The sequence below is a fragment of the Sphingomonas sp. S2M10 genome, assembly GCF_012650175.1.
In the GTDB taxonomy this organism is placed as follows: domain Bacteria; phylum Pseudomonadota; class Alphaproteobacteria; order Sphingomonadales; family Sphingomonadaceae; genus Sphingomonas.
Map to the genome: position 1 here is coordinate 1 of NZ_JAAILI010000006.1, position 104,036 is coordinate 104,036.

95 protein-coding genes are annotated in these 104,036 nt (G+C 68.1%); 49 read left to right on the forward strand and 46 right to left on the reverse strand.

The window, feature by feature from the left end; all coding sequences use genetic code 11:
* Nucleotides 1–974, reverse strand: a 974-nt coding sequence (locus S2M10_RS00970) for a glycoside hydrolase family 43 protein (RefSeq protein ID WP_168844431.1), incomplete at its 3' end; no start/stop codon positions are given.
* Nucleotides 971–2,221, reverse strand: a complete 1,251-nt coding sequence (locus S2M10_RS00975; RefSeq protein ID WP_168844432.1) for an MFS transporter — start codon at nt 2,219–2,221, stop codon at nt 971–973. The genes S2M10_RS00975 and S2M10_RS00970, both read right to left, overlap by 4 nt.
* Nucleotides 2,222–2,356: 135 nt before the next feature.
* Here S2M10_RS00975 and ada point away from each other — a divergent pair, with 135 nt between their 5' ends.
* The gene (gene ada / locus S2M10_RS00980) at nt 2,357–3,400 is read left to right on the forward strand and encodes a bifunctional DNA-binding transcriptional regulator/O6-methylguanine-DNA methyltransferase Ada (RefSeq protein WP_168844433.1); all 1,044 of its coding nucleotides are present in this window, start codon (nt 2,357–2,359) and stop codon (nt 3,398–3,400) included.
* Nucleotides 3,401–3,585: 185 nt separating this feature from the next.
* Here ada and S2M10_RS00985 read toward each other — a convergent pair whose 3' ends face one another.
* The 3 genes from S2M10_RS00985 to S2M10_RS00995 form a co-directional block, all read right to left on the reverse strand.
* Nucleotides 3,586–5,136, reverse strand: coding sequence for a serine protease (locus tag S2M10_RS00985; protein WP_247650542.1), 1,551 nt, complete (start codon nt 5,134–5,136; stop codon nt 3,586–3,588).
* Nucleotides 5,137–5,191: 55 nt separating this feature from the next.
* A complete protein-coding gene (locus tag S2M10_RS00990) occupies nt 5,192–6,703 on the reverse strand; it encodes a hypothetical protein (RefSeq protein WP_168844434.1) in 1,512 nt (503 codons plus the stop codon).
* A gap of 72 nt (nt 6,704–6,775) precedes the next feature.
* Nucleotides 6,776–8,941: a primosomal protein N' gene (locus tag S2M10_RS00995; protein WP_168844435.1), complete on the reverse strand. Its 2,166-nt coding sequence runs from the start codon at nt 8,939–8,941 to the stop codon at nt 6,776–6,778.
* A gap of 77 nt (nt 8,942–9,018) precedes the next feature.
* On the opposite strand from S2M10_RS00995, the gene S2M10_RS01000 reads away from it, so the two are divergent.
* The 4 genes from S2M10_RS01000 to S2M10_RS01015 all read left to right on the forward strand — a co-directional run bounded on the left by S2M10_RS01000 (nt 9,019) and on the right by S2M10_RS01015 (nt 11,674).
* Nucleotides 9,019–9,471 carry a hypothetical protein gene (locus tag S2M10_RS01000; RefSeq protein ID WP_168844436.1) on the forward strand — a complete coding sequence of 151 codons (453 nt, stop codon included), beginning with the start codon at nt 9,019–9,021 and terminating at the stop codon, nt 9,469–9,471.
* A 63-nt stretch (nt 9,472–9,534) separates the two neighbouring features.
* On the forward strand, nt 9,535–9,951 hold the full coding sequence (locus tag S2M10_RS01005; RefSeq protein ID WP_168844437.1) for a hypothetical protein: 417 nt from the start codon (nt 9,535–9,537) through the stop codon (nt 9,949–9,951).
* A gap of 35 nt (nt 9,952–9,986) precedes the next feature.
* Nucleotides 9,987–10,640 carry a fructose-6-phosphate aldolase gene (fsa, locus tag S2M10_RS01010; RefSeq protein WP_168844438.1) on the forward strand — a complete coding sequence of 218 codons (654 nt, stop codon included), beginning with the start codon at nt 9,987–9,989 and terminating at the stop codon, nt 10,638–10,640.
* 140 nt (nt 10,641–10,780) lie between these two features.
* Entirely contained in the window at nt 10,781–11,674 is an 894-nt protein-coding gene (locus S2M10_RS01015) for a tyrosine recombinase XerC (RefSeq protein ID WP_168844439.1), read from the forward strand.
* A 56-nt stretch (nt 11,675–11,730) separates the two neighbouring features.
* On the opposite strand, the gene S2M10_RS01020 is transcribed toward S2M10_RS01015, so the two are convergent.
* The 5 genes from S2M10_RS01020 to S2M10_RS01040 form a co-directional block, all read right to left on the reverse strand.
* Nucleotides 11,731–13,518, reverse strand: coding sequence for a glycoside hydrolase family 2 TIM barrel-domain containing protein (locus S2M10_RS01020; RefSeq protein ID WP_348770503.1), 1,788 nt, complete (start codon nt 13,516–13,518; stop codon nt 11,731–11,733).
* A gap of 153 nt (nt 13,519–13,671) precedes the next feature.
* Nucleotides 13,672–14,784, reverse strand: a complete 1,113-nt coding sequence (gene zapE / locus S2M10_RS01025) for a cell division protein ZapE (RefSeq protein WP_168844441.1) — start codon at nt 14,782–14,784, stop codon at nt 13,672–13,674.
* Nucleotides 14,785–14,876: 92 nt separating this feature from the next.
* Complete coding sequence (locus S2M10_RS01030) at nt 14,877–15,659, reverse strand: succinate dehydrogenase iron-sulfur subunit (RefSeq protein WP_168844442.1); 783 nt, start codon at nt 15,657–15,659, stop codon at nt 14,877–14,879.
* Nucleotides 15,660–15,759: 100 nt separating this feature from the next.
* Nucleotides 15,760–16,335: an ATP-dependent Clp protease proteolytic subunit gene (locus tag S2M10_RS01035; RefSeq protein ID WP_168844443.1), complete on the reverse strand. Its 576-nt coding sequence runs from the start codon at nt 16,333–16,335 to the stop codon at nt 15,760–15,762.
* Nucleotides 16,336–16,519: 184 nt separating this feature from the next.
* Nucleotides 16,520–17,494 (reverse strand): C13 family peptidase, encoded by a 975-nt coding sequence (locus S2M10_RS01040; RefSeq protein WP_168844444.1) that lies wholly within the window; start codon nt 17,492–17,494, stop codon nt 16,520–16,522.
* A gap of 114 nt (nt 17,495–17,608) precedes the next feature.
* On the opposite strand from S2M10_RS01040, the gene S2M10_RS01045 reads away from it, so the two are divergent.
* Nucleotides 17,609–18,994, forward strand: a complete 1,386-nt coding sequence (locus S2M10_RS01045; RefSeq protein WP_168844445.1) for a sorbosone dehydrogenase family protein — start codon at nt 17,609–17,611, stop codon at nt 18,992–18,994.
* 15 nt (nt 18,995–19,009) lie between these two features.
* On the opposite strand, the gene S2M10_RS01050 is transcribed toward S2M10_RS01045, so the two are convergent.
* Genes S2M10_RS01050 through S2M10_RS01060 form a run of 3 tightly spaced genes read right to left on the reverse strand, consistent with a single transcriptional unit; the run spans nt 19,010 to nt 20,573 of the window.
* On the reverse strand, nt 19,010–19,315 hold the full coding sequence (locus S2M10_RS01050) for a polyhydroxyalkanoic acid system family protein (RefSeq protein ID WP_211090799.1): 306 nt from the start codon (nt 19,313–19,315) through the stop codon (nt 19,010–19,012).
* Nucleotides 19,312–19,728, reverse strand: coding sequence for a VOC family protein (locus S2M10_RS01055; protein ID WP_168844446.1), 417 nt, complete (start codon nt 19,726–19,728; stop codon nt 19,312–19,314). Before S2M10_RS01055 ends, S2M10_RS01050 begins: the two co-directional genes overlap by 4 nt.
* A 47-nt stretch (nt 19,729–19,775) precedes the next feature.
* The gene (locus S2M10_RS01060) at nt 19,776–20,573 is read right to left on the reverse strand and encodes an aspartyl/asparaginyl beta-hydroxylase domain-containing protein (protein ID WP_348770504.1); all 798 of its coding nucleotides are present in this window, start codon (nt 20,571–20,573) and stop codon (nt 19,776–19,778) included.
* A gap of 202 nt (nt 20,574–20,775) precedes the next feature.
* Here S2M10_RS01060 and S2M10_RS01065 point away from each other — a divergent pair, with 202 nt between their 5' ends.
* Nucleotides 20,776–23,625, forward strand: coding sequence for a M16 family metallopeptidase (locus tag S2M10_RS01065; protein WP_247650543.1), 2,850 nt, complete (start codon nt 20,776–20,778; stop codon nt 23,623–23,625).
* A 57-nt stretch (nt 23,626–23,682) separates the two neighbouring features.
* Here S2M10_RS01065 and S2M10_RS01070 read toward each other — a convergent pair whose 3' ends face one another.
* From S2M10_RS01070 to S2M10_RS01090, 5 genes are all read right to left on the reverse strand, one after another.
* The gene (locus S2M10_RS01070) at nt 23,683–24,861 is read right to left on the reverse strand and encodes an aminotransferase class V-fold PLP-dependent enzyme (RefSeq protein WP_348770505.1); all 1,179 of its coding nucleotides are present in this window, start codon (nt 24,859–24,861) and stop codon (nt 23,683–23,685) included.
* An 80-nt stretch (nt 24,862–24,941) separates the two neighbouring features.
* Entirely contained in the window at nt 24,942–27,317 is a 2,376-nt protein-coding gene (locus S2M10_RS01075; protein ID WP_168844449.1) for a TonB-dependent receptor, read from the reverse strand.
* A 131-nt stretch (nt 27,318–27,448) separates the two neighbouring features.
* Nucleotides 27,449–29,233, reverse strand: a complete 1,785-nt coding sequence (locus S2M10_RS01080; protein WP_168844450.1) for an AMP-dependent synthetase/ligase — start codon at nt 29,231–29,233, stop codon at nt 27,449–27,451.
* A 47-nt stretch (nt 29,234–29,280) separates the two neighbouring features.
* Entirely contained in the window at nt 29,281–30,999 is a 1,719-nt protein-coding gene (ggt, locus tag S2M10_RS01085) for a gamma-glutamyltransferase (RefSeq protein ID WP_211090801.1), read from the reverse strand.
* Nucleotides 31,000–31,038: 39 nt separating this feature from the next.
* On the reverse strand, nt 31,039–32,016 hold the full coding sequence (locus S2M10_RS01090) for a quinone-dependent dihydroorotate dehydrogenase (protein WP_247650544.1): 978 nt from the start codon (nt 32,014–32,016) through the stop codon (nt 31,039–31,041).
* Between the two features lie 238 nt (nt 32,017–32,254).
* Here S2M10_RS01090 and S2M10_RS01095 point away from each other — a divergent pair, with 238 nt between their 5' ends.
* The 10 genes from S2M10_RS01095 to S2M10_RS01140 all read left to right on the forward strand — a co-directional run bounded on the left by S2M10_RS01095 (nt 32,255) and on the right by S2M10_RS01140 (nt 40,773).
* Entirely contained in the window at nt 32,255–33,187 is a 933-nt protein-coding gene (locus tag S2M10_RS01095) for a helix-turn-helix domain-containing protein (protein ID WP_168844452.1), read from the forward strand.
* A gap of 43 nt (nt 33,188–33,230) precedes the next feature.
* Entirely contained in the window at nt 33,231–33,743 is a 513-nt protein-coding gene (locus S2M10_RS01100; protein WP_168844453.1) for an SUF system Fe-S cluster assembly regulator, read from the forward strand.
* Nucleotides 33,743–35,206, forward strand: coding sequence for a Fe-S cluster assembly protein SufB (gene sufB / locus S2M10_RS01105; RefSeq protein ID WP_168844454.1), 1,464 nt, complete (start codon nt 33,743–33,745; stop codon nt 35,204–35,206). The genes S2M10_RS01100 and sufB overlap by 1 nt, the downstream gene beginning before the upstream one ends.
* Before the next feature lie 91 nt (nt 35,207–35,297).
* Nucleotides 35,298–35,717 (forward strand): hypothetical protein, encoded by a 420-nt coding sequence (locus S2M10_RS01110; protein WP_168844455.1) that lies wholly within the window; start codon nt 35,298–35,300, stop codon nt 35,715–35,717.
* A 5-nt stretch (nt 35,718–35,722) separates the two neighbouring features.
* Nucleotides 35,723–36,466 (forward strand): Fe-S cluster assembly ATPase SufC, encoded by a 744-nt coding sequence (sufC, locus tag S2M10_RS01115; RefSeq protein ID WP_168844456.1) that lies wholly within the window; start codon nt 35,723–35,725, stop codon nt 36,464–36,466.
* Nucleotides 36,463–37,545 (forward strand): SufD family Fe-S cluster assembly protein, encoded by a 1,083-nt coding sequence (locus tag S2M10_RS01120; protein WP_348770506.1) that lies wholly within the window; start codon nt 36,463–36,465, stop codon nt 37,543–37,545. Before sufC ends, S2M10_RS01120 begins: the two co-directional genes overlap by 4 nt.
* Before the next feature lie 133 nt (nt 37,546–37,678).
* Nucleotides 37,679–38,893, forward strand: coding sequence for a cysteine desulfurase (locus tag S2M10_RS01125; RefSeq protein WP_168844457.1), 1,215 nt, complete (start codon nt 37,679–37,681; stop codon nt 38,891–38,893).
* A complete protein-coding gene (locus tag S2M10_RS01130; RefSeq protein WP_168844458.1) occupies nt 38,890–39,357 on the forward strand; it encodes an SUF system Fe-S cluster assembly protein in 468 nt (155 codons plus the stop codon). The genes S2M10_RS01125 and S2M10_RS01130 overlap by 4 nt, the downstream gene beginning before the upstream one ends.
* A 53-nt stretch (nt 39,358–39,410) precedes the next feature.
* Entirely contained in the window at nt 39,411–39,770 is a 360-nt protein-coding gene (locus tag S2M10_RS01135; protein WP_168844459.1) for an iron-sulfur cluster assembly accessory protein, read from the forward strand.
* 28 nt (nt 39,771–39,798) lie between these two features.
* Nucleotides 39,799–40,773: a rhodanese-related sulfurtransferase gene (locus S2M10_RS01140; protein WP_168844460.1), complete on the forward strand. Its 975-nt coding sequence runs from the start codon at nt 39,799–39,801 to the stop codon at nt 40,771–40,773.
* An 820-nt stretch (nt 40,774–41,593) separates the two neighbouring features.
* Here S2M10_RS01140 and S2M10_RS22515 read toward each other — a convergent pair.
* The 10 genes from S2M10_RS22515 to coxB form a co-directional block, all read right to left on the reverse strand.
* Nucleotides 41,594–42,163, reverse strand: a complete 570-nt coding sequence (locus tag S2M10_RS22515) for a PEPxxWA-CTERM sorting domain-containing protein (RefSeq protein ID WP_247650545.1) — start codon at nt 42,161–42,163, stop codon at nt 41,594–41,596.
* Between the two features lie 493 nt (nt 42,164–42,656).
* Nucleotides 42,657–43,289 carry an SURF1 family protein gene (locus tag S2M10_RS01150; RefSeq protein ID WP_168844461.1) on the reverse strand — a complete coding sequence of 211 codons (633 nt, stop codon included), beginning with the start codon at nt 43,287–43,289 and terminating at the stop codon, nt 42,657–42,659.
* 1 nt (nt 43,290) lies between these two features.
* On the reverse strand, nt 43,291–43,692 hold the full coding sequence (locus S2M10_RS01155) for a DUF983 domain-containing protein (protein ID WP_348770507.1): 402 nt from the start codon (nt 43,690–43,692) through the stop codon (nt 43,291–43,293).
* 1 nt (nt 43,693) lies between these two features.
* Complete coding sequence (locus tag S2M10_RS01160; RefSeq protein ID WP_168844462.1) at nt 43,694–44,578, reverse strand: cytochrome c oxidase subunit 3; 885 nt, start codon at nt 44,576–44,578, stop codon at nt 43,694–43,696.
* A 36-nt stretch (nt 44,579–44,614) separates the two neighbouring features.
* Nucleotides 44,615–45,154 (reverse strand): cytochrome c oxidase assembly protein, encoded by a 540-nt coding sequence (locus S2M10_RS01165; RefSeq protein ID WP_168844463.1) that lies wholly within the window; start codon nt 45,152–45,154, stop codon nt 44,615–44,617.
* Nucleotides 45,151–45,321, reverse strand: a complete 171-nt coding sequence (locus tag S2M10_RS01170; RefSeq protein WP_168844464.1) for a hypothetical protein — start codon at nt 45,319–45,321, stop codon at nt 45,151–45,153. Before S2M10_RS01170 ends, S2M10_RS01165 begins: the two co-directional genes overlap by 4 nt.
* Nucleotides 45,318–46,235, reverse strand: coding sequence for a heme o synthase (locus tag S2M10_RS01175; protein ID WP_168844465.1), 918 nt, complete (start codon nt 46,233–46,235; stop codon nt 45,318–45,320). Before S2M10_RS01175 ends, S2M10_RS01170 begins: the two co-directional genes overlap by 4 nt.
* A 44-nt stretch (nt 46,236–46,279) precedes the next feature.
* On the reverse strand, nt 46,280–46,564 hold the full coding sequence (locus S2M10_RS01180) for a hypothetical protein (protein WP_168844466.1): 285 nt from the start codon (nt 46,562–46,564) through the stop codon (nt 46,280–46,282).
* Between the two features lie 174 nt (nt 46,565–46,738).
* Nucleotides 46,739–48,391: a cytochrome c oxidase subunit I gene (gene ctaD, locus S2M10_RS01185; protein WP_168844467.1), complete on the reverse strand. Its 1,653-nt coding sequence runs from the start codon at nt 48,389–48,391 to the stop codon at nt 46,739–46,741.
* Between the two features lie 3 nt (nt 48,392–48,394).
* Complete coding sequence (coxB, locus tag S2M10_RS01190; RefSeq protein ID WP_168844468.1) at nt 48,395–49,501, reverse strand: cytochrome c oxidase subunit II; 1,107 nt, start codon at nt 49,499–49,501, stop codon at nt 48,395–48,397.
* 170 nt (nt 49,502–49,671) lie between these two features.
* Here coxB and pyrE point away from each other — a divergent pair, with 170 nt between their 5' ends.
* The 10 genes from pyrE to S2M10_RS01240 all read left to right on the forward strand — a co-directional run bounded on the left by pyrE (nt 49,672) and on the right by S2M10_RS01240 (nt 58,947).
* Nucleotides 49,672–50,256 (forward strand): orotate phosphoribosyltransferase, encoded by a 585-nt coding sequence (gene pyrE / locus S2M10_RS01195; RefSeq protein ID WP_168844469.1) that lies wholly within the window; start codon nt 49,672–49,674, stop codon nt 50,254–50,256.
* Nucleotides 50,253–50,981: a pyridoxine 5'-phosphate synthase gene (locus tag S2M10_RS01200; protein WP_168844470.1), complete on the forward strand. Its 729-nt coding sequence runs from the start codon at nt 50,253–50,255 to the stop codon at nt 50,979–50,981. The genes pyrE and S2M10_RS01200 overlap by 4 nt, the downstream gene beginning before the upstream one ends.
* A 4-nt stretch (nt 50,982–50,985) precedes the next feature.
* Entirely contained in the window at nt 50,986–51,396 is a 411-nt protein-coding gene (gene acpS / locus S2M10_RS01205; protein WP_168844471.1) for a holo-ACP synthase, read from the forward strand.
* A 2-nt stretch (nt 51,397–51,398) separates the two neighbouring features.
* A complete protein-coding gene (gene lepB, locus S2M10_RS01210; protein WP_168844518.1) occupies nt 51,399–52,289 on the forward strand; it encodes a signal peptidase I in 891 nt (296 codons plus the stop codon).
* Nucleotides 52,286–53,383 (forward strand): AI-2E family transporter, encoded by a 1,098-nt coding sequence (locus S2M10_RS01215; RefSeq protein WP_168844472.1) that lies wholly within the window; start codon nt 52,286–52,288, stop codon nt 53,381–53,383. The genes lepB and S2M10_RS01215 overlap by 4 nt, the downstream gene beginning before the upstream one ends.
* A 4-nt stretch (nt 53,384–53,387) precedes the next feature.
* Entirely contained in the window at nt 53,388–54,029 is a 642-nt protein-coding gene (maiA, locus tag S2M10_RS01220; RefSeq protein ID WP_168844473.1) for a maleylacetoacetate isomerase, read from the forward strand.
* A 37-nt stretch (nt 54,030–54,066) separates the two neighbouring features.
* Complete coding sequence (locus S2M10_RS01225; RefSeq protein ID WP_247650548.1) at nt 54,067–56,088, forward strand: TonB-dependent receptor; 2,022 nt, start codon at nt 54,067–54,069, stop codon at nt 56,086–56,088.
* Between the two features lie 226 nt (nt 56,089–56,314).
* Nucleotides 56,315–57,223: a hypothetical protein gene (locus tag S2M10_RS01230; protein WP_211090802.1), complete on the forward strand. Its 909-nt coding sequence runs from the start codon at nt 56,315–56,317 to the stop codon at nt 57,221–57,223.
* On the forward strand, nt 57,220–57,738 hold the full coding sequence (locus tag S2M10_RS01235) for a DUF2141 domain-containing protein (protein ID WP_168844475.1): 519 nt from the start codon (nt 57,220–57,222) through the stop codon (nt 57,736–57,738). The genes S2M10_RS01230 and S2M10_RS01235 overlap by 4 nt, the downstream gene beginning before the upstream one ends.
* A gap of 9 nt (nt 57,739–57,747) precedes the next feature.
* On the forward strand, nt 57,748–58,947 hold the full coding sequence (locus tag S2M10_RS01240; RefSeq protein ID WP_168844476.1) for a glycosyltransferase: 1,200 nt from the start codon (nt 57,748–57,750) through the stop codon (nt 58,945–58,947).
* Here S2M10_RS01240 and S2M10_RS01245 read toward each other — a convergent pair.
* Nucleotides 58,884–60,431, reverse strand: coding sequence for a hypothetical protein (locus S2M10_RS01245; RefSeq protein ID WP_168844477.1), 1,548 nt, complete (start codon nt 60,429–60,431; stop codon nt 58,884–58,886). The genes S2M10_RS01240 and S2M10_RS01245 overlap by 64 nt on opposite strands.
* Nucleotides 60,432–60,699: 268 nt before the next feature.
* Here S2M10_RS01245 and S2M10_RS01250 point away from each other — a divergent pair, with 268 nt between their 5' ends.
* Nucleotides 60,700–62,319, forward strand: a complete 1,620-nt coding sequence (locus S2M10_RS01250; protein WP_168844478.1) for an alkaline phosphatase D family protein — start codon at nt 60,700–60,702, stop codon at nt 62,317–62,319.
* A gap of 132 nt (nt 62,320–62,451) precedes the next feature.
* Here the strand turns inward: S2M10_RS01250 and S2M10_RS01255 are convergent, their stop codons facing one another.
* Nucleotides 62,452–63,960, reverse strand: a complete 1,509-nt coding sequence (locus tag S2M10_RS01255; protein WP_168844479.1) for an AarF/UbiB family protein — start codon at nt 63,958–63,960, stop codon at nt 62,452–62,454.
* Nucleotides 63,960–66,548, reverse strand: coding sequence for an aminopeptidase N (gene pepN, locus S2M10_RS01260; protein WP_168844480.1), 2,589 nt, complete (start codon nt 66,546–66,548; stop codon nt 63,960–63,962). The genes S2M10_RS01255 and pepN overlap by 1 nt, the downstream gene beginning before the upstream one ends.
* Nucleotides 66,549–66,740: 192 nt before the next feature.
* Between pepN and S2M10_RS01265 the strand changes: the two genes are divergently transcribed.
* From S2M10_RS01265 to S2M10_RS01275, 3 genes are all read left to right on the forward strand, one after another.
* Nucleotides 66,741–68,393 (forward strand): M28 family metallopeptidase, encoded by a 1,653-nt coding sequence (locus S2M10_RS01265; RefSeq protein ID WP_168844481.1) that lies wholly within the window; start codon nt 66,741–66,743, stop codon nt 68,391–68,393.
* A gap of 6 nt (nt 68,394–68,399) precedes the next feature.
* Nucleotides 68,400–70,007, forward strand: a complete 1,608-nt coding sequence (locus tag S2M10_RS01270) for a M28 family peptidase (RefSeq protein WP_168844482.1) — start codon at nt 68,400–68,402, stop codon at nt 70,005–70,007.
* A 111-nt stretch (nt 70,008–70,118) separates the two neighbouring features.
* The gene (locus tag S2M10_RS01275) at nt 70,119–70,937 is read left to right on the forward strand and encodes an NAD(P)-dependent oxidoreductase (RefSeq protein WP_168844520.1); all 819 of its coding nucleotides are present in this window, start codon (nt 70,119–70,121) and stop codon (nt 70,935–70,937) included.
* Here the strand turns inward: S2M10_RS01275 and S2M10_RS01280 are convergent.
* The 5 genes from S2M10_RS01280 to S2M10_RS01300 all read right to left on the reverse strand — a co-directional run bounded on the left by S2M10_RS01280 (nt 70,847) and on the right by S2M10_RS01300 (nt 75,852).
* A complete protein-coding gene (locus S2M10_RS01280; protein WP_168844483.1) occupies nt 70,847–71,764 on the reverse strand; it encodes an EamA family transporter in 918 nt (305 codons plus the stop codon). The genes S2M10_RS01275 and S2M10_RS01280 overlap by 91 nt on opposite strands.
* A 163-nt stretch (nt 71,765–71,927) precedes the next feature.
* On the reverse strand, nt 71,928–72,929 hold the full coding sequence (locus S2M10_RS01285) for a beta-eliminating lyase-related protein (RefSeq protein ID WP_168844484.1): 1,002 nt from the start codon (nt 72,927–72,929) through the stop codon (nt 71,928–71,930).
* Between the two features lie 43 nt (nt 72,930–72,972).
* Nucleotides 72,973–73,950 (reverse strand): L-histidine N(alpha)-methyltransferase, encoded by a 978-nt coding sequence (gene egtD / locus S2M10_RS01290; RefSeq protein ID WP_168844485.1) that lies wholly within the window; start codon nt 73,948–73,950, stop codon nt 72,973–72,975.
* Nucleotides 73,950–75,212 (reverse strand): ergothioneine biosynthesis protein EgtB, encoded by a 1,263-nt coding sequence (gene egtB, locus S2M10_RS01295; protein ID WP_168844521.1) that lies wholly within the window; start codon nt 75,210–75,212, stop codon nt 73,950–73,952. Before egtB ends, egtD begins: the two co-directional genes overlap by 1 nt.
* Before the next feature lie 73 nt (nt 75,213–75,285).
* Nucleotides 75,286–75,852, reverse strand: coding sequence for a cob(I)yrinic acid a,c-diamide adenosyltransferase (locus S2M10_RS01300; protein WP_168844486.1), 567 nt, complete (start codon nt 75,850–75,852; stop codon nt 75,286–75,288).
* 114 nt (nt 75,853–75,966) lie between these two features.
* Between S2M10_RS01300 and S2M10_RS22520 the strand changes: the two genes are divergently transcribed.
* A complete protein-coding gene (locus S2M10_RS22520) occupies nt 75,967–76,407 on the forward strand; it encodes a DUF2231 domain-containing protein (protein WP_168844487.1) in 441 nt (146 codons plus the stop codon).
* Nucleotides 76,407–77,699, forward strand: a complete 1,293-nt coding sequence (locus S2M10_RS01310) for a sorbosone dehydrogenase family protein (protein WP_168844488.1) — start codon at nt 76,407–76,409, stop codon at nt 77,697–77,699. Before S2M10_RS22520 ends, S2M10_RS01310 begins: the two co-directional genes overlap by 1 nt.
* A 6-nt stretch (nt 77,700–77,705) precedes the next feature.
* On the opposite strand, the gene S2M10_RS01315 is transcribed toward S2M10_RS01310, so the two are convergent.
* Nucleotides 77,706–77,933, reverse strand: coding sequence for an HIG1 domain-containing protein (locus S2M10_RS01315; protein ID WP_168844489.1), 228 nt, complete (start codon nt 77,931–77,933; stop codon nt 77,706–77,708).
* Nucleotides 77,934–77,942: 9 nt separating this feature from the next.
* Nucleotides 77,943–78,785: a tRNA glutamyl-Q(34) synthetase GluQRS gene (gene gluQRS / locus S2M10_RS01320; protein ID WP_168844490.1), complete on the reverse strand. Its 843-nt coding sequence runs from the start codon at nt 78,783–78,785 to the stop codon at nt 77,943–77,945.
* 99 nt (nt 78,786–78,884) lie between these two features.
* On the opposite strand from gluQRS, the gene S2M10_RS01325 reads away from it, so the two are divergent.
* From S2M10_RS01325 to S2M10_RS01335, 3 genes are all read left to right on the forward strand, one after another.
* The gene (locus tag S2M10_RS01325) at nt 78,885–79,451 is read left to right on the forward strand and encodes an HNH endonuclease (protein ID WP_168844491.1); all 567 of its coding nucleotides are present in this window, start codon (nt 78,885–78,887) and stop codon (nt 79,449–79,451) included.
* Between the two features lie 280 nt (nt 79,452–79,731).
* Nucleotides 79,732–81,948 (forward strand): transglycosylase domain-containing protein, encoded by a 2,217-nt coding sequence (locus tag S2M10_RS01330; protein ID WP_247650546.1) that lies wholly within the window; start codon nt 79,732–79,734, stop codon nt 81,946–81,948.
* Between the two features lie 65 nt (nt 81,949–82,013).
* Nucleotides 82,014–82,883, forward strand: coding sequence for a 3-hydroxyacyl-CoA dehydrogenase NAD-binding domain-containing protein (locus tag S2M10_RS01335; RefSeq protein ID WP_168844492.1), 870 nt, complete (start codon nt 82,014–82,016; stop codon nt 82,881–82,883).
* A 51-nt stretch (nt 82,884–82,934) separates the two neighbouring features.
* On the opposite strand, the gene S2M10_RS01340 is transcribed toward S2M10_RS01335, so the two are convergent.
* Complete coding sequence (locus S2M10_RS01340; protein WP_168844493.1) at nt 82,935–83,267, reverse strand: hypothetical protein; 333 nt, start codon at nt 83,265–83,267, stop codon at nt 82,935–82,937.
* 186 nt (nt 83,268–83,453) lie between these two features.
* Between S2M10_RS01340 and S2M10_RS01345 the strand changes: the two genes are divergently transcribed.
* Entirely contained in the window at nt 83,454–84,545 is a 1,092-nt protein-coding gene (locus S2M10_RS01345) for a hypothetical protein (protein ID WP_168844494.1), read from the forward strand.
* A gap of 22 nt (nt 84,546–84,567) precedes the next feature.
* Here S2M10_RS01345 and ispG read toward each other — a convergent pair whose 3' ends face one another.
* Nucleotides 84,568–85,692 carry a flavodoxin-dependent (E)-4-hydroxy-3-methylbut-2-enyl-diphosphate synthase gene (ispG, locus tag S2M10_RS01350; protein ID WP_168844495.1) on the reverse strand — a complete coding sequence of 375 codons (1,125 nt, stop codon included), beginning with the start codon at nt 85,690–85,692 and terminating at the stop codon, nt 84,568–84,570.
* 370 nt (nt 85,693–86,062) lie between these two features.
* On the opposite strand from ispG, the gene S2M10_RS01355 reads away from it, so the two are divergent.
* From S2M10_RS01355 to S2M10_RS01370, 4 genes are all read left to right on the forward strand, one after another.
* Complete coding sequence (locus S2M10_RS01355; RefSeq protein ID WP_168844496.1) at nt 86,063–87,010, forward strand: isoaspartyl peptidase/L-asparaginase; 948 nt, start codon at nt 86,063–86,065, stop codon at nt 87,008–87,010.
* A 93-nt stretch (nt 87,011–87,103) separates the two neighbouring features.
* Entirely contained in the window at nt 87,104–88,993 is a 1,890-nt protein-coding gene (locus S2M10_RS01360; RefSeq protein ID WP_168844497.1) for a PDZ domain-containing protein, read from the forward strand.
* A 37-nt stretch (nt 88,994–89,030) separates the two neighbouring features.
* A complete protein-coding gene (gene ppa / locus S2M10_RS01365; RefSeq protein ID WP_116469321.1) occupies nt 89,031–89,570 on the forward strand; it encodes an inorganic diphosphatase in 540 nt (179 codons plus the stop codon).
* 140 nt (nt 89,571–89,710) lie between these two features.
* The gene (locus S2M10_RS01370; RefSeq protein WP_168844523.1) at nt 89,711–90,235 is read left to right on the forward strand and encodes a DUF1345 domain-containing protein; all 525 of its coding nucleotides are present in this window, start codon (nt 89,711–89,713) and stop codon (nt 90,233–90,235) included.
* A gap of 171 nt (nt 90,236–90,406) precedes the next feature.
* On the opposite strand, the gene S2M10_RS01375 is transcribed toward S2M10_RS01370, so the two are convergent.
* The 4 genes from S2M10_RS01375 to hisS all read right to left on the reverse strand — a co-directional run bounded on the left by S2M10_RS01375 (nt 90,407) and on the right by hisS (nt 94,745).
* Complete coding sequence (locus S2M10_RS01375; protein WP_211090804.1) at nt 90,407–91,180, reverse strand: DUF4167 domain-containing protein; 774 nt, start codon at nt 91,178–91,180, stop codon at nt 90,407–90,409.
* A gap of 263 nt (nt 91,181–91,443) precedes the next feature.
* Nucleotides 91,444–92,268 carry a peptide chain release factor N(5)-glutamine methyltransferase gene (gene prmC, locus S2M10_RS01380; RefSeq protein ID WP_168844499.1) on the reverse strand — a complete coding sequence of 275 codons (825 nt, stop codon included), beginning with the start codon at nt 92,266–92,268 and terminating at the stop codon, nt 91,444–91,446.
* A gap of 156 nt (nt 92,269–92,424) precedes the next feature.
* Nucleotides 92,425–93,498 carry a peptide chain release factor 1 gene (gene prfA / locus S2M10_RS01385; protein WP_168844500.1) on the reverse strand — a complete coding sequence of 358 codons (1,074 nt, stop codon included), beginning with the start codon at nt 93,496–93,498 and terminating at the stop codon, nt 92,425–92,427.
* Nucleotides 93,495–94,745, reverse strand: a complete 1,251-nt coding sequence (hisS, locus tag S2M10_RS01390; protein WP_168844501.1) for a histidine--tRNA ligase — start codon at nt 94,743–94,745, stop codon at nt 93,495–93,497. The genes prfA and hisS overlap by 4 nt, the downstream gene beginning before the upstream one ends.
* A gap of 101 nt (nt 94,746–94,846) precedes the next feature.
* Between hisS and S2M10_RS01395 the strand changes: the two genes are divergently transcribed.
* From S2M10_RS01395 to S2M10_RS01425, 7 genes are all read left to right on the forward strand, one after another.
* The gene (locus S2M10_RS01395) at nt 94,847–95,692 is read left to right on the forward strand and encodes a S1/P1 nuclease (protein ID WP_168844502.1); all 846 of its coding nucleotides are present in this window, start codon (nt 94,847–94,849) and stop codon (nt 95,690–95,692) included.
* Nucleotides 95,693–95,740: 48 nt separating this feature from the next.
* A complete protein-coding gene (gene phhA, locus S2M10_RS01400) occupies nt 95,741–96,607 on the forward strand; it encodes a phenylalanine 4-monooxygenase (protein ID WP_168844503.1) in 867 nt (288 codons plus the stop codon).
* 216 nt (nt 96,608–96,823) lie between these two features.
* A complete protein-coding gene (locus S2M10_RS01405; RefSeq protein WP_168844504.1) occupies nt 96,824–97,714 on the forward strand; it encodes a DMT family transporter in 891 nt (296 codons plus the stop codon).
* The gene (locus S2M10_RS01410; RefSeq protein ID WP_168844505.1) at nt 97,711–98,190 is read left to right on the forward strand and encodes a GNAT family N-acetyltransferase; all 480 of its coding nucleotides are present in this window, start codon (nt 97,711–97,713) and stop codon (nt 98,188–98,190) included. Before S2M10_RS01405 ends, S2M10_RS01410 begins: the two co-directional genes overlap by 4 nt.
* On the forward strand, nt 98,190–98,552 hold the full coding sequence (locus S2M10_RS01415; RefSeq protein ID WP_168844506.1) for a TfoX/Sxy family protein: 363 nt from the start codon (nt 98,190–98,192) through the stop codon (nt 98,550–98,552). Before S2M10_RS01410 ends, S2M10_RS01415 begins: the two co-directional genes overlap by 1 nt.
* Nucleotides 98,553–98,604: 52 nt before the next feature.
* Complete coding sequence (locus S2M10_RS01420) at nt 98,605–99,987, forward strand: DUF4139 domain-containing protein (RefSeq protein ID WP_168844507.1); 1,383 nt, start codon at nt 98,605–98,607, stop codon at nt 99,985–99,987.
* 4 nt (nt 99,988–99,991) lie between these two features.
* On the forward strand, nt 99,992–101,560 hold the full coding sequence (locus tag S2M10_RS01425) for a hypothetical protein (RefSeq protein WP_168844508.1): 1,569 nt from the start codon (nt 99,992–99,994) through the stop codon (nt 101,558–101,560).
* A gap of 4 nt (nt 101,561–101,564) precedes the next feature.
* Here the strand turns inward: S2M10_RS01425 and S2M10_RS01430 are convergent, their stop codons facing one another.
* Nucleotides 101,565–101,861: a hypothetical protein gene (locus tag S2M10_RS01430; protein WP_168844509.1), complete on the reverse strand. Its 297-nt coding sequence runs from the start codon at nt 101,859–101,861 to the stop codon at nt 101,565–101,567.
* A gap of 69 nt (nt 101,862–101,930) precedes the next feature.
* On the opposite strand from S2M10_RS01430, the gene S2M10_RS01435 reads away from it, so the two are divergent.
* Nucleotides 101,931–102,359, forward strand: coding sequence for a CBS domain-containing protein (locus S2M10_RS01435; RefSeq protein ID WP_168844510.1), 429 nt, complete (start codon nt 101,931–101,933; stop codon nt 102,357–102,359).
* Between the two features lie 25 nt (nt 102,360–102,384).
* Here the strand turns inward: S2M10_RS01435 and S2M10_RS01440 are convergent, their stop codons facing one another.
* Nucleotides 102,385–103,785 (reverse strand): lipopolysaccharide biosynthesis protein, encoded by a 1,401-nt coding sequence (locus S2M10_RS01440; protein ID WP_348770508.1) that lies wholly within the window; start codon nt 103,783–103,785, stop codon nt 102,385–102,387.
* Between the last annotated feature and the right edge of the window lie 251 nt (nt 103,786–104,036).

Here is a 104,036-nt window from a genome sequence, read left to right on the forward strand (position 1 = left end):
GGCGAGGGCGTGTTGCTGAGCGCCGGCACTTCCAGCTCGGGCAGCCCGCGGCCGTCGCGGGTGTAGAGCCAGCCGTCCTCGGCCCAGCGCATCGGCTGGATCGCGGTCTCGCGGCCGAGCACGCAGCGGCCGCGATTCGGCAGCGGTCGGCCGCACAGATAGGCGAGCCAGGGTTCGCCCTCCGCGGTGTGGACCAGATCGGCATGGCCGGCGCGCGCCAGCACCGCATCGGGGCGGGTGCGGCTGGAGAGGATATAGGTATCCGGGTGCAACTCGTACGGCCCGGTGATCGCCCGCGACCGCGCCATGGTGACCGCATGGTTCCAGCCGGTGCCGCCCTCGGCGGTTAGGAGGTAATAGAAGTCGCCGCGGCGATAGAGATGCGGCGCCTCGGTCAGCCCCAGCGCGGTGCCGGGGAAGATGTTGGTGCGTGTCCCCACCAGCTTCTCCGCCGCGGCATCATATTCCTGCAGCACGATTCCGGCGAAGCGATTGCGGCCAGGGCGATGGTCCCAAAGCTGGTTCACCACCCATTTGCGGCCGTCGTCGTCGTCGTGGAACAGCGAGGGATCGAACCCGCTCGAATTGAGGTGGATCGGATCGGACCACTCCCCGTCGATCGTCTCGCAGGTGACGAGATAGTTGTGGAAGTCGCGCAGCGACGCGCCCGAGGCGCCGCCCATCGTCGTGCGGCCATAGCGCTTCACATCGGTGTAGAGCAGGTGGAAGCGGGTGCCGTCATGCGTCAGGCACGGCGCCCATACGCCGCAGCTGTCCGGATCGCCGCGCATGTCGAGCTGCGAGGCGCGGACCAGCGGCCGGACGACCAGCGTCCAGTTGGCGAGGTCGCGGCTGTGGTGGATCTGCACGCCGGGGAACCATTCGAAGGTCGAGGTCGCGATATAATAGTCGTCGCCGACGCGGCAGATCGACGGATCGGGGTTGAAGCCGGGAAGGATCGGATTGCGGATCATCGGGGCGCCTTGACGAGGGTCCAGAGAAGAAGGGCGGCGACGAGGTCGAGCAGCCCGAGGGCGATGAAGAAGGGGCCATAGCCGAGCGAGGCGACCAGCCCGCCGATCAGCAGCGAGAAAATGAGGATGCTGCTGTTGGCGAAGGTGCCGGCAAGCCCCGCGACGGTCCCGAGCTCGTTGCGCGGGAACAGGTCGCTGGCCATGGTGATGACGGTGACCGAAAGCGTCTGGTGCGCGAACCCGCCGAGGCAGAGCAAAGCCACCGCCGCCCAGGCATTCTCGACGCTGGCGACGAACACCATGCCGGTCATCAGCAGCGCGCCGAAGGTGAAGGTCCAGCGCCGCGCGTTGATCAGGCTGATCCCGCGCCGCTGGAGGAACAGCGCCAGGGCGGGTCCGAACATGCAGCCCAGGTCCGCGGCGATGAAGGGCAGGAAGGCGGAGACGGCGATCTCGCCCAGATTGAAGCCGCGCACCTTCACCAGATAGAGCGGCATCCAGAAGGTGAGCGTCCCCCAGGTCGGGTCGGCGAGGAAGCGCGGCAGCGCGATTCCCCAGAAATTGCGCTGGGTGAGCAGGCGGAGCAGCGAGGGCCGCTCGGCGCGTTCCTGGATATGCGCTTCCTGGCCGCTGAGGATGAGATCGCGCTCGTGCTCGGAGATGCTCGGATGGGTCTGGGGCGTGCGATAATTGGCCAGCCACAGCAGCGCCCAGAGCAGCGCCAGCACGCCGGTGACGACGAAGGCTGCGCGCCAGTTCCACAAGGCGATCGATCCCGCCACCAGCGGCGCCGCCAGCGCCGCGCCGGCCGAGGCGCCGAGATTGTAGATCCCGCCGGCAAAGCCCCGCTCGCGCGCCGGGAACCACTCGGAAACGACCTTGAGCCCGCCGGTATGCGAGGTCCCCTCGGCAAAGCCCAGCAGCCCGCGCAGTGCGAACAGCCATTGCCAGCTGAAGGCAAGGCCATGCGCCATGCTCAGCAGCCCCCAGCCCGCCGCGAACAGCGCCAGGCCCGATCGCAGGCCGATCACGTCGAGGATATAGCCGACCACCGGCTGCAGCATGATGCCGCCCTGGAAGGCTGCGGTGATGTAGGAATATTGCTGCTCGTCGATGTGGAGATCGACCATGAAGCTCGGCGCCGCCACCGCCAGCGTGCTCCGCGTCAGATAGTTGAGCATCGTGCCCAGCATGACGATGCCGATGATCCACCAGCGCAGCGCGCTCGTGCGGTGCCAGAAGGACATGCACTCTCCAAACTTCCGCGCCAGCACGCGTGTTAACGTTAACGTTGCCAGCAAAGCGCGCCGACTGCAAGCATCGCATCTTTGAGCGCATGGCGCGGGATGCTTCAACTAGGCCAATGGGCGTATAGCAACCGCATGACCGATGCCGCCGCCCTGCACGACGCCCGCTGGACCGCTTTCGCCGCGCGCGACCGGGCGCAGGACGGGCGCTTCGTCGTCGCGGTGACCACCACCGGCATCTATTGCAAGCCGAGCTGCCCCGCGCGGCGACCCCGGCCCGAGAATGTCCGCTTCTTCGATGCGGGGCGGGAGGCGGCCGCAGCGGGCTTCCGCGCCTGCTTGCGCTGCAAGCCGGATGAAGCCGCGCGGGATGCGACTGCCATTGCCCGCGCTACGGCGCTGCTTGATGCGGCGGAGGAGACGATCGGGCTCGAGGCGCTGGCCAAGGCGGTCGGCTATGCGCCGCATCACTTCAACCGGCTGTTCAAGCGCGCGACCGGCGTGACCCCCGCCGCCTATGCGCGGGGCCTGCGGGCGCGGCGGGCAGCCGCGGCACTCGACGCGGAGGACAGCGTGACCCAGGCGATCTATGCCGCCGGCTATTCGGCCCCCAGCCGTTTCTATGCCGAGGCCGGCGCCCGGCTGGGGATGGCGCCCAGCGCATGGCGGGCCGGCGGGGCGGGGGTGACGATTCGCTGGACGCTTGCCGAGACCAGCCTGGGCCCGCTGCTCGTCGCCGCGACGGACAAGGGCCTGTGCCGCATCGCCTTCGACGAGGATGCGGCGATGCTCGCCCGCCGCTTCCCCGCCGCCACGGTGGAGCCCGGCGACGCGGAGTTCGCCGCACTCGCGACGCAAGTGGTGGCGCTGGTCGAGGATCCCAACCGCCAGCGTGACCTGCCGCTCGACGTGCAGGGCACGGCCTTCCAGGAGGCGGTGTGGCAGGCGCTGCGGACGATCCCGCCCGGCGAGACGCGCAGCTATGCCGAGCTGGCAGCGATGGCGGGCAAGCCTGCCGCGGTGCGCGCCGCTGGCACGGCGTGCGGTGCCAACCCGGTCGCGCTCGCCATCCCCTGCCACCGCGCCCAGCGCGGCGACGGCAGCATGGGCGGCTATGCTTATGGGTTGGAGCGCAAGCGCGCGCTGCGCGCGCGGGAAGGCGTACGGGAGCGGAAATAAGGGGACCGCGCAGTCGCTTCGGTAGACCCATCGGCCGCACCATATCCTTCGTCATCCCCGCGAAGGCGGGGATCCATTGGCGCTGGTGTCGCGGTTCTTTCCTCAGCGTCCTGGCAGATGGATTCCCGCCTTCGCGGGAATGACGATCGTTTGTGAAGGCCCGCGTTCCCCCGGTGCAGGCGCGCCTACTGTGCCCCGCCCGGCGCGCAGTGATAGACCAGCTTTTCGTTATAGGCCGGCGGAAGCGCGGCGCGCATCAGCTGCTGCAGGCTGGCAAGGGCGGCGCGCTTCGCCTGATCGGCGGTGCACTGGTTGACCGGCATCGTCGGCTTGACGTCGCGCACCTTCTGCATGTCGGCGGCGGAGAGGAAGTAGCGGGTGTCGATCAGCGTCTCGCTGTCGGCATCGAATTCGCGCACCGTCACCGTCTGCTCGTCGGCGGGGACGAGCACGCGCTGCCAGCGGCGGCCCGATTCAGCATATTGGGTGCCGCCGTCGAAACAGCCGTCCGGCCCGACATTCACCTTCACTGCCTCGCCCGGCGACACGGTGATGCGGCTGCGATCTGGCTGAAGCGTGCAGACCAGCGGGCCTTGCGCGGCGTCCGCGGGCAGCCTGGCTTCGGCGGTCTGATTGCCTTCGCCCGGTGCGGCGATGCTCGCCTCGTCAAAGCTCGGCCGCAGCACGAACAGCGTGACGGCGCCCAGCAGCAATACGCCGCCGCCGATCGCCGACCAGATGCCAGGTCGCTGCTGGTCGCGCGACAGCAGCAGCCCGGCCGCGCCCAGCGCCAGCGCGCCGAACACGAGCAGCACGGCGGCTCCGGCCATATAGGTCTCGCGCGTGGATTCATTCGCGGCGCGTGCCTTGTCGATCGCGGCTTCGCGCGCGCGGGCGGCGGCGGATTCGGCCTGTGCGGTGCGGTTCGCCGCGTCGGCGCGGTCCTTCTCCTCTGCGGCCTTGTCGAGCGCATTGCGCTGCTCGACGCTGATGCACGGCGCCGCCACCGCGACGAAGGGCTGCTTGGCCTGGGTGAGGAAGCCGGTCAGCTCGGTATCGGATATGGCGAAGGCGAAGGTCGAATCGCCCTCCTCGCTGTTGGTGATCGCCGAGTTGACGCCCAGCACCCGCCCGCATGCATCGAGCAGCGGGCCGCCCGAATTGCCGCGCGCGATGCTGGCGGTGTGCAGCAGCACGGATATCCCCTCCAGCGTGCGCGTGCCGGCAAAGCCGCCCTGCGAGCGCACCGGGGATTGCGGGGTGATGAAGTCCGCCGCCGAGCGCGCCGTGGCGATGTCGACATTGCCGGGATAGCCCAGCGCGATCAGCGTCTCGCCATCGGTCACCGCGGCGCCGGACAGGGCGAGCGGCGGCAGCTTCGCGCCGCTGAACTCGATCAGCGCCAGGTCGCGCTTGGTGTCGATCGCGATCAGCCTGCCTTGGAAGGACTTGCTGCCCTCGGAGGGCACCACGCCGATCACCACGTTGCCGGGATAGCGCGAGGCGAGTTCGACGACATGCGCGTTCGTGACGATCCGGTTCGGTGCCACGGCAAAGCCGCTGCCATGGCCGAAGCCCACCACTTCGTCATCGGCCACCGCGATGGTGACGATCCGCACCACGCCCCGCCCCGCCGCCGAGATGTCGTCGGCGCGCGCGGGCGCGGCGAAGGCGACCAGCATCGCCACCAGCATGAACATCTGCCGCATGCGCGGAACCACCCCGGTTATTGCCATGCGTGCGCTTTCGGCGAAAAGCGCCGGGGGTTCAAGCGCGCGCGGGGCGCGTCCCTCATTTCGCCGCCGGCGTTGCCTGCGCCGACGCCTTCAGGCGCGTTTCGATGGTGTCGATCATCTTGGAGGCAGCCGCTCCCATTCCCGAGGCGTGGGGATCGTAGATGAGCACCAGCAGCATCGATCGCGCATCGGCCAGCTTGCCCTCTTCAATCAGCATCGCGGCGGTCTGCATCCGCAAGCCGCGATCCTGCGGGGCCAGCTGGAATGCATGGACCAGGCCGTCGCGCGCGAGCTTGGGCGGCCACAGGCCCTGATCGGCATAGCTGCGGAAGAACAAGACCAGCGGTCGCGGATCCTCGGTGTCCAGGTGGTTGGCGCGGCCGATCGTGCGGCGGATTTCCGTCCAGGTTTCGATCGTCCCGTCCTTGGCGGCAAGGGCGATCGCCATCTGTGCCATCGCGCGATAGCAATGTGCCTCGAGCAACTGGGGATCGGCAGCGATCGCCCGATCGGCGGCGACGAGCGCGGCTACGGGATCGCCGGCATCATAGGCGGCTTCGGCGAGCGCGCGCTGCACGGCCGCATCGTTGGGGAAGCGCGCGGCGACCTTCCTGGCATCGGCGTAGACCCCGGGTGCGGTTTTCGCGTCCACGCCGGCTGCGGAGCGGATCCGCACGGGCATGATCGCCGCCTCGCCGGGTGTCAGCAGTCTCGTCTGCACAGCAGGGATCGTCAGATTTTCCGCGCGCACGCGGAATCCGCTGATTGTGGGCTTGGCGAGGAAGCGCTCCAATTCCCTGTGCAGGGCGGCCGGATCGCCGAATACAGCCGCCGCCGCTTCCGGCGATTTCCGATCATTGGTGATGGTGTCGAGATAGGCGCCGAGCTGGCCTTTGCGGCTGGGTTCAAAGGTTAGGTAATGGACCAGCGCCCAGCCGCGGCCATACAGCGCGTCGCGCTGGTCGGCGCGCAACTTGCCCGCGGCGCCGGCAAGGATCTGCTGGATCGGCAGCGGGTTGCCGGTCAGTAGTCCATAGGCGCGATATTGCGGCGCGGCGCCGAACTGGAGGTTGCCGGCGCGATCGAAGCTGGCGGTCGCGTGAAACTCCGCCCAGCCTTCCGTCACCCAGGAGGGAAAGGCGGCATCGGGCCAGGTGGTGAACATGAAGTGATGGGCATATTCGTGCTGCAGGACCTGCTGCGAGCCGAGCGCCGCCGCGCCGTCACCGATCATGTCATCCCGCACGAACGCCACCGACGCGCCGGCGCGCGGGATGTAGAAGCCGGCCACATTGGTCCGTCCGGCAAGGCTCGCCACCCGGTCCTCGTCTTTGACGAAAAAGACCGTGACTCGCCCCGCCTTGCCCAGCCGCGTTTCGCTGACGCCGCGCGCGAGGCGCAGCGCCTTGTCGAACTTTTCCAGCCGCTCGGCATCGCGGCGCAGGCTTGCATCGGACGTATCGGCATAAACGGTGAAGTGCGCCGTCTCGGCAACTCGCCAATCCGCCGACGCCGGCGTCGCGGCGACGGACGCCACGAGCACGAGCAGCAACGCCAACCACGTCATCGCAAATCCCCCGCTTCCCCTGCCGGAAGATACCCCCGCGGGACGCCATGGCAATCGGCGAATCGGCGGTGATCAGACGAAGCTATAGGGGTCCACGTCCACCGCCACCCGCACCCGGGGGCTCCAGCCGAGCCCGCCCAGCCAGTCACGGATCACGTCCTGCACGTCGAAGCTGCGCTTGGCATGGACGAGCAGGCGGAAGCGGTGGCGCCCGCGCAGCATGGCCAGCGGCGCGGGGGCGGGGCCGTAGACGTGCATCTCGGCAAGCTCCGGCGCCGAGCGGCCGATCATCCGCGCGGTTTCCTCCGCCGCCGCCTTGTCCTCGGACGAGACGATGATCGCGGCATAGCGGCCGAAGGGCGGCGCATCGGCATGGCGGCGCGCCTCGGTCTCGGCGGCGTAGAAGGCCTCGGCATCGCCCGAGACCAGCGCCTGCATCACCTGCGCCTCGGGGGCGTGGGTCTGGATGAACACGGTGCCCGGCTTCTCGCCGCGACCGGCGCGGCCCGAGACCTGCATGATCTGCTGGAAAGTCCGTTCCGAGGCGCGCAGATCGCCGCCGTCGAGCCCGAGATCGGCATCGACTACCCCGACCAAGGTCAGGTTGGGGAAGTGATAGCCCTTGGTGACGAGCTGGGTGCCGACGACGATGTCGATCGCGCCATGCTCCATCCGGGACACGAACTCGGCCGCCTTGGCGGGCGACCAGAGCGTGTCCGAGGTGACGATGGCGGTGCGCGCCTCGGGCCACAGCGCCGCCACCTCGTCTGCGATGCGCTCAACGCCGGGGCCGCAGGCGACCAGCGTGTCCTCCGACTTGCACTCGGGGCACATGCTCGGCGTGGGCATGGTGTGGCCGCAATGGTGGCAGGAAAGCCGGTGGAGCAGGCGGTGCTCGACCATCCAGGCCGTGCAGTTCGGGCACTGGAAACGGTGGCCGCAGTGGCGGCACAGCGTCAGCGGCGCATAGCCGCGCCGGTTCAGGAACAGCAGCGACTGTTCGCCGCGCTTCAGCGTCTCCTCGATCGCCGCGACCAGCCGGGGCGCCAGCCAGCGGCCGCGCTCGGGCGGCTCGCGGATCAGGTCGATCGCCTCGATCTTCGGCAGTTCGGCGGCGCCGTAGCGGCCGGGCAGCTTGAGTTCGGCATAGCGGCCGACCTCGACCTGGTGCCGCGTCTCGATCGCCGGGGTGGCGGAGGCGAGGACGACCGGGCAGCGCTCGAACATGCCGCGCATCACCGCCACGTCGCGGGCGTGGTAATGCACGCCCTCCTCCTGCTTGAAGCTGGTCTCGTGCGCCTCGTCGACGACGATCAGGCCCAGGTTCGGATAGGGCAGGAACAAGGCCGAGCGCGCGCCCACCGTCACCATCGCCTCGCCACCGGCAATCGCGCGCCAGGCGCGGCGGCGCTCGGAGCTGCGCAGGCCCGAATGCCACGCGACCGGCTCGCAGCCGAAGCGGCGGGCGAAGCGGGTGAGGAAGGGTTCGGTCAGCGCGATCTCGGGGAGCAGCACCAGCGTCTGCTTGCCCGCGTCGATCGCGGCGGCGACGGCTTCGAAATAGACTTCGGTCTTGCCCGATCCGGTGACGCCGTCGAGCAGGAAGGGCTGGAAGGCGGCGGTCTCCACCGCGGTACGCAGGCCGCCCGCCACCGCCGCCTGGGCGGGGTTGAGTTCGGGGGGCGCGAAGGCCGGGTCGGGGAGTGGGTAGGGCGCCTGGGTGTCGACCGTCACCGCCTCGATCGCGCCGGTCTTCACCAGCCCGCGGATGACGGCGTCGGAGACCCCGGCGATCGCGGCGAGCTCGCGGACCAGCCCCTGGCGCGCGCCGATCCGCTCCAGCGCCTGGGCGCGCTGCGGGGTAAGGCGATCGGGGACCTGGCCGGTGGCGCGATATTCGGTGATCGTCGGGGCTGCCTCGAACGCCGCCGAGGTGCGCAGGGTCATCGCCAGCACCGAGGAAGGCGGCGCGAGATAATAGTCCGCGGTCCATTCGATCAGCCGGCGAACGGGGGCGGGGATGGGGGGCGCGTCGGCGACGGCGAGGATGGCGCGCAGCCGGTTGTCGCCGATCTCCTCGGTGGGCAGCCGTTCGGGCTCCCATACCACCCCGGCGAACTGGCGCGGGCCGATCGGCACGATGACGATGCTGCCGGGCGCGACCGTCATGCCGGGGGGCACGCGATAGTCGAGCGGCCCCAGAGCCGGATGGAGGACGAGAATGCGCGCGCGGGACATGATCGGCCCCTCATATGGGCATTTTCGGCGGAACGGGAATCCCGTATCGCCGGTTCGTCGTCCGAGGAGACCCGCCGATGCTGTTGCTCGCCCTGCTGCTCGCCCAGACCGCGCCCGCCCAGGCGACCACTGCGTGCAAGGCGCCCGATGCCAGCCTGCCCGCCGCGCTCGCCGGCTGGAGCACGCCCGGCGACGAACTGGTGGCGGACAAGGCGGTGTCGCTGGCGACGGTCGACGGCACGACGCTGAAGGGCCTGCCCAAGGGCGCCAAGCCGGGGCGTGCGGCGACGATCGAGTTCCGCATCGCCAAAGGCGGCACCTACGGCGTCGCGCTCGACCAGCCGGGCTGGATCGACGTGCTCCCGGGCGCGGAGGGCGGCGAACCGCTGAAGTCGGTGGCGCATGGGCACGGGCCCGACTGCTCGACGATCCGCAAGATCGTCCGCTTCCAGCTGGCGCCCGGCACCTATCGGGTATTCGCGAGCGGCCTGGCGCGAACCCAGGCCAAGTTGATGCTGGTGCCGAACTGAAGCGGCTTGTTCCGATCACGGAACGAATGTAGAACGCCGAGTCGCTGAACAGGGGAGTCGGCGATGCTGATATTCGTAGCTGGACTGGCCATGACGGTGCCGCAATGCACCGAGCTTCCGCGATCCTTGTCGGGCTGGGAGGTGAGCGGCGCCGGGCTCGACACCCGCCACGCGACGACGATTCCCGCAAAGAACGGCACGGCGGAGATCCGGGTGACGATCCGCAAGGCGGGCCTCTTCGGGATTGCCGCCGACCAGCCGGGCTGGATCGATGTGGCGCGCGGCAATGGACGCCCGTTGCGCATGTTATCCCGCGCGGAGAACATCGCCTGCGCGAACATCCGGAAAATCGTCTATTATCGCCTCGACCCGGGCATCTACCGGGTCATCGTGGGCAAGCTGCAGACCCCCCGGGTAAAGCTGATGCTGGTCCATGGCGATCGCACGCAAGGGTTTGCCCGCAGGGGCCGCCTGGGCTAGGCGGGCTGCAAAGCTCCACTGGAAGGTTTGCTGCCATGAAGTTCTTTGCCGACACCGCCAATATCGACGACATCCGCGAACTGGCCGATGCGGGTCTGCTCGACGGCGTCACCACCAATCCGTCGCTGATCGCAAAGTCCGGCCGCAACTTCCTCGAAGTGGTGGCGGAAATCTGCGGCATCGTCGAAGGCCCGGTTTCGGCCGAGGTCGTCGCGCTCGATTTCGAGGGGATGATGCGCGAGGCGGAAATCGTCCGCAAGATCGCGGACAATGTCGCGGTCAAGCTGCCGCTGACGATCGACGGGCTCAAGGCGTGCAAGGCGCTGACCGACGACGGCACGATGGTCAACGTGACGCTCTGCTTCTCGGCCAATCAGGCGCTGCTCGCCGCCAAGGCGGGGGCGACCTTCATCTCGCCCTTCGTCGGCCGGCACGACGATATCGGCTTCGACGGCATGGACCTGATCGAAGACATCCGCCTGATCTACGACAACTACGATTTCGCCACCGAGATCCTGGTCGCCAGCGTCCGGCACCCGATCCATGTGCTGCAGGCCGCCAAGATCGGCGCCGATGTGATGACCGCGCCGCCGGCGGTGATCAAGCAGCTGGTCAAGCACCCGCTGACCGACAAGGGCATCGAATCGTTCATGGCCGACTGGGCCAAGACCGGCCAGACGATCGCTTGAACCGAATTTCCCCTCCCGCTTGCGGGAGGGGCTAGGGGAGGGACTGACGTGGAAGTTTCGGACTCCGCTGCGGCCGTCCCCTCCCCCGACCCCTCCCGCAAGCGGAAGGGGAGCGCAGGGGGCGAGCGCCGGGCACCATCATGACCGACCTGCCCCTCCCGCGCCGCTTCGCCGAGCATCTTGGCCGCGACCGGCGGCGCTCGGTGCACACGATCCGCGCGTATGAGGCGACCGCGATCCGGCTGCTCGGCTTCCTCCAGCTGCATTGGGGCGGTCCGGTCGCGCAGGATGCGCTTGCCACGCTCGGCGCCGCCGATCTCCGCGCGTATCTTGCCCATCGCCGTAGCGAAGGTCTGTCCAACGCCTCCGCCGCGCGCGAGCTTTCCGCCGTCCGCGCTTTCCTGAAGTTCGCTGGCGGCGACGCGGCGCAACTGCCCCGCCTGCGCGGCCCCAAGGTGAAGAGGGGCCTGCCGCGCCCCATCGCGCCGCACGAGGCGGTGGCACTGGCCGAATGGGCATCGGACGAAGCCAGCGAGCCCTGGATCGCAGCGCGCGACTGGGCGGTGCTGTTGCTGCTCTACGGCGCGGGCTTGCGCATCGGCGAGGCAGTGGCGCTGACCGGCGCGGCCTTGCCGCTCGGCGCCACGCTCCGCGTCACCGGCAAGCGCGCCAAGACGCGCGACGTGCCGCTGCTCCCCGACGTCCGTGCCGCGATCGAGGCCTATGTCGAGGCCTGCCCCTGGGGCATCGCGCGTGACCTGCCGCTGTTCCGCGGCGCCAAGGGCGGGCCGTTGCCGCCGGGAGCGATCCGCAAGGCGGTGCGCTCGGCGCGGACCAGCCTGGGGCTCTCCGATCGCACCACGCCGCACGCGCTGCGCCACAGTTTCGCGACGCATCTACTGGGTCGAGGCGCGGACCTCCGCGCGCTGCAGGAACTGCTCGGCCATGCGAGCCTCAGCTCGACCCAGGTCTACACCGCGGTCGACGCGGCGCATCTGCTCGACGTCTACCGCGCCGCGCACCCGCGCGCCTGATCGCGGGGCGGGGGCAGGCCGGAGCGAGCGCAGCCGCCCGCCCCAGCCCGGGCACCTCAGCGCTTGGCCGAGTCTGCCGCCTCGCGCTTGGCATAGTCACCGGCGAGCACGTCGAAGGCGAGCTTGTGCTGGCCGGTCTCCGAGATGAGCCCCTTGCGGTTCCATCCCTGCTGATAGACCGGGTGCTGGCGCCGCGGCGAGCGGAAGTCCTTGAGGATCCAGGGGCTCATGCCCCTCAGGAACGGCACCTTGGCGGCCATCGCCAGCGTCGCGCGATAATAGTCCGCCTGATATTCCTCGCTGAACTTGTGCGGGCTGGCCGCCGGATCGTGATAGCCGGCCCGCGCGCCCGCGCCGAATTCCGAGAAGATCAGCGGCTTGTTCGCCGGCCCGCGCCATTCCTGGCTGGCGAGATCCTCCAGCGCGTCCTCGGTGTACCAGCCGTTATAGGTGTTGATCGCCATGACATCGAGATCCGCGGCGAGCGGATCGTCGATCTTCATGATGTTCTTGCCCTCGCGCCCGCTCAGCAGCGCGGCGGTGACGAGGCGGCTGGAATCGAGCCTGCGCACATCGCCGATCATCGTGCGGAGGAAGGCGTTGCGCGCGTCGTTGGTCGGCGTCTCGTTGGCGACGCTCCACAGCACGATCGACGCGCGATTGCGGTCGCGGTGGATTTCCTCGGACAGGATGCGGCGGGCATCGGCCAGTGTGTCCGGGTTGGACCAGTTGACCAGCCAGTAGAGCGGGATCTCGCTCCACACGAGCAGGCCCATCTCGTCGGCGAGGCGGGTGGTCAGCTCGCTGTGCGGGTAATGCGCCAGCCGCACGAAATTGCCGTGCAGGCCGTATTTGATCTCGCCCAGCAGCGCGCGAGCGGCGGCGGGCGTCATCGCGCGCACCGGATTCGCGCCCAGCTTTTCCTCGTGCATCGAGATGCCGCGCAGGAAGATCGGCTTGCCGTTGAGCAGAATGTCGGCGCCGCGCACGGCGATGGTGCGGAAGCCCAGGCGATCGGCGAAGTGATCGGCGCCGGCATCGATGCTGATGTCGTAGAGCTTGGGGTTCTCGGGCGACCAGCGGACCAGCGTGCGCGGCACCGGCAGCGTCGCTTCCCATTTGCCGTCGCCGTCGGTCTTGCCGTCGAGCGTCGCGCCCAGCGTGGGGATGCGGAACTTGACCGCGGTGTTCGCCGCCTTCGGCCCCTCAAGCTTCACCGAGACTGCGATGTGGCTGCCGTCCGGCGTCAGGCGCACAAAGGCGTCGTCGACATAGGTGTCGGGCACGGTGACGAGGGTGACGCTGCGGGTGAGGCCGCCATAGGTTTCCCAGTCGGTCACCGGCGGCGGCACGTCGTTGGCGGTGCGCACCGAATCGACGCCGATCGTCACCTGGTTGCGACCCGGCCGCAGCAGCTTGGTCACCTCGAAGGCGAAGGGCGTGTAGCCGCCGCGATGCTCGCCCAGCGGCTTGCCGTTGAGATAGACATAGGAACGATATTCCGCGGCGCCGACGCGCAGGAACACGCGATTGCCGGCCGATGGGGTCTTGGCAGTGAACTCGCGCTGGTACCAGACAAGGCCCTGATACAGCCGCATCTCCGGCGAATGGCCGATCCACGATCCCGGCAGGCTCACCACGGGCGACTGCTGCATGTCGAATTCGAAGAAGGTGCGCGGCTTGGCCTGCATCACCTCGGCCTGAACGATGTCCGCGGCGCGCTGCGTACGCTGATTCGGTGCTTCGCCGTGGAACCCGGCCAGCCCATCCCGATAGGGGTCGATCGACCAGTGCCAGGGCCCGTCGAGGCTCTGCTGCTGGCGAAGGTCTGCCGATACGAGCACGGGCTGGGCCGAAGCCGAGGATATTCCGAGGCATGCAAGCCCGAAGGCCGCGAGAACGCGCAATCGCCGCATCATCTTCTCCCTGTTCCTCCGGGAAAACCCGGAGCCTGTGTGCATTGTAGAACGGGAGAATGGACTTACAACGTGGCCTGATCAATCCGCGCCATGGCCCTTGGCGAGATAGGCATCGGACTGCATTTCCAGCAGGCGCGATACGGTGCGTTCGAACTCGAAGCGACCGTCGCCGGCCTCGTAGAGCTGCTCGGGCTCGGCGTCCGCCGCGGCGAGCAGCTTGACCTTGTGCTCGTACAGCGCATCGACGAGCGTGACGAAGCGCGCGGCTTCGTTGCGATTTTCCGGCCCCAGTTTTGGGATGCCGACGAGGATCACCGTGTGGAAGCGCCGTGCGACGGCGAGATAGTCGGGCGCTCCCCGCGCCTCCCCGCACAATCGCTTGAACGAGAAGACCGCGACGCCCTTCACGCATTTCGGCACCAGGATCTCGCGACCGCCGGGGATGGGCACCGCGCAGGTGGGCACGCGGGCGCGATCCTCCACCGGATAGTCGGTCAGCCGGAAGAAGGCGGCGGAAAGGGTGGCGGTCGCCTCCGGCCCGTTCGGTACCAGCCAGGTATCGACGCTGCCGAGTCGGTCGCGGCGGTAATCGACGGGGCCGTTGAGGGCTAGCACGTCCATGCGCTCGCCGATCAGATCGATGAAGGGCAGGAACAGCTGGCGGTTGAGCCCGTCCTTGTAGAGATCCTGGGGGGGGCGGTTCGAGGTGGCGACGACGGTGAGCCCATGCGCCATCATCGCGGTGAACAGGCGCGACAGGATCATCGCGTCGGGCGGGTTGTTGACTACCAACTCGTCGAAGGCGAGCAGGCGGGTGTCGCTGGCCAGCGCATCGGCTACCGCGACGACCGGGTCGGCGGTATCCTTCTGCCGTTCGGCGTTCAGCCGCTCATGCACCTCGAGCATGAATTCGTGGAAATGAACGCGACGTTTCCGGCGAATGTCGAGGCTGTCGAAGAAAAGGTCCATCAGCATCGACTTGCCGCGGCCGACTCCGCCCCAGACATACAGCCCGCGCGGTACCGCCGGCTTGCGGCCGGTGAGCTTCCACAGCACGCTGCCTTTGCGCGGGGCGGCCTGCAACTCCGCGGCCAGCGCGTCCAGGCGGGCGGCGGCGGCTTCCTGCTCGCGATCGGGGCGAAGCTCGCCGGCAGCGACGAGGGCGCGATAACGATCGAGAACGCGGGTCATGAAGGGCAGGTCACCAAAAGCAGCGAGCCGCCGGGCCGGTGGGCCAGGCGGCTCGTGATCATCGTATCAGAGCGAAGCGTGTCGCGCGGCGATCAAAGCACGCGCTCGGCGGCCAGCTTCTTCACTTCGGCGATCGCCTTGGCGGGGTTCAGACCCTTGGGGCAGGCGTTCGCGCAGTTCATGATCGTGTGGCAGCGATACAGGCGGAACGGATCCTCGAGCTGGTCGAGCCGCTCGCCGGTCATCTCGTCGCGCGAGTCGGCGAGCCAGCGATAGGCCTGGAGCAGGATCGCCGGGCCGAGGAACTTGTCGCTGTTCCACCAGTAGCTCGGGCACGAGGTCGAGCAGCAGGCGCACAGAATGCACTCGTACAGGCCGTCGAGCTTCTCGCGGTCCTGCGGGCTCTGCAGCCGCTCCTTGCCCGAAGGCGTGGTGGTGACGGTCTGCAGCCAGGGCTTGATCGAGGCATATTGCGCATAGAAGTGCGTGAAATCGGGGACCAGGTCCTTGATCACGTCCATGTGCGGCAGCGGGGTGATCTGCACCTCGCCCTTCACGTCCTCGATCGCGGTGGTGCAGGCCAGGCCGTTCTTGCCGCCGATGTTCATCGAGCAGGACCCGCAAATGCCCTCGCGGCACGAGCGGCGGAAGGTCAGCGACGAATCCTGTTCGCCCTTGATCTTGATCAGCGCGTCGAGAACCATCGGGCCGCAATCGTCGAGGTCCACCTCGAACGTGTCGTAGCGGGGATTCTCGCCCGAATCCGGATCGTAGCGGTAGATCTTGAACTTCTTCACCCGGGTGGCTTCGGGGCTCGCCTTGTGCTCCTGGCCCTTGGTGATGCGGCTGTTCTTGGGCAGGCGGAATTCGGCCATTCCTGAAACTTCCTCTTTCGCTTCGGCGCGACGCGTCGGTTTTGCGGCGCGGGCTATGCCTTTCGCGGGCGCAGCGCAAGTGCCCTTTGGGCCAAGCCCCTCAGATGACGTCCAGCACCAGCCCCATATCGCGGGCCTCTTCGGCTTCGATATACCAGTTATCGGGCGCGCGACGGCGAAGTTCCTCAAAATCGACGCGCGAACCGGCGACGAGGGCGCGGAAGCCCTCTTCCTCGATCGCGATCGAATGTTCGATCTCATGGAGCTTGGCCTTGAGGATCGCGGGCAGCATCCGCAGCGGGCCGGATAGCTCGACGGTGGATTGCATCTGCCGCTCGTGCAGCATCAGCCGGGTGCCGCGGGTGAGGAAGCGCTTGTCGACCGGGAAGCCGGACATGAACGTCGCCCCCGCCGAATAGACCGCGACCTTGCCGAGGAACAGCAATTCGCGTCCCGTCGCCTCGCGCAGCAACCGGAGTTCGTCCGCCATCAGCCGGGCGACCTCGGGGTCGCCGCCGAGCGTGGAGAGCGCGACGACAAGCGGCCCGTCGGCGGGCGCGGCGAGCAGTTGCTCGCGGAAGCGGTCGTACATCGCGTGGTCCACCGTGCCGTGGAGCCGCACATGCGGGGTGGCGAGCAGCGGATAGCGCTGGAGCGGGCTTTCGGATTCGGACATGCGCGGCCAACCGGTGAGGCGGAAGGGAGTTCCCGGCCCGCGATCCTCCCCGGCAAGGGGAGGTGGCGCGTGGAGCGCGACTCCGGGGTGTCCCCGTTGATGGTAGAGCCCCATGTGCGAGCGCTGACACCCCTCCGTCAGGCCTTCGGCCTGCCACCTCCCCTTCCAGGGGAGGATCAAGGCCTCAGGGCTTCAGCGCGTCGGTAGCGGGCGCGCCGACCGGGGCGGTGGCCACCTGCGGCATCCGCGCTTCCAGCGGCGCCAGCCACGTCGCCACGCCGTCACCGATCGTCACCTGCGGCATGGACGGATCGAGCCGGCCGGCGCGTTCCCAGCCGATGATCGTCTTGCGCGCTTCGGCGGCGGCCTCCGCCAGCGGCTGGGGCTTGCGCAGCGCATGATTGACCAGCGCGTCGCCGAAAAAGGTCCAGTCATTCTCCGCCCGGCAGCCGAAGGACGAGCGCGTTGCCGATGCGGCGGTGAGGATCGCGGTCGTGTCGCTCATCAGCCGCTTGACGAAGGCGCCCGAATAGCAGGCGGAGAGCAGCAGCAGCCGGTTGCGGATGCCGAGCCCGTCGAGCAGTGCGGCGAGCCGCGCCGGCGGCAGCACGCCGAAGCCCTGGTCGCCGTCATGATAGGCAAGGCCCGCGTCGGGCGCGCCGTGGCTGGTGACGTACAGCACCAGCACGTCGTGTTCGCGGTCCATCAGTTCGGCGACACGGGCGAGAGCCAGGGTGAGCGCGGTGATACTGCCGGCCGGGACGACCGCGGCACCGCGGCCGTCCGGTCCGGCGAGCACCAGCGCGCGCCCTTCGGCATCATAGCGCCGGGTGAGCACGCGGCCGCTTTCGCGCGCCTCGCGGGCGAACACCGGATCGCTGTCCAGCGCGACGCTCAGCACATAGGCGTCGACCACGCCCTTGCGCTCCGGCTGGAGGGCCGCAAGCGCGGTGCTCAGCCGGCGCTGATCCGCCAGCATCGCCAGCGGTTCGCGACCGCGCTGCAGCTCGGGGCCGCTTTCCAGGCCGTCGATGCCGCTGCCGCCGGAAACCAGCCCGGGCCATTCGGTGGTGTGTTCCTGGGGCTGACGCTGCGCGACGGCGGGTATGGCGCTTCCCAAGGCCAGCAGCATCACGGACGCACGCAACCAGAACCGCATTCGGGCCGATCCCCCGGACAGGTGAACCCCTACTCTTGCCCCGGCGTGCGCGAAGTCAAGGCGGCACCGCAGAATCGCATTGGCTTCGGCGGTGCGGCCCCTTATCGCTGGCGCATGCTCAAGCGCCTTCTGATCGCCCTCGCCCTTCTCCTCGTCGCCGGCGGAGCCGCCTGGTACTGGCTCAGCCGTCCGGACATCGCCACGTTGCCCGAGATCGCCGTCACCGGCCGGGCGCCGGAGATCAGCGCGCCGCGCTACCAGAATATCCCGACCACGGGGGTCGCCAAGGCGGTCGGCTGGCCCGCTGGGGCCACCCCCAAGGCGGCGGCGGGCCTGAAGGTGCAGGCCTTCGCGGACAAGCTCGAACACCCGCGCTGGCTGTACCAGCTGCCCAATGGCGACATTCTGGTCGCCGAGAGCAATTCGCCGCCGCGGGCCAAGGGCGGCATCACCGGCTGGGTGATGGGCATCCTCATGAACAAGGCCGGCGCGGGCGTCGCCTCGGCCAATCGCATCACGCTGCTGCGCGACAGCAATGGCGACGGTGTGGCCGACATGCGGACCGTGTTCCTCACCGGGCTCAATTCGCCCAGCGGCATGGTGCTGGTGAACGGGTCGCTCTACGTCGCCAACACCGATTCGCTGGTCCGCTACCCCTATCTCGACGGCCAGACCAAGATCACCGCCGCGCCGCAGAAGATCCTGTCGCTGCCCGGCGGCGGCAATCACTGGGCGCGCAACGTGGTGGCGTCGCTCGACGGCAAGAGCCTGTTCGTCAGTGTCGGTTCGGCATCGAACATCGCCGAGGACGGGCTGGAGGCGGAAGGGCCGATCTACAGCGCCGACAGTCCGGCGCAGATGGCCGCCGCCGCTGCGCAGCCGACCAACCGCGCGGTGATCCTCGAGGTCGATCCCGAGCGCAAGACCAGCCGCATCTTCGCCTGGGGTATCCGCAATGCCAATGGCATGGCGTTCGAGCCCAAGACCCAGGCGCTGTGGGCCGTGGTCAACGAGCGCGACATGCTCGGCTCGGACATGCCGCCGGATTATCTGAGCCGGGTTGATCTCGGCGCCTTCTTCGGCTGGCCCTGGCAATATTGGGGCGGCTATGAGGACAAGCGCGTCGAGCCGGGCCGCCCGGACCTGCGCGAATATGTCCGCCGGCCCGATTTCGCGCTGGGCGCGCACACCGCGCCGCTCGGGCTGACCTTCGCGGACGGTGCGCGGCTGGGTGGTTCCTATGCGAACGGCGCGTTTGTCGGCCTGCACGGCTCGTGGAACCGCCAGCCCCCCTCGGGCTACAAGGTCGTGTTCGTGCCGTTCGGCGACAACGGCTTTCCCGCCAAGGGCGCCAAGCCGAGCGACGTGCTGACCGGCTTCCTCAACGCCAAGGGCGAGGCGCAGGGTCGCCCGGTCGCGGTGATCACCGGCGCGGGCGGCGCGCTGCTGGTGGCGGACGATGTCGGCAACACGATCTGGCGGGTGAGCGCAGGCCGCTGACCCGTCGCTGGCCCCTCAGGCGAGCAGCCGGGGGCCTTCCTTCGCCAGCATCTCGCGGACCTTACCGGCGAACAGCGCGAGCATGCCGGGCAGCGCGATCTCGGCATGGACCTGCGCGTCCTGCACGTCGAGCCGGCTGATCACCTGCTGGCCCATCGCCGCCACGGTGAAGTGGAGGCTGTCGCCTTCCCAGCGATGCTCGACGGTGGCGCCGCCCGGGATCTTGTCGGCCAGCCGGCCGATCTTCGAATCGATCCGCGCCCGCGCGCCCTCGCGGCCGAGCTGGTGCGGAATGTCGACGCTGATCGTCTGCGGGATCATTTCGCAAATACCATGGTGTCATCGGCGAACGCCTTGAATTCCAGCGCGTTCCCGCTCGGGTCGCGGAAGAACATCGTCGCCTGCTCGCCCACCTGGCCCTGGAAGCGGATGTGGGGGGCGATGCCGAAGGCAATGCCGGCCGCCTCCAGCTTGGCGGCGAGCGCGTGCCAGTCGTCCATCGTCAGCACGACGCCGAAATGCGGCACGGGGACGTCATGGCCGTCGACCGGGTTGGTGGTCGCGACCGGCTTCGCGGCAGGGTCCAGGTGCGCCACGATCTGGTGGCCGAACAGGTCGAAGTCGATCCACTGCGCGGAGGAGCGGCCCTCGGGGCAGCCGAGCAGATCGCCGTAGAAGGCACGCGCGGCGGCGAGATCATGGACCGGAAAGGCGAGATGGAAGGGGCGCGGCATGGCCCCAGGTCTAGCTTCGCGGCGGCCGCGCGACAATGTCGCAATCGTCAGGCGTCTGCCGGCATTTCGCCGCGATGCCAGCGGCAGAGATTGGCCCGCGCCTCCTGCACGAAGGCCGAGCGGCGCAGCACGCCGAGCAGCGCGTCGGCGATCCAGCGGCCGGGATTGCGCAAGGGGCGGCGGAACTGGATCAGCAGCACGATGCGGGTATGGGCGCTGTCGTTCCATACCTCGTGATCATAGGTGTCGTCGAACACCAGGGTCTCGCCCTCCGCCCAGCGGACGGTGCGGTTGCCGATCCGCATCCGCACATCGCCGTCACGCGGCACGACCAGTCCCAGATGGCAGGTGATCAGCCCCTTGGTAACGCCGCGATGCGCCGGGATATGCGTGCCGGCTTCGAGGATGGAGAACATCGCGCTGTTCAGCCCCGGCACCTGTTCGATCAGCCGCGAGGTGTGCGGGCAGCGCGCCAGATTCTCGTCGACACGATAGCCATAGCCCCAGAGGAACAGGCTGCGCCATTTGCCGAGCGGCGCGATCGCGCGGTGATCGGGGGAGATGGCGGCCAGCGACGGCGCCCCCGGCCGGGTGGCGATCGCGGCGATCGCCTCGTCCCGGATCGCTTCCCAGTCCGCGCGCAACGCCGCAGTCCAGGCGAAGGCGCGCATGTCGAGAACCGGCGCATTCGGCACCAGCGAGGAGGCGGCGATCAGCCGGTCCAAGGTGCCGCGCAGATGCTTGCCCCAGCGCAGCAGTAGCGGGCGGGGACGCAGGCAAGAATCGGCGCGGGGGGCGCTTTCGCCCGTCTGCCCGATCGGCGTCTCGCTGGCGACAATGTCCACGCGCAACTTCCCCGCACCTTTCGCGTTGGGCCCGAACTTCGGTGCTGCAACGCAACAATCTCCAGCGCCGGTCTAGGCGTTCACTTGGGTCCAAAACATGGCGGGTCCATGGATTCTTGTGGCGTACATCCGGCAGAAAGGTTGCCGGTGGCATGCCGCGCCACTCGCCTCTAGAAAGGGCTTCATGTTCTCACGTCCGCGCATGCCGCGCTTCGCCCTGCTCCTCCTCGCACTTGCTGCCCCGTCGCTGCCCACCCCGGTGCTGGCGCAAGGCCGGCCCGAGGGGGTTCAGACCGCCGAGGATCCCTGGCTCTACAAGGGCAGCGACCTCGTCCATGACGACAAATGGAAGTTCGGACGGCTTTCCAACGGCGTGCGCTATGCGGTGCGCAAGAATGGCGTGCCGCCGGGGCAGATTTCGATCCGGGTGCGGATCGACGCCGGCTCGCTGATGGAGCGCGACTCGGAACGCGGCTTCGCCCATCTGCTCGAACATCTCAGCTTTCGCGGCTCGACCTATGTGCCCGACGGCGATTCGAAGCGGGTCTGGCAGCGCCTGGGCGTCACCTTCGGTTCGGACAGCAACGCCGCGACAACGTTCATCAGCACGACCTACAAGCTCGACCTGCCCAACGCGACGCCCGAGGGGCTGGACGAGAGCTTCAAGATCCTCTCCGGCATGATGGCCAATCCGGCGATCACGCAAGCCTCGCTCACCGCCGAGCGCCCGGTGGTGCTGGCTGAAGGCCGTGAGCAGCCCGCGCCGCAGAAGCGGATGCAGGACGCGCTCTACCAGCTGATCTTCGCCGGCCAGCCGCTCGCCGATCGCGAGCCGATCGGCACGGTGGAGGCGCTCAACGCCGCCACGCCGGCCAGCGTCCAGGCGTTCCACGATCGCTGGTATCGCCCCGAACGCGCCACGGTGATCGCGATCGGCGATGTCGATCCGGCGGTGCTCGAGGCGATGATCAACAAATATTTCGCGAGCTGGCAGGGCAAGGGCGAGGCGCCCAAGACCCCCGATTTCGGCAAGCCCGAGGCCGATCATCCGATCGCCGCCAGCATCGTCGAGCCGGCGCTGCAGCCGGTGGCGCTGATGGCGATCGTGCGGCCCTGGACCGTCTATGCCGACACGGTGATCTTCAACCAGAAGCGCATGATCGACATGGTGGCGATCCGCATCCTCAACCGCCGCCTCGAATCGCGGGCGCGCTCGGGGGCGTCGTTCATCGGCGCGGGCGCGGATCTCGACGATATCGCCCGCTCGGCCAATGTGACCACGCTTACCGTGCTGCCGACCGGCGAGGATTGGGAGAGCGCGCTCCGCGACGTGCGCGCCACTGCCGCCCAGCTGATGGCCGCCCCGCCGAGCCAGGCCGAAATCGACCGCGAGCTCGGCGAGATCGATGCGGTGATGCGCAACCGCATCGCCACCGCGCCGGTCGAATCGGCGGTGTCGCTGGCCGACGACCTCGTCCAGGCGGTCGACATCAACGAGACGGTGACGACGCCCGAAGCCTCCTACGCGATCTTCAAGGGCGCGATCGCCGCGCGCATGTTCACGCCGGCCGCCGTGCAGGCCTCGGCGAAGAAGGTGTTCGAGGGGACCGCGACACGCGCGCTGGTCAACACCCACGCCCCCGATCCCGACGTGGTCCGCAAGGTGACCACCGCGCTGCAGGCGGACGTCAAGGCGGCGGCGATGAAGCGTCGCACGCTCAACGTGAAGTTCGACCAGCTGCCGCGCATCGGTGCGCCCGGCAAGGTGGTCGAGCGCAAGCGCGTCGACCCCGATCTCGCGATCGACCAGGTGACCTATGCGAACGGCGTCAAGCTGCTGATGCGTGAGGATACGTCCGAGACCGGCAAGGTGTGGGTGAACATCCGCTTCGGCCGCGGCCTGCGCGCGCTGCCGGGCGACAAGCGCGTGCCGGGCTGGGCGGGCAAGACCGCGCTGATGGCCAGCGGCATCGGCAAGTTCGGCCAGGAGGAGCTCGACGCGCTGACCGGCAACCGCCAGATCGGTCTCGGCTTCGACATCGAGGAGGACGCCTTCGTCTTCCAGGCGCAGACCAACAAGGAGGATCTGGCCGACCAGCTCCGCCTGTTCGCGACCAAGCTGGCCGCGCCTGGCTGGGACCCCAATCCGATCACCCGCGCCAAGGCGGCGACGCTCGCCTCCTATGCCGGCCTCTCGGCCTCGCCCGACGCCGTGCTCGGCCGCGATCTCGACGCGCTGCTCCACGACGGCGACCCGCGCTGGGGCGTGCCGAGCCGCGAGGAAGTGTCGGCGCTGACCCCCCAGGCATTCCGCGCATTGTGGGAGCCGCTGCTCCAGACCGGCCCGATCGAAGTCGAGATTTTCGGCGACATGAATGCCGATGCGACGGTGCAGGCGGTGGCGGCAAGTTTCGGCGCGCTCAAGCCCCGGGCCGACGGCAAGGAAAGCGGTGCCCCGGTGCGCTTTCCCGCGCATGTCGCAACGCCCGTAGTGCGCACGCACACCGGCGCGGTGGACCAGGCCGCGGCGGTGATCGCCTGGCCCACCGGCGGCGGCAGCGCAGGCCTACCCGAAAGCCGCAAGCTCGAGATCCTGACCGCGGTGTTCCGCGACCGGCTGATCGAGCAGCTGCGCATCCAGGCGGGCGTGAGCTATTCGCCCAATGTGATGAGCGACTGGCCGCTGGGTCTGCCGAGCGGGGGCAAGATCGCCGCCCTCGGCATGGTGCCGCCGGACAAGACCGACTTCTTCTTCAAGCTCGCCCGCGCCATCGCGGCCGACCTGACGGCGAAGCCGATCGATGCCGACGAGCTCAACCGCGCACTGACCCCGCTCAAGCAGCAGCTGCTGCGCATGTCGAGCGGCAACATGTTCTGGATGAGCCTGGTCGAGGGGGGCACCCAGGATCCGGCGCGGATCGCGGGCATGCGCAGCCTTGCCAGGGACTATGCGGCGACCACGCCGGCCGAGCTGCAGGCGCTGGCGGCCAAGTATCTGCGGCCGGACAAGGACTGGACCATGGTGGTGCTGCCGGAGAAGGCGGCGAAGTAGCGCCGGCACGGCGAAGACAGGCCGGGGGCGAGCGGATCGCCGCCGGCCTTTTTCGTATCAGCCGTGCGCGAAGCGGACGATATCGGGCAGTGCGTCGGCGAGGCGGTCCATGTCGGCCATGCTGTTGAACAGCGCGGGCGTCACGCGCACGCAGGCGCCGCCGGCGATGCCGTCGCGGTGCACGGTGAAGATTTTGTGCTGGTCGAGCAGTCGCGCCGCGAGCCTGGCATTGGCCGCGCTGCTCGTCACCCCGCGCACCCTGAACGAGGTGATGGCGCCGTGCGAGCCCGGATCGTCGGGCGTCAGCACCTCGATCCCGTCGACCTGCCGCGCGCGTGCCACCCAGCGGTCGCGCAGCGCGCGCAGACGAGCAGCACGGCGTGCGCTCCCGATCGCCTGCTGGAAGGCGAGCGCCGCCGGCACGGTGAGGCTCGCGGCGAAGTCATAGGTGCCGAGATGCACCTTGGAGAACAGCGTGTCGGGGCCGCCCGCAGCGTTCGCCGGGTGCCGATCGATCTTGTCGAGCGCGCCCTTCCGGACGTGCAAAAACCCCACGCCCAGCGACGCGCCGAGCCACTTGTGTCCGTTGATCGCGACGAAGTCGCAGTCGAGATCGGGCACCGCGAAATCGAGTTGGCACCAGCTGTGCGCCGCATCGACGATCACGTCCGCGCCCTTCGCCCGCGCCAGCGCCGCGATCTCGCGCACCGGCAGCACCAGCCCGGTGCGGTGGCTGAGATGGGTGAGCAGGATCAACTTGAGCCGCGGGTTTGCCGCAAGCGCCGCGGCATAGGCATCGATCACCGCCCGGGCGGTGGCGGGTTCGGGCAGGGTGATCTTCACCAGCTGCACGCCGCGCGTGCAGGCGAGGCTGGCCATGCAGGCCTGGGCACTGTCGTAATCGAGATCGGCGATCAGCACCGCGTCACCCGGCTGCAGCCGGTTATAGCCGAGGATCAGCGTCTCCAGCGCTTCGGTGGCGTTGCGGGTGAGGACCAGCTCGTCCGGCCCCACGCCCATCGCCGCCGCCGCCTGGTCGCGCACCGCTACCAGATCCTTGTTCATCCCCCGCCGGGCATAGAAGCTGGTATCGCGGTTCACCCGGGCGAGCTGTTCCTGATAGGCGGCGAAGACGAGGCGGGGCATCATGCCCCAGTTGCCGTTCTCCAGCTGGACCACGTCCGCTGGCGGCGTGAACTGTGCCGCGATGCCGCGCCAATAGGGATCGTCATCCATCGCCCACGCTCCGCTGGAAAGGCCGAGGGCGGGGAGCGCAATTCCCCCCGCGAGAAGCGAACGACGATCCATAGGGTGCATCAGAAGCGCAGCTCCAGCCGGCCGTAATATTGGCCGCCATCGGTATCATAGGGGGCGTTGCGCGAGTAGATCAGGCCGCGATTGGCCTGGTTGGTCGCCTCGGCCGGATAGGTATCGAACAGGTTTTCGGCGCCCGCGCGCAGCGTCAGCGCCTTGGTGACGCGGACGCTGACCGAGGCATCGAACAGCGCGATACCGCCGAAACGCTGGAACAGTTCGCCGGTCGCATTGCCGGTCACATCGGTCCAGGCGCCATAATAGCGGCCGCGCAGCATCACGCCCACCCGGCCGAGGTCGTAGTTGAACGTGCCGGTGGCGTTGTGCTGCGGCAGCCGCTCCTGGAAGATCCGGCGCTGGGTGGCGTTGGCGATCGCGGCGCTGTTGCCGCTGCGCACGCGCGTCTGGTTGTAGTTATAGGCGAGGCTGAGGTTCGCCTTGCCGGGCCCGACCGGCCGCGCATAGCTCACCACCACGTCGACGCCGCGGGTGCGGGTGTCGAAGTCGTTGGTGAAATAGCTGACCGAGGTGAAGCGATCGGGGTTGGCGAAGGCCGCCGGCACCGCGAAGGTGGCCGACTGGCCGAAGCGATCGTCGACGTCGATCTGGTAGAGGTCCACCGTCGCGCCAAGGCCGAAATCGGTCTGGCCGACAAGGCCGGCGGTCAGCGTGCGCGACTTTTCCGGCTTGAGCGGCTTGGCGCCGAGCGCCACCGCGATCGGATCGGTCGGCGACAGCCGGCCCTGGTTGAACACTTGCAGCGTGCGCGTGTCGAGGCCCTGGGTCACCTGGCGGGTGTTGAGCTGCGCCGGCGTCGGCGCGCGGAAGCCGGTCGAATAGGTCAGCCGCGCGGCGAGGCCGTGCACCGGCTCGAAGCGGCCGGCGAGCTTGTAGGTGAAGGTGTCGCCGAACGCCGAGAAATCCTCGTAGCGGCCCGCCGCGCCCAGCGTCACCTTTTCGATCGGCGCCCATTCGAGATCGACATAGCCCGCATAGCTGCGCTGGCTCCACTGGCCCGCCTGGGCCGGGCTGAAGCCGGGGAAGCCGTTCGCATTGGGCGCAAGGCCGGTGGCTGCACCCGGGCCGACCGCGTAGGAGGCGGGATCGCCAACGCCGACCCGATAGGTCTCGACGCGCCGCTCGCCGCCAAAGGCGATGTTCAGCGGATCGCCCATGCCCACCGGCAGGCGATAGACGAAGTCGGCGTTGAGGTTGAACTCGCGCTGGGTCAGCCGGCCGAGATAGAAGCTGGTCGGGCTGTTCGGGCCCAGCGAGGCGTTGAGGCTCTCGCCCAGCGTATAGTCGATCCGGCTTTCGCCCTGCGACACGCTGAGATCATAGTGGAACCGGTCGCTGGCATCGCCGCGCAGCCCGCCCACTGCCTGATGGTCGGCGAAGCGCGTGCCGAAGCGCGGGGTGAAGCCGGCGGGATAGAGGCGGGTGAAGGAGAAGCCCGGAAAGGCGCTGCTCGCGCCATAGACCGAGGCGGTGCCCACCGGATTGCGCCAGTTGAAATCGGTGACGCCTTCGCTGCTCTGCGCGACGCCGAAGGCATAGACCGTGGCACCCTCCACCAGGTCATACTGCGCGTTGACCGATCCGGCGATCCGCTCCTGATCGGGCTGGCCCCAGCGCTGCACCGGGTTGGGCACGGCGAGCGTCGGGTTGGCGGCCTGGAAGGCGATGGCGTCGGGGCGCTGGCGGGTGCGCGAGGTCGCCTCGGCATGGTCATACTGGCCGGTGAAGACGATCGAGCCGCGATCGCCCAGCGCGATGCCGCCGCGCAGGCCGCCCTGATATTCGTTGCCGTCGCCCACATAATAGCTGGAGGCCTGGCCGAACACCGCCATGCCCGGCTTGTCGTCGAGCAGCAGGTTGATCACGCCGGCGATCGCGTCCGAGCCATATTGCGCCGAGGCGCCGTCGCGCAGCACCTCGACCCGGCCGATGCCGTGCGTCGGGATGCCGGCAAGGTCGGGCGCCTGCGCGCCGCGCGTGCCGAGCAGCGCCGAACGGTGGAATCGCTTGCCGTTGATCAGCACCAGCGTCTGGTCGGCGGAAAGGCCGCGCAGGCTTGCCGGGCGGACAAAGGCCTGGCCGTCGGCCGCCGGGAGGCGCTGGACGTTGAACGAGGGCAGCAGCTGCGCCAGCGTGTCGTTGAGGTCGCCCGAAACGCTCGACTCGAGCATCGCGTTCGACAGCACGTCGACGGGGGCCAGCGTATCGAACTGGGTGCGGGCGCGCTCGCGGGTGCCGGTGACGACGATCTGCTCGCCGCTGTCCGGTACGGCGGCGGCATCGGTCTGCGCCTGGGCGAAGGCGGCGGGCATGCAGGCGAGCTGCAGCGCGACGAGCGCGCTGCCGGTGCGGAAATTCATCGGTGTCCCCTTGGTGGCCGGGGCGTCCTGCGGGACGCTTCTCAGCTCCGGCCGCTAGGCGCGGGCGATGACGCCCGCGCTACGCTACCAAGACGATTTGATGAAATACCAATTCAAGGCCAATCCGCGGGTCAGTAGAGGTCGTCCAGCCGCGTGCCATAGGCGGCCTTCAGCACGTGTCGGCGGATCTTCATGCTGGGCGTCAGCTGCTCGTTCTCGATGGTGAAGGCCTCGTCCGCCAGGATGAACTTGCGCACCCGCTCGATCACCGATAGGTCGCGGTTCACCCGCTCCACCGCGGCACCGATCGTCGCCTTGAAATCGGCGTCGCGCGAGAGGTTGCGGAACTTGCACGGCGTCGCGGTCTTGGCGCAGAATTCCTGCACCCATTCGGGATCGGGCACGATCACCGCGGTCATGTAGGGCCGCTTGTCGCCATAGATCATCGCCTGCAGGATCTCGGGCTGGAGCGTCAGCATGCCCTCGATCTTCTGGGGCGAGACATTGTCGCCCTTGTCGTTGACGATGATGTCCTTCTTGCGATCGGTGATCTTGATGCGGCCCTTGGCGTCGATCTCGCCAATGTCGCCTGTGTGGAGCCAGCCGTCCTTGAGCACGCGTTCGGTCTCGGCCTCGTTGCGCCAATAGCCGTGCATGACCAGCTCGCCGCGCACCAGGATCTCGCCATCCTCGGCAATTTTCACCTCGACGTCTTCCATCGGCGGGCCGACCGTGTCCATCTTCAGGCCCACCTTGGGCCGGTTGCACGAGATGACCGGCGCGGACTCGGTCTGCCCATAGCCCTGGAGAAAGGTGAGGCCGAGCGATTCGAAGAAGATGCCGACCTCGGGATTGAGCGGCGCGCCGCCCGAGACCAGCGCCTTGATCCGCCCGCCGAAGCGCTTGGCCAGCTTGGGGCGCAGCGTGGCGTTGAGCAGCAGGTTCATCGGCGCGTCGGTGATGCCGGACTTGCCCGCTGCCTTGCGCCCGCCGATCGCCACCGCCTTTTCGAGCAGATAGCTGGCGAAGTTGCCCTGCTTCTCCACCTGCTTGGTGATTCGGGTGCGCAGCACCTCGAACAGCCGCGGCACCACGACCATGATTGTGGGGCGTACTTCCTCGATGTTGGAGGCGAGCTTCTCCAGCCCTTCTGCATAATAAATCTGCCCGCCCAGCGCGATCGGGAAGAACTGCCCGCCGGTATGCTCATAGGCGTGGGACAGCGGAAGGAAGGAGAGGAACACCTCGTCCTCCCAGCCGAAATCCTCCGCGATGATCGTGGTACAGCCCTGGCAATTGTGCAGGATCGCGCCGTGATGCTGCATCACGCCGCGCGGCGATCCGCCGGTGCCGCTGGTGTAGATGATGCACGCCAGATCCTCGCGCCGGAACGTCGCCTGCGCGGCGGCGCTGGCGGCATCGCCGGGATGCGCGGCGATCAGTTCGCGGAAGTCGTGGACCTCCAGCGTACCTTGCTGGCCGAGCCGGACCTCGTCAATGCCGATCACGATCCGCCCCGAGGACGAGCGGAGCATCGCCGGCAACAGCGTCTTGGCGAGCTTGGTGTTCGAGACGATCACCGCGCAGGCGCCGGAATTTTCCAGGATGTGCTGGTGATCGCGCTCGGTGTTGGTGGTGTAGGTCGGCACCGTCACGCAGCCGGCCGCCATGATCGCGAGATCGCTGATGCAGAATTCGGGACGATTCTCGCTGACCAGCATCACCCGGTCACCCGGCTTCAGGCCCAGCGCCTTCAGTGCCGAAGCGAGGCTTGCCACCTGTCGGGCGGCTTCCGCCCAGCTGGTCGGGTGCCACTGCCCGTTCGCCTTGTGCCACAGGAAGGGCGCGTCACCCTTCTCCTCGGCCCGGCGGAAGAACATCGTCACCAGATTATCGAAATGTTCGAGCTTGCGCATTCTCTCTCCCCAGCGAGCGCCGCCTGTTTGCCTGCGTGCGTCCCGCGTCATTCCGAGGGGCGGTTGGGCGTTGCGCCCACCCGCCGTATAACCGCTGTCGTGCCGTCCTGCTCCATCGCCACGCCTTCGCTGCGCGGATCCGCGGCGCCGACCCAGCGCCCGCCGACCCGCTCGATGGCATTGGCCTTGAGCCCCAGCGGCGCCGAACGCACGTCTTCGCCCAATGCACGCAGCGACGGCACCAGCATATCGAGCTGGGTGCCCTGTTCGGCAATGCCGGTCTTGCCCGGAGCGTAGAGCAGGCCGAGCCCGATCGCGTCCTGCGCGGACAGTTTCCAGTCGATCACCCCGATGATCGCCTTGGCGACCTGCGCGATGATCGTCGAGCCGCCCGCCGCGCCGACCGCGAGCCGCACCTTGCCGTCCGGGCCGAACACGATCGTCGGCGCCATCGAGCTGCGCGGCCGCTTGCCGCCTTCGACCCGGTTGGCGACCAGCGCGCCGTTCTTGACCGGCACGATGTCGAAATCGGTCAACTGGTTATTGAGGATCATGCCGTCCACGGTCAGGCCCGATCCAAAGGGACCCTCCACCGTCGTGGTGACCTCGACGACGTTGCCCGCGCCGTCCGCCACCGCGAGATCGGTGGTGCCGGCGACTTCCTGCACCGTTGCCGGCACGCGCCGGGGCGCCCCTGGCGGTGTGCCGGCGGCGACGCTCGCCATCGTGCGGGCGGGATCGATCAGCGCCGAACGGCCGGCGACATAGCGACGGTCGAGCAGGCCCTTTAGCGGCACGTCCACGAAATCCGGATCGCCGAGATACAGGTCACGATCGGCATAGGCGAGCCGCGAGCTCTCCGCGAACAGATGCCAGGCGGTTGCCGAATCCTTGCCGAGCCCGGCCATGTCGAAGCGTTCGAGCTGGGCCAGGATCAGCAGCACGGTGATGCCGCCCGAGGAGGGCGGGCCCATCGAGCAGATCTTGTAGCCGCGATAATGCCCGCACAGCACCGGCCGCGCCTTGGCATCATAGGCGGCGAGGTCGCCGGGGGTCATCTTCGACGGGTTGCGCGCCGCGCCGTTCACCGCCGCGACCAGCTTTGCCGCCTGCGGGCCGACATAGAAGCTGTCCGGCCCCTGCGCTGCAATGCGTTCCAGCAGCGCGGCCTGTTCCGGATTGCGGACCCTGGTGCCCGCCGGCAGCGGCTTGCCATCGCCGCCGAAGAACAGCGCGCGATAGGAGGGATCGACATGGCCGGAGAAGCGGGCGAGCGAATTGTTGAGCCGGGGCGTCACCTCGAATCCGTCGCGGGCCAGGCGGATCGCCGGGCCGAACAGTCTCGCCCAGGCGAGCTTGCCCGATTTGGCATGCGCCAGCGCCATCGCGCGCACCGCGCCCGGCACGCCGACGCTGCGCCCGCCCGGCACCGCCGCGAAATGGCTGAGCGGCTTGCCGGCGCCATCGTAGAACCAGTGGTCGTCGGCCGCCATCGGCGCGGCTTCGCGACCGTCCACCGTCGTCGTGGCGCGAGTCCTGGCGTCGTACAGGATCAGGAAACTGCCGCCGCCCAGCCCCGAGCTCTGCGGCTCGACCACGCCCAGTGCCAGCATCGTGGCGATTGCCGCGTCGGTGGCGCTGCCGCCTGCGCGCAGGATCTCGACGCCCGCCGCCGCGGCGCGGGGATCGGCCGCGCTCACCATGCCCTGGGCATGGGCGAGCAGCGGCGTGAACAGGAGGAATAGCAGCGCGACCGTCTTCTTCATCGCGCTAGGCGTAACGCGCTTTGCCGGGGAGGCAAGCGGTCAGGCGAATGCCTTCGCGATGCTGCGTGCCAGACCGGGCCCGTGATAGACCAATGCCGAATAGACCTGCACCAGCACCGCGCCCGCGTCGATCCGGCGCCTGGCCTCGTCCGGCCCGTCGATGCCGCCCGCCGAGATCAGCGGCAGCTGTCCTTCGGAGATGGCGCGCGTTTCGATGAGCTTGGCACGGGCGAGGTCCTTGAGCGGCTTGCCCGACAGCCCGCCTGACTCGTTCGCCCGGCTCGATGCGAGCGGCGGGCGCGAGATGGTCGTGTTGGAGACGATCAGCGCATCGACATGGTTGTCGATGGCGGCCCGCACCACGCCCTCCAGCCCGGCGCGATCCAGATCGGGCGCGATCTTCAGGAAAAGGGGGGTGCTGCCGCGCGCCGCATCTGCCGCCGCCAGCAGCTCGTCGAGCGCGGGCCGCGACTGCAGGTCGCGCAGGCCCGGGGTGTTGGGCGAACTGACGTTGATGGTGACATAGTCCGCGTGGGGCGCCCCCTTGCCGACGCCGATCGCATAATCGGCAACCCGGTCCGTCGAATCCTTGTTGGCGCCGACATTGATTCCCAGCACCCCCGGACCCCAGCGCAACCCCGCGATCCTAGCGAGGGCCGCATCGATGCCGCCATTGTTGAAGCCCATGCGGTTGATGACCGCCTCGTCTTCGACGAGTCGGAACAGCCGGGGGCGGGGATTGCCCGGCTGCGGCTTCGGCGTCAGCGTGCCGACCTCGACCGCGCCGAAGCCCAGCCCGAACAGTCCGGCGATCGCCTCCGCGTCCTTGTCGAGCCCCGCTGCGACGCCGACGATGTTTGGAAACGTCAGTCCGGCGATCGTCACGGGACGGCCGTGTTCAGGGCCGCCCGCGAACGGCGTACCTGCCTTGCCCCACAAGGCGAGCGCGCGAATCGCGGCGCGATGCGCCTGTTCGGCATCGAGCGAAAAGATCGCCTTCCGAAGAATCTTGCTCATACGCACGCTCATGCATTGCGAGGCAAACGTCGTCAAAGGGCCGGATGTCGATTCCGTACAAGACCGGGGCTCCCGAATCGGGTAGAGCATCCCTGCGACCCGAGGGGTTCCGCTTAACGGGGGGAACCCTTTCCTTAGGGCCCGACCGGGCAACCGGTCGGGCCTCTTTTCCGTTGCGCTTTTCGCGCAGGCATGCTCCAGCTGTGCGACAAACCGAAGCACGGGGGATCAGCTTCGCATGCGTGGCGCCGCAGAGGGCCAGGTGGCGACGGCAACGCGCAGGAGCGCCGGGGCACGCCAACCTTTTCACATCCGCTTTCAGCCGTCCACCGGGCGGCTGATACCCCATGTCGAAAGCTTCTATCTCGCCCATATCGATGCGTCGCGCATCGAAGGCGTCGAGCGTTTCGATCTCGGCCAGTGGCGCTTCTGCCTGGAGGGCGGGGGCAGCGTCACCTTCCCGGACGGCCATTGCGAGACGACGCACAGGGTGACGGTCAACGGGCCGGGCACCGCGCACTGGACCTATCGCCTGGAGGGTCCCTTTCGCTGCTTCGGCCTGTCGCTGCGCGGCATCGGCTGGCGCACGCTGATCGGCCGCCCGGCGGATCAGGTCGCCGATCGGCTGGTCGACGGCAGCGAGATCTTTGGGCCGGAGGTGCAGGACCTGTACACCCGCCTCTGCGCGCTCGAGTCTCTGGAAGCGATGGTGGCTGCCGTCGAACCGCTGCTCCTTCGTCGCCTGGATTCCGCCCGGCGCGTGCCGACCGCGCATATCGCGTTTCTGCGCATCGTCCGCGAATGGGCGGCCTCGGGCGATCCCGCGATCGAGGCGCTGTACGAGGCGATGGAAGCGGAAACCGGCATGGGGCAGCGCCAGGTGCAGCGGCTGTGCAAGGAATATTTCGCGGGCCCGCCCAACCATCTGCGCCGCAAGTTCCGCGCGATCGGCGCGGCGATGCGCATCCATCAGGGCGCGCCGCTGGCCGAGGTGATGGCGCCCTTCGCCGATCAGTCGCACATGATCAACGAGATCAAGCATTTCACCGGCCAGACGCCGGGCCTGCTGCGCGACGGCATCGATCCGGTGCTCGCCGCCACGCTGGAGAATGAGAAGTTCCACTTTCTCCCCGATGTGATCCCCGAGACAGTTGACCTGAGCGGTCGCTGAGCCCACATGCCCAATCGGATCAACTTTGTCCGATTGGGAGTCGATGCGTCTTTCGAGCCTTGCCGACTATGCCGTGGTGATGCTGGCCGCTGCCGCGCGCCAGTGCGGCGCGTCGTGCCGGCTCAACGCGACGCTGCTCGCCAACGAAACGGGCCTGCCGCTGCCGACCGTGCAGAAGCTGGTCAGCAAGCTCTCTGCCGCCGGCCTGATTGAAAGCGCCCGCGGCACCGGCGGCGGCTTCCGGCTCGCGCGGCCGCCTGCGGCGATCAGCCTGGCTGACATCGTCGAGGCGATCGAGGGGCCGATCGCCCTCACCGTGTGCGTCGATTCGACCCGGCATGACTGTGCCGTCGAAGGGAATTGCCGGGTGAAGCCGCATTGGGGTGTCGTGAGCGACGCGGTGCGCTCGGCGCTCGCGCAGGTCAGCCTCGCCAGCCTCAGCAATCCCCCGGCGCTTGCGGGGCTCGCCTCGCCGGTGCATGGGCTCGCGCCTTCCGCTTCCGACCTTTCTTCTCCTTCTCCGGTGCTTGCCGGGGAAAGCCAGGTATCTTTCTGATGGCCACCAAGAATGCCGAGGCGCTCGCCGCCGCGAACAAGAAATATGAATGGGGCTTCGCCTCGGACGTCGAACAGGAGTTCGCGCCCAAGGGGCTGAGCGAGGATACCGTCCGCTACATCTCGGCCAAGAAGAACGAGCCCGAATGGATGCTCGACTGGCGGCTCAAGGCGTTCCGCCTGTGGCAGACGCTGGAGGCGCCGGACTGGGCCAAGCTCGACGTGCCGCCGATCGACTATCAGGATGCGTATTACTACGCCGAGCCCAAGCAGAAGAAGACGATCGCCAGCCTCGACGAGCTCGATCCGGAAATCCGCCGGACCTATGAGAAGCTCGGCATCCCGATCGAGGAGCAGAAGGTGCTCGCCGGCGTCGAGGGCGCGCGCAAGATCGCGGTCGATGCGGTGTTCGACAGCGTGTCGGTCGCCACGACCTTTCGTGCCGAGCTCAAGGCGGCGGGCGTGATCTTCCTGTCGATCAGCGAGGCGATCCGCGAATATCCCGAGCTGGTCCAGAAATGGCTGGGCAAGGTGGTGCCGCAGCGCGACAATTATTTCGCGACGCTCAACAGCGCGGTCTTTTCCGACGGCACCTTCGTCTATGTGCCGGAGGGCGTGCGCTGCCCGATGGAGCTCTCCACCTATTTCCGCATCAATGCGGAGAATACCGGCCAGTTCGAGCGCACGCTGATCGTTGCCGACAAGGGCGCGTACGTCTCGTACCTCGAAGGCTGCACCGCCCCGATGCGCGACGAGAACCAGCTGCACGCCGCGGTGGTGGAACTGGTCGCGCTCGACGATGCCGAGATCAAATATTCGACCGTGCAGAACTGGTATCCGGGCGACGAGAACGGCAAGGGCGGCATCTACAATTTCGTCACCAAACGCGCGCTGTGCCAGGGCCGCAATTCCAAGGTGAGCTGGACCCAGGTTGAGACCGGCTCGGCGATCACCTGGAAATACCCCAGCTGCGTGCTCGCGGGCGAGAACAGCGTCGGCGAATTCTATTCGGTGGCGGTGACCAACAATCGCCAGCAGGCCGATACCGGCACCAAGATGATCCATCTCGGCAAGGGCAGCCGATCGACCATCGTGTCGAAGGGCATCTCGGCCGGGCGCAGCGACAACACCTATCGCGGGCTGGTCCGCGTGGCGGCGAGCGCGGAGAATGTCCGCAACTTCACCCAGTGCGACTCGCTGCTGCTCGGCGACCAGTGCGGCGCGCACACGGTGCCGTACATCGAGGTGAAGAACCCCAGCGCCCAGATCGAGCATGAGGCGACCACGAGCAAGATCAGCGACGACCAGCTGTTCTACGCGCTCCAGCGCGGGCTGGACCAGGAGGCCGCCGTGGCGCTGATCGTCAACGGCTTCGCGCGCGAGGTGCTGCAGCAGCTGCCGATGGAGTTCGCGGTCGAGGCGCAGAAGCTGCTCGGCATTTCGCTGGAAGGGTCGGTGGGGTGAGCTGTCCCACCGCCGCCGCTCAGCCTGCGCTCATGTCGGCTGATGTACTGAGGACGCAGGGCCGCGTTCCGCGCCCGCAGGAGTATATTGGATGTTGAACGCCCTTCTTGCCGCAGCCTTCGCCCTTCAGGGCGGCGTCGCGATCGACAGCGCGGCCCAGTTCGGTGCGGCGACCAACCATGCGCGCTGCATCGTTCGCGCGATCGGCACGGCGCCGGCGAACGCAGGCGCGCGCCAAGCCAAGGTGGCCGGCGCGATCAAGCAGTGCCGCGATTTCCTCGATTCGGACTTCCAGGCCGGTCGCCTGCTGCTCAACGACCGGCCCTACCAGCCGAGTGCATGGCGCAAGCTGACTCCGGTGCTCGACAAGGTCGAGGCCGACATCAAGGCCAGCGTCACCGCGCCCAAACAATACAAGATCATGTGGAAGCTGTCCGACGGCTCGCTGGTCGATGCCTATGACGCGGGCGCCCAGCCCAAGACCCTCTCTCTCGTGACCGTGGCGATCTGAACCCGATGCTGAACATCCAGAACCTGCATGCCGAAATCGACGGCAAGGAAATCCTCAAGGGCCTGACCCTGTCGCTGAACGCGGGCGAAGTGCACGCGATCATGGGGCCCAACGGCGCCGGCAAGTCGACGCTGGGCTATGTCCTTGGTGGCCGGGGCGGCTATGCGGCGACCAGCGGCAGCGTCGATTTTGACGGGCAGGATCTGCTGGAACTTGAGCCGCACGAGCGCGCCGCCGCCGGCCTGTTCCTCGGCTTCCAGTACCCGGTCGAGATCCCCGGCGTGTCCAACGTCCAGTTCCTGCGCGAGGCGGCCAATGCCCAGCGCCGCCACCGCGGCGAGGCGCCGCTCTCGGGCGCCGAGTTTCTCAAGCTGGCGCGTGCCCAGGCGGCGGCACTCGGCATGGACGCCGAGATGCTCAAGCGGGCGGTGAATGTCGGCTTCTCGGGCGGCGAGAAGAAGCGCAACGAGATGGTGCAGATGGGCATCCTCAACCCCAAGCTCGCCATCCTCGACGAGACCGACAGCGGCCTCGACATCGACGCGCTGAAGGCGGTCGGCGAGGGCATCAACCGCATCATGCGCGCGCCCGACAAGGCGGTGCTGCTGATCACCCACTACCAGCGCCTGCTCGATTATGTGCAGCCGGACTTCGTCCATGTGCTCGCCGATGGCCGCATCGTGCGTTCGGGCGGGCCGGAACTGGCGCACGAGCTCGAGCGCGAAGGCTATGGAGCGCTGGCAGCGTGATCGTGCTCGATCTTCCCACGAAGCGGCAGGAGGCGTGGCGCTGGTCCGACATGGACGCGCTGCGCGCAGCGGCCGAAAGCCCGCAGGCGACTTCGGGTGTCGATCCGGCGGACCTCTTCCTCGACATCGAAGGCCCGCGTCTGTGCTTCGTCGACGGCGTGTTCGCGCCCGCGCACAGCCGCCCCGGCCCCGTGGAAGTCACTCGCCAGATCGCTGCGACCGATCACCCGCTCGGCAGCCTCGCCGTGGGCGAGGGCTGGGCGCTGTACCTCGGCCCCGAACATGTCGCGACCTGCATCCAGATCGTCCATCTCGGCACTGGCGGCGAAAATCACGTGCCTGCTCGCATCCTGCTGGCCGACGATGCCGTCGCATCCGTGGTTGAGACCTATGCCGGCACCGGCTGGGCCAACCGGCTGACTGCGATCGCGCTCGGCAAGGGCGCGCGGCTGATGCGCTCGGTGCGGCTGGTGCAGACCGGCGGCTTCGTCTCGATCCGCGACGAGGCGGACGTGGGCGAGGCGGCGAGCTTGGTGTCGATCTTCCTCGGCGCCGGCGGCATGGGCAGCCGGATCGACGGCGCACTGACGCTCACCGGCAAGGGTGCGTTCGCCGAGATGGGCGGCGCGCTGCTCACCAGCGGGACGCAGCGCCAGGAAGCCGCGGTGGCAGTCCGCCACGAGCAGGTGGAGGGCACGTCGCGCCAGATCTGGCGTGCGGTGGCGGCCAACCAGTCGGCGGCCAGCCTCGCCGCGCGGGTGGAAGTCGCCCGCGGCGCGCAGCAGACCGATGGCGAACAGTCGCTGCGCGGGCTGCTGCTCCAGCGCACCGCGACGGTGAACCTGAAGCCCGAACTCGAAATCTTCGCCGACGACGTGAAGTGCGCCCACGGCGCGACGGTCGGCGAACTCGATCGCAACGCGCTGTTCTATCTGCAGAGCCGGGGTATCCCCGACGCGCAGGCCAAGGGGTTGCTGACGCACGCCTTCGTCGCGGATGCACTGGCGCGGATCGGCGAGGAACCGGTGCGCGAGGCGTTCGCCGCGGATGCGGCCAAGTGGCTGGAGGCGGCGCTGTGAGGATCGAGAGCTACACCGCCGTAAAGCCCCTCCCCTTCAGGGGAGGGGTTGGGGTGGGGGACTTCGCCCCCAGCCTTGGACTCGCTGGCTGGTCATGCCCCACCCCAACCCCTCCCCTGAAGGGGAGGGGCTTATGAACGGCGTGACCATCACCGCCGCCCCGCTCGACGTGCTTGCGGATTTCCCTGCGATCCCCGCCGGCTGGGCCTATCTCGACACCGCCGCCACCTCGCAAAAGCCGCGCCCGGTGCTCGATGCGATCGCGCGCGGCTATGGCGAGACCTATGCCACCGTCCATCGCGGCGTGTACCAGCGCTCGGCCGACATGACGCTCGCCTACGAGGCGGCGCGCGCCCGCGTGGCCAAGTTCATCGGCGGCAAGCCCGAGGAAGTGGTGTTAGTCCGCGGCGCGACCGAGGGGATCAACCTCGTCGCCCAGTGCTACGCCGCCAACCAGCTCCGGGCCGGCGACCGCATCCTGCTCTCCGCGCTCGAGCATCATTCGAACATCGTGCCCTGGCAGATGGCCGCCGAGAAGATTGGCGCCGAGATCGACGTGGTGCCGCTCACCGCCGACCACCGCATCGACCTCGACGCGATGGCCGCGATGCTGACCGATCGGCACAAGCTGGTGGCACTCGCCCATGTCTCGAACGTGCTCGGCTCTGTGCTCGACGTGCAGCGCGCGACCGAGCTGGCGCATGGCGTCGGTGCGAAGATCCTGATCGACGGCTGCCAGGCGGTTGCCCGGCTGCCGGTCAACGTCGCCGAGCTCGGCTGCGATTTCTACGTCTTCTCCGGCCACAAGCTCTACGGCCCGACGGGCATCGGCGTGCTGTGGGGCCGCTACGCGTTGCTCGATGCGATGCCCCCCTATCAGGGCGGCGGATCGATGATCGACCGGGTCAGCTTCGCCAGGACCACCTATGCCCCGCCGCCGGGCCGCTTCGAGGCGGGCACGCCGCATATCGTCGGCGTGGTCGGGCTGCATGCGGCCATCGATTATGTGGATGCCATCGGGCTGGACCGTATCCACGCGCACGAAACCGCGCTGGTGACCGAGACGCGCGCCGCCCTGTCCGGCATCAACAGCGTGCGGCTGTTCGGGCCGGCGGACAGCGCCGGCATCGTCAGCTTCGCGGTGGAGGGCGTGCACCCGCACGATGTTGCGACGATCCTCGACGAGGGCGCTGTCGCGATCCGCGCCGGGCATCACTGCGCCCAGCCGCTGATGGAGTTGCTGGAGGTCCCCGCCACCGCGCGGTCGAGCTTCGGCGTATATAACGGGCCGGCGGACGTCGCCGCGCTCGTGAAGGGTATCGAACGAGTGACGAGGATCTTCGGATGAACGAAGAACGCAGGATCGTGGTGGAAGAAGTCGACGCGGTCGAGGCGCCGCCCAAGGCGCGGATCGACGAAGTCGTCGAGCCCGCCGCCGAGCGCAAGCGCGACTATCTCTCCGGTTTCCTCTCGCAGAAGCCGGTCGAGCCGGGCGCCGGCGAGCCGGGCGGGCCGCTGTACGAGGCGGTGATCGAGGCGCTCAAGGAGATTTACGACCCCGAAATTCCGGTCAATCTCTACGACCTGGGGCTGATCTACGGCGTCGACATCACTGCGAACGGCCATGCCGCGATCACCATGACGCTGACGACGCCGCATTGCCCGGTCGCGGAATCGATGCCGGGCGAGGTCGAGCTCCGCGTGAGCGCGGTGCCGGGCATTGCCACCGCCGACGTCAACCTCGTCTGGGATCCGCCCTGGGACCCGCAGAAGATGAGCGACGAGGCGAAGCTGGAACTAGGGATGTTGTGACCCATCTAAGCCCCTCCCCTTCAGGGGAGGGGCTCAAGAAGGTAGAAGAGACGATGACCACCGCGACCACTTCCCGCCCGCGCCCCGCCGCGCTGCTCCTTACCCCCGCCGCCGAGGCGCGCATTGCCGCGCTGATGGCGAAGGCGCCGGAAGGCACGGTCGGCGTCAAGCTCTCCACCCCGCGCCGGGGCTGTTCGGGCCTTGCCTATTCGGTCGACTATGTCAGCGAGGCCAAGCCGCTCGACGAGCGGATCGAGACGCCCGGCGGCCTGTTCTTCGTCGACGGCGCCTCGGTGCTCTACCTGATCGGCTCGACGATGGACTGGGTGGAGGACGATTTCACCGCCGGCTTCGTGTTCACCAACCCCAACGCCAAGGGCACTTGCGGCTGCGGCGAAAGCTTCATGGTCTAATCGCACCGGCTGGGGTAGATCCGCCGAAATGACTCAGGTTGCGGACGATGCCGCGCTGCCGATCCGCGTGGCGGCGCTCTACCAATTTGCCCGGTTCGACCATCCGGCGGCGCTGCGGGGACCGCTGGCCAAGCTCTGCTGTTCGCAGGGCGTGAAGGGGACGCTGCTGCTCGCGCGCGAGGGGATCAACGGCACCATCGCGGGAAGCGACGAGGCGATCGCGGCGGTGGTCGCGCATGTCCGCGCATTGCCCGGCTGCGCCGGGGCCGACGTCAAATATTCCCGCGCGGCCGAGCAGCCTTTCTACCGGATGAAGGTGCGCCTCAAGCGCGAGATCGTGACGATGGGCCAGCCGGACATCGATCCGCTGGCGAGCGTCGGCACCTATGTCGCGCCCGAGGACTGGAACGCCCTGATTGCCGATCCGAACACGATTCTGATCGACACGCGCAACGATTACGAGGTCGCCGCCGGCACCTTCCGCGGCGCGATCGACCCGCACACCAGGAGCTTCCGCGACTTCCCCGCCTGGTTCCGCGCGCACCGCGAGGCACTGCTGGGGCGCGGCGAGGCGTCCCCCAAGGTGGCGATGTTCTGCACCGGCGGCATCCGCTGCGAGAAGTCGACCGCGTTCCTCAAGTCCGAGGGCATCGAGCAGGTGTTCCACTTGAAGGGCGGCATCCTCAACTATCTGGAAAAGGTGCCCGAGGCGCAGAGCCTTTGGGACGGCGAATGCTTCGTGTTCGACCAGCGGGTGACGGTGGGACATGGCCTGGCGCCGGGCAGCTACGAACTCTGCCACGCCTGCCGCCGCCCGGTCAGCGTCGAAAACCGTCGCTCGCCGCTGTACGAGGCGGGGGTAAGCTGCGCGGCCTGCTATGACGAGCGCACCGACGCGGATCGCGAGCGGTATCGCGAGCGCCACCGCCAGGAGCGCTTGGCAGTCAGCCGAGGCGAGCCGCACGTGGGCAAGGTGTATTCGGTAAACGAGGTGGAAGACTAACCGAGGCGTGGTCGTGCTACGTCACCAGGCCTGTCGGCTTGCGCCCTAATTGCGGACGTCCGCTTGGAGTGCGAAAGCTGGTGCTATGGTAGTTAAATTTGAAAAGGCGGAGGATGGCTGGGTCGCGCAATGCGGCAAATACCAGATGCGCTATCAGGGTCAGAGGGTTGGTAGGCGCTTCGTCCTCTCCGTTAACGGCATGCAAGAAGCTTCGTTCTACGCCTCCGGCCCTCACCGATCTGACGCAGACAAACCGGAGTATCTCTATACGATCGGGACTTCAGAAAGGACGGCCCAAACGGGTCTTGGTCTCGAAAGTTACGCCACACTCTACCTCGCCTTTTTTGAAGCCTACCATAGCCAATTCAAGATACCACCCGGTCGGGTATCCCTCGCGTTCGATCCCGAGATTGAGATGAGAGAATGGGACCGATGGGGTCCGTAGCAAGGGCAGCTAACCACCACATTCAGCGATTCGGCTGCGCGTCGATCACGATCTTGACCTTGGTCGTGAGCGACGGGAAAGTCCTCAGCCGCAGCCTGAGGGATCAAAGGCGCGACATGGTGGCCGACGCGATCCCTTCGCCGGCGGCACGAACTGAAGCCGATAGCGCCGGCATCGGAGCAGGCACGGGAGTGATCGGCGCTCGCAGGCTTTCAAGGTCGATGCAGCGCCGCCGAGCCGGCGGTCCAAAAGCGCGAGGTCGCGACGCGATAGGATGCGGGGTGGCGTGGCGCAGCGACTGGGTTGCTGCAAAGCCCGAACGGGAAGCCGCAAGCTTCTGTGCAAGCGGCTTCCCGTCTTGTGGTGCTGGGGACGTCAGGCGAAGCGTACGGTCGTCTTCACCACCCGGCGGCGGCGCAGTGCGCCCCCTGCCATGCCCACGCCGGCAATCATCATCGCCCAAGCAGCGGGTTCCGGGACTGCGGCCGCGGTGGCAATCTGCTGTACGCCAGCCTGCGAGATGCCACCTCCGAAGTTCTTAACGGAGATGCTGATGCGGTTATAGCCGCCGCCGCAGAGCGCGCTGCCGGTATAGCAGAGAAAGTTGATGGTCGAGCCAACCTGCGGGTTCTGGAACAGAACGGCCCCGGAGCCGTAGAAATCGAAGAACAGGCCCTTCGCCGTTGCGGTCAGCGCGGGCGCGTTGAAAAACAGAAGTTGTGAGTTGGAGGGGCCGCTGATCAGGAACGATCCGCCGGCGTCCTCGAGGGTGAATTGCCAGTCGAGGACATTGGCGCGCGTGAGAAGACCCAGCGTCCCGTCGGTCTCGATGGAACCTGTCGCGCTGACGCCGTTGCCCGATGCGTTCACGATGTAGGTGGCCGCAGAAGCAGGCATGGCCAGCGCAGACGCTGCCGCAATTGCAAGAATCTTGGTCTTCATCATGCGTATTCCCCCTCCAAAATGGATTATGTTGCCGTTGCGCTGTGTATGTAACGAAGTCTGCACCCATACAATAGCGGCGAATTGTATGAAAATTACAAAGTCCCGATTCGGGATTTCATCCAATTCTGGGCAGGCGTGTTGTTCATGCCGACGCACCAAAATAGCGTACCTATTTCAGGCGCCTGGGCTCTTCAGAGACCTGATCGTGAAAAATGGCCGCGAAGCCGCCGCCGCACTGAAGCGCGTTGCGTCATGGCGAGAACGTTGGCGGCGAGCGCATCGCAGCGGGTGGCGAAGCGGCGGGGATACTTCCGCTTTTAGAGAAGCTGCTCAATCACGTTCCGCTTGGGGTAGAGATGCTTAGTGGACGATATTCATTCGCAAGCGTGAACGGGAGCTAGCCATCCTTCTCGATTGTCCCGCAGCTTGGTGATCAGCTTGCGACGATGACGAGCGAAGCGCCGATACCCCGATCCGCTTGGCCGCCTGCATTTTACCGCGCGCCCGGCTGCGGCGCGCCCCGCGCCCGCAGCCGCAGCGCCAGCACATAGATGATCACCGCCACCCCGGCGAACAGGAACCATTGCACCGCATAGGCGAGGTGGTTGTTGGGCACGTTGGCGATGTCCGGCGGGGTGCTCGGCTCCAGCCCCGGCGCGGCTTGGTCGGAAACCAGCATCAGCGGTTGCGGCGTGCCGTCGAAGATGCTCGCGACCAGCGGGCGGTGGTCCGGCGCGCGGGTGAGGATGCCGCTCACCACCCCGCCCGGCCAGTGCGGGCGGAACATCGGATCGCGCGTCACGCCCATGTCGACCAGCAGCGTGGCCCCTGCATGGGTGCGGCAGGTCGCGATCTGCCGCCAGCCCTGCAGGCCCTGCACCCCGCGGCCGCCCTGCCGGGTCCAACTGGCGACCGACTGGCAGGCGCTGCGGGCGTGGCGGAACAGCAGCGAGGCATCGGCGGCGCCGCTTTCGATGGTGATCGTCGGCTGCATCGTGTTCGCCGTGAACACCGCCAGCGCGCTCTGCTTCTCGCTCCGCCGGTCGAGCTGCCAGAAGCCGAGCGCGATCATCGCCGCCACCGCCAGGCCGACGAGCAGGGTGGGGAGCAGCGGCACGCGGCGCATGTCAGTCCTCGGCGATCCGGCCCTCACGGGCCCGGTTGCGATATTCCAGCGCGAGCAGCAGCCCCTTGGCCACCCGCAGCGATCCGATCACCATCGCCAGGGTGACCGGGGGCCACAGCAGCAGATGTACCCATATCGGCGGCGAGAGGCTGAACTCCAGCCACAGCGCCAGGATGGTCACCAGCGTACCGATGCCGAGGGTGAGGAACACCACCGGCCCGTCGCCGACGTTGAACGCGGCGAACTCCAGCCCGCAGGCGGGGCAGCGATCGGCAAAGGCGGTGAAACTGCGGAACAGCGTCCTGGCGCCGCAGCGCGGGCAGCAGCCATGGAGGCCGGATGCGACCGGGGGCGGCAGCGTGGCACTGCCGCCCCCGGCGGGATCGGGTGTGGGGCTGGTCACGTCAGCCGGCGTGGACCGGCGCGCCCCAACCGCCCCAGACATAGATCGACGCGAACAGGAACAGCCAGACCACGTCGACGAAGTGCCAGTACCAGGCCGCCGCCTCGAAGCCGAAATGCTGGCGCGGGGTGAAGTCGCCGCGATAGGCGCGCACCAGATTCACCACCAGGAAGATCGTGCCGACGATCACGTGGAAGCCGTGGAAGCCCGTCGCCATGAAGAAGGCGCCGCCATAGCTGGAGCCGCCCTCGCTCGCCGCCTTGAAGGGGAAGGGGGCCTCCATATACTCATAGGCCTGCAGGCAGCTGAAGATGAAGCCGAGCACCACGGTGAGCCACAGGCCCTTCTTCACTGTATCGTTCTCGCCCACGCCGATCAGGCCCCACAGCCCGCGCAGCGCGCCGCCGCGCTCATTGTGGATCAGGCCGTGATGCGCCCAGGTAACGGTGCAGCCCGAGCAGAGCAGGATCAGCGTGTTGAGCAGCGGGAACTGCCAGGCGTCGAGCACTTCCATGCCCTTGGGCGGCCAGGTACCGCCGACCGCCTCGACGGTGGAGGGGAAGAGCGCGAAATCGAACCAGGCCCAGAACCAGCCGACGAAGAACATCACTTCGGAGGCGATGAACAGGATCATGCCGTAGCGCAGGTGAAGCTGGACGATCGGCGTGTGGTCGCCGGCATGCGCCTCCTGGATCACCTTGCCCCACCAGCCGACCATGGTGAGCAGCACCAGCGCGAAGCCGGTGGTGAGCACCAGCGTGCCGTTCGCCATCTTGTGCATCCACATCACGGCGCCGGAGGCGAGGATCAGCCCGCCCAGCGAGCCCAGCAGCGGCCAGATGCTCGGCGGCAGGATATGGTACTGGTGGTTCTTTGCTCCAGCCATGGGCGTATCCCAATCCTCTCTCAATTTTGCGCGATGCTAGCTTGGTGTCTTCGGCGAATCCACTGGATAAAATGTATAGGACAAGGTGATCTCCTCCACGTCGCGCGCGTCGGGATCGTTCAGGATCTTCGGGTCGACGAAGAAGATCACCGGCATCCGCACGGTCTCGCCGGGCTGCAGCGTCTGCTGGGTGAAGCAGAAGCACTGGATCTTGGTGAAATATTTGCCGACCTGCGCGGGCGTGACGTTGAACGTCGCGGTGCCGGTGAGCGGGCGGCTGGAGACATTGGTGGCGGTGAAGAAGGCCATGTCGCGGCCGCCGATGTCGATCACGTCCTCGCGGCGCTCGGGGGCGAACTTCCAGGGCAGCTTCGGGCTGACATTGCTGTCGAACGCCACCGTGATCTTCTGGCCCGTGGCACCGGGCGCGCGCAGGCCGCGCTGGGTGGTGCCGTTCAGGCCGGTCGCCTCGCAGAACATCCGGTAGAGCGGCACCGCGGCGAAGCCGAGCCCGGTCATGCCGCACACCAGCACGGCACCCATCAGGCCGACGCGCAGGTTGCGGCTGATCCTCATCCGCCGTGCCCGAGCTGCATCTTCACGATCGAGATGGCGAAGACGAGCAGCACGAAGCCGCCCAGTAGCCACGCCATCACCCGCGCGCGCGACCGCTGGCGCGCGCGGATCAGCTCCAGCTCCGCCGCCGGCGTCCGCAACACATCCTCTCCGCGTGAGTCGTTCATGCCACCCACCTGTCGATCACCAGCGCGCCGAATAGCACGAACAGATACAATATCGAGAATTTGAACAGCCGCTTTTCCGGGATCATACGGTCCCCGCCCTCGGCCTCCACGTCGGTGCGGCGGGTGGCGACCTGCACCGCCATGGCGAGGAAGATGCCCGACATCAAAGCGGCGGTGAGGCCATAGACCATGCCGCTCAGCCCCAGCGGCCAGGGCGCGGCGGCGGCGGCGATCATCGGCAGCGTATAGAGGCCGATCTGGATGCGCGTGGTGCGCTCGCCCGAGACGACCGGCAGCATCGGCACGCCGGCATTGGCGTAATCGGTCTTCACGAACAGCGCGAGCGCCCAGAAATGCGGCGGCGTCCACAGGAAGATCAGCGCGAACAGGAGGAGCGGCAGCGTCGCGACATCGCCCGTCGCGGCGGCCCAGCCGATCAGCGGCGGAAAGGCGCCAGCCGCGCCGCCGATCACGATGTTCTGCGGCGTGCGGCGCTTGAGCCAGATCGTGTAGACGAACACGTAGAACAGGATCGAGACCGCGAGGATCAGCGTCGCGACCAGGTTGATCGCGACATACATCAGCACCAGGCTGAACGCCGCAAGCCCCACGCCGAAGTGCAGCGCCGACTGGCGTTCCATCCGCCCGGCGGGCAGCGGCCGGCCCTGGGTGCGCTTCATCTTGGCGTCGAGATCGGCCTCATACCATTGGTTGAGCGCGCCGGCCGCCCCCGCCCCCAGGGCGATGCACAGGATGGCGGTGAAGCCGAGCACCGGGTGGATCGGCACGGGGGCGGCGAGCATCCCGCACAGCCCGGTGAAGACGACCAGCGTCATCACCCGCGGCTTGGTGAGGGCAAGGAAATCGCGCCAATCGGCGGGCAATGCGGGATTGGCGTTGGTCACGGACATCATCGTTCCCGATATACGGCGCGTCTCGGGCGGGCGAAAGAGGCCTGTCAGCCCAGCCGCTTGGCGTTGGCGCGCACCTTGCGGCGATAATGCTTCAGCGTCTTGCTCGCCTGCGCTTCCGGGGTGCTCCCGAGTCGGCCCGTGGCGGCGGCCACCTGCAGCTCCCAGGCGGCCTGCATCTTCTCCGCGACCATGCGCTGCGCCTCGGCGGTGGCGGCGGGGCCGCCGGCGGCGAGCTTGGTCAGCCGCATTCCGATCACCGTCGAAGCCTCAATGCCCAGCATCCAGCTATCGAGGCCGATCTTCATCCAGTCGGCATAAGGGGTACGCATGGGGTGGTCTCCAGGGGTGACGTATCTGTCCGAACGCGCGAACGGTGCGTCCGGGGCCGGATATAGCATGCGGCCGTTACCAACTTCATCCGAAGAGCGACAAGGCGCGTACCGGCAAAGGAAAAGCCCCGGAGGTTTCCCTCCGGGGCGTCCGTTCGTCCAGCCCTGCCCGGATCAGTCGATCTTGGGCAAGGTCTCGAACTGGTGGAAGGGCGGGGGGCTCGACAGCGTCCATTCGAGCGTGGTGGCGCCTTCGCCCCAGGGGTTGGCCTCCGCCTTCTTGCCGGCGAAGAGAGCGTAGAGGATGTTCACGAAGAACACCGCCATGCCCGCCGCCATGATCATGTAGCCGACGGTCGCGGTATGGTTCCAGTACGCATATTGGTCGGTATAGTCGGGGATGCGGCGCGGCATGCCCTGGAGCCCCAGGAAGTGCATCGGGAAGAACAGCAGATTCACGCCGGCGAAGAACACCCAGAAGTGGATCTGGCCGAGCAGCTCGCTGTACATCTTGCCCGTCATCTTCGGGAACCAGTAATAGAAGCCCGCGAACAGGCTGAACACTGCACCCAGCGACAGCACATAGTGGAAGTGGGCGACGACGTAATAGGTGTCCTGCATATAGTCGTCGACGCCGCCATTGGCGAGCACGACGCCGGTCACGCCGCCGACGGTGAACATGAAGATGAAGCCGATCGCCCAGACCATCGGGGTCTTGAAGCTGATCGAGCCGCCCCACATCGTCGCGATCCAGGAGAAGATCTTCACGCCGGTGGGCACCGCGATCACCATCGTCGCGGCGGTGAAGTACATTTTCACCTGCACCGGCAGGCCGGTGGTGAACATGTGGTGCGCCCAGACGACGAAGCCGACCAGGCCGATCGCCACCATCGCATAGGCCATGCCGAGATAGCCGAACACCGGCTTGCGGCTGAACGTCGCGATGATGTGGCTGATGATGCCGAAGCCCGGCAGGATCATGATGTACACTTCGGGGTGGCCGAAGAACCAGAACAGATGCTGGTAGAGCACCGGATCGCCGCCATATTGCGGATCGTAGAAGGCGGTGCCGAAGTTACGATCGGTGATCAGCATGGTGATCGCCGCCGCCAGCACCGGCAGCGCCAGCAGCAGCAGGAAGGCGGTGACCAGCACCGACCAGGCGAACAGCGGCATCTTGTGCAGCGTCATGCCCGGCGCGCGCATGTTGAAGATCGTCGTGATGAAGTTGATCGCGCCGAGGATCGACGCCGCGCCCGCGAGGTGGAGCGAGAAGATCGCGAAATCGACCGAGGGCCCCGGCTCGCCATAGGTGGAGAGCGGCGCATAGACCGTCCAGCCGGTGCCGGCACCCACCCCGACGAAGGGCGAGAGCATCAGCAGGATGAAGCCCGCCACGGTCAGCCAGAAGGAAATGTTGTTCATCCGCGGGAAGGCCATGTCCGGCGCGCCGATCATGATCGGCACGAACCAGTTGCCGAAGCCGCCGATCATCGCCGGCATCACCATGAAGAACACCATGATCAGGCCGTGCGCGGTGATCAGCACGTTCCAGAAGTGCATCGCCTCGTCGAACGTGCCTTCGCCGTGCAGCTGGGCTACCCACCAGGGGAGGTATTGGATGCCCGGCTGCATCAGCTCGGCCCGCATGATGCCCGAGATCGCGCCGCCGATGATGCCGGCGATGATCGCGAAGATCAGGTAGAGCGTGCCGATGTCCTTGTGGTTGGTGGACATGAACCAGCGGGCGAAGAAGCCCGGCTTGTGATCGGCGTCATGATGGTGCGCATCGTGCGCACCGGCGTAATGAAGCGCGGTATCGGTCATGGCTCAGTTGCCCGTGTTGCCGGCGCCGGCGGGGTTCGCGGTCGCAGGCTGGTTGGACGGTGCCGGCGTGGCGGTGGCGTTGACGGCGGGTGCGGCTTCCGCAGCGTCGTTGGCGGCCGCGGCGTCGGTCGTGTCGTTGCCGATGGCGGTGGTGCTCGCCGGCTCTGCCGCGGCCCCCGGCATGGTGCCGCCCTTCGAGGCGACCCACTGCGCGAACTTGGCCGGGCTCACCGCCTCGACCGCGATCGGCATGAAGGCATGGCGCGCGCCGCACAGCTCGGAGCATTGCCCGAAATAGACGCCTTCCTTCTGGATGATGAAGCTCGTCTCGTTCAGGCGGCCGGGGATCGCGTCGAGCTTGATCCAGAAGGCGGGCATCGCCCAGCTGTGGATCACGTCCGTCGCGGTGGTGACCAGCCGGATCGGCACGCCCACCGGCAGCACCACGCGCTGGTCGGTGGCGAGCAGGCGGGGCCCGTCGGCATCGGTGCGATAGCGCTGATCCTTGCCGACCTGGTCGCCTTCCTTCAGCATGTTGGCGGTCAGCTGGATGTTGCCGTTGTCCGGATATTCATACGACCAGAACCACTGGTTGCCGATCGCCTTCAGCGTCACCGCATTCTTCGGCGCGGGCTTGAACTGCGCGGCGAGCAGCTTGATCGAGGGGATCGCGATCGCGACCAGGATCAGCACCGGGGCCAGCGTCCAGACGATCTCGATCGCGGTGTTGTGGCTGGTGCGCGAGGGCGTGGGGTTGGCGGCGCGGCGGTAACGGACGATCACCCACACCAGCAGCACCAGCACGAAGATCGAGATGATCGTGATCAGCGGCAGCAGGATGACGTTGTGGAACCAGTGCGCTTCCTGGCCGGTGGGGGTCACCTGCTGCTGGAGCGAGATGGCTTTGTCGATCGGCTCGCCGACTCCCGGCACCGCCTGGTGCAGCGGCTTGCCGGCGGCGTCGAGCGTCGGATCGGCGACCTTGGCCGCAGGAGCGGGTTGGGCTGCGGCAGCAGCAGGTGCGGCCGGGGCGGCGGGTTGCGCCAGCCCCGGGGAAGCGAAGGCCAGACCAGCGGCCAGCAGGATCGTCGGTACCAAGAAACTGCGCATAAGGTGTTGTCACCCCTCTCCAGGAACGCACAACCGGGGCATCCTAGCGGCCCTTTGAACCAAAGGTATAGCTGGGAAAAGGCCATGCTCAACCTTTTTCGCGTGCGGTTGCGGACGCCGCCACCGCCACTTAAAGGATCGTTCCACCGTTGACTTCAGGAGCCCAGACATTGACCGGAGACGCCATCCTCGACGAATTTCGCGACGCAGGTGCGTTGCTTGAGGGGCATTTTATCCTGTCTTCGGGTTTGCGCTCTCCCGTATTTCTCCAGAAGATGCGGATCTTCGAGGATCCGGTCCGCACCGAGCGGGTGTGCGGCGCGCTGGGCACGCTGATTCGCGAGACGTTCGGGCAGGTCGACATGGTCGTATCCCCCGCGATCGGCGGGATTATCCCGGGCTATGAGACGGCGCGCGCGCTCGGCTGCAAGGCGGTGTTCGTCGAGCGCGAGGACGGCGAGTTCCAGCTGCGCCGCGGCTTCGAGATTCCCGAAGGTGCACGTGTTGTGATGGTGGAGGACATTGTCACTACCGGGCTTTCCTCGCGCGAATGCATCGCGGCGATCCGCAAGCATCCCGGCACGCTGCTGGGGGCGGCGTGCATCGTCGATCGCTCGAACGGCAAGGCCGATGTCGGCGTGCCGCTGATCGCGCTGACCAAGCTCGACGTGCCCGCCTATCCGGCCGACCAGCTGCCGCCCGAACTGGCGGCGATCCCGGCGATCAAGCCGGGGAGCCGGGCGATCACCGCATGACGGGCAAGCTGCGCCTCGGGGTCAATATCGATCATGTCGCCACCGTGCGGAACGCGCGCGGCAGCGGCTATCCCGATCCGGTGCGCGCGGCGCTGCTCGCGGCCGAGGCGGGGGCGGACGGGATCACCGCGCATCTGCGCGAGGATCGCCGCCACATCACCGATGCCGATATCGCCCGGCTCTCGGCCGAGCTGACCGTGCCGCTCAATCTGGAGATGGCGGCGACCGAGGAGATGCTCGCGATCGCGCTGAAGCATCGCCCGCACGCGGTGTGCATCGTGCCCGAAAAGCGCGAGGAGCGGACCACCGAGGGTGGCCTGGATGCGGCCGGCATGTTCGATCTGCTCGCGCCCATGGTCGCCAAACTGCGCGACAACGGCAGCAGGGTCTCGCTGTTCATCGAGCCCGAGGCGCGCCAGATCGATGCGGCGATCCGGCTCGGCGCGCCCGTTGTCGAGCTGCACACCGGCCGCTATGCCGAGCTGGACGGCGACGCGCTGGCGGCGGAGCTGAAGCGGCTGTCCGACGCGGCGGCACTCGCCGCCCGCAACGGCATCGAGCCGCATGCGGGCCATGGCCTCACCTTCGACAACGTGCTGCCGATCGCCGCGATCCCGCAGGTGATGGAACTCAACATCGGCCACTTTCTGATCGGCGAGGCGATCTTCGACGGTCTCGCCCCTGTGGTGCAGCGGATGCGCGCGCTGATGGACTCGGCACGGTGAGAGCATGATCCTCGGGCTCGGTTCGGACCTGTGCAACATCGAACGGATCCGCAAGTCGCTCGATCGGTACGGGCAGCGGTTCGAGCGGCGCGTGTTCACCGAGGTCGAGCTCGCCAAGGCCGCAAAGCGCCCGCACAATTATGCGCCGACGCTGGCCAAGCGCTTTGCGGCCAAGGAGGCATTTTCCAAGGCAGTCGGAACCGGGTTCAGCCGGGGTGTGTTCATGAAGGATATCGGCGTGGTTAATGCACCGTTCGGCGCACCCACGCTCGCGCTGACCGGCGGCGCCAAGGCGAGACTTGACGCCATGACGCCAGCGGGACACGTGGCCAGGGTGCATCTGACGCTCACGGATGATCTGCCCTGGGCGTTCGCGATGGTGATGATCGAGGCCGTGCCGGCGGAAAAGGAATGACGATGGGGGTGGACGAACTGGTGTTGCGCAGCAAGCGGAGCGAGCGACGCCAGAGCGCCACCCGGCAAGGTACGGACTGGTGGGCTGAACTGCGCGGCATTTTCTGGCTGGTGCTGGGCGTGCTGGCCTTCCACAGCCTGATCGCGAAGCCCTTCTATATCCCGTCGGAATCGATGCTGCCGAACCTGCGGGTGGGCGACCAGCTGATCGTCAGCAAATATCCCTATGGCTATTCCTTCGTCACCCCGACCTTCCACCTGCTGCCGCCCATTCCCGGGCGCATTCTCGGACGCCTCCCGGCGCGCGGCGACATCGTCATCGTCACCCCGCCCCAGCACAGCACCGACTATATCAAGCGCGTGATCGGCCTGCCCGGCGATACCATCGCCGTGCGCGACGGCATGGTCTGGCTCAACGGCAAGCAGGTCGCGCGTGAACCGCTGGGCGAACGGCTGGTGCCGATCGACGGCAATACGCGCTGCGATCCCGATCCGGAACGGGGAGGGTCCAGCTTCTATGCGGGCCGCCGCGTGGTGCACCAGGGCAAGGCCTATTGCAGCCTCACCCTGTTCCGCGAGACGCTGCCGAACGGCGCCAGCTACGACATCGCCGATCTGGGCGATTCCGCAGGCGACAATTTCCCGCCGACCGTCGTGCCGAAGGACCATGTGTTCCTGATGGGCGACAACCGCGACAACAGCGCGGACAGCCGCTTCGCCCTCGATCAGGGCGGACTGGGGGGGGCGGTGCCGTGGGAAAATATCGGTGGCCGCGCCGAATTCATCACTTTTTCGCGCGACGGCTCGTCCACCTGGAACCCGCTGACGTGGTTCACGGGTTTCCGTGGGGATCGGTTCGGCATTTCGCTGCACCCTACCCACGAGGAACAATGAGCAACGATCCGCTGGAGTCCGCGCACGTCCGCGTCGTGCGCGAACCGGGCCCGAACGAATTTCGCGATCCCGAAACCCGCGCCGAGTTGAAGAAGGCGGCCGTCTGGCTGGGCATGGCGGTGGGCATCGCGCTCATCGTGCTGCTGGTCCAGCCGCTGCTGATCATCTTCGGCGGCCTCGTCTTCGCGTCGATGCTCGACGGTGGCGCGCGGCTGATCGGCAAGGTGTTGCCGATCCCGCGCGGCCTGCGGATCGCGCTGGTGCTGCTGCTGGTCTTCGCCTTTTTCGGCCTCGTCTTCTACCGCACGGGCATGCAGATCGCCGACCAGGCCGAGCAGTTGCGCACCACGCTGGAGACGCAGGCCAACCGCGTCGCGCGCTGGGCATCGGACATGGGGCTGATGCCCGGCCGGTCGGACCTCAACGGGCTGATCCGCGAGGGGCTGGGTTCGATCGGGCGGCTCACCACTGCGGTCGGCACCGCGATCGGCGCGGTCACCAGCATGATCATGATCCTGATCATCGGCCTGTTCATCGCCCTCGACCCCCGCATCTACGAGCGCGGGCTGCAATGGATGGTGCCGCTGGACCGGCGCCACGCCTTCGCCCACATGCTCGGCGGCATGGCGACGACGATGCGGCGGCTGCTTGCCGGACGCCTGCTCGGCATGGCGTTCGAAGGCGTGCTGACCTGGATCCTGCTCAGCGTCGTGGGCGTGCCGATGGCGCTGCTGCTCGGCATCATCACCGGCGTGCTGGCGTTCATCCCCAATGTGGGCGCGATCATCTCCGGCGTGCTGATGGCGGCGGTGGGGTTCAGCGCGGGCCAGGAAACCGGCATCTGGGCGCTGGTCATCTATTTCGCCGTGCAGAATTTCGACGGCTATGTGGTGATCCCGATGGTCGCCAAGCGCACGGTCGACCTGCCGCCGGCGCTGACCTTGTCGTCGCAGATTCTGGCGAGCACGCTGTTCGGCATCCTCGGACTGGCGCTGGCCGATCCGATGGTGGCGATGATCAAGGTGGCGCTGGAGAGCAATGCGCGGCTGAACGGCAAGAAGCCCAAAAGCGACGACGACAGCGACAAGGACTGAGCCGATGCTGGTGCTGCACGACTATTTCCGCTCCTCGGCGGGGTATCGGGTGCGGATCGCACTCAACCTGAAGGGCGTGGACTATGTGCGGCACGAGCTGCCCCTGCTGGAAAATGCCCAGCGCAGCCCCGAGCATCTCGCGCGCAATCCGCAAGGATTGGTGCCCGCGCTGGAGGCGGAGGGCCATGTGTTCACCCAGAGCCTGGCGATCCTAGACTGGCTCGACGCGCGCTATCCCGAGCCGCGGCTGATCCCGGCCGATGCGGTCGCGCGGGCGGATGCGCTGGCGCGCGCGATGGTGATCGGCATGGACGTGCACCCGATCAACAATCTGCGGGTGATGCGCTATCTGGAGCAGCGGCTCGAGGCCGATGCGGATGCCCGGTCGGCCTGGACCGCGCACTGGATGACCGAGGGGCTCACCGCGCTGGAGGCGATGGTGCGCGCCGCCGGTGGTGCCGGGCCGTTCCTCGGCGGGGCCGCGCCCGATGTCGCCGACTGTTTCTTGGTCCCGCAACTGTTCAACGCCCGTCGCTTCGCCGTTCCGCTGGATGCCTATCCCCTGTTGCTGCAGGCGGAAGCGGCGGCGCTCGCCCATCCCGCCTTCGCTGCGGCCCATCCGGACAAAGTCGCCCCGAATGCTTGAAAAACTGGGATGCGCCGTGGCGGCGCTGTGCGTGGCGATGCCTGCCTTCGCGCAGGAGGGCTCACAGGCCGAGATCGTCGTCACCGGGCGCGGGCTCGACGTGCCGCCGGGCGACGCCGCCTATGATGTGGTGACGATCGACCGCGCGCGGCTGGCCGACACCGCAAGCAACCGGATCGAGGACGTGCTGGCGGATGTCGCGGGGCTCGCCCAGTTCCGCCGCTCCACCTCCACCTCGGCGCACCCGACCAGCCAGGGGATCACCCTGCGCGGGCTGGGCGGCAATGCCTCGAGCCGCGCGCTGCTGCTGCTCGACGGCGTGCCGCAAACCGATCCGTTCGGCGGCTGGGTGCCCTTTCCGGCCTATCTGCCGGGGCGCCTGGGCGGTATACGGGTGACGCGGGGCGGCGGCAGCGGCTTTGCCGGGCCCGGCGCGCTCGCAGGCACGATCGAGCTGGAGAGCGGCACGCCGGCCGAGCTGGGCAGGCTGAACGTCGCAGGTTTCTACGGCAGCCGCGACAGTGTCGACGCCAGTGCCGTCGCGGCGGTGCCGGTTAGCGGCGGGTTCTTCACGGTCGCCGGGCAATATGGCCGCAGCGACGGCTTCGTGCCGATCGTGCGCCCCGGCAGTGTCGATCGCGCCGCTCCGTATGAACAGGCCAGCCTCGCGCTGCGGGGCGTCGCGGATCTGGGCGGCGGGACCGAGCTGCAGACGAACCTTTCCGGCTTCACCGATCGACGCGACCGCGGGACCGCCTTCACCGACGTGCTGAGCAAGGGTGCGGACGCCAGCGTGCGGATGGTTCGCCGCGGCGACGGTCAGGATGGAAAATGGGGCTGGTCGGCGCTCGCCTATCTTCAGGTGCGGCAGTTCGACAGCGGCTTCGCCAGCATCTCCGCCGCGCGCGACACGGTGAGCCCCGTCGTGCAGCAGCACGTACCCGCGACCGGGCTCGGCGGCCGAGTCGAGATTGCCCCGCCGGTCGGCGGAGGCGTGACGCTGCGGCTGGGCGGAGACGTCCGCCGCGTATCCGGGGAGACGCGCGAGCGCTATACCTTCGTCGGCACGAGTCCGACGCGGCGGCGCGTTGCAGGCGGCGCAAGCCTCACGACCGGCGGCTTCGCCAGTGCCAGCTATGCTGGGGGGGGCTGGACCCTGGACGCCGGCGGCCGGCTGGATCACTGGACGATCTATGACGGCAGCCTGTTCGAGGCGCCGCTGGCAAATGGTGCCGTGCTCACCGACACGCGCTACGGCAACCGCCATGGCTGGGAACCGACCGGGCGTCTGGGGGCGGCCTATGCGCTGGGACCGGTCACGCTGCGGGCGGCGGGCTATCGGGGATGGCGACTGCCGGCGCTCAACGAACTCTACCGCCCGTTCCGCGCCGGGGCGGACGCCACGGCGGCGAATGCGGACCTCGATCCCGAGCGGCTATGGGGTGGCGAAGTCGGCATCGATCTGCGGCCGGTGCCGGACCTTGTGTTCCGCGCGACCGGCTATTGGAACCGGCTGGACGGCGCGATCGCCAATGTCACGCTGGCGCGCGGCCCGGGCAATTTCCCGGGCGTGGGTTTCGTCTCGGCGGCCGGCGCCTATCGCCAGCGACAGAATCTGGACGCGGTCGAGGCCAGGGGCCTCGAACTGGACGGGCGGTGGACGATCGGCGCGTGGAGTCTCGCCGGATCCTGGGCCTATGCCGATCCTCGTGTCCATGCCTCGGGCGCGGCGGTGTCGCTCGACGGGCTGCGCCCTGCGCAGACGCCGCGCTTCCAGGGATCGGCCACGCTCGCCTGGCGCGCGGCGCTTGCCAACGCCTCCGTCACCGCGCGCTATGCCGGCGCGCGCTTTGAGGACGACCAGAACAGCGTGCAGCTCGATCCGGCCTGGACGGTCGACGCCACGCTGGGCGTACCGCTGACAGCCGCACTACGGATCGAGGGGCGCGCCGAGAACCTGTTCGATGCCGAGGTGCAGGCCGGAATCAGCGGCGGCGGGGTGATCGAACGCGCCACACCGCGCACGCTTTGGATCGGGTTGCGCTATGCGATGCGCTGACGCGCGCTCCGTGCGCACCCGGTGCACATACTTGCGATTTGCCTTTCTAACGCCCAAATCGCTGCCGGAATAAACCGCAATGTGCTGGGAAACAGCCTGACGTCGCGCGACGCGCCGGAGAGCCGGGAACGCCGATCCGCGGAAGAGTGAGATTGTTTCGGTCTTGTCGGTGGCGCTTTTGGATGGATTGAACAGGCAGGCTGGGGACGCTCCGGTGAACATGCGCATGGCCGAAGCGGCGATTCCCGCTGCACCCGATCTCGCCGGGCTGGAGCCTGTCGAGAAGATCAAGCGCCGCTGGCCGATGTGGCTCGGCGGCGCCCTGACGCTGCTGATGGTGGTGGGGCTTGCGCGCGAGCTGTTCGGCGGCGGCGTCGACAAGCTCGTGATGCCCGCCGACCCGCGCTTCTACGTCGTCTTCCTCTTCTACTACATCTGCTCGCCGACCTTCGATTTTCTCATCTTCCGCAAATTGTGGCGCATTCCGCTCGACGGGATGATCGCGCTCCACAAGAAGCGAATCGCGAACGAGGTGCTGCTCGGCTATTCGGGCGAGGCCTATTTCTACGCGTGGGCACGCCAGCGCACGCAGATGGTGGCTGCCCCGTTCGGCGCCGTGAAGGACGTTACGATTCTATCCGCCATCGCCGGCAACGCGATGACGCTGGCGGTGGTGGCGCTGGCGCTGCCCTTCGGCATCGATCTGCTGAAACCCGCCGAGTTCAACACGCTGATGGGCTCGATCGCGGTGATCTTCGCGATGTCGCTGCCTTTCCTGATCTTTTCCAAGCGTGTGTTTTCGCTGCCGCGCGGGCAGCTGTGGTGGGTGTTCGGCATCCACTGCGTGCGCATCATCGCCAGCTCGGTGCTGATCGCCTTTGCCTGGCATTTCGCGATGCCGCAGGTCTCGATCGGCATCTGGCTGCTGCTCTCGGCCGGCCGGCTGCTCGCCTGGCGCCTCCCGCTGGTTCCGAACAAGGAGCTGCTCTTCGCCAGCTTCGCGATCATGATCATCGGCCAGGGCGAGGCACTGTCCGAACTGATGGCGTTGATCGCGGGCCTGTCGCTGGTCGCCCACATGATCCTGTTCGCGGGCTTCGGCCTGCACGCACTGCTCACGAGGAAAACCGCATGAACCGCTCCGCCCTTTTCGTCGCGACCGTGCTTGCCGCCACCACCGCGCACGGCGCGTCGGCGCAGGTGCTCGGCGAGGATGCCGCCGCCTGCACCGGCGGACGCGGCCCCGCGATCCAGGTCGAGGTCAGCGGCCTCAAGGATCGTGCCGGCCGGCTGAAGCTGGAACTCTATCCGGCGACCGAGGAGGATTTCCTCAAGGACGACCGCGATCTGGCGAAGGAAGGCAAGACCTTCCGCCGCGTCTGGGCCAACACGCCGCCTTCGGGTGCGGTAATGATGTGCATCCGGGTGCCGGCGCCGGGCACCTATGCCCTGCTGTTCACCCATGATCGCGACGGCAAGAACAAGTTCGATTTCTGGTCCGATGGCGCTGGCTTTCCGTCGAACCAGCGGCTGGGCCGCAGCCGTCCCAAGCTGCGTCAGGCGATCGTGAACGTCGGAAACGGCGTGACCGACGTGAACATTCGTGCGCAATATCTGCGCGGGCTCGGGGGCTTCGGCCCGCTCAACTAAAGGCTCTGCATGCGCATCGTCGACGTCAACGAATTCTACTCGCCCACCGGTGGCGGGGTGCGCACCTATCTGGACCGCAAGATGGGCCTGATGGCCGATCTGGGGCATGAGCTGATCGTCGTCGCGCCCGGGGCCGAGACCTCGGTAGAGGAGCGGCCCGGCGGCGGGGCGATCCACTGGATCAAGGCGCCGCCGCTGCTGCTCGATCGCAACTATCGCATCTTCGTGAAGGACGAGCCGGTCTGGACCGCGCTCGACCGGCTGAAGCCCGACATCGTCGAGAACAGCTCGCCCTGGCTGCCGGCCTGGACGGTGGGACGCTGGCAGGGCGATGCGCTGAAGGTCTATTTCGCCCATGGCGATCTGGTCGGCACCTATCCGCAGCGCTGGCTGGACAGCGTGGCGACGCCGCTGCAGGTGGAGCAGGCGTTCGGCTGGTACACGCGCTACATGGCGCGGTTTCTCAGCCATTATGATGCGTTCGTCACCAACGGCCCGGCGCTGGCCAAGCGTTTCGAGCGGCGCGGGCTCAAGGTAGATGCCTCGGTGCCGCTGGGAATCGATCGCGGCTGGTTCTCGCCGGACCTGCGCGACGAGAAACTGCGGGTGTCGCTGCTCGCCCGGCTGGGGCTGCCGCCCGAGGGGCATCTGCTGCTCGGCCTGGGCCGCCATCACAAGGAGAAGCGCTGGCCCCTCGTCATCGAGGCGGTGGAGGCCGCGGCGAACGACCTGCCGGTGGGGCTGATGCTGCTCGGCGACGGGCCGCAGCGGCACCAATTGGAGGGACTGATCGCCGGCAGCCCGCACATCCGCATCTTCCGCCCGGTCTATGACCGGCTGCGGCTGTCGCGCATCATGGCGAGCTGCGATGGCCTGATCCACGGATCGGATGCGGAGCCGTTCGGGCTGGTGGCGTGGGAAGCGCTGGCGTCCGGGCTGCCGCTGATCGGGCCCGACGAGGGCGGTTTCGCCGAGATCGCCGATCCGCTGTTCGCGGAGACCTATGCCGCCCGCAACACGCTGTCCGCCGCCGCCGCCATCCGCCGGCTGTTCGCGCGCGACCAGACGATCCTGCGGCATGCGGCGCGGGTCGGCGCCGCGAAGGTGCGCAGCGACGCCGATCACGCCGCCGCGCTGATGGACTATTATGCCGGTCTGCTCGCCGCCCGCCGGGGCGGGACCGCCGCCGAGATCGCCGGCGCGGCGTAGACGGTGGTCGGCACGGTGCCGATCAGATAGGTGCCGCGCACGTCATAGCCCAGCCGGTGCAGATAGTGCTGGACCCGCGCCCGCACCGCCGGTCGCTCGCCGCGGAACGGCGTGCGCATCACCACCACCGCGGGCCGCTGCGCGAAGATTCGGTCGACCTCGGCGATCTGGTCTATGCCCAGCGCGCCATCCTCGCGTTCGCGCGAGAGGTGGTCGGGGAACAACCAGGGGCTGAGCGAACAGCGCTCCGTCGCGCCGTAGAGCATCGAGTTGCCCGAATGCACGTACAGGCAGCCGCTGCCATGGCCGATTCCGTCTGCGATCGCCGCCAGTTGCGCCGCGTTGCCGCGCTTGGATTGCGCCACGACCACGCAGAGCGTTCCCGCGACCAGCGCCACCGCCAGGAGCGCGGGTGCCGCCACGCGGCGGGCGCGGCGGTCGTGCGCGAAGGTCGCGGCGCAGCACAGGCTGGCGGGCACCAGTGCCGGCAGCGCGTAATGCGGATACCAGGAACCGAAGACGAGCAGCCCGACCATCGCGGCGATCAGCCAGCCGAGCAGCAGGTGGGCGCCGGGCGTGACCGCGCGTTCCCGCCGCATCCGCGCCCAGCCGAGGCCGCTCAGCACCAGCAGCGGCGCCAGCGGCACCATCACTTCAAAAAAGGCGCCGACCAGATCGATGAACGGATCGCCGCGCCGATCGAGAATCGAACCGAAATTGGCATAGGCCCAGGCGTCGAAATGGCCCAGCCAGGCATAGACGGCCGCAGCCAGCAACGTGGGGAGCATCGCCATACCGGCATAGCCCAGCCCTCGTCGCGCGACGTGCTGCAACCCGGCGCCCAGGACCGCCTCCCGGCGGAGCAGCCACAGGCCGAGGAACAGACCCTCGAACAGCACCGTGTATTTTACCTGCAGGGCCATGCCGACCAGCAGCATCGCCAGCAGGTTGCGGCCGATGCGGACGGGGTCGCTGTCGCGGTCTTCCGCGCGCGGCAGCAGCAGCGCGACGGCCCCGATCGTGAGCAGGTTGTAGAAGATCGGCGCCTGCCCGCCCTGGCCGTCCACCACGTTCAGCATGAGGATGTAGAGCAGCGCGGCGGGAAGCGCGCCGGCGCTCCAGCCGACGCGATCGGCGATCCGGGCGATCATGCCCGCGGTCAGCACCACACAGGCCAGCGCCATCAGCTGATAGGCGAGGATTCCCCAGGGCATCCCCAGCGCGGCGGCCGGCAGGTACAGCAGGAACAGGCCGATGGGCTTGCGGTCCCAGATATCGACGAAGGGCAGCGCGCCGTGCAGCATGCGCTGGGCGGTGACCCAGTAGAATTGCTCGTCCACTGCCACCAGCGGATTGCCGAAGGTGACGGCGCGGACCGCGATGGCGGTGGCGACCAGAACCAGCCAGCGCGGCAGCGCGGCGGCGGTCGCGCCGATCCCTGCCGTCGGCGCGTCGATCGCGATCGGTGCGATGCGCGTCGCCATCAGCGCGCCGTGCCTCGTTCAATGCCCTGTGGTGCCGCGCGGTCGCAACGGTGCGGCCGGGCCGTGCCCGGCGCAGTTCGAGATAGCTTCACGTACGCCTTCGTCTCTCTGCGGCCGGCGGGTATCCCGTCCGGCAGGTGCGTTCCCCCATTTGCCAACGCCCCAAACGCCGATTCGGCTCTTTGCCTAGCCCAGCTTCGGCCGGCTGTCACGAACACGACACCAATGCGGGGCAGGTAGCGGCGGACCGAAAAAGGGACGCGACCAGATGAATTGCCGTATCGACCGCCGCGCGCTGCTGCTCACCGGAACGCTTGGGCTGGGTGCGCTTGCGCTGCCTGGCGTCGCGCTCGCCCAGGCGGCCGCCCGCGGCTTCACCCATTCGGTGGCGAGCGGCGAGCCCGGTGCGGACACGATGCTGCTGTGGACGCGCTACGTTCCCGCCGATCGCGGCGCGGTGAAGCTGCGCGCGCAGATCGCCACCAGCGCCGACTTCACCCGCATCATCGCCGAAGGCGAGCAGATCACCGGTCCGTGGCGCGACCATACCGCCAAGGTGACGCTGGCGGGCCTTTCGCCCGACACGCGCTATTTCTACCGCTTCGTGGCGCCGGACGGCAGCTTCTCGCCGGTGGGGCGCACCAAGACGCTGCCGCTGGGCGACGCGCGCCGCTTCGGGATCGCGATCTTCTCCTGCTCGAACCTGCCGTTCGGCTATTTCAACGCCTATGGCCACGCCGCGGCGCGCGACGATATCGACCTGTGGGTGCATCTCGGCGACTATCTCTACGAGTACAAGCAGGGTGGCTATGCCCCCGCCGGCGGCCCGATCGGCGGACGCTTGCCCGAGCCGGCCGGCGAGATGATCCACCTCGCCGATTACCGCCTGCGCTATGCCAGCTACCGCGCGGACCCCGATCTGCAGGCGCTGCATGCCGCAAAGCCGATGCTGGTCCAGTGGGACGATCACGAGAGCGCCAACGACAGCTGGGAAGGCGGTGCCGAAAATCATCAGGCCGATGAAGGCGATTGGAGCGCCCGCAAGGCGGCGGCGATGCAGGTGTTCCGCGAGTGGATGCCAGTCTCCGAGACCCCCTGGGGCAGCTACGAGATCGGCACGCTGGCGACGTTCTTCCGCACCGAAAGCCGGCTGCTGGCGCGCAGCGAGCAGCCCGATGTCGCGCCGCTGTTCAAGGCCGCCGACCCGGTAAAGGCGCTCACCGCCTTCCGCGACGGCCCGTGGCACGACCCGGCGGCAACCATGCTCGGCAGCGAGCAGGAAGTGTGGCTCGACCATGCGATGCGCCGCTCGGTGCAGGCGGGGCAGCGCTGGCAGGTCGTCGGCTTCGGCACGATCCTGGGCAACCTGACGACGCCCGCCGAGGCGATGAGCTGGCTGGCGCCGGACGCGGATCCGCGCGCCAAGGCCTATGTCCAGGCCGGCGTGCTGGCGGGCAGGCTGGGCCTGCCGCTCGGCTATGACAGCTGGGGCGGCTATCCGGCGGCGCGTGCGCGGTTCCTGAAGTCCTCGCAGGCCATGGGCGCCAATCTGCTGGTGGTGTGCGGCGACAGCCACAATGCCTGGACGTTCGACCTCGCCCAGGACGGCAAGGCGGCGGGCGTCGAGTTCGCCGGGCACGCTGTGACCTCACCGGGCTTCGAGAGCGCGCTGAAGCTCGATCCGAAGGTTGTTGCCGCCGGGATGGTGAAGGCCAATCCCGAGCTGAAATGGTGCGACACCAGCCGCCGCGGGTACATGGCGCTGACCCTCACCCCGGACCAGGCGCGCAACGATTGGGTGTTCGTGGATACGATCACCGAACGCAGCCTCAAGGCGAGCATCGGGCATAGCGCGACGGTGCAGCGCGGCCGGAACGTGATGGGGTGATGCGTGTCACCCTCACCCTCCCCACCGCCTTTGGCGGTGGGCCCCCTCCCTCTCCCAAAGGGAGAGGGCGCTAATTCCCTCTCCCTTTGGGAGAGGGAGGGAGGCGCGAAGCGCCGGAAGAGTGAGGGCGGCTCAGCCGAGCCAGAGTGCGGTCGCGACTAGCCCCGCGCCGGCAAGCAGTGCCATGGCGATCCACCCTCCGGCCTTGGCGATCGCGTCTGCGGTGCCGGTATCCGCGATCGGCGCCTCCAGCCGTGCCGCCGCCGCGCGCAGCAGCCGCGGCGCATCCTCGCCCAGTTCCACCAAGGCCAGCGCCAGCGCCGCCGAGCTCGCCGCCATCCGCGCCGGCCCGAAGCGGTTCGCCAGCAGCGCCACCTGCGCCCGCTGGATCGCCCCCGACAGGTCGAACCCTGGCGCGATGCGATCGAGCACGCCGTCCATCGTCACCATCGCCTTGAACACCAGCAGCAGGTCGGGCGGCAGCACCAGCCCTTCCTCGTGGAGCAGCCGCAGGAAATCGAGCATCATTGCGGATAGCACCAGCTTGCCGCCGCCATGTCGCTGGACAATCGCGTCGGCCGCGCGATCGATCGTGCGGCGGGGCACGTCATGCCCTTCGCTCCACAGCGCCAGCGTGTCGGCAAGCGACCGGGCGTTGCCGCCGGTGAGCGCGAGCACGAAGGCGATGAACTCGTCGCGGCGCTTCGGGCCGACATGGCCGATCGAGCCGAGATCGAGCAGCGCCAGCCGGTCGCCGGGCAGGCAGAGCAGATTGCCGGGATGCGGATCGGCATGGAAGCGGCCGTTGACCAGCACCATCGCGATCACCGTGTCGGCACCCAGTTCGGCGATCGCTTCCGGGTTAATCCCGGCGGCGCGCAACGCCTCGCCCGACACCGGCTTCACCCCGGCGATGAAATCCATCATCAGCAGCGTCTCGGACGTCCACTGCCAGTGGATCTCGGGCACCACGACGTTCGGCGTGTCCGCCATGTCGGCCCGCAGCAAATCGGCGTTGCGGCCTTCATTGGTGAAGTCGAGCTCTTCCAGCAGCGCCTGACGCAGCTGGCGGGCGAGCGCGACGGGCTCGAACCGCCGCGCCTCGGCGCTGCTCTTCGCGACCAGCGCGGCCAGTTCGCCGATCAGCCGGAGGTCCGCCTCCATCGCCGCGCGGATGCCGGGGCGTCGCACCTTCAGCACCACCTCGCGCCCATCCGTCAGCCGCGCGCGATGCACCTGCGCCATCGAGGCGGCAGCCAGCGGCGTCGGATCGAACCAGGCGAAGGCCTCTTCCGGCGGCATGCCGAGGGCTGCTTCCACTTCGCCGCGTATCTGTTCGAAGGGTAGAGTGGGGGCGGCGCTCTGAAGCAGCTCCAGCTCGGCGATCCATTCGGGCGGCAACAGGTCGCCGCGGGTGGCGAGAATCTGGCCGATCTTCACATAGGTCGGCCCCAGTGCCTCCAGCGCCAGCCGGGTGCGGCGGGGCAGCGGCAGCGCACCGGTCTCGGGATCGGTGGCGTCGGCTTCCCCCGCAAAGCCGAGCGTCTCCAGCAGCACGCCCAGCCCGAATCGCGCCGCCACGGTCGCGACGGTCCGCACCCGGGCGGAATCGCGGACCGTGGCGGTGAGCAGCCGGAGCATCAGTCGAGCGACTTGGTGGCCTGCTCGAACATGTCCTTGCTGAGGCCCGGGCTGGCGACGATCCGCTCCAGCTCGCCGCGCATCAGCGCGGCGCGGGCCGCGTCGAAGCGCTTCCAGCGGCCTAGCGGCGGCACCAGCTTGGCGGCGGTCTGCGGGTTGAGCTTGTCGAGCGCGATCAGCTGGTCCGCGACGAAGCGATAGCCGCGGCCCGAAGGATCGTGGAACGCCCGCTGGTTGATGCTGAACGCGCCGACCAGCGCCCGCGCCCGGTTGGGATTGGCCAGCGTGAAGTCAGGGTGCCGGGCGAGCATCTCGACCGCCGCTAACGTGTCTTCGCGCGAGGACAGCGCCTGGGTCTGGAACCACTTGTCCAGCACCAGCGCGTTGCCGGCATAGCGCTGGTAGAAGGCGTGAATCGCCTTCTCGCGCAGCGGCGAGGTGCCGTTGACCAGGGTGGCGAGGCCGCCCTGGCGATCGGTCATGTTGTCGGCCGCGTCGAACTGGGCAAAGGCCAGCTCTGCCGCATCGGCCGCGCCGCTCGCGGCGATATAGCCGAGCGCCACGTTCTTCAGGCGGCGCGCACCCTTGGCGGCCGGCGAATATTCGAAGCGATTGGCTCGTGCGCCTTCATAGGCCGCGCGCCATTCGGCCTCGAGCAGGTTGCCGAGATCGGCGCGCAATGCTTCCCGCGCGCGGAAGATCGCCTCGGGATCGACGATCGCCATCTGGTCGCCGATGAAGCTGTCCGAAGGGAGCAGCACCGCCTCGGCGATGAAGGCGCGGTCGAGCGACGGATCGGTCAGCGTGTTGCGCACCGCGTCGATCAGCGCGCCATGCTCACCTTTGCCGGTGGTCACCGCGCCGACCAGCGTATCGAGCATCAGCTGCTGCATCGCCTCGTAGCGCGCGAAGGGATCGTCGTCATGCGCCGAGAGGAAGGCGAGATCCGCCGCGCTGCGATTGGCGTCGACGATCACCGGCGCGGAGAAGCCGCGATTGATCGACAGCACCGCACGCTCGGGCAGATTGTCGAAGCGCAGCTCCTGCTCGGGCTTGTCGAGCAGCACCAGCTGTTCGTCGATCAGCGGCGCACCGCTCTTCTCGCCGAACAGGCGGATCTTGAGGGGGAGCACCATCGGTTCCTTCACCGGCTGGCCGGGCGTCGGCGGCACGGTCTGGGCAAGCGCCAGGCGGGTGGTGGCGCCGTCCTGCACGAGATTGGCGGAGACGCGCGGCGTGCCCGCCTGGCTGTACCAGCGGCGGAACTGCGTCAGGTCGATCCCGCCGGCCTCCTCCATGCTCGCCACGAAGTCCTCGCACGTCGCCGCCGTCCCGTCGAAGCGATCGAAATAGAGGTCTGTCGCGGCACGGAATTTCTGGGGCCCGAGGATGGTCGCCATCATCCGGATCAGCTCGGCGCCCTTGTTGTAGATGGTCGCCGTGTAGAAGTTCGAGATCTCGATATATTCGTCCGGGCGTACCGGGTGGGCGAGCGGGCCGGCATCCTCGGGGAACTGGCTGGCGCGCAAGGATCGCACATCCTCGATCCGCTTGACCGCCGCAGAGCCCTGATCCGCCGAGAAGCCCTGATCGCGGAAAACGGTGAAGCCTTCCTTCAGGCTCAGCTGGAACCAGTCGCGGCAGGTGATGCGGTTGCCCGACCAGTTGTGGAAATATTCGTGCGCGACCACCGCTGCGATCGCGTCATAGTCCCAGTCGGTGGCGGTATCGGGGTCGGCAAGGATGTAGCGGCTGTTGAAGACGTTCAGCCCCTTGTTCTCCATCGCGCCGAAGTTGAAATCGTCCACCGCGACGATGTTGAACACGTCGAGATCATATTCGCGGCCATAGACCTCCTCGTCCCACTTCATGCTGAGCTTCAGCGCGTGGAGCGCGTGGTCGGTCTTGGGCAGGTCGGGTGCGCGGACATAGATGCCCAGCTGCACCTCGCGGCCCGACATCGTCGTGAAGCTGCCGGTATTGGCGACGAGATCGCCCGCGACCAGCGCGAACAGGTAGCTCGGCTTGGGGAAGGGATCGTGCCACTCCGCCCAGTGGCGGCCGCCCTCGGCGGGCCCTTGCGCGATCGGGTCGCCATTGGCGAGCAGCACCGGGAAGCGCACCTTGTCCGCGGTCATGCGGACCTTGTATTTCGAGAGGACGTCGGGCCGATCGGGGAAGAAGGTGATGCGGCGGAAGCCCTCGGCCTCGCACTGGGTGCAGAGCATACCCGACGAAGCGTAGAGCCCCTGGAGCTGGGTGTTGCGCTCGGGCGCGATCACCACTTCGGTCTCGATCATGTGGGCGTCGCCAGGGAGCGGGATCACCAGATCCTGCCCGTCCATCCGCCAGCCCTGCGCCGCTGCGCCATCGACCTTGACCGACACGGCTTCCAGCCCGTCGCCGTTCAGCACCAGCGGGCGATCGTGCGCGCCGTTGCGGGTGACGTGGAGCGCCGCCTTCACCCGCGTGGCGGCGGGGTCGAGATCGAAGTCCAGCGCGATGTCCGGCACCAGCCAGTCGGGTTGACGATAGTCCTCGCGGCGAATGGCCTGGGGAACTGCGGCGGCGATACGGGCGTCACTCATACCGCTGGGATATAGGACAAGCGGCCGCGCCTGCTACTGCTATTCTTGCGATTTCCCTGTCGGACAACGCGCGGCGGGCGCGGCCGGGGCATCGTTTCGGAAGGCAAATGCCGCGACCGGCGGTTCGACCGATTGACGGAGGCACACGCACTGCTACGCTTGAAATATTGTTGCGAATTTCAGGGATGCCCGATGCTTCGATCGACTGCGCCGATTGCCCTTATCCTTTGCGCGGCGTCGCCCGCTTTTGCCCAGACCGCCGCCGAGCGGAATGCCGTCATCACCGCGCCGCTGCCCGCCGACCAGGCCGCGCTGAAGGCGCATGTGATGTTCCTCGCGTCGGACGCGCTGAAGGGCCGCGAGGCGGGATCGCCGGAGTTCGAGATCGCGGCCAATTATGTCGCGTCGCAATTCTACGCCGCGGGCCTCAAGCCGGCGGGCGATGACGGCGGCTATCTGCAGAAGGTGCCGCTGATCAGCTACAAGCTGGACGGCAGCGGCGCGATGTCGATCGGCCGTGGAAAGGCGTCGCCGGTCGTGCTGGAAGCGGGCAAGGACTTCATCGCCGGTGCGAACCCGGAAAAGCCCGAATACAGCGTCACCGCGCCGGTGGTGTTCGTCGGCTATGGCATCGTCGGGCTGGGCCGCGACGACTATAAGGGCGTCGACGTGAAGGGGAAGATCGTCGCCTTTTTCGGAGGCGCACCGGCGAGCTTCCCGGGTGAGGAAGGCGCGCATTTCCAGAATCCGGCCGCCAAGGCGGAGATCGCGAAGAAGCACGGCGCGATCGGCTATATCACGCTGGAATCGCCGCTGAGCGCCAAGAGCCGCCCGTTCGCGATGTACGCCGCCTATGCCAATCGGCCGCGCGTCACCTGGGGCACTGCCGACGGCGCCGGCCACATCGCCGCACCCGGCACGCCGGGCCTCGGCATGCTGAGCATGGCAGGCGCCGAAAAGCTCTTCGCAGGGGCCAAGACGCCCTGGTCGGCGATCGCCAAGGCCGCAGCGGTGGACGGCGCCACTTTCAAGGCGATGCCGTTGCCGGGCACGATCACCATCGCGATCAAGACCGCGCTGACGCCGATGCCGAGCTTCAACGTCGCCGGCATGATCGAGGGCAGCGATCCCCGGCTGGCGGGCGAAGTGGTCGTCCTCTCCGCGCACCTCGATCATATCGGTGTGGGCCGCCCGGACGCAAAGGGCGACACGATCAACAACGGCGCGCTCGACGATGCGATCGGCACCGCCTCGCTGATCGAGGAGGCCAAGCGCTTCAAGACGGCGGGCACCAAGCCCCGCCGCTCGATCCTGTTCCTGGCGGTGACGGCCGAGGAGAAGGGGCTGGTCGGCTCCGACTATTTCGCCCACAACCCGACGGTGAAAGGTACGATCGTCGCCGACGTGAACCTCGACATGCCGATCATCACCTATCCGTTCGAGGATATCGTGGTCTACGGCGCAAACCATTCGACGCTCGGCCCGATCGTCGCCAAGGCGGCGGCCGAGATCGGCGTGAAGATGTCCGACGATCCGCTGCCCGGCGAGAATATCTTCGTGCGTTCGGACCATTACAACTTCGTGCGCAAGGGCGTGCCCTCGGTCTTCCTGTGGCCGGGTGCCGGCGGTCCGGGCCGCGCGGCGATCGATCATTTCATGAAGAATCATTATCACCAGCCCTCGGACGAGATCGACCAGCAGCCGGCGATCAACTGGCAATCGGGCGTGCGCTTCGTCGACGTGAACTTCCGCATCGCCAACGCGATCGCCAATGGCGACGCGAAGCCGATGTGGAACAAGGGCGATTTCTTCGGCGTCACCTATGACGGTCCGGGCGCGAAGTAAGCACCGATGACGTTTCGGCCGCTGTTCGCCCTGCTCCTGCTCGCCGGCCCCGCGCTGGCGCAGCAGGCGGCCCCGCTCACTCCCGAGCAGGCGGCGATCAAGGCGCATGTCCAGTTCCTCGCCTCGGACGCGCTGCGCGGCCGCGAGGCAGGAACGCGCGACTTCGACGTCGCGGCCGAATATGTCGCGGCGCGCATGCTGGCGATCGGGCTCCAGCCGGGCGCGAACGGCGGCTGGTTCCAGCCGGTGAAGCTCGTCACCTATCGCCCCGCCGGGAAAGCCGCATGGACGCTGAAGCGCGGCGGCAAGGACGTGCCGTTCGTCTTCGGCAAGGATTTCGTCAACGAGCCCATACCCTCGGCCCCCGATTTCAAGGCCGAGGCCGAGGTGGTGTTCGCGGGCTATGGCATCGTCTACCCGCAGGGCGGGCAGGACGATTACAAGGGCATCGACGTGCGCGGCAAGATCGTCGCGGTGCTCGACGGCACGCCGGCGGGATTGCCCAACGAAGTCAACGCGCATTTCGGCGATGACGGGCAGAAGGCGCGGCTCGCGGCGGCACGGGGCGCCAAGGCGGTGCTGGTCCTCGAGACGGTCGAGCGTGCGAAGCAATTCGGCCTCGAAGTCTACGCCCAATTCTATGCCTATCCCCGAACCGGCTGGGCCGGGCCCGATGGTGTCGCCAATGCGCCGTCGCCCCAGGCGCCGGTGGTGGGGATGGTAAGCCTTGCCGGCGCGACCAAACTGTTCGAGGGCGCCAAGATCCGCTGGTCGGACGTGCTGGCTGCCCAGACCAAGGGCGGACGGATGCCGACCGGCGCGCTCACCGGCACGCTTGCGACCGCCAGCAAGACCCGGCTGTCGACGCGCGACAGCCGCAACGTGATCGGCAGGATCGAGGGCAGCGACCCGGCGCTCCAGGCGCAGACGGTGGTGCTGTCCGCCCATCTCGATCATGTCGGCGTCGGCGAGCCGGTGAAGGGTGACACGATCTACAACGGCGCGATGGACAATGCGATCGGCGTGTCGATGCTGCTGGAGATCGCCAAGGCGATCCGGGAAAGCGGCAAGCGCCCGCGCCGTTCGCTACTGTTCGTCGCGCTCACCGCCGAGGAGAAGGGGCTGATCGGCTCCGACTATTTCGCGCATTACCCCACGGTTCCCAAGGGAACGATCGTGGCCGACGTCAATTTCGACATGCCGATCCTCACCTATCCGCTGGTCGATCTCGTCGTGCTGGGCGGCGAGCGGTCGAGCATCGGCCCGGTGGTTGCAGCGGCCGCGAAGGCCGAGGGTCTGGGCGTGGTGCCCGATCCCGAGCCGGAGGAGATGTTCTTCGTTCGATCCGACCATTACAGTTTCGTGCAGGCAGGCATCCCGGCCGTCTCGATCGAAACCGGCCCCGGCGGCACCGGCGGGGTCGTGGCGCGCAAGTTTCTCGACGAACACTATCACAAGCCGTCCGACCAGATCGACCTGCCGTTCGACTGGAACGCGGCGGTGAAGTACAAGCATGTCGGCCTAGCCACCGTGCAGGCGCTGGCGAACGGCGATGCGCAACCGAGCTGGAACAAGGGCGACTTTTTCGGGACGCTGTTCGGGGGCGCGCAGTGACTTCCAATCACCCGCACCCTTTCGCGGCTTCGCCGCTCTCTCCCTCTCCCAATGGGAGAGGGAAGGGGCCCGCCGCCGCGGGCGGTGGGAAGGGTGCGGGTCATCGCTGATATGCGGCTGCTGGTCTTCGGCCCCGGCTATACTGCCTCGCGGCTGATGGCGGCCGTGGAGGCAGGGGGCGGTACGGTCGCCACCGTCACCCGTGCAACCTTTGCCGACCAGCCACGCACCCGCGCGGAAATTGCGGCGGCCACGCACATCCTCTCCAGCATCCCGCCCGGCGAGGCCGATCCGGTGCTCGCCGCCTATGGCGCGGATCTGGCAGCGAGCGGCAAGTGGCTCGGCTACCTTTCCTCCACGGGCGTCTATGGCGACACCGGCGGCGGCTGGGTCGACGAGAGCGCGCCGCTGCGGGGGCGGCGCGGCGGACGGGTCGATGCGGACCGCGGCTGGGGGGCGCTGCCCAACGCGCATGTCTTCCGCCTGCCGGGCATCTACGGCCCCGAGCGTTCGGCGCTGGAGCGGATGGCGGCGGGAGCGGCCCGGGTCTATTTCCCCGGACAGGTGTTCAGCCGCGTGCATGTCGATGATCTCGTCGCCGGGGTGCTTGCGGCGTTCGATGGGCCGCCGGGCGCGTATAATCTGTCCGACGACCTCCCCGCGCCGCAGGCCGAGGTGCTCGGCTATGCCGCCGCGCTGCTGGGGATCGATCCCGGCCCGGCGGTGACCCCGGACGAGGTGGAACTCAGCGCCGCCTCGCGCGCCTTCTATGCCGAGAACCGGCGGGTGGCGAACGGCAAGGCGAAGCGGCTGCTCGGCTGGCGGCCGCGCCATGCCGATTACCGGTTGGGCCTGCGCGCCCTCAAGGCCAGCACCAGCCCCGCCAGCACCAGCACGCCGCCGCCCACCGCCAGCAAAGACCAGCGATAACCCTCGAACAGCGTCGAGAGCAGCATCGCGATCACCGGGATCAGCACGCTGGTATAGGCTGCCTTGGCCGGGCCGATGGTGCGGATCAGCTGGAAATAGATGGTGAAGGTGATCGAGGAGCCGATCACGCCCAGATAGAGGATGCCGAGCAGATAGGCGGGGCGCGTCTCGATCATCGGCGGGCCGACCGTGGCGAGCGCGAAGCCTGCATCCAGGCCCGCGCCGATCAGCATCGCCCAGCCGAGCGTCGTCGCCATCGGATAGGCCTTGGCGGTGCGGGTCGCCTGCATCACGTTGGCAACGGAGGCGGAGAGCACGCCCGCCAGCGCGATGCCGATGCCCAGCAGCGCTTCGTGCGGGCCGACGGGGTTCAGCCGCGCCTCGTGGAGGAACAGCAGCGCCACGCCCGCCATCGCCACCGCCGAACCGATCAGCAGCTGCCGCCCCATCTTCTGGCCGAGGAAGATCCGCGCAAGCACCGCGTTCGGCACCAGCAGCAGCGCATAGACCACCGCGACCACGCCGGAGGTGACATGTGCCTCGGCCCGGTAGACGAAGTTGAAATTGAGCACGAACTGGGCAAGCCCCAGACACGCGGCGAAGGCGAAGCCGCGCGCGTCGAGCCACAGCCGGTCGCGCCGCGCCGCCGCCCAGAGCAGCGTGGTCACCCCGGCAACGAGGAAGCGATAGCTCACCGACCAGCTCGGCGGCACCACCGCCAGCTGGTCCTTGATGACCAGCCAGGTCGAGCCCCAGATCAGCGTCACCAGCAGGAACGGGATGAGGACGGTCAGCCGGGCCGAGCGAGGGGTATCGGCGCCGATCACAGCGCGCCTTCGCGCTGCCGCACGGCCGCCCCACCCCAACCGTCATCCCCGCAAAGGCGGGGATCCATTCGCCTGTGCGGTCGGGAAAAGAACCAAGCCGTCCCGGGCAATGGATTCCCGCCTTCGCGGGAATGACGAGAATTGGAGGAGATGGGGAGGCTACTCACAACACCGCGATCGCGTGCGCCAGCGGCTGGATCGCGTCTTCTGCCTGGTCCCAGCTGGTGACGAGACGCACTTCGCCCTCGGCCCAGTCGTAAAAGTCGAAGCCAATCGCGCGGAGACCGGCGGCTTCCGCCGGGTTCGCCTTCAGGAACACCTCATTGGCCTGCACCGGATGGACCAGCCGGTCGCCCGCCGCCTCGGCCAGCAGCCGCGCCCCGGTATTGGCGGCGCGGGCATTGGCGAGCCAGACGTCATCCGCGAGCATCGCCAGCAGCTGTGCGGCGAGATAGCGCCCCTTCGAGAACAGCAGCCCGGCGCGCTTGCGGCGGTACAGCGTCACGTCGGCCAGCTCGGGCCGGAAGAAGACCAGCGCCTCGGCGCTCATGCCGCCATTCTTGACGAAGCCGAAGCTGAGCGCGTCGACTCCGGCGCGCCAGGTGACGTCGCCCGGATGGCAGCCGAGATGCGCCACGGCGTTGGCGAAGCGCGCGCCGTCCATGTGCAGGCCGAGATTGCGGGCCTTGGCGAGGTCGCCGATCGCCGCCACTTCGTCGGGCGTATAGACCAGGCCATATTCGGTGGCGTTGGTGATCGAGATCGCGTGCGGCTGCACCTGGTGCACGTCGTCGCGGATCGGGTCCACCACCGCATGGATCGCCTCGGGCGTCAGCTTGGCGCCCGGTCCGGTGGCGGTGAGCAGCTTGGCGCCGTGGGTGTAGAATTCGGGCGCGCCGCCCTCGTCGCAATTAATGTGCGCGTCGCGGTGGCAGACGATGCCGCCATGCGGCGGGCAGAGCGCGGTCAGCGCCAGACAGTTCGCCGCGGTGCCGGTGGGCACCCACAGCGCGCGGGCCGGGGTGCCGAACAGGTCCGAGAACGCGCCGTCCAGACGCTTCGACCAGCCATCGCCGTCATAGGCGGTGTCGAGCGTGTTGGCGTCGACCAGTGCCTGGAGCACGGGCGGGCAGACGGCGGCGGCATTGTCCGAAAAGAAGCGCATGGGGCGAGCCTTGCGGCCTGGCGCGCCCCCGGTCAACGGCCTGTTACGGCGCGCGGCGCAGCGGCTGGGCTTCGCACAGGATCAGCGCGAACCAGTCCTTCTCGTCGGTCCATTGCTCGATCGGGGTCCAGCCGCCCGAACGGAGCAGCTGGCGCGCGCCGTTGGGACCGTATTTGTGGCTGTTCTCGGTGTGGATCGTCTCGCCCGCCGCCATCGTGAAGGGGCGGCCGTCGACGGTAAAGTCGACATCGCGCTGCGCCTCGAGATGCATTTCGATGCGCGCGAAATCGGCGTTCCAGATCGCGCGGTGACGAAAGGCGTCGACGGGAATCGTCCCGTCCAGCTCGCGGTTGATGCGGGTCAGCAGGTTCAGGTTGAACGCCGCAGTCACCCCCGCCGCGTCATCATAGGCAGGGACGAGGATCTCGGGCGACTTGACCCGGTCCATGCCGATCAGCAGCCGCGCGCCTTCGCCCAGCCATTCGCGCATCGCGCGCAGCAGGTCGACCGCGTGCCAGGCATTCATGTTGCCGATCGTCGAGCCGGGGAAGAAGCCGAGCTTGGGCATCTTCGCCACCTGCTCGGGCAGCGGCACCGGGCGGAGGAAATCGGCCTCCACCGGATAGACCGGCAGGCCCGGAAATGCCTGGGAAAGCTGCGCGGCCGAGTGCCGCAGGAATTCGCCCGAAATGTCGATCGGCACATAGGCCGCCGGGTCGATCGCGCGCAGCAGCCGCGGCGTCTTCACCGACGAGCCCGAGCCGAATTCGACCACCGCGGCGTTCGGCGCGGCGAGACTGCCGAGATCGCCGGCGATCGATTCCATCAGCGCGCTTTCGGTGCGCGACGGATAATATTCGGGCAGCTCGGTGATTTCCTCGAACAGCTCCGAGCCGCGGCGGTCGTAGAACCAGCGCGCCGGGATCGCGCGCGGGCTGGCGGCAAGGCCGGTCAGCACGTCGGCGCGGAAATGGGGATCGGCAAGGCTCGCCTGGCCGTCTTCGAGTTCCTGCTTGAGCATCAGAGGTCCTTCGCCAGACGCACGCCGGTGAACTGCCAGCGTTGATGGGGGTAGAAGAAGTTGCGGTAGCTGGCGCGGACATGGCCGCGCGGGGTGGCGCAGCTGCCGCCGCGCAGCACGAACTGCCCGCTCATGAACTTGCCGTTATATTCGCCGACCGCGCCCTCGGCGGTGCGGAAGCCGGGATAGGGGCGGTAGGCGCTGCCGGTCCATTCCCAGACGTCGCCGAACCAGGCGGGGCCGCCGGTCGACGGGCGCGGCTCCACCGGGCCGGCGGCATCGAGCTGGTTGCCGCCGAGCGGATCGGCGTTCGCTGCCGCTGCTTCCCATTCGAATTCGGTCGGCAGCCGGGCACCTGCCCAGCTGGCATAGGCATCGGCCTCGAAGAAGCTGACATGGGTGACCGGCGCGGCGGGATCGATCGGGCGGCGGCCGTCGAGCCCGAAGCGGGTCCAGGTGCCGTCGACCTGCTGCCAGTAGAGCGGCGCGGCGATGCGGTTGGCCTGCACCCAGGCCCAGCCGTCGGACAGCCAGTGGCGGGGATCGGCATAGCCGCCATCGGCGATGAACGCGGCCCATTCGCCGTTGGTGACGGTGCGGTCCGCCAGCGCATGCGGGTGAAGCATGGTGGCGTGACGCGGCGTCTCGCAATCGAACGCGAAGTCCATCGCCCCTTCGGGCATGTCGAGGCCTGCGCTCGCCGGGCCCGCCGGGCCTTCGATCCAGCCGATCGGGCCGGGCATCGCCACCGGCACCTTGGCCGCGCCGGGCCACATCGCGGGCTCGAGCGGGTTGACCGAGAAATGATGGAGGATGTCGGTGAGCAGCAGCTCCTGGTGCTGCTGCTCGTGCTGGCAGCCCAGCGCAATCAGCGTGAGCGCCTCAGGCGGCAGCGACGGCATCGCCGCGACGATCGCCGCATCCACCGCTTCGCGATAGGCGTGCACCTCGTCCAGCGTCGGGCGCGAGAGCATGCCGCGGCGGGGGCGGGCGTGGCGCTGCCCCTCGGCCTCGTAATAGCTGTTGAACAGGAACGGAAAGCGTTCGTCGAACAGGCGATGGCCGGGCACATGGTCGCGCAGCACGAAGGTTTCGAAGAACCAGGTGGTATGCGCGAGGTGCCACTTGGCCGGGGAGGCATCGTCCATCGACTGGAGCGTCGCATCGGCGTCGGACAGCGGCGCCACCAGCGCGGCGCTGAGCGCGCGAACGCGGGCGAACCGTGCCGCCAAGGCATCCGGGGCGGCGGCATTGGCAGGCATTGTTCGCATTCTGTTCTCCTACCGCAGGCCGGTTGCGGGTGCAACCCATACGGTGGGATGCGGGCAGCGACGGCTATTGGTTACGAGGTCCCCCAGGGACCCACAGAACGTCCGTGGCGCCCTTTTGGTTCATGGTCCGTGCTGCGACGAACAAAAAATCCGAGAGCCTATTGAGGTAGATAAGCGCATTGGAGCTGAGCGTGCCCTGATCGTTGGCTGCCACCGCGGCGCGTTCGGCACGGCGGGTGATGGCGCGGGCGAGGTGGATCGCCGCCGCCGCCGGGCTGCCGCCGGGCAGGACAAAGCTGTTGAGCGGTTGGAGATCGTCGTTCAGCGCGTCGATCGCCGCTTCCAGCCACGCGATCTGCTCCGGCGTGATCCGCAGCGCGCCTTCGGGGTCGCCGGGCGTGGCGAGATCGGCGCCGAGATCAAACAGGTCGTTCTGGATGCGGGCGAGTGTGGCATCGAGCGGATCGCCGGCCGCGAGCGTGGTGCGCGCCACGCCGATCGCGCTGTTCGCCTCGTCGACATCGCCGATCGTCTCCATCCGGGCCGAGGCCTTGGAAACGCGCGAGCCGTCCGCCAGGCCGGTGGTGCCGGCATCGCCGGTGCGGGTGTAGATCTTGTTGAGCTTGACCATGGCCGCGAGGGTAAGGCCGATATGCGGCCGCGGCTAGGGGGCTGAGGGGCATATGGCGGAACCCCTTCAAAGCGCGACCGTTCGAGGGACCTGCTTCGTCTGGGGAGACGCACCGTGCCCGATGCCGTACCGCTTCGCACCCGATCCTATGGTCTGCCGCTGCACCCGATCGTGCTTGGCCTGCCCTTTATCTGCTTCCTCGCCGCGATGATCGCCGACATCGCCTATGTCCGCAGCTACGACGTCAGCTGGAAGAATTTCGCCGACTGGCTGCTCGCCGGCGGCATGGTGCTCGGCGCGCTTGGCGCAATCGTCGGCATTGTCGACCTGCTGCGGCCGGCGGTGCGGGCCAACCGGCTGCTGATCCCCTATGCGATCGCTTATGCCGTAGCCATGGTGTTGGCGCTGCTGAACAATTTCATCCACAGCCGCGATGCTTACGGTGCGATGCCGGCGGGTCTCATCCTGTCCGTGCTCACCGTGCTGGTGCTCACCGGCGCCTCGGCGCTCGGCGCGATCCTGCTGCGCCAAAGCCGGTTCGGAGGTCTCCGCTGATGCGTGCACTGCTTCTCGCCGCGAGCGCCACGCTCGCGCTCGCCGGTTGCGCCAGCAAGGGCGAGGATCCCCAGCAGCAGATCGGCGGCGATCCCAAGCTGCCGGACGTCCAGCAATATCTGGTGCCGCCGATGCACGTGGTGCCCCCCGCCCCCTGGGGGTCGGCCATGCCCGAGGTGCCGGCGGGCCTGAAGGTCCAGGCCTTCGCCACCGGGCTCGCCAAGCCGCGCACGGTCTACACGCTGCCCAATGGCGACGTGCTGGTGGTCGAGACCGACGGCCCGTCAGAGCCGATCCATCGGCCCAAGGACGTGGTGATGAACCTGATCCAGGCGCATGCCCATGGCGGCGGCAAGGCGGGGATGGACATCATCCTGCTGCGCGACGCGAACGGCGACGGTGTCCCCGAGCTCAAGACCAAGTTCCTCACCGGATTGAACTCGCCCTTCGGCGTGACGCTGGTCGGCGGCGACCTCTACGTCGCCAATACCGATGCGATCCTGCGCTTCCCCTACCAGACCGGCCAGACGCGGATCACCGCACCGGGCACCAAGCTGCTCGACCTGCCCGGCGGCCCGATCGACCATCACTGGACCAAGAGCCTCGTCGCCAGTCCCGACGGCACCAAGCTCTATGTCGGGGTGGGGTCGAACAGCAACATCACCGAGAACGGCATGGAGGCCGAGCGCGGCCGCGCCGCGATCTGGGAAGTCGATCGGGCGAGCGGCGCCTCCCGCCTGTACGGCACGGGTCTGCGCAACCCCAACGGGCTGCAGTTCGAGCCGCTGACCAACACGCTGTGGACCGTGGTCAACGAGCGCGACGAACTCGGGCCGGACCTGGTGCCGGACTATCTCACCTCGGTGCGTGACGGCGGCTTCTATGGCTGGCCGTACAGCTATTGGGGCCAGCATGTGGACCCCCGCGTCAAGCCGCAGCGGCCGGACCTCGTCGCCAAGGCGATCAAGCCCGATTACGGCCTGAGCAGCCATGTCGCGCCGCTCGGCATGGTGTTCTCGGCCAATGCCGCGAGCCTGCCGGCGCAGTGGCGATCGGGCGCGTTCATCGGCGAGCATGGCAGCTGGGATCGCGGCCATCTCAACGGCTACAAGGTGATCTATGTGCCCTTCGCCGAGGGGCGCCCCTCGGGCAAGGCGGTCGACGTGGTGACCGGCTTCGTCGCGGGCGAGAAGGCGCATGGTCGCCCGGTGGGGCTGGGGCTCGACCGCACCGGCGCGCTGCTGATTGCGGATGATCTGGGCAATACCGTGTGGCGGGTCAGCGGGGGCTGACCCGCTTCAGCTCTTGGCCGAGGCGATCAGCAGGATCAGCGCGGCCATGCCGATCGCGATCGCCTGGAACAGGATGCGCTTCTGCATCAGCTTGTTCGATCGGATCGCGCGTTCGCTGGGGCCGTCGCCCTCCAGGTCCTGCGTGGTGGTGCCGGCCATGGTGACCAGCCCCTTGATGAGGAAGAACAGCGTCGCCAGGACCGCTGCGAGGAACAGGATCGCGAGGAACAACATCGCGCTACCCTACGCCTCGATTTGGCCGAAGCCAATCGGTACTTCCCCTTTGCGCAGTTTGTCGGAAAGCGCGCGGCCATCCTCCCCGGCCAGCCGCAGCGCCTCCAGCGTCGGCGCGCCGTGCCGTTTGGCGAGGCGCTGGCCATCCGGTCCGGCGAGCAGGGCGTGGTGGCGGTATTCGGGCGTCAGCAGGCCGAGCAGCGCCTGGAGCAGCCGGTGGACATGGGTGGCGGCGAACAGGTCGCTACCCCGCACGACATGGCTGATGCCCTGCGCCGCATCGTCGACCGTAACGGCGAGGTGGTAGCTGGCCGGCGCATCCTTGCGGGCGAGGATCACGTCGCCGTGGCGCGAGGGATCGGCGTCGACCGTGCCGGCATGGGCGTCATGCCAGGCCAGCGGCCCCGTGTGCGCGACGGCCTTTGCCATGTCCAGCCGCCAGCTGTGCGGGCGCGTGAGGTCGGGATCGACCAGGCCGCGACACGTGCCCGGGTACAGCGGACCGTCGGGCCCGTGCGGCGCGGACAGGCTTGCGGCGATATCGGCGCGGGTGCAGAAACAGGGATAGAGCAGCCCCATCGCCCGCAGCCGATCGAGCGCCATCTGGTACAGCCCGAGGCGTTGCGACTGGAAGGTCGGCGGCTCGTCCCATGCCAGCCCCAGCCAGTCGAGATCCGTCAAGATCGCCGCGACATGGTCGGGCCGCGAGCGGGTGCCGTCGATATCCTCGATGCGCAGCGTGAAACGACCGCCCGCGCGCCGTGCGAAATCATGCGCCTGCAGGGCCGAAAAGGCGTGGCCGAGATGGAGTCGGCCGGTGGGGCTGGGAGCAAATCGGGTGTGGATATCCATGAATGTGGCTCTTGACCGCGAGTCGCGGCTTATGCTGTCATGCGGGCGTCACGCTTTTGGGTAAAAGGCGGGGCACCAAAGTCGAGGGTGAGGTTCTGCATGTACCATCCCGATCTGATCCGCCATCCGGATGGGTGCCCGGCGCTCGTGCTGAACGCCGATTACACGCCGCTGAGTTATTATCCGCTGAGCGTGTGGCCCTGGCAGACGGCGATCAAGGCGATCTTTCTCGACCGTGTCGATGTCGTCTCCTATTACGAACGCGAGGTGCGAAGTCCCAGCGCGGTGCTGAAGCTCCCTTCGGTCATCGCGCTCAAACAATATGTGAAGCCTTCGCAATTCCCCGCCTTCACCCGGTTCAATCTGTTCCTCCGCGACAAGTTCGCCTGCCAATATTGCGGATCGCACCGGGATCTCACCTTCGACCACGTCATTCCCCGCGCCCAGGGCGGGCGCACCACCTGGGAAAATGTCGCCACCGCCTGCGCCCCCTGCAACCTCCGCAAGGGCGGCCGCACCCCCCAGCAGGCCGGCATGCCGCTCTACATCCAGCCGATTAGGCCGACGAGCTGGCAGCTCCAGGAACATGGCCGCCGCTTCCCGCCCAACCATCTCCACGAAACCTGGCGCGACTGGCTCTATTGGGACATCGAGCTGGAGGCCTGAGCGGATCGCAAGCGACAAAATTGACTCAATGCATCGCCGTACCAGCAGCGTGCCGAATAGCGCCAACACAAGCCGTCATCCCCGCGAAGGCGGGGATCCATTGGCGCTGAAGTCTCGGTTCTTTCCTCCAGCGCACAGGGCAATGGATTCCCGCCTTCGCGGGAATGACGAGGGTCTCTAGAGGCGCCGTCGTTCTCCAAGCAGTCGGCAGCGTTCTAAGCCGTCACCAAAAACTGCGTGTGTTATTGCGATAACACAGATCATCGGCTAAGGCAGCGATATGGCGCGCGAGCCCGGTATCCCCGACAGTCGATTCCCGTTGCGGCGCGATGGCGCCGACGACGCGGTGGTGCAACCGCAGGGCTGGCGCCCACAAGGCCGGCGCGACAAGCGCGAGCCGATCTGGCGGCCCGGCATGGGGGCGGGTGAGAGCGCCGCGCCGCACGAGCCTTATCGCGGAAGCTATGGCGCAGGCGGCGGCTTCGATGGCGGCGGCGATCTGCCGCCCGTCGCGCCGGGCAAGCGCCGCTTCCGCTGGGGCCGCTGGATCGTCCGCGGGCTGGCGGTGCTCATCCTGCTGTTCATCGCCGCGGTCGCCTGGCTGGCGATCACCGCGCCGCTTTCCAAATCGCTGCGCCCGCCGGCGCCGCCCTCGATCACCCTGCTCGCCGCCGACGGCACGCCGATCGCGCGGCGCGGGGCGGTGATCGGCAAGCCGGTCGACGTGAGCAAGCTGCCCGAGCATGTCGCCCAGGCGTTCATCGCGATCGAGGACCGGCGCTTCTACAGCCATTGGGGCGTCGATCCGCGCGGCATCGCCCGGGCGGCGTTCCACAATCTCAGTTCGGACGGCGGCTCGCAGGGCGGCAGCACGATTACCCAGCAGCTCGCCAAGAACGCGTTCCTCAACGCGCGCCGCACCTTCGGGCGCAAGGCGCAGGAAGTGCTGATCGCCTTCTGGCTCGAAGGCTGGCTGAGCAAGGACGAGATCCTCTCGCGCTATCTGTCGAACGTCTATTTCGGTGACAACGTGTACGGCCTGCGCGCCGCCGCGCAGCATTATTTCTCGACCAGCCCCGAGCGGCTGACGCTGAGCCAGGCGAGCCTGCTCGCCGGCCTGGTCAAGGCGCCGAGCCGGCTGGCGCCGACCGGCAATCTGGACGGCGCGCGCGAACGCCAGCGGCTGGTGATCGGCGCGATGCAGGAAGCCGGCTTCATCACCGCCGCCGAGGCGCGCCGGGTGCGGCCGGCGGTGCTGCGCGTGCAGGACAGCGATGAGCGGCTGCCCAACGGCACCTATTTCGCCGACTGGGTGCTGCCCGAGGCACGCGACCGCGCCGGCGGGGTAGCTACCGAGCAGACGGTGACGACCACGCTCGACACGCGGCTGCAGAATGCGGCGGAGCGGGTGATCAAGGCCTCGGGCCTCGGCAAGGCGCAGGTCGCGCTGGTGGCGATGCGGCCCGACGGACGCGTCGTCGCGATGGTCGGCGGGCGCAACTACGGCGCCAGCCCGTTCAACCGCGCGACCCAGGCGCGCCGCCAGCCGGGCTCGGCGTTCAAGCTGTTCGTCTATCTCGCCGCGCTGCGCTCGGGCATGACGCCGGACACGATGGTCGACGATACGCCGGTACAGATCGGCGAGTGGAAGCCGTCCAACAGCGACGGCCGTTATGCCGGCCGCATCACGCTGCGCCAGGCGATGGCCAAGTCGAGCAACGTGGTGGCCGCGCGGCTGATCCAGAAGCTGGGCGTCGGCCGGGTGACCCAGGCGGCGCGCGACCTCGGTATCTCCACCCCGCTGGGCAACGATGCCTCGATCGCGCTCGGCACCTCGACCGGCTCGCTGCTCGAACTGACCGCCGCCTATGCCGCCGTCGCCAATGGCAGCTATCCGGTGCGTCCGCGCGGGCTGGACGAAGCGGAATCGGCCGACGACTGGCTGGCGCGGCGGCTGGGCGGGCCGAGCCGGTTCGACGAACGGCTGCTCGACGATCTCCGCTCGATGCTGGAGACGGTGGTGCAGTCGGGCACCGGCCGGGCGGCGGCGCTGCCGGTGCCGGCGTTCGGCAAGACCGGGACGACGCAGGACGGGCGCGACGCGCTGTTCGTCGGCTGGGCGGGCGATCTCGTCGTCGGCGTGTGGATCGGCAATGACGACAACAGCCCCGTCGCGGGCGCGGCCGGCGGCGGGCTGCCCGCGCATATCTGGCGCGACTTCATGGTGCGCGCGCTGGGCCTGACCCTGCCGCCGGTGCCGGTCGAGCCCGACAATGTCATCGACGAGAACGGCATCGCGCTGGATGACATGCTCAACGGCGCCGGGGTGCAGATCGACGAAGACGGCGTGCAGCTCGACCTCGGCCGGGTGCGCGAGCTGGTGCCGGAGGGCGAGGCGCGCGACGCGATCCCGCGCAACCTGCGGATCCCCGCGCCGGACCTGGACGCCGATCGCCGCCGCCGCGATCCCGCAGACGCGCCCGACGGTGAGGAGTGATCGCACCGCTGGCCCTGGCGCAGCCGAGCCGGTAGGAGAGCCGCCAAAGCAATCAGGAGACGGACATGAAGACGGTAGGCGTGATCGGTGCGGGCCAGATGGGGGCGGGGATCGCCCAGGTGTCGGCGCAGGCGGGCTATGCGGTGCTGCTGTCCGACGTCGACCAGGCCCGCGCCGAGGCCGGCAAGGCGGGCATCGGCAAGCAGCTCGCCCGCGCGGTGGAGAAGGAAAAGATCACCGCCGCTGATGCCGAGGCGGCGCTCGGCCGGATCACCCCCATCGGCGACCTCGCCGCGATGGCGCCTTGCGATCTGGTGATCGAGGCCGCAACCGAGCGGGAGGCGATCAAGCGCCAGATCTTCGAGACCGTCGGCAAGGCGCTGGGCGGCGAGGCGATCCTGGCCAGCAACACCTCGTCGATCCCGATCACCCGGCTCGCCCAGGCGGCGCCCGATCCGGCGCGCTTTATGGGCGTGCACTTCTTCAATCCGGTGCCGGTGATGGGCCTGATCGAGCTGATCCGCGGCCTCGCCACCAGCGACGCGACAGTGGCGGCGGTGGAGGCGTTCGGCCAGTCGCTGGGCAAGCGGATCGTCCATGCCAATGACGCGCCGGGCTTCATCGTCAACCGCGTGCTGATGCCGATGCTCAACGAGGCGTGCTTCGCGCTGGGCGAGGGCGTGGCGACGATCCCCGACATCGACGCGGCCTGCCAGCTGGGGCTCAATCATCCGATGGGCCCGTTCACGCTGGCCGACTTCATCGGGCTGGACACCTGCCTGGAGATCACCCGCGTGCTGTTCGAAGGCACCGGCGACCCCAAGTTCCGCCCGGCGCCGCTGCTGGTGAAATATGTTGAAGCCGGCTGGTACGGCCGCAAGACCAAGCGCGGCTTCTACGACTATACCGGCGCGGAGCCCGTGCCGACGCGGTGACAGCGGCTGGCGCGGCAGGGCTGTCGCGCACGGCACCGGGGGAGCGGGCCGTTAGTCGCGAAACGGTCCGCGATCGGCGCGACGCGGCGTCGCGCACCACTCCACCACCGCCGCGTCGATCAGGGCGAGCAGCGCGCCCGCCGCGAGCAACGCCGTCAGTGCCGCGATCAGCAGCGGGGTCCGCGCCCCGCCTGCTGCCGCGAGTGTGCCCAGCCGCAACACCGGCACCAGCAGCCCTGCCGCCGCCCCGCGCCGCAGCCAGCGCGCCGCCCAGCCTCTCCAGCCGGCATGCCCGCCCCACGCCAGCAGCACGAGACGGGCGGCAAACAGCACGGTCACCAGCATGCCCGCATCGATCAGTGCGGCATTGGGCTCGGGATTCATCCGAGCACCAGGGGCGGGGAAGCGGGTCGGGCATAGGCCATGCGCGGCGGTACCTCCGTCGCGGCCGATTCGCGAGGGGGCGCGGGCCCCACCGCTAGGTAGCCGTGCGGAGGTCGCCGCCGGGCGCGCCCGCCTATAACTCCCTTGTACACATCGCGCGGGGGATCGCAGCGTTGGAGATGGCGCATGACGTGCGCTCGCCTGTTCGAAGCCCTGTTCGCGCTCCTTCTGCTGACGATCGGCGGCGTGGCGCACGCCGATTTCGGCATGCCCCCGCCCGACATCTCGCAGTCGCAGCTGCAATATTACCTGCAATATCCGCGCCTGGCGACCGCCGCGCGCTACGGCCTGCGCGACGACATCGGCAACACGATGGACGGGCTGTCGCTTGTCCAGCTTTCCGGCCAGCCGTATAAATATGCCGCCGTCTACCACACCGCCTATGCGGTGAGCGGCGGCGCGCTGCGGTTCAAGGTCAATCTTGCCGCTTCCAATGATCTGCTCCGTTGGCGCTATCTCGGCATGCTGGCCGACAATGCCAGCATGCCGCGCGTTGCCACGGTGCGCGGTTCGACCTGGATCGTGGTCGCGCACGAGCAATGGTCGGGGCGGGGGCCGGGCTCCACCGGGCCGTCGCGGATCGCCTACAGGCTGTTCTACACCGGGGCGGACCTGATCAACCGGGTGGAGCGCGGGCTGTGGATTCAGCCGAGCTTCCTCACCTCGCTGAACGGCACGCCCAGCTTCTTCGATCTGCGGCAGAGCTATTGCGGCGTGTATCGCTGCGTCTCGGGGGAAATCGGCTTCCACTACTGGAGCGGCCGCAAGGACCTGAACGCGACGACCACCAACCAGATGATGTTCGATCCGCGCGGCCTGGCCACTTCCGTCGAGGCGGCAGCGAGCTACCGCTACAATCTGCGCTTCAGCCTCCTCGGGGTCACCGGCAATGTGGGGCAGCGCGACATGCTGCGCACCCGCACCGGTCGCTATGTGATCCAGGAGGGCAATATCGGCACGCCTGCCGCCTCGTGGGACAAGTGGCGGATCTATCTATACCGCTATGCCGAAAGCGGGGTCGTCCCGGATGGGTCGGGTACCATCATCCCGATCGCGCCGCAGACGCCGGGCGGCAGCAGCTCTTTCGGCAACCCCAGCATCAATGTGGTCGACGATCCCACGGGGCGCGGCAAGGTGGTGGTGATTTCCTACTTCCTGTTCTCCGAAGGCGCGAAGAACGGCGAAGCGGGCAGCCTGCTCTATTATTTCCGGCTTTGATCACCGTCGGGCAGGCGGCGGATCACTCCGCTGCCTGGGCCGGCTCGGCGTTCGCGGCTTCGATCTCGGCGGCCTTGGCCTCGACCAGCTGGACGATGTGATCGAGCATGTCGGCATCATCGACCGTGTGGTCGGTCAGCCCCGACAGATAGACCATGTGCTTGCCGTTGCCGCCGCCGGTCAGGCCGATATCGGTCTCACGCGCCTCGCCGGGGCCGTTGACCACGCAGCCGAGCACCGAGAGCGACAGCGGCGTGCGGATGTGCTGGAGCCGTTCCTCCAGCGCCTGCACGGTGCGGATCACGTCGAAGCCCTGGCGTGCGCAACTCGGGCAGGACACGACGCGGACGCCCCGGTTGCGAATGCCCAACGCCTTGAGGATCTCGAAGCCGACCCGCACTTCCTCCTCGGGCTCGGCGGAGAGGCTGACGCGGATCGTGTCGCCGATGCCGAACCAGAGCAGCGAGCCGATGCCGATCGCCGACTTGACCGTGCCGCCGACGAACCCGCCCGCTTCGGTAATGCCGAGGTGCAGCGGGCAATCGACCGCATCGGCCAGTTGCTGATAGGCGGCGACCGCGAGGAACACGTCGCTGGCCTTCACCGCGACCTTGAACTCGTGAAAGTCGCGGTCCTGGAGCAGCTTGATGTGGTCGAGCGCCGATTCGACCAGCGCCTCGGGGCAAGGCTCGCCATATTTTTCCAGCAGGTCCTTCTCGAGGCTGCCGGCATTGACGCCGATGCGGATCGAGGCACCATTGGCCTTGGCCGCGTTGACCACCTCGTTCACCCGGTCGGCCGAGCCGATGTTGCCGGGATTGATCCGCAGGCAGGCCGCGCCCGCATCGGCGGCCTCCAGCGCACGCTTATAGTGGAAATGGATGTCCGCGACGATCGGCACGCGCGCGGCGCGGACGATCTGCTTGAGCGCGGCGGTGCTTTCCACGTCCGGGCAGGAGACGCGGATGATGTCCGCGCCGGCTTCCTCGCAGCGGCGGATCTGGTCGATCGTCGCCTTCACGTCGGAGGTGGCGGTGTTGGTCATCGTCTGCACCGTCACCGGTGCATCGCCGCCAACGGGCACGTTGCCCACCATGATCTGACGGCTTTGCCGCCGGACGATATCGCGCCAGGGTCGTACGGACATGCAGGCCATATAGGCGCATCGGCGCGGCGGGGCTAGGGCGGATGCGAGGCATCGGGTGCACTTGGCCAGAGCGCATCCTTCGACCTTGGCGGCAGGCGATCGCGCGGTATCAAATATATCGCTATCCCCGCGAAAGCGGGGATCCATTGGCGCTGAAGCCGCGGTTCTTTCCCCCTGCGCTCAGGGCAATGGATTCCCGCCTTCGCGGGAATGACGACGGTTTCTTGGCTGGCGCTATGTCTTCGCATTCAATGCAATAGCCCTTTGCCTGGCGGGGGAGGAGACGGCCTTGAAGCGTCGGGCGTGGCTTGGACCCTCCGCCCGATCTGCTAGGGGACGGCCCAAACCCTATCTGCAGGAGCCCGCCGCCATGTCCACCGCCACCCCCAAGCCCCGCTGGACGCTGGCGATCCATGGCGGTTCTGGCAGCATGCAGCCCGGCGCGCTCTCGCCCGAGCAGGAAGCCGGTGCCAAGACCGGGCTCGACGCCGCGCTCGATGCCGGTGCGGCGGTACTCGACGTCGGCGGCTCGGCGGTCGATGCCGTGCAGGCGGCGGTGCAGGTGCTGGAGGACGATCCGCACTTCAATGCCGGGCGCGGATCGGTGTTCACCTGGGAAGGCGGCCACACGCTCGACGCGGCGATCATGGACGGGCGCACCCGCGCGGCCGGCGCCGTCGCGGGATCGACCACCACGCGGCACCCGGTCGCGCTCGCCCGTGCGGTGATGGAGAAGAGCCGCCACGTCCTGCTCGCCGGCGAAGGCGCGGACCAGTTCGCCCGCGAACAGCAGCTCGATCAGGTCGACAACGCCTGGTTCGGCACCGAGGAGCGTCGCCAGCAGCTCGACTCGATGAAGGGCGACACCGCGCGCGGCGGCTTCGACGTCGACATGAAATACGGCACGGTCGGCGCGGTGGCGATGGATTCGCACGGCCATGTGGCCGCCGCCACCTCCACCGGCGGGCTCACCGGCAAGCGCTGGGGCCGGGTGGGCGATTCGCCGCTGATCGGCGCGGGCACCTATGCCGATGATCGCGCCTGTGCGGTCTCCGCCACCGGCTCGGGCGAGTTCTTCATCCGTGAAGGCGTCGCGCACGAGATCTGCGCCCGGATGCGGTTCAAGGGCGAAACCGCCTGGCAGGCGGCCGATGTGGTGATGGCCGATGTGAAGGCGATGGGCGGCGTCGGCGGGGTGATTCTTGCGGCACCCGGCGGCGAACTCGACTGGCACTTCACCACCCCCGGCATGTACCGCGGCAAGGTTTCGGCGGGTGGCGAGCGGGTGGTCGCGATCTACGAGGACCGGCGCGACTGAACTCCCCTTGCCCTCCGGAAATTCGCGAGCAACAATATTGCCCGATCCGCGCCGTTTCGCGTTCGCGAAGACCATATAAGGGGCCGTCACATCATGGTTCGTGCCATCTCGCTTGCCAGCCTGTTGCTGGCCACCGCCGCGCCTGCACTCGCGCAGAATTCGATGCCGCAACCGGTGCCGATCGTCGATACCATCCCGGCGGCGCGCGACATGGCATACCCCGGCACGCTGAAGATTGATGTCGACGCGACCGACACGGTGCGCGGCATCTTCCGCGTGCGCGAGACGATCCCCGTCGCCAAGAGCGGCCGACTGACGCTGCTGTTCCCCGAATGGCTGCCCGGCAAGCACGGGCCGCGCGGCGAGATCGAGAAGCTGGCCGGGCTGCAGATCAAGGCGAACGGCAAGCGCCTGCCCTGGACGCGCGACACGGTTGACGTGTTCGCCTTCCATGTCGACGTACCGGCGGGCGCCAAGACGGTCGAGGCCGAGTTCCAGTTCGTCTCCGCGACCGACGGCAGCCAGGGCCGCATCGTGATGACGCCCGAGATGATGAGCGTGCAGTTCAATTCGCTTAGCCTCTATCCCGCGGGCTATTTCACCCGCCGTATCCCGATCCAGGCGACGGTGAAATATCCCGAAGGCTGGACCGCCGCCGGCGCGGTACCGGCCAAGGTGACGGGGTCCACCTATGTCTACGACACCACCAGCTACGAGATCCTGATGGACTCGCCGGTGATCGCCGGCCGCTATTACCGCAAGTTCCCGCTCAGCGAGCGCGTGACGCTCGACGTCGTGGCGGACAGCGCCGAGGAACTGGAGGCCAAGCCCGAGCAGATCGAGGCGCATAAAAAGCTGGTCGAGCAGGCGGTGAAGACCTTCGGCGCCCAGCATTACGACCAGTATCACTTCCTCCTGTCGATCAGCGACAAGATGGGCGGAATCGGCCTCGAGCATCATCGCAGCTCGGAAAACGGCGTGCAGCCCGGCTATTTCACCAAATGGGCCGAGCAGGCGACCGCCCGCAACCTGCTGCCGCACGAATATACCCATAGCTGGGACGGCAAGTATCGCCGCGGCGCCGAGCTGTGGACGCCCGATTTCCGCATGCCGATGCGCGACCAGTCGCTGTGGGTCTATGAGGGACAGACGCAGTTCTGGGGCTATGTATTCCAGGCGCGCTCGGGCCTGGTGTCCAAGGAAGAGACGCTGGAAGGCTATGCCAATATCATGGCGAGCCTCGACAACCGCGCCGGCCGCCAGTGGCGCCCGCTGATCGACACCACCAACGATCCGATCATCACCGCGCGCGCGCCCAAGGGCTGGACCAGCTGGCAGCGCAGCGAGGATTATTACAACGAGGGGCTGCTAGTGTGGATGGAGGTCGATTCGATCCTCCGTGAGCAGAGCAAGGGCACCAAGTCGATCGACGATTTCGCGCGCGTCTTCTTCGGCGGCCGCGACGGCGACTATGGCGAGGTGACCTACAGCTTCGAAGACGTGGTCAAGACGCTGGAGGGTATCCAGCCCTATGACTGGCGCAAGCTGCTCACCGCGCGGCTCCACGACGTGTCCGAACGCGCGCCGCTCGGCGGGTTCGCGCGCAACGGCTACAAGCTCGTTTATACCGAGGTGCCCAACAAGATGGGCCGCCCCGGCACCGCCGATCTCAGCTATTCGCTCGGCCTTGCGCTCGGCAAGAAGGGCATCGCCGGCGTGCTGTGGGACAGCCCGGCGTTCAAGGCAGGCATCACCGTCGCCGACGAGATCGTCGCGGTGAACGGCCGCGCCTATGCCAATGATGCGCTGATCGATGCGGTAAAGGCGGCCAAGGGCACCAAGGCGCCGATCCGGTTAACCCTGAAACGGGACGATGGTTACCGAGAGGTTAGCATCGACTATCATGACGGGCTGCGCTATCCGCATCTCGTCAAGACGGTCGAAGGAGAGGCTGGCCTCGACAAGCTGCTGCAAGCCCGCTGAGACGGGCGGAGCCGCCAACCAAGGTTTAGAGATACTTATGCGCATCGATCTGATTCCGGTCGGGGACGATCCCCCCAACAACCTCAACGTCGTCATCGAAGTGCCGGTAGGCGGCGAGCCGGTGAAGTATGAGTTCGACAAGGCCAGCGGCGCGCTGTTCGTCGATCGCATCCTGCACACGCCGATGCGCTACCCGGCGAATTACGGCTTCGTGCCGCACACGCTGTCGCCCGACGGCGACCCGCTCGACGCGCTCGTCATCGCCCGCTCGCCTTTCGTGCCGGGCTGCGTGGTGCGTGCGCGCCCGATCGCGGTGCTGAAGCTGGAAGACGAAGCCGGCGGCGACGAGAAGCTCGTCTGCGTGCCGGTCGACAGCACCTTCCCCTATTATTCGGACGTTGGCGAGCGTTCGGACCTGCCCTCGATCGTGCTGCAGCAGATCGAGCATTTCTTCACCCACTACAAGGACCTGGAGTCCGAGAAGTGGGTGCGGATCGGCAATTGGGGCGATGCCGCCGAAGCGCGCCAGATCGTCCTCGAGGCGATCGAGGCCGCGAAGAAGGCCAAGGCAGCCTGAACCAGACGTCGCGGCGGCGCGGGGCGAGACCCCGAGGGGTCGGCAACGTCCTCGCGCCGCCGCGCTTTCTCGCCTTCGCCGCGACGACGATCGCGGCAGGGCTGTTGCTGGTGCCGCAGTTCGGCATCCGGGCGGGTGCCATGCTCGCCTTCGACATCGGCGCGGCGCTGTTCCTCGCGCTCTGCATGCCGATGCTGCGCCACCAGTCCGATGCGATGCGGCGCTCGGCCTGCAACAACGACGCGAACCGGCTGGTGCTGCTCGGCCTCACCGGCGCGGTCACCGTCATCATCCTGATCGCGATCGCCAGCGAGCTGATGGAGCGCAAGGCGCCCCAGCCCGCGCAGCTCGCGCTGATCCTCGGCACGCTCGCGCTCAGCTGGACGTTCAGCAACGCCGTCTATGCGCTCCACTATGCGCACCTGTTCTACAGCGCGGCACCCGGCGGGCGCGACAAGGGCGGGCTGGACTTTCCCAAGACCCCCGAGCCCAATTACTGGGACTTCATCTATTTCGCCTTCTGTCTGGGCATGACCTTCCAGACTAGCGACGTCTCAATCGAGACGCGCCAGCTGCGCCGGGTAGTGACGCTCCATTGCCTGGCGGCCTTCGTGTTCAACCTGGGCGTGGTGGCCTTCACGATCAACGTGCTCGGCGGCAGCTGAGCCGGCGCGCCCGTAGGCGTGCACCCCGAAGCCGGCAAATGCCGTCCCGCTGCCGAGTCCTGCCCCCCTGGAAAGCCACATGGGCGGCCGGCCACTCCCGTATGTCCAACAGCAAAAGGCCCGCCTCCTCTTCGGAAGCGGGCCTTTTTCCTGTCCCGGTTTCCCGTCGCCTCAGGCGGCGGGTGCCTCGGCCTCGTCGCTCTTCACGGTGCGACGGCGGCGCGGCTTCTTCGGCGCTTCCTCTTCCTCTACCGGCGCGGCATCGGCACCGATCGCGGGGGGGAGGACCGCGGCGTCGATGCCGTGCGGCGCCTCGGCCTCGACCACTGCCTCACGACGCGGACGACCGCGGCGGCGGGGCGCCTCGGCCACTTCCTCTGCTACGGGCGCCTCGGCGACCTGCGCTTCTGCCGGCGCGGCCTCGGCGGCATGGCCGTTGGCGTGGCCGTTCGATGCACCATTGGTCCGCTCGCGACGATCTTCGCGGTAGCTGCGCGGTTCGCGGGGCTCGCGGCCCTCGCGTTCGCTGCGCGGCTCGCGCGCCTCGCGTTCGAAACGCGGCTCGCGCTCGCGGCGGGGCTGCTGCTGGCGGGGCGCTTCGGCCTCGTCCTCGCGGCCGGCTTCGCCTTCCATCTCAAACTCTTCCTCGTCGCCGTCGAACTCGTCGCGCTGGCGGCGCTGCTGGTTCTGCTCCTCGAAACGCGAGCGGTTCTCGTTCAGAACGCGGAAATAATGATCGGCGAACTGGAGATAATATTCGGCGTTGACGCGGTCACCCTGCATCTGCGCGTCGCGGGCAAGATTCTTGTACTTTTCAAGCAGCTGGGCGGCGTTGCCACGGGCACGGTTGTCAATGCGGCTGCCATTGCCCTGATTGTTCGGGCTCCCGCCCTGGCGCTGCTGCCCGCCACGGCCGCGACGGCGGCCGGCCTGACGATTGTTCATCAAGGTCTCGTTGTCCTGTCTTTACAAAGCCGTCCGTCGATTCATCGAGGTTCCGGATGCAGGGTTACATTCGCGGAGGGTTCCGGGCATACCCAGAACCTTCCGCTTGCCACGGCCGCCGGACTGCAGCGGCACACATGACCATGGAGTCGGGCCTCAGCCCTTTATCTCAACAACTTGGTTGAAGGTGCCTCGCCCCGGCCTTCTTCTAGCCGCTGGCGTACCAATCTCCAAGCAGAAATATGTGACGTTTGCGCGTAGTTTCAAGTCAGCCGGACCACGCGCGGCCGTCCGCCCATGTCTTTATAGACGCTCGAAGTGAGCCCCTGTTCCTGGCCGAGCAAAGAAACCGCCTGCGCCTGCGTCCAGCCGATTTCGAGCACTGCCGCGCCATCGGGAGCGAGCAGGCGGGGAAGGGCGGGGACGATGCGGCGATAGTCGTCGAGCCCGTCGGCACCGGCGAACAGTGCTTCGGCGGGTTCGTGCTCCAGCACCTGGGGGGGCAGGGGCTCCGCCGTCCCGATATAGGGCGGGTTGGCGAGGATCAGGTCGAACGTGCCGTCGATCCCCGTGGCCCAGTCGCCAAGGCGGAATTCGGCACGATCGGTCATGCCCAGCGCCTCGGCATTGCGGCGGGCATAGCCGAGCGCGGCTTCGGACGCGTCGACGCCCAGGCCCTGCGCCTGCGGCCATTCGGCCAGCGCGGCGAGGAGCAATGTGCCGGGGCCGGTGCCGAGATCGAGGATGCGCCGTGGCGCGCGGCCGGCGAACCACGCAAGCGCAGTCTCGATCAGCGTCTCGCTGTCGGGGCGCGGGATCAGCACCCCGGGGCCGACCGCGAGGTCGATCGTCCAGAAGGCGCGGGTGCCGGTGATATAGGCGATGGGTTCGTGGGTGAGGCGGCGCGCGACGAGCGCGGCGAAGCGGTCGGGCTCGGGATCGCCCAGACTGCCGAGCAGCAGTCTGTCGCGCGTGGTGCCGAGGGCGTGCGCCATCAGCAACTCAGCGTCGAGCCGGGGGGTGTCGGAGACGGCTTCGAGCTGGCGGGCCGCTTCCGCAAGGGCTGTCCTGACGGGCCGAAGGCTCACGGAGCGTCAGCCCCAAGATCCTCCCCAGAACGAGGAGGGGGACCAAGACGCGTAGCGGCTTGGTGGAGGGGGGGCTCCACAAGGGCATCCCTCGCTGCGATCCCCCTCCACCATGTGCGCGCGCACATGGTCCCCCTCCCCGTTCCGGGGAGGATCTTAGGAATCCAGCTGGGCAAGCCGATCGGCCTCGTCCTGCGAGACCAGCGCGCCGACCAGTTCGTCGAGTTCGCCTTCCAGGATCTCGGGCAGGCGGTGCAGCGTCAGGTTGATGCGATGATCGGTCACCCGTCCTTGCGGAAAGTTATACGTCCGGATCCGCTCCGAACGATCGCCCGAGCCGACCATCGAGCGCCGCGCGCCGACGCGCTCGGCCGCCAGCCGCTCGCGCTCGGCCTCGTACAGGCGGGTGCGGAGCACCTTCATCGCCTTGGCCTTGTTCTTGTGCTGCGAGCGCTCGTCCTGCTGAATCACGACGATACCCGTCGGCAAGTGCGTGATCCGCACCGCGCTGTCGGTGGTGTTGACGCCCTGGCCGCCGGGGCCGGAGGCGCGATAGATGTCGATGCGCAGGTCCTTATCGTCGATCTGCACGTCGGCCTCTTCGGCCTCGGGCAGCACCGCGACGGTGGCGGCGGAGGTGTGGATGCGGCCGCCCGCCTCGGTCGCGGGGACGCGCTGCACCCGGTGGACGCCGCTCTCGAACTTGAGCTTGGCGAACACGCCGGTGCCGGTGATGCCGACCACCACTTCCTTGTACCCGCCCGCCTCGGAGGTGCTGGCCGAGATCAGCTCGGTCCGCCAGCCGAGCCGATCGGCATAGCGCTGGTACATGCGCAGCAGATCGCCCGCGAACAGCGCCGCCTCGTCGCCGCCCACCCCGGCGCGGATTTCGAGCAGCGCGGGGCGCTCGTCGGCCGCGTCCTTGGGGAGCAGCGCGAGCGCCAGCTTGCGTTCGGCCTCGGCGAGCGTGCCTTCGTTGGCGCGGAGTTCCTCCACCGCCATCGCGCGCAGCTCGTCGTCGGCCTCCTGCGTCATCTGCTGGAGAGACTGGCCCTCGGCGCGTAACTGCCGGACCTTGCCCGCCGCCACCGCGACCGGCTCGATCTCGGCATATTCCTTCGATACCTGGACGAAGCGATCGCCGCCGAGCTCGCCCGACGCCATCAGCGCCTGCAACTCGTCACGCCGCGCCTCGATCGCCGCGATGCGGTCCGGCGGGATGCGGGTCATTCGGTCGGGCCGCCCCAGGCAATGCTGCCGAGCACGGTTTCGATCGCAGCGGCGTCGCCGACATCGACCTTGAGCCGCTTCGAGGTCGCGCCGTCAGCGACGCCCAGCGAGAGCAGCGCATCGGGGTTGCTCTTCACCGCCTTGTCGAACCGCTTGCGCGGCGAGCCGGTGGCGAGCAGCTCGGCCGCCAGTCCGGCGCGGCGCAGCGCGGCAACGGCGCGCACGCCATCGGCCTGCACGCGGTCGTCCTCGACCACGACATAGACCTGGATCGCCGCCGCCTTGGGCTCCTCGATCAGCATCGCCAGCCGCTCGACCCCGGCCGCCCAGCCCACGCCCGCGGTTTCGGGACCGCCGAGCGAGCCGATCAGCCCGTCATAGCGGCCGCCGGCCAGCACCGTGCCCTGCGCGCCGAGACGGTCGGTGACGAACTCGAACGCGGTGTGGCGGTAATAATCGAGCCCGCGCACCAGCCGCGCATTGCGCGTCCAGGCGACGCCGGCCGCATCGAGCCCGTCGGTCACCGCCTTGAAGAAGGCGGCGGCCTCGTCGGTCAGATAGGCGTCGATGTCCGGCGCGCTGTCGGCGATCGGGCGGTCGCGCGGGTCCTTCGAATCGAGGATGCGCAAGGGATTCTTTTCCAGACGCGCCAGGCTGTCCTCGGACAGTTCGCCCTTGTGCGCCTCGAAATGCGAGACCAGCGCGGTGCGCCAGGCGTCGCGCGTCGCCGCATCGCCCAGCGTGTTGAGCTGGAGCGTCACGCCCTCGGCGATGCCCAGTTCCTTGAGCAGCTGGTCGGCCAGCACCAGCAGCTCGACATCGGCGGCGGGTTCGGGCGCGCCGAGGATCTCGGCGTCGATCTGGTGAAACTGCCGATAGCGGCCCTTTTGCGGGCGCTCGTAGCGGAACACCGGGCCCGAGGTCGCGAGCTTCAGCGGCGCGAACTGCTGCCAGCCCTCGCTGATATAGGCGCGCGCGATGCCGGCGGTGAATTCCGGGCGCAGCGTGATCGAATCGCCGCCGCGGTCCTCGAAGCTGTACATCTCCTTGGAGACGACGTCCGAGGTTTCGCCCATCGAGCGGGCGAAGACGCCGGTCGCCTCGAAGATCGGGATCTCGAGCCGCTGGAAGCAATAGAGCTTGCGCACCCGATCGAACACTTCGAGCACCGCAGCGAAACGCCGCTGGTCTTCGCCGAAAATGTCCTGAGTGCCCCGGATGCGCTGGGGAGTCTGGATACGTGCCATTTGGGCGCGGCTAATAGGCCGGTTTGGGGCGCGCCGCAATGCGGGCGAGGAGACGTGCCGCGTGTTGATGCGGACGCGCGCCGGGCCTAGGGGGTGCGCCCATGAGTCGCATCCTGCTTGTCCTCGCCGCGCTGCTCGGTTTCGCCGCCGCCTCGCCCGCTTCCGCCTATTGGGAATATGGCCATGAGACGGTGGCGGCCATCGCCTATCGCAACGTCACGCCGGCGGTGCGCGCCAGGATCGACGCGCTGCTCCGCCGCCAGGCGCTGCTGGAGACGCCGACCTGCCCGGCCAACACCATCGAGCAGGCGAGCGTTTGGGCGGACTGCGTGAAGGGCCTGGGCCCGCGCTTCAGCTATGCCTATTCCTGGCACTATCAGAATGTCGACATCTGCAAGCCGTTCGACCTCAAGCCGCCCTGCCGCGACGGCAATTGCGTTTCGGCGCAGATCGAGCGCGATGTGAAGCTGCTCAAGGACCCCAAGGTGCCGGTGCGCGAGCGGGTGATGGCGCTGGCCTTCCTCGTCCATTTCGTCGGCGATCTCCACCAGCCGCTCCACGCGGGCGATCATGGCGATCTGGGCGGCAACCAGGTGAAGACCAACTACGGCGCCTTCACCAGCGCCAAGCTCAACCTCCATTCGGTGTGGGACGGCTATCTCGCCGAGCGTGCGATCTCGCAGCCGCCCTCGCCGGTGCGCGCCTATAGCGCGGCCGAGCGCAATGCGGTGTGGGGCGGCAGCGTCGCCGACTGGAGCCGCGAAAGCTGGCAGGTCGCGCGCGACGCGGTCTATCCCAGCGCGGCGGGCGAGGGCGTCTGCACGCCGGGCGACCATCCCGCGCATCTCGACGAAGCGACGCTGGAAAAGCTGGTGCCGGTCGCCCGCGAACAGGTGGTCCGCGGCGGGCTGCGGCTGGCCAAGCTGCTCGACGAGGCGCTGGGCTAGGAACAGCCCGGCGTTTCGCGGCGGGGTTCGGATTGCTATATCCCGTCCATGAACAAAGAAACGCATGTGCTGGAGCGGCCGCCCGAGGGCGCGGCGGCGGACTGGACGATCCCGCAGGACTGGGCCGCCTATACGGCGGAGGAACACGCCACCTGGGACAGGCTGTTCGCCCGCCAGGCAAAATTGCTGCCGGGCCGCGCCTCCTCGGCCTATCTCAAGGGGCTGGAGGCGCTGCGGCTGTCCGACTCGGGCATCCCCAATTTCGAGGAACTGTCCGAGCGGCTCATGAAGCTCACCGGCTGGCAGGTGGTCGCGGTGCCGGGGCTGGTGCCGGACGACGTGTTCTTCGACCATATGGCGAACCGCCGGTTCGTCGCGGGCAATTTCATCCGCCGGCCCGACCAGCTCGACTATATCCAGGAGCCGGACGTGTTCCACGACGTGTTCGGCCATGTGCCGATGCTCGCGGATCCCGTCTTCGCCGATTATCTGGAAGCCTATGGCCGCGGCGGCATGCGCGCGCTGGAATTGGGCGCGCTCAAGCAGCTCGGGCGGCTCTATTGGTACACGGTCGAGTTCGGGCTGGTGGAGGAGGCCGAGGGGCTGCGCATCTATGGCTCGGGCATCGTGTCCAGCTCGGCCGAAAGCGTGTTCGCGCTGGAGAGCGACAGCCCCAACCGCCTCCGCTTCGACATGCAGCGGGTGATGCGGACCGACTATCGGATCGACGATTTCCAGCAGAATTACTTCGTGATTCCCAGCTTCGAGGCGCTGCTCCGCGAGACGGTGGAGACCGATTTCGCGCCGCTCTATGCGGAGATCCTGGCGCAGCCGGACATCCCGATCGCGGCGATCCTGCCGGGGGACGGGGTGATTACCCGCGGGACGCAGGAATATGCGGAGGGGAAGGGGTGACCCCTTTATCCTCCCCCTTGAGGGGGGAGGATAGCGTAGCTTGGCAGCTTGCTGCCTAGCGAAGCTTGGGTGAGCGGCGCATCGCGCCGCGCGATTTGCGGAACGCAAATCGCCCCCTCTCCCTCCCACCGCTGCGCGGCGGGCCCCTCCCTCCCCCGCAAGGGGGGAGGGGTTTTGGGCTCGCCAATCCCGATCGGCGCGGCTACCCGCACCCCCATGTCGCGCTCGCCCCGCCTTGCCTTTCTCGTCGCCGCGCTCGGAATCGCCAATTATTCGGTGATGGATGCGGTGATGAAGGGCATGTCGATCGCCCACGGCGCCTATAGCGCGGTGCTGTGGCGGTCGGTGGGCGCGATCGTGCTGCTCGGGCCGATCTTCCTGCTGCGCCGCACACCCTGGCCCGGCCGCAAGGCGCTCAAGCTGCATTTCGCCCGCGGCGTGCTGGCGGGCACCTCGGTCGTGCTGTTCTTCTGGGGTCTTGCCCGCGTCACCATGGCGCAGGGAATCGCGCTGACCTTTCTCGCGCCGCTGATCGCGATGTTCCTCGCCGCCGCGTTCCTCGGCGAGCGGATCCGCCGCGCGGCGATCGGCGGCTCGCTCGTCGCCAGCCTCGGCGTGCTGACCATCGCGGCGGGGCAGGTCCAGGCGCATGCCTCGACGCACGTGGTGCTGGGCTCGATCGCGGTGTTCGCCGCCTCCATCCTCTACGCCGGCAGCCTGATCCTGCTGCGGCAACAGGCGCAGATCGCCGATCCGATCGAAGTCGCGCTGTTCACCAGTCTTGTTCTCTCGCTGGTGATGCTGCCCGGCGCGCCGTGGTTCTCGGCGATGCCGTCGCTCGCGCTATGGCCCTGGATCCTGGGCGCGGCGCTGGTCGGCTCGATCTCGGCGGTGCTGCTCGCCTGGGCCTATGGCCATGCCGAGGCGCAGCTGCTCGCGCCGGTGGAATATACCGCCTTCGTCTGGGCGGCATTGCTCGGCTATGTCGTGTTCGACGAGCGCGTCTCGGCCTGGACGGTCGCGGGCGCGCTGCTGATCATCCTCGGGTGTCTGGCCGCGATCCGCGGCCGCGTCGCCCCCGCGCCCCAGACCGAGGCCGCCGCATGACCCGGATCCGTTTCGCCACCTCCGCCGACGTACCCCAGATCCTCGGCTTCGTCCGCGAACTCGCCGAATTCGAGCGGGAACCCGACGCCGTCCTCGCGACCGAGCCGATGCTGGAAGCCGCGCTGTTCGGCCCGCGCCCGGCCGCCGAGGCGGTCATCGCGGAAGACGCGGGCGGCGCCGCGCTGGGCTTCGCGCTGTTTTTCCAGAACTTCTCCACCTGGACCGGGCGGCCGGGCCTGTATCTCGAGGACCTGTACGTTACGCCGGCGGCGCGCGGCGCGGGGGTCGGCAAGGCGCTGCTCCGGCACCTGGCCGGCATCGCAGTCGATCGCGGCTATGGCCGGTTCGAATGGTCGGTGCTCGACTGGAACCAGCCGGCGATCGACTTTTACCGCGCGATGGGCGCGGTGGGCATGGAGGAATGGACGGTACAGCGCGTCACCGGCGCGGCGCTGCGAGCGCTGGCCGGTCGCTGATGGCGCTCGATACCGGTCTCGTCGACTGGGTGCGCGAGGCGCTCGCGCCGATCGGCATGGTGACGATGCGGCGGATGATGGGCGGCGCGACGCTGTATTGCGACCACACCGTGTTCGCGATCCTCGCCTTTGACGAGCTCTGGTTCAAGGCCGACGCGGAAAGCGATGCCCTGTGGGATGCGGCCGGCGCGGACCGCTTCACCTATACGGCCAAGGACCGGACGATGGTGATGAACTATCGCCGTGCGCCGGCGGATGCCTATGACGATGCCGACGCGCTGCGCGAATGGGCCGGGCTGGCGATCGCGGCGAGCCTGCGCGCCCCGGTCCGCAAGCCGCGCGGTTTTCGGAAGAAGGACTAGTCGACCGGGCACATTGTGCTAGGTTCGCCCGCGAACAGGGGGAGGATCGGCGATGCGGCATGCGGTTTGGCTTTTCGCGGCAGCATGGCCGCTCGGCGCGCAGGCCCAGCAGATTCCGGCCCCGGACCAGACCGCGCAGGGCGATCTCGCCATCACCATCTACCAGAACAACCAGGCGCTGGTGCAGGACGTGCGCATGCTGGACCTTGCCGCCGGCCGTGTCCGCCAGGAATTTCCGGACGTTTCCGCCCAGATCCGACCCGCGACGGTGACGCTCGCCGGCCCCGGCATCGGCATCGTCGAGCAGAATTTCGATTTCGACCTGCTCACGCCCTACAAGCTGATGGAAAAGGCGGTTGGCTCGGTCGTCACCATCGTGCGCACCAATCCCGCCACGGGCGCCGAGACGCGCGAACAGGCGCGGGTGCTGTCGGCCAATGGCGGCATCGTCCTCCAGATCGGTCCGCGCATCGAGGTGCTGCGCGACGACGGGCTGCCGGTCCGCGTGATCTTCGACAAGGTGCCCGAGAATCTCCGCGCACGCCCCACGCTGTCGGTCACGCTGCAGGTGGCGAGCGGCGGGCGGGTGCCGGCGACGCTCAGCTACCTCACGCCCGGCCTGGGCTGGACCAGCGACTATGTGATGCTGTTCGACGAGGCGAAGAGCGCGATCGACCTGCAGGGCTGGATCACCCTCACCAACAACACCGGCACGACGTACACCAATGCTGACGTGACGCTGGTCGCCGGCGCCCCTTCCGGCAACACCGGCTTCAGCCGCCTGAACGACACGACGGTGGAGACGCCGGGCACCGAGACGGGCACCCGCGAGCGGCTGGGCGACTATATCTTCTATCCGCTCGGCCGCCGCACCACGATCGCCAACGCCCAGCAGAAGCAGGTCAGCTTCCTCGACGTGAAGGGCGCGCCGGCGCGCAAGACCTATGAATGGACCAATGGCTGGCTGGGGGCGGACAGCGACCTGCGGAGCGCCGCGACGGTCCTCAAATTCTCGACCGCGAAGAATGGCGGCCTGGGCGACCAGCTGCCGAGCGGGACGATCCGCGTCTATATGCGCGATCGCAAGGGCGAGCCGCAGTTCATCGGCGAAAGCAGGGTGGACGCCGCGCCGATGGGCTCGGCCATGTCGCTGCGCACCGGCGAGGCGTTCGACGTGAAGGGCGCGGCGGTGGTGGTGGAACGCCGGAAGCTCTCCGCCAAGCGGTGGAGGACGACCATGCGCTACGACTTCAGCAATGCCCGCGCCGACGCGGTGACCGTCGATCTCGCCCAGACCGGATTGTGGGGCGATGTCCGCGTGCTTGAGCAGAGCCTCACCGGGGAACGCATCTCGGCCGATCGCATGGAGTGGAAGGTGCCGGTGCCGGCCAATGGCAAGGCTTCGGTGACCGTGGTGTTCGATAGCCGCTACTGATCCGATGCTCGCGCGCATCGCCTTCGGCTTGCTTGCCCTGCTGGCCGCCGCACCGGCGGGCGCGCAGGCGCTGGTGCTCTCGGAGAAGCCCGACGCGGTGGCGGTAACGCTCTACCGCGACGTGCACCGCGAGGTGGAGCCCGGGCGGGGCTGGCCCGGCGGCTATGCGCTGGTCACCGAAACGCGGACGGTCACGCTGCCGGCGGGGCCATTGGTGATCCGCTTCGTCGGCGTGTCCGAAGGGATGATGCCGGAAACCGCGATCGTCACCGGCCTGCCGCGCGGGGTGGGGGAGAAGAATCGCGACGCCCGGCTGCTCGGTCCGGCGACGCTGGTCGACGCCTATCTCAAGCGCAGCGTCACCGTCCGCCGGACGAATCGCGCCACCGGCAAGGTGACCGAGAGTGCGGCGGTGCTCCAGTCCGGGCCGGATGGCGGGGTGCTGCTCAGCACCGCTGAAGGGGTGGAGGCGCTGGGCTGCGCGGGGCTGCCGGAGGCGATCCGCTATCCGGGCGTGCCCGCGGATCTCGCTGCCAAGCCGACGCTGTCGGTAACCAGCGACAGCCCGGCCGCGCAGACCATGACGGTGCAACTTTCCTATCTGGCGCAGGGCTTCGACTGGTCGGCCAATTATGTCGCGCGGCTGGGCGCGGACGACATGCTCGACCTGTTCGGCTGGATGACCGTGGTGAACGGGGGCAGTCAGGGCTTTGCCGATGCGCGGACCAGCGCGGTGGCGGGGAAGGTCAACAAGGGCCGGGCGGCACCGCTGCCGCGGGGGGCTGCGCCCGAGCTGCGCCTGCAGTGTTGGCCGCAGGGCACGACGTCGATGGCGGGGCCGCCTGGGGCTCCGATGGCGCCGCCGGTTACGGAGGTTCAGGAAGGTCTGGAAATCGTGGTGAGCGGAAGCCGGCGTAAGGGACGTGCGCAGATGGCGCTCGCACCGCCGCCGCCCCCGCCCCCCGCGCCGGCGATGATGGCGGAGCAGGAGGAACTGGGCGACCTCAAGCTCTACCGCGTGCCCGAGCCGGTGACCGTCGCCGCGCTTTCCACCAAGCAGGTGGCACTGCTGCACCGCGAATCGGTGAAGGTAGCGCGGCTCTATCGCGGCATCTTCTCACCCTTCCCGTACAGCGCCGGCGAAGCGCGGCCGCCCAGCCGCGCCACCCAGATCGTGCTGCGTACCGAGAACCTCGCCAGTGAAGGCCTCGGCCTGCCCTTGCCCGCGGGCAAGCTCGCGCTGTTCGCCGAACGGGGCGGCGCGCCGGTGCTGATCGGCGAGTCCGATCTGGCGGACCGGGCGATCGGCGAGGAGGTGGAACTGCTCCCCGGCACCAGCACGGACGTGCGCTACACGGTGATCGGCCGTCCCGGCGGCAAGCGCCGCCAGGCGTTCCGCGTCGAGGTGAGCAACGCGCATGATGCACCCGTCACCTTCGAGCTGCCGATTCCCTATCCGATCGCAGACGCAAGCGCCGCGCTGGTAGAGCGCAAGGGCGTGAAGACCTGGCGGGTCACCGTGCCGGCAAATGGCGAGGCCGCGCTGGACTTCGCGCGCAGATCGGCGCGCTGAGGCCTCAGTCGAGGTCGACTTCGTCCTTCAGCGGGTCTTCCACCTGCGCATCATGGCCGCTGCCGGAGCTCAGGAACATCAGCCCCATCAGCGCCGCCGCCATCATGACGGTGAAGAACACCCCCAGAAAGGTGGCGATCGCGGTGACGATATGCAGCTCCCCCATCGTCGCCCATAGCCAATATTCCGCCACGCAAGCGGCGAGCACCGCCACCGCCGCCATCCCCCACAGGATGCGGCGGAACCGCCCCCAGGCGAAGGCGGCATAATGGGGATCGTCGAGTCCGTCGGGGCGTTGCATGCTTTTGCAACTTGGGCGGATTCGTGGGATACACAACGCCTAAAAAATGAAAGCCAAGGAGAGAATGCGATGACCATCGCGGCAATCCTCGAAGGCAAGGGGCGAGACATCGTGTCGATCGCCTCGAACCGCACCGTAGCGGAGGCGGTGGCGCTGCTCGCGGCGCGACGTATCGGCGCAGTGCCGGTGCTGGAAAACGGGCAGATTTCCGGCATCTTTTCCGAGCGCGACGTGATCCATTGTATCGAGCGCGAAGGCGCGATCGGGCTCGAACTGCCGGTCGGCCGAGTGATGACGGCGCCGGCGATCACCGTCGGCCCGGACGAGTCGGTGCTCGGCGCGCTGGCCTTGATGACCCGGCGGCGCATCCGCCACCTGCCGGTGATCGACGGCGAGGCCTGCATCGGCTTCATCTCGATCGGTGATCTGGTGAAATATCGCATCGACCGGATCGAGTCCGAGGCGGAAGCGATGCGCGCCTATATCCAGACGGCGTGAAGGCTTAGCCGGCGCGATTGCGAATCTAGGCGATTGCACCGGCCAGGGTCGACCGCGCAAAGACGAACAGCAGCGCCGTATAGCTGGCGCCACCGATGCCTACGAGCAAAGCGAGGTGGGGCAGGGGGCCGAGCGGCGGCAGTTCGCGGTCGACGAGCGTCACGATCAACCCCATTGCCAGCGCTGCGAACACCGGCGGCGCGATGGCGTGGGCAAGGCGCGCGTAGGAAACCCCGATCGCCGGCAGCGTGCGCTGCGCCGAGAAGGCGAGATACAGCGGATAGGCGACGTACCAGGCGGCGACGAGTCCCTGAATGCCCCAGTGCACACCGATCAGAAACGCGATCGGCAGGAACAGGGCGCCGGTCGCCCCGTTGCGCGCGCTGATTCCGGGGCGCCCGCGTGCGTCGCTGGCGGGCGCGAACAGCACCTGCAGCGTCATCAGCGGCATCACCAGCGCCAGGCCGTGCACCACCGGTGCCGCCTCCGCCCATTTCGGCCCGAGCACGACAGCCACCAGCGGCTCCGCGGTAGCGGCAAGCCCGATATAGAAGGGCATCGCGGCAAGCAGGATCAACTGCGCGCCCCGGACGAACGCCGCCGCCACAGCCGCTGGATCGTCGCGCATCTTTGCATAGGCGGAGAACGCAACTTCGTTCAGCGGCGGGACGAACTTCGACACGAAGATCTGGGTTAGGAACAGGCTGGTCGTATAGATGCCGAGCAGGTGCGGATCGAACATGCGCCCCGCGATGAACACGTCCGCCTGGCTCTGCAGGAACCAGAACACCTGCCCCGCCGCCATCACCCCGCCATAGCGCGCCATGTCGCCCGCGCCGCGAAAGTCGAAGCTCGGCCAGACCAGCGCGCGCGCCGCCACCGTCATGCCGATCGCGCGGGTGGCGAACAGCACGATGGGCGCCGCGACCAGGGTCCACACGCCCCAGCCGCCATAGGCGCCGGTCAGCGCGGTGATCGCGCCCGCGAGCGCCGAGACGAAATTGACTTGCGCCTGCTTGGCGAAATCCATCGACCGCGCGAGCAGCGCATAGGGGAGCGCGATGAACGGCGTGCAGAGATAGAGCAGCGCCTGCACCCGCAGCAGCTCGGCGACCATCGGCTGGCGATAATAGGCAGCGGCCAGCGGCGCGGCGGCGACCTGGAGCAGCGCCAGCCCGCCGTTGAGCAGCAGCAGCATCCCGAACAGCTGCCGCTGCGCGCGGTGCCCGGCATCGGCGCGCTGGATGAGGGCGCTCGCCAGCCCATAGCCGTTGAGCATGTTGAGCAGCACCAGCACCACCTGGGTCATCGCAAACAGCCCGTAATCGGCCGGCGCGAGGATGCGAATGACCAGGAAGGTCGACGACCAGGTGAGCAGCTGCCCGAGAATCTGCGTGCCCGAACGCCAGAGCACGGCCTTTCGCACCTGATTCCGGAGCGATTGCGGGGCCTGATTCGGCGATTCGAGCGTTGATTCGGTCACCGGACGGCTATCGCATGCCCCGATTGAGAAGCCGTAAACCCCAGATTTCTGCGGATTTCAGGGCCAGCTGTCACGAAAACGACAGAAAGTTTCATTTTCTCGTTGACGGTCTTGGGAACCGCGCATAGAAGCCACCTCACCGACGCGGTGCTCTTCACTGAGGCAGCGGCGGTCACCGAAATTGAGGCGCAGCG

Coding starts and splice junctions, on each gene's coding strand:
- S2M10_RS01370 (WP_168844523.1), top strand. CDS start 89,711: ATGCTCGCCTTCGACATCGGCGCGGCGCTGTTCCTCGCGCTCTGCATG.
- S2M10_RS01265 (WP_168844481.1), top strand. CDS start 66,741: ATGCTTCGATCGACTGCGCCGATTGCCCTTATCCTTTGCGCGGCGTCG.
- S2M10_RS01235 (WP_168844475.1), top strand. CDS start 57,220: ATGAACCGCTCCGCCCTTTTCGTCGCGACCGTGCTTGCCGCCACCACC.
- S2M10_RS01315 (WP_168844489.1), bottom strand. CDS start 77,933: ATGTTGTTCCTCGCGATCCTGTTCCTCGCAGCGGTCCTGGCGACGCTG.
- egtB (WP_168844521.1), bottom strand. CDS start 75,212: ATGCCTGCCAATGCCGCCGCCCCGGATGCCTTGGCGGCACGGTTCGCC.
- S2M10_RS01000 (WP_168844436.1), top strand. CDS start 9,019: ATGCTGTTGCTCGCCCTGCTGCTCGCCCAGACCGCGCCCGCCCAGGCG.
- S2M10_RS01230 (WP_211090802.1), top strand. CDS start 56,315: ATGGCCGAAGCGGCGATTCCCGCTGCACCCGATCTCGCCGGGCTGGAG.
- S2M10_RS01420 (WP_168844507.1), top strand. CDS start 98,605: ATGCGGCATGCGGTTTGGCTTTTCGCGGCAGCATGGCCGCTCGGCGCG.
- S2M10_RS01200 (WP_168844470.1), top strand. CDS start 50,253: ATGACGGGCAAGCTGCGCCTCGGGGTCAATATCGATCATGTCGCCACC.
- S2M10_RS01015 (WP_168844439.1), top strand. CDS start 10,781: ATGACCGACCTGCCCCTCCCGCGCCGCTTCGCCGAGCATCTTGGCCGC.
- S2M10_RS00995 (WP_168844435.1), bottom strand. CDS start 8,941: ATGTCCCGCGCGCGCATTCTCGTCCTCCATCCGGCTCTGGGGCCGCTC.
- S2M10_RS01240 (WP_168844476.1), top strand. CDS start 57,748: ATGCGCATCGTCGACGTCAACGAATTCTACTCGCCCACCGGTGGCGGG.
- S2M10_RS01130 (WP_168844458.1), top strand. CDS start 38,890: ATGAACGAAGAACGCAGGATCGTGGTGGAAGAAGTCGACGCGGTCGAG.
- S2M10_RS01100 (WP_168844453.1), top strand. CDS start 33,231: ATGCGTCTTTCGAGCCTTGCCGACTATGCCGTGGTGATGCTGGCCGCT.
- S2M10_RS01270 (WP_168844482.1), top strand. CDS start 68,400: ATGACGTTTCGGCCGCTGTTCGCCCTGCTCCTGCTCGCCGGCCCCGCG.
- S2M10_RS01005 (WP_168844437.1), top strand. CDS start 9,535: ATGCTGATATTCGTAGCTGGACTGGCCATGACGGTGCCGCAATGCACC.
- S2M10_RS01065 (WP_247650543.1), top strand. CDS start 20,776: ATGCCGCGCTTCGCCCTGCTCCTCCTCGCACTTGCTGCCCCGTCGCTG.
- S2M10_RS01340 (WP_168844493.1), bottom strand. CDS start 83,267: ATGAATCCCGAGCCCAATGCCGCACTGATCGATGCGGGCATGCTGGTG.
- sufB (WP_168844454.1), top strand. CDS start 33,743: ATGGCCACCAAGAATGCCGAGGCGCTCGCCGCCGCGAACAAGAAATAT.
- S2M10_RS01040 (WP_168844444.1), bottom strand. CDS start 17,494: ATGCGGTTCTGGTTGCGTGCGTCCGTGATGCTGCTGGCCTTGGGAAGC.
- S2M10_RS01095 (WP_168844452.1), top strand. CDS start 32,255: ATGCGTGGCGCCGCAGAGGGCCAGGTGGCGACGGCAACGCGCAGGAGC.
- S2M10_RS01335 (WP_168844492.1), top strand. CDS start 82,014: ATGAAGACGGTAGGCGTGATCGGTGCGGGCCAGATGGGGGCGGGGATC.
- acpS (WP_168844471.1), top strand. CDS start 50,986: ATGATCCTCGGGCTCGGTTCGGACCTGTGCAACATCGAACGGATCCGC.
- S2M10_RS00985 (WP_247650542.1), bottom strand. CDS start 5,136: ATGGCAATAACCGGGGTGGTTCCGCGCATGCGGCAGATGTTCATGCTG.
- S2M10_RS01165 (WP_168844463.1), bottom strand. CDS start 45,154: ATGAGGATCAGCCGCAACCTGCGCGTCGGCCTGATGGGTGCCGTGCTG.
- S2M10_RS01110 (WP_168844455.1), top strand. CDS start 35,298: ATGTTGAACGCCCTTCTTGCCGCAGCCTTCGCCCTTCAGGGCGGCGTC.
- S2M10_RS01330 (WP_247650546.1), top strand. CDS start 79,732: ATGGCGCGCGAGCCCGGTATCCCCGACAGTCGATTCCCGTTGCGGCGC.
- pepN (WP_168844480.1), bottom strand. CDS start 66,548: ATGAGTGACGCCCGTATCGCCGCCGCAGTTCCCCAGGCCATTCGCCGC.
- gluQRS (WP_168844490.1), bottom strand. CDS start 78,785: ATGGATATCCACACCCGATTTGCTCCCAGCCCCACCGGCCGACTCCAT.
- zapE (WP_168844441.1), bottom strand. CDS start 14,784: ATGACCCGCGTTCTCGATCGTTATCGCGCCCTCGTCGCTGCCGGCGAG.
- prfA (WP_168844500.1), bottom strand. CDS start 93,498: ATGACCCGCATCCCGCCGGACCGCATCGCGGCGATCGAGGCGCGGCGT.
- hisS (WP_168844501.1), bottom strand. CDS start 94,745: ATGGCACGTATCCAGACTCCCCAGCGCATCCGGGGCACTCAGGACATT.
- S2M10_RS01255 (WP_168844479.1), bottom strand. CDS start 63,960: ATGCTCCGGCTGCTCACCGCCACGGTCCGCGATTCCGCCCGGGTGCGG.
- S2M10_RS00975 (WP_168844432.1), bottom strand. CDS start 2,221: ATGTCCTTCTGGCACCGCACGAGCGCGCTGCGCTGGTGGATCATCGGC.
- S2M10_RS01250 (WP_168844478.1), top strand. CDS start 60,700: ATGAATTGCCGTATCGACCGCCGCGCGCTGCTGCTCACCGGAACGCTT.
- S2M10_RS01375 (WP_211090804.1), bottom strand. CDS start 91,180: ATGAACAATCGTCAGGCCGGCCGCCGTCGCGGCCGTGGCGGGCAGCAG.
- S2M10_RS01275 (WP_168844520.1), top strand. CDS start 70,119: ATGCGGCTGCTGGTCTTCGGCCCCGGCTATACTGCCTCGCGGCTGATG.
- S2M10_RS01325 (WP_168844491.1), top strand. CDS start 78,885: ATGTACCATCCCGATCTGATCCGCCATCCGGATGGGTGCCCGGCGCTC.
- ppa (WP_116469321.1), top strand. CDS start 89,031: ATGCGCATCGATCTGATTCCGGTCGGGGACGATCCCCCCAACAACCTC.
- S2M10_RS01180 (WP_168844466.1), bottom strand. CDS start 46,564: ATGCGTACCCCTTATGCCGACTGGATGAAGATCGGCCTCGATAGCTGG.
- lepB (WP_168844518.1), top strand. CDS start 51,399: ATGGGGGTGGACGAACTGGTGTTGCGCAGCAAGCGGAGCGAGCGACGC.
- S2M10_RS01090 (WP_247650544.1), bottom strand. CDS start 32,016: ATGAGCAAGATTCTTCGGAAGGCGATCTTTTCGCTCGATGCCGAACAG.
- S2M10_RS01160 (WP_168844462.1), bottom strand. CDS start 44,578: ATGGCTGGAGCAAAGAACCACCAGTACCATATCCTGCCGCCGAGCATC.
- maiA (WP_168844473.1), top strand. CDS start 53,388: ATGCTGGTGCTGCACGACTATTTCCGCTCCTCGGCGGGGTATCGGGTG.
- ada (WP_168844433.1), top strand. CDS start 2,357: ATGACCGATGCCGCCGCCCTGCACGACGCCCGCTGGACCGCTTTCGCC.
- coxB (WP_168844468.1), bottom strand. CDS start 49,501: ATGCGCAGTTTCTTGGTACCGACGATCCTGCTGGCCGCTGGTCTGGCC.
- ggt (WP_211090801.1), bottom strand. CDS start 30,999: ATGAAGAAGACGGTCGCGCTGCTATTCCTCCTGTTCACGCCGCTGCTC.
- S2M10_RS01030 (WP_168844442.1), bottom strand. CDS start 15,659: ATGGCCGAATTCCGCCTGCCCAAGAACAGCCGCATCACCAAGGGCCAG.
- S2M10_RS01245 (WP_168844477.1), bottom strand. CDS start 60,431: ATGGCGACGCGCATCGCACCGATCGCGATCGACGCGCCGACGGCAGGG.
- ispG (WP_168844495.1), bottom strand. CDS start 85,692: ATGTCCGTACGACCCTGGCGCGATATCGTCCGGCGGCAAAGCCGTCAG.
- S2M10_RS01055 (WP_168844446.1), bottom strand. CDS start 19,728: ATGCCGCGCCCCTTCCATCTCGCCTTTCCGGTCCATGATCTCGCCGCC.
- ctaD (WP_168844467.1), bottom strand. CDS start 48,391: ATGACCGATACCGCGCTTCATTACGCCGGTGCGCACGATGCGCACCAT.
- S2M10_RS01175 (WP_168844465.1), bottom strand. CDS start 46,235: ATGATGTCCGTGACCAACGCCAATCCCGCATTGCCCGCCGATTGGCGC.
- S2M10_RS01215 (WP_168844472.1), top strand. CDS start 52,286: ATGAGCAACGATCCGCTGGAGTCCGCGCACGTCCGCGTCGTGCGCGAA.
- S2M10_RS01355 (WP_168844496.1), top strand. CDS start 86,063: ATGTCCACCGCCACCCCCAAGCCCCGCTGGACGCTGGCGATCCATGGC.
- S2M10_RS01080 (WP_168844450.1), bottom strand. CDS start 29,233: ATGCGCAAGCTCGAACATTTCGATAATCTGGTGACGATGTTCTTCCGC.
- S2M10_RS01300 (WP_168844486.1), bottom strand. CDS start 75,852: ATGGTCAAGCTCAACAAGATCTACACCCGCACCGGCGATGCCGGCACC.
- S2M10_RS22515 (WP_247650545.1), bottom strand. CDS start 42,163: ATGATGAAGACCAAGATTCTTGCAATTGCGGCAGCGTCTGCGCTGGCC.
- S2M10_RS01360 (WP_168844497.1), top strand. CDS start 87,104: ATGGTTCGTGCCATCTCGCTTGCCAGCCTGTTGCTGGCCACCGCCGCG.
- S2M10_RS01070 (WP_348770505.1), bottom strand. CDS start 24,861: ATGGATGACGATCCCTATTGGCGCGGCATCGCGGCACAGTTCACGCCG.
- S2M10_RS01430 (WP_168844509.1), bottom strand. CDS start 101,861: ATGCAACGCCCCGACGGACTCGACGATCCCCATTATGCCGCCTTCGCC.
- S2M10_RS00990 (WP_168844434.1), bottom strand. CDS start 6,703: ATGACGTGGTTGGCGTTGCTGCTCGTGCTCGTGGCGTCCGTCGCCGCG.
- S2M10_RS01410 (WP_168844505.1), top strand. CDS start 97,711: ATGACCCGGATCCGTTTCGCCACCTCCGCCGACGTACCCCAGATCCTC.
- S2M10_RS01135 (WP_168844459.1), top strand. CDS start 39,411: ATGACCACCGCGACCACTTCCCGCCCGCGCCCCGCCGCGCTGCTCCTT.
- S2M10_RS01150 (WP_168844461.1), bottom strand. CDS start 43,289: ATGCGCCGCGTGCCGCTGCTCCCCACCCTGCTCGTCGGCCTGGCGGTG.
- S2M10_RS01310 (WP_168844488.1), top strand. CDS start 76,407: ATGCGTGCACTGCTTCTCGCCGCGAGCGCCACGCTCGCGCTCGCCGGT.
- S2M10_RS01045 (WP_168844445.1), top strand. CDS start 17,609: ATGCTCAAGCGCCTTCTGATCGCCCTCGCCCTTCTCCTCGTCGCCGGC.
- S2M10_RS01425 (WP_168844508.1), top strand. CDS start 99,992: ATGCTCGCGCGCATCGCCTTCGGCTTGCTTGCCCTGCTGGCCGCCGCA.
- S2M10_RS01435 (WP_168844510.1), top strand. CDS start 101,931: ATGACCATCGCGGCAATCCTCGAAGGCAAGGGGCGAGACATCGTGTCG.
- fsa (WP_168844438.1), top strand. CDS start 9,987: ATGAAGTTCTTTGCCGACACCGCCAATATCGACGACATCCGCGAACTG.
- egtD (WP_168844485.1), bottom strand. CDS start 73,950: ATGCTCAAGCAGGAACTCGAAGACGGCCAGGCGAGCCTTGCCGATCCC.
- S2M10_RS01050 (WP_211090799.1), bottom strand. CDS start 19,315: ATGATCCCGCAGACGATCAGCGTCGACATTCCGCACCAGCTCGGCCGC.
- sufC (WP_168844456.1), top strand. CDS start 35,723: ATGCTGAACATCCAGAACCTGCATGCCGAAATCGACGGCAAGGAAATC.
- S2M10_RS01405 (WP_168844504.1), top strand. CDS start 96,824: ATGTCGCGCTCGCCCCGCCTTGCCTTTCTCGTCGCCGCGCTCGGAATC.
- S2M10_RS01345 (WP_168844494.1), top strand. CDS start 83,454: ATGACGTGCGCTCGCCTGTTCGAAGCCCTGTTCGCGCTCCTTCTGCTG.
- S2M10_RS01285 (WP_168844484.1), bottom strand. CDS start 72,929: ATGCGCTTCTTTTCGGACAATGCCGCCGCCGTCTGCCCGCCCGTGCTC.
- phhA (WP_168844503.1), top strand. CDS start 95,741: ATGAACAAAGAAACGCATGTGCTGGAGCGGCCGCCCGAGGGCGCGGCG.
- S2M10_RS01125 (WP_168844457.1), top strand. CDS start 37,679: ATGAACGGCGTGACCATCACCGCCGCCCCGCTCGACGTGCTTGCGGAT.
- S2M10_RS01170 (WP_168844464.1), bottom strand. CDS start 45,321: ATGAACGACTCACGCGGAGAGGATGTGTTGCGGACGCCGGCGGCGGAG.
- S2M10_RS01395 (WP_168844502.1), top strand. CDS start 94,847: ATGAGTCGCATCCTGCTTGTCCTCGCCGCGCTGCTCGGTTTCGCCGCC.
- S2M10_RS01415 (WP_168844506.1), top strand. CDS start 98,190: ATGGCGCTCGATACCGGTCTCGTCGACTGGGTGCGCGAGGCGCTCGCG.
- S2M10_RS01225 (WP_247650548.1), top strand. CDS start 54,067: ATGCCTGCCTTCGCGCAGGAGGGCTCACAGGCCGAGATCGTCGTCACC.
- S2M10_RS01140 (WP_168844460.1), top strand. CDS start 39,799: ATGACTCAGGTTGCGGACGATGCCGCGCTGCCGATCCGCGTGGCGGCG.
- S2M10_RS01075 (WP_168844449.1), bottom strand. CDS start 27,317: ATGAATTTCCGCACCGGCAGCGCGCTCGTCGCGCTGCAGCTCGCCTGC.
- S2M10_RS01035 (WP_168844443.1), bottom strand. CDS start 16,335: ATGTCCGAATCCGAAAGCCCGCTCCAGCGCTATCCGCTGCTCGCCACC.